This window comes from Kribbella sp. NBC_00359, assembly GCF_036097425.1.
Classification (GTDB): Bacteria; Actinomycetota; Actinomycetes; order Propionibacteriales; family Kribbellaceae; genus Kribbella.
In genome coordinates, this window is record NZ_CP107975.1 from 7,442,340 (window position 1) to 7,554,501 (window position 112,162).

110 protein-coding genes, 3 tRNA genes, 1 pseudogene and 1 riboswitch (2 of these 115 only partly in view) are annotated in these 112,162 nt (G+C 69.1%); of the genes and pseudogenes, 53 read left to right on the top strand and 61 right to left on the bottom strand.

Features of this window, described 5'->3' with window-relative positions; translation table 11 throughout:
* Together OG876_RS36185 and OG876_RS36190 are read right to left on the bottom strand one after the other, a co-directional pair.
* Positions 1–530, bottom strand: partial view of an AAA family ATPase gene (locus OG876_RS36185; protein ID WP_328521208.1) — the 5' end (the start) only. The gene continues 1,261 nt to the left of window position 1, outside the view; only the first 530 of its 1,791 coding nucleotides appear in the window; its start codon is at positions 528–530; its stop codon lies off the left edge, out of view.
* A gap of 935 nt (positions 531–1,465) precedes the next feature.
* Complete coding sequence (locus OG876_RS36190; RefSeq protein WP_328521209.1) at positions 1,466–2,722, bottom strand: MFS transporter; 1,257 nt, start codon at positions 2,720–2,722, stop codon at positions 1,466–1,468.
* Between the two features lie 56 nt (positions 2,723–2,778).
* Here OG876_RS36190 and OG876_RS36195 point away from each other — a divergent pair, with 56 nt between their 5' ends.
* Positions 2,779–3,738, top strand: coding sequence for an ArsR/SmtB family transcription factor (locus tag OG876_RS36195; protein WP_328521210.1), 960 nt, complete (start codon positions 2,779–2,781; stop codon positions 3,736–3,738).
* A gap of 85 nt (positions 3,739–3,823) precedes the next feature.
* On the opposite strand, the gene OG876_RS36200 is transcribed toward OG876_RS36195, so the two are convergent.
* From OG876_RS36200 to OG876_RS36210, 3 genes are all read right to left on the bottom strand, one after another.
* The gene (locus tag OG876_RS36200; protein ID WP_328521211.1) at positions 3,824–4,387 is read right to left on the bottom strand and encodes a hypothetical protein; all 564 of its coding nucleotides are present in this window, start codon (positions 4,385–4,387) and stop codon (positions 3,824–3,826) included.
* Positions 4,388–4,759: 372 nt separating this feature from the next.
* The gene (locus OG876_RS36205; RefSeq protein ID WP_328521212.1) at positions 4,760–4,915 is read right to left on the bottom strand and encodes a hypothetical protein; all 156 of its coding nucleotides are present in this window, start codon (positions 4,913–4,915) and stop codon (positions 4,760–4,762) included.
* A complete protein-coding gene (locus OG876_RS36210; protein WP_328521213.1) occupies positions 4,908–6,149 on the bottom strand; it encodes an FAD-dependent monooxygenase in 1,242 nt (413 codons plus the stop codon). Before OG876_RS36210 ends, OG876_RS36205 begins: the two co-directional genes overlap by 8 nt.
* 80 nt (positions 6,150–6,229) lie before the next feature.
* Between OG876_RS36210 and OG876_RS36215 the strand changes: the two genes are divergently transcribed.
* Positions 6,230–6,820, top strand: a complete 591-nt coding sequence (locus tag OG876_RS36215) for a TetR/AcrR family transcriptional regulator (protein WP_328521214.1) — start codon at positions 6,230–6,232, stop codon at positions 6,818–6,820.
* Here OG876_RS36215 and OG876_RS36220 read toward each other — a convergent pair.
* A complete protein-coding gene (locus tag OG876_RS36220; RefSeq protein WP_328521215.1) occupies positions 6,787–7,089 on the bottom strand; it encodes a CBU_0592 family membrane protein in 303 nt (100 codons plus the stop codon). The two genes, OG876_RS36215 and OG876_RS36220, sit on opposite strands and share 34 nt — an antisense overlap.
* Positions 7,090–7,093: 4 nt before the next feature.
* Positions 7,094–8,005 carry a cyclase family protein gene (locus tag OG876_RS36225; RefSeq protein ID WP_328521216.1) on the bottom strand — a complete coding sequence of 304 codons (912 nt, stop codon included), beginning with the start codon at positions 8,003–8,005 and terminating at the stop codon, positions 7,094–7,096.
* Between the two features lie 70 nt (positions 8,006–8,075).
* On the opposite strand from OG876_RS36225, the gene OG876_RS36230 reads away from it, so the two are divergent.
* Positions 8,076–9,026: a LysR family transcriptional regulator gene (locus OG876_RS36230; protein WP_328521217.1), complete on the top strand. Its 951-nt coding sequence runs from the start codon at positions 8,076–8,078 to the stop codon at positions 9,024–9,026.
* Between the two features lie 25 nt (positions 9,027–9,051).
* Here the strand turns inward: OG876_RS36230 and OG876_RS36235 are convergent, their stop codons facing one another.
* The 3 genes from OG876_RS36235 to OG876_RS36245 form a co-directional block, all read right to left on the bottom strand.
* Entirely contained in the window at positions 9,052–10,026 is a 975-nt protein-coding gene (locus OG876_RS36235; RefSeq protein ID WP_328521218.1) for an alpha/beta hydrolase, read from the bottom strand.
* A 105-nt stretch (positions 10,027–10,131) separates the two neighbouring features.
* Complete coding sequence (locus OG876_RS36240) at positions 10,132–11,277, bottom strand: PucR family transcriptional regulator (RefSeq protein ID WP_328521219.1); 1,146 nt, start codon at positions 11,275–11,277, stop codon at positions 10,132–10,134.
* 38 nt (positions 11,278–11,315) lie between these two features.
* Positions 11,316–11,765 carry a pyridoxamine 5'-phosphate oxidase family protein gene (locus OG876_RS36245; RefSeq protein WP_328521220.1) on the bottom strand — a complete coding sequence of 150 codons (450 nt, stop codon included), beginning with the start codon at positions 11,763–11,765 and terminating at the stop codon, positions 11,316–11,318.
* A gap of 78 nt (positions 11,766–11,843) precedes the next feature.
* Here OG876_RS36245 and OG876_RS36250 point away from each other — a divergent pair, with 78 nt between their 5' ends.
* The 4 genes from OG876_RS36250 to OG876_RS36265 all read left to right on the top strand — a co-directional run bounded on the left by OG876_RS36250 (position 11,844) and on the right by OG876_RS36265 (position 13,219).
* Positions 11,844–12,740, top strand: coding sequence for a sigma-70 family RNA polymerase sigma factor (locus OG876_RS36250; protein WP_328521221.1), 897 nt, complete (start codon positions 11,844–11,846; stop codon positions 12,738–12,740).
* Between the two features lie 186 nt (positions 12,741–12,926).
* Positions 12,927–12,999 (top strand) — tRNA-Gly (locus OG876_RS36255).
* A gap of 32 nt (positions 13,000–13,031) precedes the next feature.
* Positions 13,032–13,102 (top strand) — tRNA-Cys (locus tag OG876_RS36260).
* 42 nt (positions 13,103–13,144) lie between these two features.
* Positions 13,145–13,219, top strand: a tRNA-Val gene (locus OG876_RS36265).
* 81 nt (positions 13,220–13,300) lie between these two features.
* Here the strand turns inward: OG876_RS36265 and OG876_RS36270 are convergent.
* From OG876_RS36270 to OG876_RS36285, 4 genes are all read right to left on the bottom strand, one after another.
* Complete coding sequence (locus OG876_RS36270; RefSeq protein WP_328521222.1) at positions 13,301–14,149, bottom strand: DMT family transporter; 849 nt, start codon at positions 14,147–14,149, stop codon at positions 13,301–13,303.
* 176 nt (positions 14,150–14,325) lie between these two features.
* Positions 14,326–15,069: an SDR family NAD(P)-dependent oxidoreductase gene (locus OG876_RS36275; RefSeq protein ID WP_328521223.1), complete on the bottom strand. Its 744-nt coding sequence runs from the start codon at positions 15,067–15,069 to the stop codon at positions 14,326–14,328.
* A gap of 31 nt (positions 15,070–15,100) precedes the next feature.
* Positions 15,101–16,168, bottom strand: a complete 1,068-nt coding sequence (rsgA, locus tag OG876_RS36280; RefSeq protein WP_328521224.1) for a ribosome small subunit-dependent GTPase A — start codon at positions 16,166–16,168, stop codon at positions 15,101–15,103.
* A 151-nt stretch (positions 16,169–16,319) separates the two neighbouring features.
* Positions 16,320–17,588, bottom strand: coding sequence for a YihY/virulence factor BrkB family protein (locus tag OG876_RS36285; protein WP_328521225.1), 1,269 nt, complete (start codon positions 17,586–17,588; stop codon positions 16,320–16,322).
* Positions 17,589–17,606: 18 nt separating this feature from the next.
* On the opposite strand from OG876_RS36285, the gene OG876_RS36290 reads away from it, so the two are divergent.
* The gene (locus tag OG876_RS36290; RefSeq protein WP_328521226.1) at positions 17,607–19,232 is read left to right on the top strand and encodes an acyl-CoA dehydrogenase family protein; all 1,626 of its coding nucleotides are present in this window, start codon (positions 17,607–17,609) and stop codon (positions 19,230–19,232) included.
* Here the strand turns inward: OG876_RS36290 and OG876_RS36295 are convergent.
* Positions 19,213–20,487, bottom strand: coding sequence for a HAMP domain-containing sensor histidine kinase (locus OG876_RS36295; protein ID WP_328521227.1), 1,275 nt, complete (start codon positions 20,485–20,487; stop codon positions 19,213–19,215). The genes OG876_RS36290 and OG876_RS36295 overlap by 20 nt on opposite strands.
* Positions 20,484–21,134 (bottom strand): response regulator transcription factor, encoded by a 651-nt coding sequence (locus OG876_RS36300; protein ID WP_328521228.1) that lies wholly within the window; start codon positions 21,132–21,134, stop codon positions 20,484–20,486. Before OG876_RS36300 ends, OG876_RS36295 begins: the two co-directional genes overlap by 4 nt.
* Positions 21,135–21,258: 124 nt before the next feature.
* On the opposite strand from OG876_RS36300, the gene OG876_RS36305 reads away from it, so the two are divergent.
* From OG876_RS36305 to OG876_RS36325, 5 genes are all read left to right on the top strand, one after another.
* On the top strand, positions 21,259–21,843 hold the full coding sequence (locus tag OG876_RS36305; protein ID WP_328521229.1) for a hypothetical protein: 585 nt from the start codon (positions 21,259–21,261) through the stop codon (positions 21,841–21,843).
* Positions 21,840–22,925 (top strand): peptidoglycan-binding protein, encoded by a 1,086-nt coding sequence (locus tag OG876_RS36310; RefSeq protein WP_328521230.1) that lies wholly within the window; start codon positions 21,840–21,842, stop codon positions 22,923–22,925. Before OG876_RS36305 ends, OG876_RS36310 begins: the two co-directional genes overlap by 4 nt.
* Positions 22,922–23,638 carry an ABC transporter ATP-binding protein gene (locus OG876_RS36315; RefSeq protein WP_328521231.1) on the top strand — a complete coding sequence of 239 codons (717 nt, stop codon included), beginning with the start codon at positions 22,922–22,924 and terminating at the stop codon, positions 23,636–23,638. The genes OG876_RS36310 and OG876_RS36315 overlap by 4 nt, the downstream gene beginning before the upstream one ends.
* The gene (locus tag OG876_RS36320; RefSeq protein ID WP_328521232.1) at positions 23,610–24,806 is read left to right on the top strand and encodes an ABC transporter permease; all 1,197 of its coding nucleotides are present in this window, start codon (positions 23,610–23,612) and stop codon (positions 24,804–24,806) included. The genes OG876_RS36315 and OG876_RS36320 overlap by 29 nt, the downstream gene beginning before the upstream one ends.
* A gap of 42 nt (positions 24,807–24,848) precedes the next feature.
* Positions 24,849–24,930: riboswitch (ZMP/ZTP riboswitch) on the top strand.
* 28 nt (positions 24,931–24,958) lie between these two features.
* Positions 24,959–26,407, top strand: a complete 1,449-nt coding sequence (locus OG876_RS36325; RefSeq protein ID WP_328521233.1) for a glycine hydroxymethyltransferase — start codon at positions 24,959–24,961, stop codon at positions 26,405–26,407.
* Between the two features lie 60 nt (positions 26,408–26,467).
* Here the strand turns inward: OG876_RS36325 and OG876_RS36330 are convergent, their stop codons facing one another.
* A complete protein-coding gene (locus OG876_RS36330) occupies positions 26,468–28,024 on the bottom strand; it encodes a DHA2 family efflux MFS transporter permease subunit (RefSeq protein WP_328521234.1) in 1,557 nt (518 codons plus the stop codon).
* Between the two features lie 62 nt (positions 28,025–28,086).
* Between OG876_RS36330 and OG876_RS36335 the strand changes: the two genes are divergently transcribed.
* Positions 28,087–28,557, top strand: coding sequence for a GbsR/MarR family transcriptional regulator (locus OG876_RS36335; protein WP_328521235.1), 471 nt, complete (start codon positions 28,087–28,089; stop codon positions 28,555–28,557).
* A gap of 6 nt (positions 28,558–28,563) precedes the next feature.
* Here OG876_RS36335 and OG876_RS36340 read toward each other — a convergent pair whose 3' ends face one another.
* From OG876_RS36340 to OG876_RS36355, 4 genes are all read right to left on the bottom strand, one after another.
* Positions 28,564–29,733, bottom strand: a complete 1,170-nt coding sequence (locus OG876_RS36340; protein WP_328521236.1) for an amidase — start codon at positions 29,731–29,733, stop codon at positions 28,564–28,566.
* Between the two features lie 80 nt (positions 29,734–29,813).
* Positions 29,814–31,658 carry a glycoside hydrolase family 9 protein gene (locus OG876_RS36345; protein WP_328521237.1) on the bottom strand — a complete coding sequence of 615 codons (1,845 nt, stop codon included), beginning with the start codon at positions 31,656–31,658 and terminating at the stop codon, positions 29,814–29,816.
* A gap of 82 nt (positions 31,659–31,740) precedes the next feature.
* Complete coding sequence (locus OG876_RS36350; protein WP_328521238.1) at positions 31,741–32,955, bottom strand: MFS transporter; 1,215 nt, start codon at positions 32,953–32,955, stop codon at positions 31,741–31,743.
* On the bottom strand, positions 32,952–33,518 hold the full coding sequence (locus OG876_RS36355; protein WP_328521239.1) for a helix-turn-helix domain-containing protein: 567 nt from the start codon (positions 33,516–33,518) through the stop codon (positions 32,952–32,954). Before OG876_RS36355 ends, OG876_RS36350 begins: the two co-directional genes overlap by 4 nt.
* Before the next feature lie 411 nt (positions 33,519–33,929).
* On the opposite strand from OG876_RS36355, the gene OG876_RS36360 reads away from it, so the two are divergent.
* The 5 genes from OG876_RS36360 (at position 33,930) to OG876_RS36380 (ending at position 39,441) form a co-directional block, all read left to right on the top strand.
* Complete coding sequence (locus OG876_RS36360; RefSeq protein ID WP_328521240.1) at positions 33,930–35,624, top strand: nitrite/sulfite reductase; 1,695 nt, start codon at positions 33,930–33,932, stop codon at positions 35,622–35,624.
* A 142-nt stretch (positions 35,625–35,766) separates the two neighbouring features.
* On the top strand, positions 35,767–36,453 hold the full coding sequence (locus tag OG876_RS36365; protein ID WP_328521241.1) for a phosphoadenylyl-sulfate reductase: 687 nt from the start codon (positions 35,767–35,769) through the stop codon (positions 36,451–36,453).
* The gene (gene cysD / locus OG876_RS36370; protein WP_328521242.1) at positions 36,450–37,364 is read left to right on the top strand and encodes a sulfate adenylyltransferase subunit CysD; all 915 of its coding nucleotides are present in this window, start codon (positions 36,450–36,452) and stop codon (positions 37,362–37,364) included. Before OG876_RS36365 ends, cysD begins: the two co-directional genes overlap by 4 nt.
* On the top strand, positions 37,364–38,650 hold the full coding sequence (locus OG876_RS36375; protein ID WP_328521243.1) for a sulfate adenylyltransferase subunit 1: 1,287 nt from the start codon (positions 37,364–37,366) through the stop codon (positions 38,648–38,650). The genes cysD and OG876_RS36375 overlap by 1 nt, the downstream gene beginning before the upstream one ends.
* Positions 38,647–39,441 carry a sirohydrochlorin chelatase gene (locus OG876_RS36380; protein WP_328521244.1) on the top strand — a complete coding sequence of 265 codons (795 nt, stop codon included), beginning with the start codon at positions 38,647–38,649 and terminating at the stop codon, positions 39,439–39,441. The genes OG876_RS36375 and OG876_RS36380 overlap by 4 nt, the downstream gene beginning before the upstream one ends.
* Here OG876_RS36380 and solA read toward each other — a convergent pair.
* Together solA and OG876_RS36390 are read right to left on the bottom strand one after the other, a co-directional pair.
* Entirely contained in the window at positions 39,438–40,562 is a 1,125-nt protein-coding gene (gene solA / locus OG876_RS36385; protein WP_328521245.1) for an N-methyl-L-tryptophan oxidase, read from the bottom strand. The genes OG876_RS36380 and solA overlap by 4 nt on opposite strands.
* Before the next feature lie 26 nt (positions 40,563–40,588).
* Complete coding sequence (locus OG876_RS36390; protein WP_328521246.1) at positions 40,589–40,984, bottom strand: VOC family protein; 396 nt, start codon at positions 40,982–40,984, stop codon at positions 40,589–40,591.
* A 56-nt stretch (positions 40,985–41,040) separates the two neighbouring features.
* Between OG876_RS36390 and OG876_RS36395 the strand changes: the two genes are divergently transcribed.
* Positions 41,041–41,268, top strand: a complete 228-nt coding sequence (locus OG876_RS36395) for a ribbon-helix-helix protein, CopG family (protein WP_328521247.1) — start codon at positions 41,041–41,043, stop codon at positions 41,266–41,268.
* Positions 41,268–42,356, top strand: a complete 1,089-nt coding sequence (locus OG876_RS36400; protein ID WP_328521248.1) for a Clp protease N-terminal domain-containing protein — start codon at positions 41,268–41,270, stop codon at positions 42,354–42,356. Before OG876_RS36395 ends, OG876_RS36400 begins: the two co-directional genes overlap by 1 nt.
* A gap of 32 nt (positions 42,357–42,388) precedes the next feature.
* Here the strand turns inward: OG876_RS36400 and OG876_RS36405 are convergent, their stop codons facing one another.
* Both OG876_RS36405 and zapE read right to left on the bottom strand, forming a co-directional pair.
* Complete coding sequence (locus tag OG876_RS36405; RefSeq protein WP_328521249.1) at positions 42,389–43,258, bottom strand: polyphosphate kinase 2 family protein; 870 nt, start codon at positions 43,256–43,258, stop codon at positions 42,389–42,391.
* Positions 43,259–43,309: 51 nt separating this feature from the next.
* Positions 43,310–44,365 carry a cell division protein ZapE gene (gene zapE, locus OG876_RS36410; RefSeq protein WP_328521250.1) on the bottom strand — a complete coding sequence of 352 codons (1,056 nt, stop codon included), beginning with the start codon at positions 44,363–44,365 and terminating at the stop codon, positions 43,310–43,312.
* Between the two features lie 130 nt (positions 44,366–44,495).
* Between zapE and OG876_RS36415 the strand changes: the two genes are divergently transcribed.
* From OG876_RS36415 to OG876_RS36440, 6 genes are read left to right on the top strand one after another with little or no spacing between them, the layout of a single operon-like run.
* On the top strand, positions 44,496–45,809 hold the full coding sequence (locus OG876_RS36415) for an ABC transporter substrate-binding protein (protein ID WP_328521251.1): 1,314 nt from the start codon (positions 44,496–44,498) through the stop codon (positions 45,807–45,809).
* A gap of 4 nt (positions 45,810–45,813) precedes the next feature.
* A complete protein-coding gene (locus OG876_RS36420) occupies positions 45,814–46,788 on the top strand; it encodes a carbohydrate ABC transporter permease (protein ID WP_328521252.1) in 975 nt (324 codons plus the stop codon).
* On the top strand, positions 46,785–47,624 hold the full coding sequence (locus OG876_RS36425; protein WP_328521253.1) for a carbohydrate ABC transporter permease: 840 nt from the start codon (positions 46,785–46,787) through the stop codon (positions 47,622–47,624). Before OG876_RS36420 ends, OG876_RS36425 begins: the two co-directional genes overlap by 4 nt.
* Before the next feature lie 18 nt (positions 47,625–47,642).
* Positions 47,643–48,422, top strand: coding sequence for a VOC family protein (locus OG876_RS36430; RefSeq protein WP_328521254.1), 780 nt, complete (start codon positions 47,643–47,645; stop codon positions 48,420–48,422).
* Positions 48,419–49,366: an aldo/keto reductase gene (locus OG876_RS36435; RefSeq protein ID WP_328521255.1), complete on the top strand. Its 948-nt coding sequence runs from the start codon at positions 48,419–48,421 to the stop codon at positions 49,364–49,366. Before OG876_RS36430 ends, OG876_RS36435 begins: the two co-directional genes overlap by 4 nt.
* Positions 49,363–50,709, top strand: a complete 1,347-nt coding sequence (locus OG876_RS36440) for a GH1 family beta-glucosidase (protein WP_328521256.1) — start codon at positions 49,363–49,365, stop codon at positions 50,707–50,709. Before OG876_RS36435 ends, OG876_RS36440 begins: the two co-directional genes overlap by 4 nt.
* On the opposite strand, the gene OG876_RS36445 is transcribed toward OG876_RS36440, so the two are convergent.
* Positions 50,706–51,926 (bottom strand): ROK family transcriptional regulator, encoded by a 1,221-nt coding sequence (locus OG876_RS36445; RefSeq protein ID WP_328521257.1) that lies wholly within the window; start codon positions 51,924–51,926, stop codon positions 50,706–50,708. The genes OG876_RS36440 and OG876_RS36445 overlap by 4 nt on opposite strands.
* A gap of 92 nt (positions 51,927–52,018) precedes the next feature.
* Here OG876_RS36445 and OG876_RS36450 point away from each other — a divergent pair, with 92 nt between their 5' ends.
* Positions 52,019–52,993, top strand: coding sequence for a zinc-binding dehydrogenase (locus OG876_RS36450; RefSeq protein WP_328521258.1), 975 nt, complete (start codon positions 52,019–52,021; stop codon positions 52,991–52,993).
* A gap of 14 nt (positions 52,994–53,007) precedes the next feature.
* On the opposite strand, the gene OG876_RS36455 is transcribed toward OG876_RS36450, so the two are convergent.
* Positions 53,008–53,388 (bottom strand): hypothetical protein, encoded by a 381-nt coding sequence (locus tag OG876_RS36455; protein ID WP_328521259.1) that lies wholly within the window; start codon positions 53,386–53,388, stop codon positions 53,008–53,010.
* A gap of 92 nt (positions 53,389–53,480) precedes the next feature.
* Positions 53,481–53,813 (bottom strand): annotated as a pseudogene (locus OG876_RS44175) (AraC family ligand binding domain-containing protein); the annotation flags it as partial.
* 70 nt (positions 53,814–53,883) lie between these two features.
* On the opposite strand from OG876_RS44175, the gene OG876_RS36460 reads away from it, so the two are divergent.
* Positions 53,884–54,645, top strand: coding sequence for a phytanoyl-CoA dioxygenase family protein (locus OG876_RS36460; protein ID WP_328521260.1), 762 nt, complete (start codon positions 53,884–53,886; stop codon positions 54,643–54,645).
* On the opposite strand, the gene OG876_RS36465 is transcribed toward OG876_RS36460, so the two are convergent.
* From OG876_RS36465 to OG876_RS36485, 5 genes are all read right to left on the bottom strand, one after another.
* Positions 54,646–54,981, bottom strand: a complete 336-nt coding sequence (locus OG876_RS36465; protein ID WP_328521261.1) for a YnfA family protein — start codon at positions 54,979–54,981, stop codon at positions 54,646–54,648. It abuts the gene before it with no gap.
* Positions 54,978–55,400 carry a MerR family transcriptional regulator gene (locus OG876_RS36470; RefSeq protein ID WP_328521262.1) on the bottom strand — a complete coding sequence of 141 codons (423 nt, stop codon included), beginning with the start codon at positions 55,398–55,400 and terminating at the stop codon, positions 54,978–54,980. Before OG876_RS36470 ends, OG876_RS36465 begins: the two co-directional genes overlap by 4 nt.
* The gene (locus OG876_RS36475; protein WP_328521263.1) at positions 55,397–55,711 is read right to left on the bottom strand and encodes a hypothetical protein; all 315 of its coding nucleotides are present in this window, start codon (positions 55,709–55,711) and stop codon (positions 55,397–55,399) included. The genes OG876_RS36470 and OG876_RS36475 overlap by 4 nt, the downstream gene beginning before the upstream one ends.
* Positions 55,712–55,752: 41 nt before the next feature.
* The gene (locus tag OG876_RS36480; RefSeq protein ID WP_328521264.1) at positions 55,753–56,319 is read right to left on the bottom strand and encodes a DUF1707 and FHA domain-containing protein; all 567 of its coding nucleotides are present in this window, start codon (positions 56,317–56,319) and stop codon (positions 55,753–55,755) included.
* A gap of 67 nt (positions 56,320–56,386) precedes the next feature.
* A complete protein-coding gene (locus tag OG876_RS36485; protein WP_328521265.1) occupies positions 56,387–57,121 on the bottom strand; it encodes a hypothetical protein in 735 nt (244 codons plus the stop codon).
* A gap of 87 nt (positions 57,122–57,208) precedes the next feature.
* Here OG876_RS36485 and OG876_RS36490 point away from each other — a divergent pair, with 87 nt between their 5' ends.
* The 3 genes from OG876_RS36490 (at position 57,209) to OG876_RS36500 (ending at position 59,619) form a co-directional block, all read left to right on the top strand.
* Complete coding sequence (locus OG876_RS36490; protein WP_328521266.1) at positions 57,209–58,285, top strand: ATP-dependent DNA ligase; 1,077 nt, start codon at positions 57,209–57,211, stop codon at positions 58,283–58,285.
* The gene (gene uppS / locus OG876_RS36495; protein ID WP_328521267.1) at positions 58,285–59,049 is read left to right on the top strand and encodes a polyprenyl diphosphate synthase; all 765 of its coding nucleotides are present in this window, start codon (positions 58,285–58,287) and stop codon (positions 59,047–59,049) included. The genes OG876_RS36490 and uppS overlap by 1 nt, the downstream gene beginning before the upstream one ends.
* Before the next feature lie 63 nt (positions 59,050–59,112).
* On the top strand, positions 59,113–59,619 hold the full coding sequence (locus tag OG876_RS36500) for a hypothetical protein (RefSeq protein WP_328521268.1): 507 nt from the start codon (positions 59,113–59,115) through the stop codon (positions 59,617–59,619).
* Between the two features lie 43 nt (positions 59,620–59,662).
* On the opposite strand, the gene OG876_RS36505 is transcribed toward OG876_RS36500, so the two are convergent.
* Positions 59,663–61,549 carry an ABC transporter ATP-binding protein gene (locus tag OG876_RS36505; RefSeq protein ID WP_328521269.1) on the bottom strand — a complete coding sequence of 629 codons (1,887 nt, stop codon included), beginning with the start codon at positions 61,547–61,549 and terminating at the stop codon, positions 59,663–59,665.
* Positions 61,550–61,717: 168 nt separating this feature from the next.
* Between OG876_RS36505 and OG876_RS36510 the strand changes: the two genes are divergently transcribed.
* The 3 genes from OG876_RS36510 to OG876_RS36520 are packed head-to-tail and all read left to right on the top strand — an operon-like array spanning position 61,718 to position 62,942.
* Positions 61,718–62,149 (top strand): SRPBCC domain-containing protein, encoded by a 432-nt coding sequence (locus OG876_RS36510; protein ID WP_328521270.1) that lies wholly within the window; start codon positions 61,718–61,720, stop codon positions 62,147–62,149.
* Entirely contained in the window at positions 62,146–62,475 is a 330-nt protein-coding gene (locus tag OG876_RS36515) for an ArsR/SmtB family transcription factor (RefSeq protein WP_328521271.1), read from the top strand. Before OG876_RS36510 ends, OG876_RS36515 begins: the two co-directional genes overlap by 4 nt.
* A 20-nt stretch (positions 62,476–62,495) precedes the next feature.
* Entirely contained in the window at positions 62,496–62,942 is a 447-nt protein-coding gene (locus tag OG876_RS36520; protein WP_328521272.1) for an SRPBCC family protein, read from the top strand.
* Positions 62,943–62,945: 3 nt separating this feature from the next.
* Here the strand turns inward: OG876_RS36520 and OG876_RS36525 are convergent, their stop codons facing one another.
* Both OG876_RS36525 and abc-f read right to left on the bottom strand, forming a co-directional pair.
* Complete coding sequence (locus OG876_RS36525) at positions 62,946–63,716, bottom strand: enoyl-CoA hydratase/isomerase family protein (protein ID WP_328521273.1); 771 nt, start codon at positions 63,714–63,716, stop codon at positions 62,946–62,948.
* Positions 63,717–63,741: 25 nt separating this feature from the next.
* Complete coding sequence (gene abc-f / locus OG876_RS36530) at positions 63,742–65,340, bottom strand: ribosomal protection-like ABC-F family protein (protein WP_328521274.1); 1,599 nt, start codon at positions 65,338–65,340, stop codon at positions 63,742–63,744.
* A 290-nt stretch (positions 65,341–65,630) separates the two neighbouring features.
* On the opposite strand from abc-f, the gene ypfJ reads away from it, so the two are divergent.
* The gene (gene ypfJ / locus OG876_RS36535; RefSeq protein ID WP_328521275.1) at positions 65,631–66,530 is read left to right on the top strand and encodes a KPN_02809 family neutral zinc metallopeptidase; all 900 of its coding nucleotides are present in this window, start codon (positions 65,631–65,633) and stop codon (positions 66,528–66,530) included.
* A gap of 53 nt (positions 66,531–66,583) precedes the next feature.
* Here the strand turns inward: ypfJ and OG876_RS36540 are convergent, their stop codons facing one another.
* From OG876_RS36540 to OG876_RS36600, 13 genes are all read right to left on the bottom strand, one after another.
* Positions 66,584–69,598, bottom strand: a complete 3,015-nt coding sequence (locus tag OG876_RS36540; protein ID WP_328521276.1) for a hypothetical protein — start codon at positions 69,596–69,598, stop codon at positions 66,584–66,586.
* A 21-nt stretch (positions 69,599–69,619) separates the two neighbouring features.
* The gene (locus OG876_RS36545) at positions 69,620–70,567 is read right to left on the bottom strand and encodes a hypothetical protein (protein ID WP_328521277.1); all 948 of its coding nucleotides are present in this window, start codon (positions 70,565–70,567) and stop codon (positions 69,620–69,622) included.
* A 109-nt stretch (positions 70,568–70,676) separates the two neighbouring features.
* The gene (locus OG876_RS36550) at positions 70,677–71,321 is read right to left on the bottom strand and encodes a hypothetical protein (RefSeq protein WP_328521278.1); all 645 of its coding nucleotides are present in this window, start codon (positions 71,319–71,321) and stop codon (positions 70,677–70,679) included.
* A 20-nt stretch (positions 71,322–71,341) separates the two neighbouring features.
* A complete protein-coding gene (locus OG876_RS36555) occupies positions 71,342–72,085 on the bottom strand; it encodes a TadE/TadG family type IV pilus assembly protein (protein ID WP_328521279.1) in 744 nt (247 codons plus the stop codon).
* Positions 72,072–72,533 (bottom strand): TadE/TadG family type IV pilus assembly protein, encoded by a 462-nt coding sequence (locus OG876_RS36560; protein ID WP_328521280.1) that lies wholly within the window; start codon positions 72,531–72,533, stop codon positions 72,072–72,074. The genes OG876_RS36555 and OG876_RS36560 overlap by 14 nt, the downstream gene beginning before the upstream one ends.
* 8 nt (positions 72,534–72,541) lie before the next feature.
* On the bottom strand, positions 72,542–72,958 hold the full coding sequence (locus OG876_RS36565; protein WP_328521281.1) for a TadE family protein: 417 nt from the start codon (positions 72,956–72,958) through the stop codon (positions 72,542–72,544).
* A 7-nt stretch (positions 72,959–72,965) separates the two neighbouring features.
* The gene (locus OG876_RS36570; protein ID WP_328521282.1) at positions 72,966–73,184 is read right to left on the bottom strand and encodes a hypothetical protein; all 219 of its coding nucleotides are present in this window, start codon (positions 73,182–73,184) and stop codon (positions 72,966–72,968) included.
* A gap of 80 nt (positions 73,185–73,264) precedes the next feature.
* The gene (locus OG876_RS36575) at positions 73,265–74,185 is read right to left on the bottom strand and encodes a type II secretion system F family protein (RefSeq protein ID WP_328521283.1); all 921 of its coding nucleotides are present in this window, start codon (positions 74,183–74,185) and stop codon (positions 73,265–73,267) included.
* Positions 74,182–75,087, bottom strand: a complete 906-nt coding sequence (locus tag OG876_RS36580; protein WP_328521284.1) for a type II secretion system F family protein — start codon at positions 75,085–75,087, stop codon at positions 74,182–74,184. The genes OG876_RS36575 and OG876_RS36580 overlap by 4 nt, the downstream gene beginning before the upstream one ends.
* Positions 75,088–75,091: 4 nt before the next feature.
* Positions 75,092–76,402, bottom strand: coding sequence for a CpaF family protein (locus OG876_RS36585; RefSeq protein WP_328521285.1), 1,311 nt, complete (start codon positions 76,400–76,402; stop codon positions 75,092–75,094).
* Positions 76,399–77,202, bottom strand: coding sequence for a hypothetical protein (locus OG876_RS36590; protein ID WP_328521286.1), 804 nt, complete (start codon positions 77,200–77,202; stop codon positions 76,399–76,401). Before OG876_RS36590 ends, OG876_RS36585 begins: the two co-directional genes overlap by 4 nt.
* Complete coding sequence (locus tag OG876_RS36595) at positions 77,202–77,942, bottom strand: hypothetical protein (protein ID WP_328521287.1); 741 nt, start codon at positions 77,940–77,942, stop codon at positions 77,202–77,204. Before OG876_RS36595 ends, OG876_RS36590 begins: the two co-directional genes overlap by 1 nt.
* A 53-nt stretch (positions 77,943–77,995) precedes the next feature.
* Entirely contained in the window at positions 77,996–78,457 is a 462-nt protein-coding gene (locus OG876_RS36600) for a hypothetical protein (protein ID WP_328521288.1), read from the bottom strand.
* Positions 78,458–78,627: 170 nt separating this feature from the next.
* On the opposite strand from OG876_RS36600, the gene OG876_RS36605 reads away from it, so the two are divergent.
* From OG876_RS36605 to OG876_RS36615, 3 genes are read left to right on the top strand one after another with little or no spacing between them, the layout of a single operon-like run.
* A complete protein-coding gene (locus OG876_RS36605) occupies positions 78,628–85,704 on the top strand; it encodes a hypothetical protein (protein ID WP_328521289.1) in 7,077 nt (2,358 codons plus the stop codon).
* Positions 85,705–85,738: 34 nt separating this feature from the next.
* Positions 85,739–86,269: a hypothetical protein gene (locus OG876_RS36610; protein WP_328521290.1), complete on the top strand. Its 531-nt coding sequence runs from the start codon at positions 85,739–85,741 to the stop codon at positions 86,267–86,269.
* Between the two features lie 3 nt (positions 86,270–86,272).
* On the top strand, positions 86,273–86,833 hold the full coding sequence (locus tag OG876_RS36615; protein WP_328521291.1) for a hypothetical protein: 561 nt from the start codon (positions 86,273–86,275) through the stop codon (positions 86,831–86,833).
* Here OG876_RS36615 and OG876_RS36620 read toward each other — a convergent pair.
* From OG876_RS36620 to OG876_RS36660, 9 genes are read right to left on the bottom strand one after another with little or no spacing between them, the layout of a single operon-like run.
* On the bottom strand, positions 86,815–87,438 hold the full coding sequence (locus tag OG876_RS36620) for an acVLRF1 family peptidyl-tRNA hydrolase (RefSeq protein ID WP_328521292.1): 624 nt from the start codon (positions 87,436–87,438) through the stop codon (positions 86,815–86,817). The two genes, OG876_RS36615 and OG876_RS36620, sit on opposite strands and share 19 nt — an antisense overlap.
* Positions 87,435–87,821, bottom strand: a complete 387-nt coding sequence (locus OG876_RS36625) for a metal-sulfur cluster assembly factor (protein WP_328521293.1) — start codon at positions 87,819–87,821, stop codon at positions 87,435–87,437. The genes OG876_RS36620 and OG876_RS36625 overlap by 4 nt, the downstream gene beginning before the upstream one ends.
* Positions 87,814–88,272 carry a Fe-S cluster assembly sulfur transfer protein SufU gene (gene sufU / locus OG876_RS36630; protein ID WP_328521294.1) on the bottom strand — a complete coding sequence of 153 codons (459 nt, stop codon included), beginning with the start codon at positions 88,270–88,272 and terminating at the stop codon, positions 87,814–87,816. The genes OG876_RS36625 and sufU overlap by 8 nt, the downstream gene beginning before the upstream one ends.
* A gap of 6 nt (positions 88,273–88,278) precedes the next feature.
* Complete coding sequence (locus OG876_RS36635; RefSeq protein WP_328521295.1) at positions 88,279–89,535, bottom strand: cysteine desulfurase; 1,257 nt, start codon at positions 89,533–89,535, stop codon at positions 88,279–88,281.
* A complete protein-coding gene (gene sufC, locus OG876_RS36640; protein ID WP_328521296.1) occupies positions 89,532–90,293 on the bottom strand; it encodes a Fe-S cluster assembly ATPase SufC in 762 nt (253 codons plus the stop codon). The genes OG876_RS36635 and sufC overlap by 4 nt, the downstream gene beginning before the upstream one ends.
* Before the next feature lie 34 nt (positions 90,294–90,327).
* Positions 90,328–90,663 carry a non-heme iron oxygenase ferredoxin subunit gene (locus OG876_RS36645; protein ID WP_328521297.1) on the bottom strand — a complete coding sequence of 112 codons (336 nt, stop codon included), beginning with the start codon at positions 90,661–90,663 and terminating at the stop codon, positions 90,328–90,330.
* A complete protein-coding gene (sufD, locus tag OG876_RS36650) occupies positions 90,660–91,862 on the bottom strand; it encodes a Fe-S cluster assembly protein SufD (RefSeq protein ID WP_328521298.1) in 1,203 nt (400 codons plus the stop codon). Before sufD ends, OG876_RS36645 begins: the two co-directional genes overlap by 4 nt.
* Positions 91,862–93,274: a Fe-S cluster assembly protein SufB gene (gene sufB / locus OG876_RS36655; RefSeq protein WP_328521299.1), complete on the bottom strand. Its 1,413-nt coding sequence runs from the start codon at positions 93,272–93,274 to the stop codon at positions 91,862–91,864. The genes sufD and sufB overlap by 1 nt, the downstream gene beginning before the upstream one ends.
* The gene (locus OG876_RS36660) at positions 93,271–93,951 is read right to left on the bottom strand and encodes a helix-turn-helix transcriptional regulator (RefSeq protein WP_328526998.1); all 681 of its coding nucleotides are present in this window, start codon (positions 93,949–93,951) and stop codon (positions 93,271–93,273) included. Before OG876_RS36660 ends, sufB begins: the two co-directional genes overlap by 4 nt.
* Before the next feature lie 246 nt (positions 93,952–94,197).
* On the opposite strand from OG876_RS36660, the gene OG876_RS36665 reads away from it, so the two are divergent.
* From OG876_RS36665 to OG876_RS36675, 3 genes are read left to right on the top strand one after another with little or no spacing between them, the layout of a single operon-like run.
* Positions 94,198–94,905: an ABC transporter ATP-binding protein gene (locus tag OG876_RS36665; RefSeq protein ID WP_328526999.1), complete on the top strand. Its 708-nt coding sequence runs from the start codon at positions 94,198–94,200 to the stop codon at positions 94,903–94,905.
* Positions 94,905–95,690: an ABC transporter permease gene (locus OG876_RS36670; RefSeq protein ID WP_328521300.1), complete on the top strand. Its 786-nt coding sequence runs from the start codon at positions 94,905–94,907 to the stop codon at positions 95,688–95,690. The genes OG876_RS36665 and OG876_RS36670 overlap by 1 nt, the downstream gene beginning before the upstream one ends.
* Before the next feature lie 19 nt (positions 95,691–95,709).
* A complete protein-coding gene (locus OG876_RS36675) occupies positions 95,710–96,636 on the top strand; it encodes a COX15/CtaA family protein (RefSeq protein ID WP_328521301.1) in 927 nt (308 codons plus the stop codon).
* Between the two features lie 30 nt (positions 96,637–96,666).
* On the opposite strand, the gene OG876_RS36680 is transcribed toward OG876_RS36675, so the two are convergent.
* Both OG876_RS36680 and OG876_RS36685 read right to left on the bottom strand, forming a co-directional pair.
* Complete coding sequence (locus tag OG876_RS36680; protein ID WP_328521302.1) at positions 96,667–97,773, bottom strand: ScyD/ScyE family protein; 1,107 nt, start codon at positions 97,771–97,773, stop codon at positions 96,667–96,669.
* A gap of 117 nt (positions 97,774–97,890) precedes the next feature.
* On the bottom strand, positions 97,891–98,856 hold the full coding sequence (locus OG876_RS36685; RefSeq protein WP_442914050.1) for a heme o synthase: 966 nt from the start codon (positions 98,854–98,856) through the stop codon (positions 97,891–97,893).
* A gap of 304 nt (positions 98,857–99,160) precedes the next feature.
* Between OG876_RS36685 and tkt the strand changes: the two genes are divergently transcribed.
* The 9 genes from tkt (at position 99,161) to OG876_RS36730 (ending at position 109,587) form a co-directional block, all read left to right on the top strand.
* Positions 99,161–101,332 (top strand): transketolase, encoded by a 2,172-nt coding sequence (tkt, locus tag OG876_RS36690; protein WP_442914051.1) that lies wholly within the window; start codon positions 99,161–99,163, stop codon positions 101,330–101,332.
* A 36-nt stretch (positions 101,333–101,368) separates the two neighbouring features.
* A complete protein-coding gene (tal, locus tag OG876_RS36695) occupies positions 101,369–102,478 on the top strand; it encodes a transaldolase (RefSeq protein ID WP_328521303.1) in 1,110 nt (369 codons plus the stop codon).
* Positions 102,475–104,058: a glucose-6-phosphate isomerase gene (locus OG876_RS36700; protein ID WP_328521304.1), complete on the top strand. Its 1,584-nt coding sequence runs from the start codon at positions 102,475–102,477 to the stop codon at positions 104,056–104,058. The genes tal and OG876_RS36700 overlap by 4 nt, the downstream gene beginning before the upstream one ends.
* Before the next feature lie 22 nt (positions 104,059–104,080).
* Positions 104,081–105,628, top strand: coding sequence for a glucose-6-phosphate dehydrogenase (gene zwf, locus OG876_RS36705; protein ID WP_328521305.1), 1,548 nt, complete (start codon positions 104,081–104,083; stop codon positions 105,626–105,628).
* Positions 105,625–106,785, top strand: a complete 1,161-nt coding sequence (locus OG876_RS36710) for a glucose-6-phosphate dehydrogenase assembly protein OpcA (RefSeq protein ID WP_328521306.1) — start codon at positions 105,625–105,627, stop codon at positions 106,783–106,785. Before zwf ends, OG876_RS36710 begins: the two co-directional genes overlap by 4 nt.
* Complete coding sequence (gene pgl / locus OG876_RS36715) at positions 106,782–107,558, top strand: 6-phosphogluconolactonase (RefSeq protein ID WP_328521307.1); 777 nt, start codon at positions 106,782–106,784, stop codon at positions 107,556–107,558. Before OG876_RS36710 ends, pgl begins: the two co-directional genes overlap by 4 nt.
* A 60-nt stretch (positions 107,559–107,618) precedes the next feature.
* On the top strand, positions 107,619–108,428 hold the full coding sequence (locus OG876_RS36720) for an isocitrate lyase/PEP mutase family protein (protein ID WP_328521308.1): 810 nt from the start codon (positions 107,619–107,621) through the stop codon (positions 108,426–108,428).
* Between the two features lie 87 nt (positions 108,429–108,515).
* Positions 108,516–109,070, top strand: a complete 555-nt coding sequence (locus OG876_RS36725) for a hypothetical protein (protein ID WP_328521309.1) — start codon at positions 108,516–108,518, stop codon at positions 109,068–109,070.
* A gap of 109 nt (positions 109,071–109,179) precedes the next feature.
* A complete protein-coding gene (locus OG876_RS36730; protein WP_328521310.1) occupies positions 109,180–109,587 on the top strand; it encodes an SRPBCC family protein in 408 nt (135 codons plus the stop codon).
* Here OG876_RS36730 and OG876_RS36735 read toward each other — a convergent pair.
* Positions 109,577–111,016 carry an ATP-binding protein gene (locus OG876_RS36735; protein ID WP_328521311.1) on the bottom strand — a complete coding sequence of 480 codons (1,440 nt, stop codon included), beginning with the start codon at positions 111,014–111,016 and terminating at the stop codon, positions 109,577–109,579. The two genes, OG876_RS36730 and OG876_RS36735, sit on opposite strands and share 11 nt — an antisense overlap.
* A 67-nt stretch (positions 111,017–111,083) precedes the next feature.
* Between OG876_RS36735 and OG876_RS36740 the strand changes: the two genes are divergently transcribed.
* Together OG876_RS36740 and def are read left to right on the top strand one after the other, a co-directional pair.
* Positions 111,084–111,896, top strand: coding sequence for an LLM class F420-dependent oxidoreductase (locus tag OG876_RS36740; RefSeq protein WP_328521312.1), 813 nt, complete (start codon positions 111,084–111,086; stop codon positions 111,894–111,896).
* Between the two features lie 59 nt (positions 111,897–111,955).
* Positions 111,956–112,162, top strand: the 5' portion of a protein-coding gene (gene def, locus OG876_RS36745) for a peptide deformylase (protein WP_328521313.1). Its footprint extends 399 nt past the window's final position; only the first 207 of its 606 coding nucleotides appear in the window; its start codon is at positions 111,956–111,958; its stop codon lies off the right edge, out of view.

Here is a 112,162-nt window from a genome sequence, read left to right on the forward strand (position 1 = left end):
ATGGACGGAATATATTGATAGGCTTTAATGAGGGTCAGTATGCGATTGAGATCGTCCGTCTGTTCACCGCCTGAAGCACCCATGAGGTGACCGCAGCACTCCCCAAGACCTTGCCGCTGGTAGGGATCCAACGATTCAGTAGCCGCGAGAGCCTGCTCAGCCGAGTAGAGGACCTGGGCGTTGTCGAGGTTCGAATTATCGTCAAGCGCGATGACATGACGAAACCACGCGATTTCGTTGTCTGGCTGGAGCCGAAAGTGGGGCCCAGCAAATATTGCGTGGAGGGCGTCGATCATTTGATCGTTTAGGTCCCGTTTATCGCTGGGCAGGAGTTGAGCGATCCCATCACTGATATCAATGCCGATGATTAGTTCAGTTGGATATCGATCGGGCCGGTCGTCAGGCAGATCGAGGGTCGGATCGAGCGTCTTGACCGTGGATCCGGTCCGTCTGTACTGGTCGAGTAGTTCTTGAGCCACGCGCAGCGTGTTCGACTTACCACTGTTGTTCTGTCCCGCAAGCAGATTCACCTGCTGGAGAGGGCCGACCAGCTGTGGAGTCTCAGAGAAGAAGCTCCGATACCATCTGACTCCGAATCCTGCGAATTTCGGCAATGCCCCGCCCTCTCTCGGTAACGTCTGTCTGCCTACATCGGCGCCTGGCTAGGATCGTTACACGGAGTACGCGACCGCAGGCTGTGTCGCGGGCGCTGGCAGCGAGAAGGCAGCGAACCTAGTGAGTGTCAGCCGACCGGTGGGGTCTTGCACGGCTATACGTACGACTGGCAGAACCCTACGAGCCAACGGTAGTACGACGGATCCGCCTTCACACCGAAGAGGTCACTGGTTCGAACCCAGCATCGCCCACGCAGTCGACAGGCGACGTGTGCTCGCGGAAAGCGCGAGCCGCGTCGCCTGCTTCGTGTTGTGCGGCTGCGCTTCGCTTGCCGCGAGCGGGGGCTTCGCCACCCGCACCCCCTTACGCCTTCGCTGCGCTCGGCTCCGTGGTTGCTCGCCGCCGTCGGCTTTGCGGCCTTCGCTGCGCTCGGCTCCGTGGTTGCTCGCCGCCGTCGGCTTTGCGGCCTTCGCTGCGCTCGGCTCCGTGGTTGTTCGCCGTCGGGCTTGCGACTTCGGGTGGGGCCTGGGGTTACGTGGCCGTTGACCTCAACCGCCACGCGCTCGACTCGCGGAGTGCACGGCCACGGGGTCGACCGATTCCCAGCGGAGTCCTACGCTTTCTCCTCCCGCAGACCGGTGCCGCCGGCAAGGGGAACGATCGCGCGGTGGTGCTCTGGCACGGCTGGGGGCAGTCGAGTGGTCAACTCCTCCCGGCTGATCGTCTGCCTGTCACACCCGCTGTGAACAGAAGGTTGCATTCACCAACGGTTGACTCCGATAGCCGACGGTGTGGTTCTGGGTTCGGTCGGCGTACGTCGTAGGAGCGGTTGATCATTGGGGCATTGGCATCAAGTGCGGGCGGGGGTGGTGCTGACGGGCGTGTTGGGCTGGTCCCGGCGTGTGGCGGCGTGGTTTGCGACGAGGGCGGTTGCGGTGCCGGTGGCTGCGAAGAGGGTGCCGAGTGCGATCCAACCTGGCGTGCCGTGGTCGATCGCGGTTGTGGTGACGACGGCGGGCGCGAGCATCAGGGCGAATGCGTTGCCGGTTTGGCTGAGGCCTTGGTAGGCGCCGGCGCGAGTGGGGTCGGCGAGTTCGAAAGCCATGCCCCAGCCTCCGGCTTCGCCCTGCGTCTCGGCTGCGGAGGAGGCAAGGGAGGCGAGGACCAGGACGGCGATTGCAGCCGCGGCACCGAGATGGCCTGCCAACGCGAAGAGCAGGCAGGCGATGAGCAGGAGCAGGCCCGCTCTGCGTACTGACCGCCCGGCGGTGCGCAGGTTCTGCGTGCCGCGGGAGGCACGGACCTGGAAGAGCGCTACGTAGGCGGTGTTCACGAGCAGGAGCGCCGATACGACGATGGTCGGGGCGTCGGTGTGGTCCGCCACCCACAGCGGGATCCCGACCGTTGTCAGCCCGAAGTGGATCGCGAGTACGGCGTTGAGGACTGTCGAGGCGACGTACGTACGATCCCGTAGGGGGGAGCGTCCGCGTGGCGCCTCGGCGTTACCGGAGGCGTCCATCCGTTCAGCCAGCCCGGCGACCCTGCGCCGCAGGCCGATCAGTGGGACCGTGCCGAGGATCGTGATCACGCCGACTAGGACCACCGTCAGGCGGTATGCCATGGTGGTGTCGGCCATCAGAGCCAGTCCCGCGAGCAGGGTGCCGACGCCGATGAGGACGTTCATCACCACCCGCAGCCGGGCGCGGACAGCGACCCGCTCCGGGCCGACGTACCAACGGGCGAGCAGCGTCATCTGAGCTGTGCTCATCAGGCCGCGGGAGGCGGAGACGCAGGCCGCGACCAGGACGAAGCTGACGAGGTTGCCGGCGAGGGCGTACGCCAGCAGCGAGGCTCCGTTCGCAGCCAGCGCCCACTGCTGGAGCCGATCGGCTCCGTATCGGTCGCTCAGTCGCCCACCGGCGTACGACGCCAGGACGCCGACCCCTCCTGCGACGGTGAGACCGATCCCGACGACGGCGGCAGACAGGCCGACTCCGCGGGTGAAGTACAGGGCGCTGACTGCGAAGAACATTCCGCGGGACAGCGACATCGCGGCCACGGCGGAAGCGAGTGCGCGCTCGAGGGGATCGCGGAGGAGTTCAGGCACCTGACAGTTGTTGCATCCGGAGATCCTCCGGGACCAGAGATGTAGCGTATTGCTTCATGATCGAGTACGAGCTCGCGGGCAACGATCTCGGCGAAGTGCGGTTCGCGATCTCGCCGCTGAACGAGTTGGTCCTCTCCCTGCGGACCCTGCGTGATCCCGGCCGATTCCCGCTTCAACTGCCCTGGCTGCGGGCCACCGCGCCGGCGCGTGCCGGGCTCGACCTGGAACTGCTCGGCGCGTTGACGAACGAGTCACTGTGGACGCCGGACTTCCTCACTCCGCGGCCTTACACACCGCTCGGCAGGATCGACGACGAGTTGGCGGGGCTCACGGGCACACCGGACGGCGTCGTACGCGCGGATCTCGCGGAGATCCATCCGGCCACGCTCCCGCCGGTACTTCGGGGTCGCCCGGACAGGGTGCTCGACCGTGTGCTGGCAGCGCTGCGGGACTACTGGGAGGCCTGTTTCGAGCCGCACTGGGCGCGGATGCGGACAGTGCTCGAGGCCGACGTCGTCTACCGCGGCCGGGTCACGGCGCAGGCCGGTCTCGCGGCGATGTTCGCAGGTATCGACCCACATGTGCGCCTCGACGACACCGTCCTGCGGATTCGTCTGCGCAGCGACCTTTCCTACCGCACCTCGACCGCGGGTCGCGGCCTGACGCTCACTCCCTCGCTCTTCAGCCGGCGTGCAGCGGCGCCGATCTCTTCCGAGGAGCCGCCGCACATCATGTACCCGGCCCGCGGTCTCGGAACGCTGTGGGAAACCAGGACGACTACGCCGCCGGCCGCTCTGGTCGGCCTGATCGGCCGTGTCCGTGCTCAGTTGCTGAGGCTGCTCGAGACGCCGACATCGTCGACCGAGCTCGCCGTGCGCCTCGACGTCACGCCGACCGCGGTCAACCAGCACCTGCGCGCACTGCGCGCGGCAGGCCTGCTCATCTCGGCTCGGCACGGCCGCTCAATCCTCTACTGCCGCTCGGACCTCGGCGACCGGGTCCTCCGCGGGGCATAGATCATGTTTCGGAGTTCTCCGAGTCACCTCGAAACCCGGCGCCGCAAGAGCCCGCCGGACCGACACGACAGGACGGTTCGACCCGCTAAGTCTGTATGCCCCGGACGATCACGAAGCCGGCCAGTACGAGCAGAGTTATGGTCACGCCGATCAGATACGGCGCCAGCCGGGTTCGCAACGTCAGCCGCGGCTGGAACCGTGCGGCTGGATCCGTGCTGAACTCCCACCAGGCGACGACTCGCCGGAAGTCCTCGGGAAAAGTCGGTTGTGGGTAGGCGCTGGTGCTCGCGAGTGCAGGCAGCCTGAGACGCCGCCCGTTCGCGAGGGTCATCTGGGCCGCGCCTCCGCTGTGTGCACCGCGGCTCTTCCATACGTCGATCCATCGGATCTCCTGCCAGGGAAAGGTTCGACCACGCCGACCGATGCCCCAGCAGATGGTGATTCCGGCCGGCCCGACCCTGGTCCAGCTCCGGAGCGCGGCGCCGACGCCGAGGCCGATCACCGCGGCCGTGAAGCCCGCCAGCAAGCAGAGTCCCACGACGCCGACGTGTCCCATGATCACAGAAACGATCAGCCCAAGCCCAACGATTGAAAATACCCGCCAGGAAGGGCGGACCCGGTCCTTCCCTCGGAAGATCAACTCATTCACGGAAAGCACGTTACGCCTGCCGCCAGGGCGCCGTAATTTACTTACGGGTGGGAAAGATCACCCCCCGGGAGTTGCAACCTTTGCGGCACATCCGACGTCTGGGGTCGTGGACTCGCCGGGCTTCGGGGCACGTGACCATCGACCTCGACCGCCACGCGCTCGACTCGCAGAGAGTGCCGGCCGTTCGAGGGACCTTCGCTTCAGGTTAAGTTGGAGTGTTCGGGTGAGACAATTGATGGGGGCACCTGAGCGAGCAAAGCAGGCATCTCGTCGACGGCAAACTCGACGACCTCATGGCAATTTGCCTGCGCGCACTCGCAATCGAATATCCGAACCGCGTGGTGTCCGTTCTGCAGTCTTTCGGTCGCCTGTTCAGCGAGTTGGCGATTGCAGATACGAATCAAAGATTGCCGCACCGGAGAAATCATACTTTCCGGCGAAAAGGCGGCTCACCGTGGTCTTGCCCGCCGCCGCCGGACCACCCACCCAGAAGATACCCGCGTGCTCGTAGTTCGGTTCATTATTCATATGACTCCAGTCTAATCAGGTGACCGCCTTTAGTTGTTGGTGCGTAGTCGTCGACCGTCATGGAGTTGTAGACGCGTGTGCTCTTGGTGGTGAGGCGCAGGAGGGCGCGGCTGGGCGCCGCGGGAAGGGCAGAGATCAGGCGGGCGCCATGCGCCAGTCCCGACACGCCGAGGCGAGACGTGGGGATGAGGGTCTTCGCGGCGCTCAGCGCGACCGCGCGGCTGCCGCGCACGTGCTCTGCCATCGCGCGCTCGTACGCCGGGAAGGCGCGCTCGTGGTCGGCGCCCGCCCGTGCCAGCTCGCCGGCGAGGACGTATGCGCCGACGACGGCCAGGCTGGTACTGCCACCGACGGCCGGGCCTGGGCAGTAGCCCGCGTCGCCAACAAGGGTCACCCGTCCTCGCGACCAGGTGTCCATGCGGACCTGGGTGATCGAGTCGAAGTAGAAGGCCGGAGTGCGGTCGAGCTCGTCCAGCCAGCGGTCCACGTCGGCGTGAAGGCCGCGGAACGCACCGCGCAGCAGGTCCTTCTGCCGGGGCACGTCGCGGTGATGGTAGTCGAGCTCGCCCTCGCTGCGAAAGAGGAACAGCGCGCGCGCCTCGTCGAGGTGCCGCGCGCTGTAGATGCCGGCCGTGCGGCCGACGCCGACGTGGATCAGTAGCTCGCCGTCGAGGCTGAAGGTATCGGGCAGGGTCAGCACCCCGAAGTAGGCCCCGATGAAGTCGCTGAAGCGAGACTCGTCGCCGAAGACGAGCCGGCGCACGTTGGAGTGCAGCCCGTCCGCGCCGACGACGAGGTCGAAGCGGCGCGGCGCCGCGTTCTCGAAACGCACCTCGCCGTCGGGTGAGATCGCGGTGATCGAGTCACCGAAGAGATACTCGACGTCGTCGCGGGCGGCGTCGTAGTAGATCCCGCTCAGGTCGTCGCGCATGATCTCGACGTGCTCGTCGGGTGTGGCGCTGAAGATCTTCGAGAGGTCCACCCGGACGGGACGTCGTACGCCCTCGCGCTTCAGGGTCATCCAGTTCGTGCCGGTGGCTCGCTCCTTGATGCGCGCGAGCAAGCCCATCTTGTCCGAGATGGCCATCGCAGGCCGGAACAGGTCAACCGAGTGGCCACCGGTCTTGCGCAGAGCGGGCGCGCGCTCGACGACCGTGACGGAGAAGCCGTTCCTGGTGAGCCAGTACGCCAGCACCGGACCGGCAACGCTGGCGCCGGAGATGAGAACTCGCATGATCACGTCTCCCTACCTAACGATAGGTAGGTAAGGTATCACGGCCACCTACCTATCGTTAAGTAGGCTAGGCTGGCGGCATGAGTCGTCCCCCTGGCACCAAGCAGCGAATCCAGGAGGTCGCCCGCGAGCTGTTCGCACAGCGGGGTGTGCAGCGGACCAGCCTGCAGGAGATCGCCGACCGGCTGGGCATCACCAAGCCGTCGCTGTACTACCACTTCTCCTCACGCGAGGAACTGGTCCGCAGCATCGTGCAGCCGATCCTCGACGAGGAAGAGACGTTCCTCGTGGGCCAGGAGGCGCTGGGCGAGGTCGAGCCCCGCGCCCTGCTGGAGGGCTACTTCGACTTCCATTACCGCCACCGCGCGGAGATGGTGCTCATGCTCAGCGAGCTGACCACGCTCGCCGACCTGGGCCTGATCGACCTCGTACTGGACTGGCGCAGGCGGCTGGTCAAGCTGCTGCAAGGCCCCGAACCCACGCTGGAGCAGGCCGCCCGGGCCGTGATCGCGTTGGGCGGCCTCCAGGACTGCACCATCCAGTTCGCCGATGTGCCACAGGACGAGCTCCGCCGGGTGGCCGTGGACGGCGCCTGCGCCGCCCTGGGCATCGAGCCGCGGCACAAGCCCAAGGCCGCTCATGGTGATAGCGGAAGATCCTCCGCGTCGTGACGGTCTGGTACGGCGACGTCCACGCTCTCCACAGACATTGAGCGACGGCTCAGCGCCACCATGCCGATCGTGATCCACGCGGCGTTGAGTACGGCCGACGGCCAGGCCCGATGACAAGCCGAGTTCACGGTGAGCGCCATCGCACCCAAGAGGTTCATCACCTGGAATACGTGCCCGCCTGCCGCGATCCGTTCAGCCGAAGCCAGCGCATAGGCGGCCAGCAGCACCCCAGCGCCGGTCCAGCCGACCACTGCGACGATGGCTTCCATCGGACTATCGGTCCACGATGGCGTACGCACGGACCGGGAATGTCCCCATGCCTTCGATGGCCGGTGGCGCGGCATGGAACCGGAAACCGTACGGCGGCAACTGCTCCAGACCACGCAGGTGCTCCACGATGAGAATTCCGGCGTCCAGCAGTGCCGTGTGCGCCGGACGCGTGTCGTCGCCTGCGTCGTCTATGTTCAGCGAATCGATTCCCACCAATGCGGGCTGCTGCGCTGCAAGCCACGCCGCCGCGTCCGCAGTCAGATAGGGATAGCCGCTGGCATAGCGTTCGGTGCCCCAGTTCCGGTCCCAGCCGGTGTGGAGCAGCACAGCCTTTCCCGCAACGTCGTAGGGAAGCAGCACACTCCGTTCGATGGCCCGCTCGCTGCTGCCGAGAACTCGGATCACAACACCGTCGAGATCGGTGAGCCGGGACAGTGACAGCGCCGCTAGGTCGGCCCCCTCGGCGAAGCGGTGGAAGGGGCTGTCGAGATATGTGCCGGTATTGGCGACCATCGAGATGCGGTTGATGCTGAACTCGGTGCCGGCCGCATAGAGCTCGCGGGACGCCTGCCGCGAGAGGTGATCGCTGATCTCCGGGGCGGGCAGGCCCGGGTAGGTGACCATCCCATCACGGATTCCGTGACTGAGGTCGACCGTCCGCGGTCCACTGGCCGGCCCGGCCGCCGTACCCCGGGATCCCTTGTGCGGCTCGCGAAGCAGCCGCTTGTTGCTGATGGCCACTTTGTCGACCATCAGGAGGCCGAGGTGCCGCACGAACAACTCGCCCAGGGCGCCGTCACCGATGTCGGGGCCCGGCACATCCAGCCGGAAGTCCTGGGCCTGGAGACCGCCTCCGTTCGCGAAGGTCACGCCGGCATCGAACTGCACCCGCCATTCGTCGGTGTTGTCGCTCATGACTCGATGCTCCGTGAAGGAATACTTGATGACAAGCGAGATTATCTGAAGCGTTGCTACAGTGATGCTTATGGAGCTCGACCCCCGCCGCCTCCGGGTACTGCGCGCGGTAGCGCTGCGGGGTGGCATGGCGGCCGCTGCGCAGTTGCTCCACCTGACCCCGTCCGCGGTCTCCCAGCAGCTTACGCAGCTCGAGCGGGAAGTCGGCCAGCCGCTGATCGATCGCTCTCGCCGGACTGCGAGCCTCACACCGGCCGGAGAACTGCTGGCCGCCCGCGCAGAGCGCATCGAGCAGGAACTCACCGAGGCCCGCCGAGAGCTGACCGAGCTGAGTGGCAGGCTGAGCGGCCCGGTGACGGTTGCGGCGTTCTCCTCGGCGGTCTGCCATCTCGTCGTTCCGGCGCTGCGCGAACTGGCGACTACTCATCCCGATCTCGAACCAGAGGTCGTGGAACTGGAAGGTCTTCCGGCGCTGACCGAGTTGCGCACTGGAGCAGTCGATCTGGTGATCGCCGAGTACGACACCGACGGCTCCGGGTCGCCTGGCCCACTGCGCGGCCTGTCCGCCGCTCCGGTCGCCGACGACGAGTACTGCATCGTCACGCCATCGGCGTGGTCGCCTCGTCCCGCCTCAATCAAGGATCTGGCTGCTCGCCCGTGGGTCGCCAGTCCGCCGGACACCGCGTGCGGCCGGGCATTGGACAGGATCGCCGGTCAGTACGGATTCACCGCGCAACGCGCCCACACCTGCCTGGAGTTCCCCACCGTCCTGGCGCTGGTCGCGGGCGGATTCGGCGCCGCGGTCATTCCGAAGCTGGCGCTGGCGGGCGCGTCGCCCCTTGCGATCGCGATGCCATCGGTGCCGGTCGCGGGCCACCGCCGCATCACCGTCCTGCGGCGCGACTTGCCGGCCGGCCCGGAACCACGGACCCAAGCCCTGGTCGACGCCCTTCAGACAGTCGCGTTCGACCTTGGCCTGACACCCGTCGCGATGCCGCGCACACCCCTGCACCACAGCTGACGGCAAAGGCCGGCGGACGCAGCGGTCAGTCGGCGAGGCGGTCCCGGAGGAAGTCCAGAATCTCCGCCCGGGCGGGCTTTGCTTGCGGAACCACGCTCGGCATGCTGAGGAACGCGTGCGTTGCGCCGGGGAATTCGGCCAGGCGAGCCGAGGTCCCGGCGTCGCGCAGGCGCTCTGCATACCGACGGCCCTGATCGGAGACCGGGTCGAACGTCGGCACGACCAGAAGTGCTGGGGCCAAACCGCTCAGGTCGTCAGCCTGCAGCGGTGACAGCGGGCGAGGGTCCGTCCCCTCTGGCACAGCGAGACGACAGAACAGTTCCATCTGCGTCCTCGTGAGGGTCGGACTGTCGGCGTACCTGGTCATCGACGCGTGGTCGTACAGGGCTGGGGTGACATCGACGGCGGCGTTCACCAGGACCTGCGCCCGCAATTGCAGGCCGCACTCCCTGGCCCTGATCGCTGCCAGGGCGGCGATCAGGCCGCCGGTGCTTTCACCAAAGACAACGGCGCGGGCCGGGTCGATCCCCCACTGCGCGGCCTGCCGCACCACGGTCTCCAGCACGTCCCAGCCGTCGTCGGCCGCCGCGGACAGCGGAGTCTCCGAGCTGAGGAGGCGGTGCTCGACAGAGACGACCACCGCCGGCAGCCGCGCGGTGAGGTGGCTGTTCACCCAGTCACTCTGAACCGCCGTACCGACGAATCCGCCGCCGTGGACGTGGACCACCAACGGGAGGCCGGCGCCGCCGGACGACGGCCGGTACACCCGGACCCTGAGCTCGCGCCCGGGCAGCGCCATCTCCTGCCACTCGATCACGGCCCCCCGGTCCGGACGGCCGGTGATCACGCGGGCCAGCGGGGACATCCGCTTGCGATTCTCGGCGTCACGAAAGGCGGCGAGTTCCTGGTCGGTCATCGTCAACCAGGACGGTTCCTTGCCGAGGGCATGCATCAGCCGGATGCCCAGCGGCGGCTGCTCGATGTGGGTGCTGGCACTCATCATGTCCTCCTGCGTTGCTGACGTCCCGGCATCGACAATGCGCCGTTGGTCGCTCGGTTCGCTACGAACGCCGGTCCAACGTTGGCAGAGCTGGTTCGTAGCCAGCTACGAGGCAGGTGCTCCGTAGAGGACGCACGACAACTCCACGATCGTGTCGGTGTCTTGCAGCGAGCGGCCGGTCAACTCCTCGAAGCGCGACAGCCGGTAGCGCAAGGTATTGACGTGGACATGCAGGGCCGCCGCGGTCTGGGGGATGCTCCGGCCATGGGACAGGTAGCAGCGAAGCGCCTCGATGACCTGGTCGCCGAAAGCACCTGCGCGGTGAAGTGGCTCGAGGTAACGCATCCTTAGTAGCTCACCCAACTCACCAAGCGTCGGCACGGCGAGCCGCCAGCCCAAGGTCTCCGGGGTATGCACGCCATCGCGGTACTGCAGAAGGGCGGCGGCCAGGACATCCTGCGCGCTCCGATAAGAAGTGGCCAGCCGGTCCACCGGCGCCGGAGCTCCCAGCGCAATGAGCTCACCCGGCACAGGCGTGGGCAGATTCTCCATGATGCCCACCAGCCTGTCGCGGGTCGGAGCCATCAGGACACCGTCCCCGTGGTGCTCGGCGAGTGCACGCTGAACCTGTTCGATCCTCTGCTCTTCGGCCGAGCCGGTGCAGAAGGCGCGGTAGGTCGTGTCCCGGCGCAGCCGATAGACCGTGTATCCCCTCTCCAGTTGTGCGGAGTCGAGCTCGCCCGCGAGTGCGCCTGCCAGCCACTCGTCCCGGCGCCGCTGGTCCGCCATCGCGAGGGCCAGTCCCTGCCGGTGATAGTCGGCCGCGGCCCGCGCCGAGAACGCGTCGCTCAACCTCCACAACAGTGAGGTCAACGCCACCACATCGGCCCCGTCGACTCCGCACTCCACCGCCAACTCGACCAGCCGGCCCTGGATGCTCGCGATCGTGACGCGGAATCCGGCCATGATGTCCTCGATCGGCACACCGGCCCGGAGCCGTTCGACCGTGGCTCTTTCGGCCTCCCAGAACTCGTCCGGAGGAGGCACCTCCCCCGCCCGCAACGTGCGGCACACCCGCCTGAGGATCCGGTCGACGCTCGCGACGATCTGCTCACGACCGACCGCCTGGTAGCTGGGGATCTCGCTCCGCACCCGCCGCAGGATCGGCTCGACCACTTCATCGTCGCTCTCGAGGGCCGCGATCAGGCGGATCACCTGACTCTCGCGGACCCCTTCGACCATGTCCGCCATCTTGCCTCACCTCCGCGCGCAGGCTGGGCGGCGACCGGCTACACCAGCCAGGACCCGGATTCCATCAGGACCCGGTCTTTCAGTTCGTTGACTTCGCGCCAGGCTTGGATCCTGGTGGGGGTGGCGCGGAAGTAGAAGTAGTTCGCGAGCGGGCGCGGGTCGAAGCCGGCCTTCTCGGCGAACGCGTCGCCTTCCGCGTCCGTGAGATCGCTCGCGCGCAGTGTCTCGGTCGTGGCGACGATGTGGACGACGTCCCGCGTGTGGCCGAGCGTCAGCTGGAGAGTCGGGCTCTTCGCGAGATTGCGGGCGGTCGGGTTGCCGGCCGCGGTGGACAGGAGGAGTGTCTCGCCGTTCCAGAGGAAGGACAGTGGCATCAGGTACGGCGTACCGTCCGGGGAGGCGGTGGCGACCCAGGCGTCGACGTCGTGCTCCAGCCGGCGGAGGGTGTCCTGCTTGCGTTCGGAGAGCGGGCGGGCCGGGTCCGTCATGGTGGGCTCCTCTGGATTCTGGTGTCACATGTGCGGCGGGTCGTCCGTCAATCGGATGACGGCGCCGGGCCGGAGAGTGTGACACAGGAGAAGGACGTGGTCGGGATGGGTGAGGACAACTGGCTGGCGACCCGGTTCGAGGAGAACCGGGACCGCCTGCAGGTCGTCGCGTACCGGATCCTAGGCTCCGAGCCCGAAGCCGAGGACGCGGTCCAGGAGGCGTGGATCCGGCTCAGCCGATCGGACACCGGCTCGATCGACAACCTGGGCGGGTGGCTGACCACGGTGGTCGGCCGGATCTGCCTCGACATGCTGCGGACCCGGCGCCGGCGGCCCGAGCAACCGGTTGCCGACCAGTCCCCCGCGTTCGCGGACGACGCCGTACCCGATCCCGAACTCGAAGCCGTGCAGGCGGATTCGGTCGGCCTCGCGCTGCTCGTCGTACTCGAGACGCTGACGCCGGCCGAGCGGCTCGCGTTCGTGCTGCACGACATGTTCGCCGTGCCGTACGACGACATCGCGCCGATCCTGGACAAGTCGCCGACCGCCGTGCGGCAGCTCGCCAGCCGGGCGCGGCGTCGAGTGCAAGGTACGCCGGAACCGTCCGGAACCGATGCGATCCGGCAGAAGGAGATCGTCGGCGCGTTCCTGGCCGCATCACGCAGTGGCGACTTCGAGGCGTTGCTCGAGTTGCTCGACCCCGGCGTCGTCGTGCGGGCCGACTCGGCCGTCGCGGCACGTGGTGCCGCCGCGATGGGGTCCGGCGCGAGGACGGTCGCGGCGTCGTTCGCCGGGCGCGCGCAGGCAGCCAAGCTGACGTTGGTCGACGGGCTGGCCGGGCTGGTGTGGTCGCAGTACGGCCGGCCGCAGGTCGTGTTTGTGTTCACGATCGTCGACGGCCTGATCACCGCGATCGATCTGCGCGGCGACTCCGACTACCTCCGCGACGTCGACCTCGCAGCGCTGGAGAGTTGAGGCGGCGCGGTCCGGCGTGGCGGGTGGACAAACGGCGTCTTGCCGGATGGGGCTGTTGTGACGGATGAGGTGCGAATCACGCTCGGACTGTCCGCATCGCGACACCCTGGAATCCGGTTTTTGCATGGGCGAAAAGTGCGCTACTGTTCTGCTCTCGCACCGAGCGAAAACAGTCGCCGGAGCGATGCGGACGTAGCTCAGTTGGTAGAGCGCAACCTTGCCAAGGTTGAGGTCGCCGGTTCGAACCCGGTCGTCCGCTCGGAGAGGGTTCGGCAGGCCAGCTTTCTCACTGGTGGAGTGGCCGAGAGGCGAGGCAACGGCCTGCAAAGCCGTGTACACGGGTTCGAATCCCGTCTCCACCTCGACACCCTCAGACGTGCGTATTGTTGAGTGTGTTGTTGTTCGGACGATTGGCGCAGCGGTAGCGCGCTTCCCTGACACGGAAGAGGTCACTGGTTCGATCCCAGTATCGTCCACCAAGGCGATCGGCGAGGTGTGCCTGCGGAACACGCAGGCCACCTCGCCTTCGTCATTTGTACGGCGGCGCCCCGGTTGGGTTGTTACTCCCGTCGTGCGTGTTGGACCACTGCGGCCAGCAGTACGGCGGCGCCCACCAGGCTGAGGGTGGTCAGGTGCTCGTGGAAGAGAAGCAGGCCGAGGGCTGCGGCTACAACAGGTTCTATGAGCGCTATTACTGCGGCGGTGGACGCGCGGAGCGTGGTGAGGCCGGCATAGAACAGGGTGTACGCGAGGGCGGTGGGGACCAGGCCGAAGTACGCGATCAAGGGCCAGCCAGGGGCGGTCGGGATGATGCCGTCGATGGTTGCTAACGGCAAGAGGAGTGCGGCGCCGGCGACGAAGCCCAGGAAGGCGCCGGTGATGGGGTCTGGCTCGTTCCGGTTGAGCAGAGTGGTCAGGGCGTAACCGGCCGCAGATAGCAGTGCGAAGGCGATGCCCAGCAGGGCTCCGGAGCCGGCACCTCCACTGGACACGAGGAGGGCCAGGCCGGCGACTGCGGCTAGTAGAGCCGGGGTGATGCGTTCTCGGGCGCCTAGGGCGATGAAGAACGGGCCGGCGCCTAGGGCGACGACAGTGGCTACAGCTACCCCGACCTGCGGAATTGCGGCGAAGTAGCCGAGTTGGCAGACGGCCAGGCCGACGCCGGTCAGTAGGAAGCGCAGTGGTGATGCGGCGAGCAGCGGGCGGATCGGGGCTCGGCGGAGAACGAGGCGGGCGAGGGCCAGCCACAGAGCAGCGGCGGCCAGGCGCCAGAAGGACACGGCGGTGGTGCCCAGGGCGGCGTGGTCGAACAACAGCGCGCCCGTCGGGCCGCCAGTGCCCCAGGCGATGCCGGCGAGGGTGACGTAGAGGAAACCGCGCCTGGATGAGGACGCGACACGGTGATGCATTGCAGACTCCGGGGTGTGTTCGCAAGGTGACGTGGGGCTTCTGCGAACAGCCCGAAGGAGCCCAGGTCAGAGCCTGGGCACTACCGGTCGACCGTCCGCCTAGGCGGCGGTCGGCGGGGTGATGATGCGATGCATGATCAGGACCTTAGCCAGTCCGGGCGCGTCTGCCGACCGAATTACATCCGGAGCTGGGAGGCGCCGTTGAAGTCGAGGACGGTGCCGGTGGCGAACTCGGCCTGCGGGGAGGCTAGGTAGAGGATCGCGGCAGCGACCTCCGAGGGGTCGGCTACTCGTTCGAGCGGGCTTTCCAGGCGGCGGCGGTCGTAGCCGTCGCCGTCCAGGTGTACGGCGGCCATGTCGGTGACCGTCCAGCCGGGAGCGATCGCCGTCACCGCGATCCCCTCTGGTCCGAGCGCCCGGGCCAGGGACTGGGTGAAGGAGACGATCGCTGCCTTGGAGGCGCCGTACGCGGGCTGGTTGGGCTCGCCGCGGAAGGCGCCGCGGGAGGAGACATTGACGATGCGGCCGCCGCGGCTCATGTGGCGGACGGCGCACCAGGTGACGTTCGAGGGGCCGACCAGGTTCACGGCGAGGGTGTCGGCCCACGCCTGCTGCCATTCGGCGTACGTCGTCTCGCGGATGCTGTGCGGGTGGTAGACGCCGGCGTTGTTGACCAGTACGTCGATGCCGCCCAGCGCAGTCGCCGCGTCGTCGACCATCGTCTGGATCGCGACGGGGTCGGCGAGATCCGCGTGTGCCAGCACGTGTCCGGTCCCCGGCAGCTCCTTCAGTACCTGGGCCGCGGCGTCGGCCGATGCGCTGTAGTGCACCGCCACGCGATCCCCCGCGGCCGCGAATGCCCGTGCCGTCGCCGCACCGATGCCCCGCGAAGCTCCCGTCACCAGTACCGAACGATTCATGCTCCCGATCCTTTCATCACGGGAGCACGGGCTACGGCCTCGGGTTGATGTCCCGGCGGTACGACTTGGAGGCGCGGGCCCACTGTTTCTTGGTCTCGGCGCGGAGGCGGAGGTCGTTGCGGCGGGCCATGAACGCGGCCTCGCGCTGCAGCTTCGTCCAGCTCTCGTAGCGACGGACCGGGAGCGAGCCGTCCGCCAAGGCGGCCTGGACCGCGCAGTCTGGCTCAGTGACGTGCGCGCAGTCCTTGAACTTGCACTGCTCGGCCAGCGCCGTGATGTCCGGGAACGCAGCAGCCAGCCCTTCCCCCGACTCTTGCAGACCGATCCCCCGCAGCCCTGGCGTGTCTATGACGATCCCACCATTGGGCAGCACGATCAGCTCGCGCCGCACTGACGTATGGCGTCCCTTGCCGTCGTCGCGGATGTCCTGCACATCCAGAAGCTCCACACCGGCCAGTGCGTTCACCAGCGAGGACTTGCCCGCGCCACTCGATCCCAGCAACGCCATAGTCGCGTTGCCGTCCAGCAGCGACCGCACTGCCTCCAAACCGTCGCCAGTGGTCGCACTGCACACCAGTACGTCGGCACCGGGCGCGGCGTTCGCCACGTCCTCGGCAACAGCGTCGGCGTCGCCGACAAGGTCGGCCTTGGTCAGTACGACGACGGGCCGCGCACCGCTCTCCCACGCCAGCGCGAGGAAACGTTCGATCCGGCCGATGTTCGGCTCGGGATGGAGGCCGACCACGATCGCGATCACGTCGACGTTGGCGGCCAGCACCTGGCCCTTCGACGTACCGCTGACCTCGGCGCGGACGATCGCCGACCGACGGGGCGCCAGGGACTCGAGCGTGATCCGCTCGTCCGGCCAGAACCGCAGTACGGCCCAGTCCCCTGTACATGGGCCGGCCTGGGCGTCACTGGCCATCGCCGCGAGGAGCGCACCGGACCAGGTTGCGCGGACCGGCCCGTCCTCGGTGAGTACCGTCGCCAGGCCCTTGTCGACCCGGGCGACGCGTCCCGGCACGAGGTCATGCGGGACGGACTGCAGGAAGTCGGCCGTGGAACTGTCGAGTCCCAGGGCCTGGAGTGTGGCTGACATGCGGCGAACCTTTCGGAGGGTCCGGCCGCGAGATCAGCTCAGCGGACGGACGGTGTGGGAGACATCGGCCCGGTGGGCCCGATGGAAGCTCATGGCGGTGCCTCCCTTCCAGTCCTGCGGTCCTGATCGAGGACCGCTTGTCGCGATGCCGTCAGCGTAGGTCGTCGCCCTCACCTTGCGCACCGGATTTTCCGACCGAGGCAGGTTTGCGATCCGCCTCGTCCGCTGGCTCCTCGTCCGCACCAGGCACAGCCGGCGCGTCAGAAGCGGCGGGGGCAGTAGAAGCGGCCGGCGCGGCAGGAACGACGGGCGCGTCAGAAGCGGCGGGCGCCTCGACGACGCGCGGCCGATGCTCACCGAGCCCCTCGACCTTCCGCGCGATGGCGGTCTCCGGCCGCTCCTCCACCGTCAGCGGGGTCACCGGGTGCTCGTGGTGGTGCCGCTCCGGCTCCGCCTTCATCACCGGCTCGACCTCGTCCTCCTCGGCCTCCTTCTGCTGGGCGAGCTCCACCACTCGCGCCTTGTGCGGCCACAGGCGGTCGACGACGGCATTCAGCGCCGCACCGATCAGTACGGCGATCGCAGTCATGTACAGCCACATCAGTACGGCGATCGGCGCCGCCAGCGGACCGTAGATCGACGTACCGCCGACCGTGCTCTGCAGGATCCACCGCAGCACGAAGCTGCCCAGGATCCAGATCGACAGCGCCAGGAACGACCCCGGCAGGTCCGACACCCACGGCGTCCGCAGCGGCACCGACAGGTGGTAGAGGGTGTTCAAGAAGCCTGCGGACAGGATCGTCACGACGGGCCAGTACAGCTGGTTCAGGAAGTCCAGCCGGTGCGGCAGCAGCGCGTCGACCGCGTTCGGGCCGGCCAGCACCAATGGCAGGACGATCACACCGATGACGAGGGCGGCGCAGTACAGCGAGAACGACAGCGCCCGGGTCCGGACGATGCCGCGCCGGCCGCCCATCCCGTACATGATCGTGATCGTGTCGACGAACACGTTCAGCGCGCGGCTGCCAGACCACAGCGCCAGCACGAAACCGATCGAGATCACATCCGGCCGGCCGCCGTTCAGCACCTGGTTCAGGGTCGGCACGATCACGCTCTGCACCGACTCGTCGGTGAGCGCGCGGGCGGCGAGGGCGGCGATCTGCTGCTTGATGTCGGCGATCGTCTCGACTTCGAAGTACTTGCTCGCGATGTAGCCGAGACTTCCGGCCAGCCCGAAGATCAGCGGCGGCAGCGAGAGGATGGCGAAGAACGCCCCCTCGGCCGCGAGACCGGTGACCCGGTAGCGCAGACACACCCCGACGGTCTGGGTCAACAGCTTCCAGGTCGTCGCGGGGACTTTGCGGACCCATGCCAATGAGAGGGAGCTCCCACCACGGGGTCCTGCCCCTGAACGTGCCATACCGCTTACCGTACTGACATGGCGGACCCATTTGCTGTAACGAACCAGGCTCCCCCACTGCAGGGGGTGAACTTCTTCACCGACGACACCCCGCTCGGTGACGCTCTGCGTCCGTACGCCGATCTCGCCGGCGACCCCGGTCTGCGCCGGATCGGCGCGGTCGCGGGCTCCGAGGAGGCGCTCGCGCAGGCCCTCCCGGCCAACCAGCACCCGCCGGTCCTGCGCACCCACGACCGCTACGGGAACCGGATCGACGAGGTCGAGTTCCACCCGTCCTGGCACTGGCTGATGGAGCGCGCGGTCGGGTTCGGGCTGCAGGCCGCGCCGTGGACGAGCGACCGTCCGGCGCCCCATCTGACCCGGGCCGCCGGCTTCTACGTCTGGTCCCAGGTCGAGCCGGGTCACGGCTGCCCGATCTCGATGACGTACGCCGCGGTCCCGGCGCTCAGGGCGGACGAGCGGCTCGCGAAGGAGTGGATCCCGCAACTCGCGGCCACGTCGTACGACGTGCGCCGGTTGCCCGCGGCCGAGAAGACCGGCGTACTCGCGGGGATGGGGATGACCGAGAAGCAGGGCGGCTCGGACGTCCGGGCCAACCTCACCACCGCGACGCCGACCGGGCCGGACGGTGAATATCAGCTGAACGGTCACAAGTGGTTCTGCTCGGCGCCACAGGTCGACGTCTTCCTGGTACTCGCGCAGGCGCCGGACGGACTGAGTTGCTTCGTCGTGCCGCGGGTGCTTGCCGATGGCAACCGGAACGCGTTCGCGCTGCAACGCTTGAAGGACAAGCTCGGGAACCGGTCGAACGCGTCCAGCGAGGTCGAGTTCCACGGCACGATCGGCTACCGCCTCGGCGACGAGGGCGCCGGCGTCCGCACCATCATCGAAATGGTCGCCGCCACCCGCCTCGACTGTGTGCTCGGCTCTGCCGCTCTCCAACGCCGCGCGCTGGTGGAGGCGACGTGGCACGCGCAGCATCGGAGTGCCTTCGGCGGGTTGCTCGCCGACAAGCCTGCGATGCAGAACGTGCTGGCCGACCTGGCGTTGGAGAGTGAGGCGGCCACCGCACTGGGGATGCGACTCGCGGCGGCCATGGACGCGTCGCAAACGGGTGACCAGCAGGCTGCCGCGTTCCGGCGGATTGCCTTGCCGCTGGCGAAGTTCTGGGTGTGCAAGCGGACCCCGTTCATGGTGGCCGAGGCGCTCGAGTGTCTGGGTGGGAACGGCTTCGTCGAGGAGTCCGGCCTTCCTCTCCTGTACCGGGAGTCGCCGTTGAACTCGATCTGGGAAGGGTCCGGCAACGTCAACGCGCTGGACGTGCTCCGCGCGCTCAGGAGGCCGGAGTCACTCGAGGCCTGGTTGCTCGAGGTCGGCGCGGCACGCGGGGCCGATGCCCGGCTGGATGCCGCAGTGAACGACGTACTGCAAGCGCTTGCTGACATCGAGAACGCGGAAGCAGGCGCCCGCAGACTGGCCGCGCGAATGGCCCTGTGCCTGCAGGCGTCACTGCTGGTCCGGCACTCGACACCCGAGGTCGCGGACGCCTTCGTCGCCTCACGGTTGGCAAACGACTGGGGCGGCGTCTTCGGCACCCTCCCGCGGACCACACCTTTCGGGGCGGTCATCGACCGGATTCTGTAGGCAGGTCGACCCGCACCTCCAGTCCGCCCGACGGCACCGCGACGAGGGTGAGGTTCCCGCCGTGTGCGCGGCAGACGGCGTCCGCGATCGCGAGACCGAGGCCCAGCCCGTTGTCCTCGGTCCTGGCCCGGCCGCTCAGCCGGTGGAACGGTCTGCGCAACCGGTCGAGGGCCTCCGGCGGAATGACTGCGCCTGAGTTCACGACCGACAGCGAGACGCCGCCGTGGGTCGCGGCTGTCGTCACACTGATGTGTCCGCCGTCGACGGTGTGGCGGATCGCGTTGTCGACGAGGTTGCCCGTCATACGATCAAGCAGGGCGGGATCACCGACCGTCCGGGCCTCCGCCAGTTGTACGTCGACGGTGAGCCCGCGCGCCCGGACAGCCGCGCGCTGCGCGTCGAGAGCGTCCTCGGCGAGGATGGCCAGGTCGACCTGCTCGCGGGCCCGGTCGAGCTGCTCGCTGCGGGTCAGCGCGAGCAGGCTGTCGACCAGCCGCTCCACGCGCGTCAGGGCGGCACGGACGTCGTGAGCCATCGCTTCGAGCTGCTCTGGAGTCCTGTCCGGCTTCGCGAGTACGACGTCGACCGAGGTGGCGGCCACCGCGATCGGTGTGCGCAACTCGTGCGATGCGTCGGCGACGAACCTGCGTTGCGCCTCGAACGCGTGCTCCAAGCGTTCCATCATCGCGTCGAAGGTGTTGGCGAGCTCGGTGATCTCGTCCTTCGGCCCGGTCAGCGCCAGCCGCTCGGACAACCGCTCCGCCGACGTACGGCGCGCCGCCGCGGTGATCGTCCGTACCGGCCGCAACGACCGGCCGGCCAGGTACCACGCGAGCAAACCGGCGAGCGGAACCATGACGGCCGCTCCGATCGCCGACTTGCCGACGATCTGGCTGACCGCATCGGTCTTGGTGGCGGCGGCGAATTCGCTGTTGGCCGCGACGAGCTTCTGCTTGAGATCCGACGACTGTTTCTGCTCCGCCGTCGTCGGCTTGCCGCTGGGCGGAGTCGTCGATCCGGAGGCTGGTTTCGGGTTCTTGTTCGCCTGGTTGAGGATCTCGCCGATCTGGTTCTGGAGTTCGGCCGCCGCGGGTGCGGAGGCGGCGGTCGCGGCCGCGATGCTCCGGTTGGCCAGTGACGTGCTCAACGCGACGAGCAGGGCGCCGCCGACCACGAACACGACCGCCAGGATCAGTGTGAGCCGGGCCCGCAGCGTCAACCGTGCAGGCGACAACCACGCCAACGCGGCGCTCATATCCGGTACCCCGTGCCGACAACGGTCTCGATCAGCGATGGGGTGCCGAGTTTGCGGCGCAGCCTCCCGAGCGTCACCGCGACCACGTTGCTGAATGGGTCGAGGTTCTCGTCCCACACCTGGTCGAGCAGTTCCTCGGCACTGACCACCCCACCATCGGCGAGTACCAACGCTTCGAGCACACCGAACTCCTTCCGTGTCAGCAGGACGGGTTCACCGGCCCGGCGTACTGTGCGGCGGCCGAGATCGACCTCCAGATCCTCCCGGGTGACGACCGGCGCCAGGGACGGCGAGCGCCGGCTCAGGGCGCGGACGCGGGCGACCAGCTCGGCGAACGCGAACGGCTTCCCCAGATAGTCGTCGGCACCGAGTCCCAGCCCGGCGACCCGGTCGTCGACCTCCGACGCCGCGGTCAGCATCAGGATGCGGCTCCGCGGCCGGCTGTCGACCAGCGTCCGGCACACCTCGTCCCCGGGTACGCCGGGCAGATCCCGGTCCAGGACCACCACGTCGTACGTGGTCACGGCGACCTCGTCGAGGGCGTCCGTGCCGTCGAGCGCGACGTCGACGGCGAAGCCCGCGTCGCGCAGACCATCGGCGAGGTTCCGCGCCAGCACGGCCTCGTCCTCGACCACCAGCAATCTCACGTCGGCACCTCCGGTCGCAGTGTCGCCGCCACGGGGTGACATCGGGATAACGCGCGACTGTTAGCGCGATGTCACGGCCATCCGCGTACTCCTGGTCCCAATCATCGTCGCAAGGAGTGCTCTTATGACCCTCAGACGTCACCTCGGATCGGCGTGCGCGGCGATCGGGATCGCCGCAATCCTGCTGACCGGATGCGCGAAGAAGACCGACCTCCGGGACATCGGCAGCACCGCCGACACCTCGGCGGACCGCATCGCCAAACTGCACACCGCCGCCCAGTGCATCCGCTCGCACGGCATCCCGAACTTCAGCGATCCCGTGCTCGGTGCGACGGGCCAGGTCTTCACCGACCAACGCCCGCTCCAGGATGCGCCGCGGGACGCACTCGACAAGGCCAGGTCCGACTGCGCCGAGCAACTGCGCGCGGCGACCTGGAACCCCGACACCCAACCTCCGGCGCCCGCCGCACTGGTTGCCGCCGGCGTCAAGGGGGCGCGCTGCCTGCGTCAGAACGGCCTACCGAACGTGAAGGACCCGACTGCTCAATCCCCTTACACTCCGGGCCACGGCTTCGGGATGACCGCTGACGAGCTTCCGCCAGGAGCCGACAAGCGGAGCCCGGTTGTGCAGCATGCGCTCCAGGCCTGCCGTTCGATACTCGACGCGGAGATCGAGGCCTCCAACCTGACCAAGCTGGCCGGCCAGTGAGCACCTCGCGCCGAACGGTCCTGGTCGGAGTCGGCCTCTCGGTCGTCGCCGGCGGCGCCGGCGGCTGGCTCTCCCAGCGGACGCCACTCCACGCCGAGCAAGCCGCGGAGGCCGCCACGCAATCCACACCGCTCGCAACAGCTCGGGTGATCCGCACCGATCTGCGGACCAGCAGGCAGTACTACGGGACGATCGGCTACGGAACCGCGGTCGACCTCGTCGCCACGACCTCCGGCCAGGCATTCACCTGCCTTCCGGCGCCGGGCGCCGTGCTCCAGGCCGACGACACCTTGTACGAGGCCGACGGTCGCGTCGTACCTATCCTGGCTGGTGCCCGTCCGATGTGGCGATCGCTCCACCGGGGCCTCGGCGGTCCGGATGTCCGGCAGCTCAACACCGCGCTCGCCCGGCTCGGCTATCACCCGGCCGACGGGTCGCTCTACACCTGGCGCACGGAAACCGCGGTACGTCGATGGCAGCGCGCGCACCACTTCCCGCGGACGGGATCGATCGACCGTGGCCAACTGGTGTTCGCCACGGTGCCGTTGCGGGTGAACGCCGTACAGGCGAGGCTCGGGCAGCCGGTCCAGCCGGGCGCACCGTTGCTATCGGCAACGTCACCGGCGCTGGTCGTCGAGGTCCCCGTGCCGGTTGACCAGGCCTATCTCGTGCACCGCGGCGCGGCTGTGACCGTCACGCTGCCCGATGCGGTGACCACGACGCCCGGCACGGTCGTGGATGTGGCCCGAGTGGCGACGCTGCCGGAGACCGATTCGCCGGACAATCGCAACGGCAGTCCGCAGACCGCCGTGGTCAACGCGACGATTCGGCTCCAGCGGCCCGCGCTCGCGTCGGCGTACAGCTCAGCGCCGGTCCAGGTCGAAGTCACGCTCAGCGAGGTGAAGGGGGCGCTGGCCGTACCGGTCACTGCGTTGCTCGCTCGCCCCGGCGGGGGCTTCGCCGTAACCGTCGTCGGCCGCGGCGACGTCCCGGTGCAGACCGGGCTGTCGACCGACACGCTGGTCCAGGTGACCGGCACCGGCATCATCGCCGGCGCCCGAGTTCTGGTGGCCGCCTCATGACGCCCGTGCTGGAGCTCGTCGGCGTCACCAAGACGTACGCCGGCAGCCCCGAGACGACCGCGCTGCGCGACCTCACGCTCCGGGTCGATCCCGGCGAACTGGTCGCGGTCGTCGGACCGTCGGGATCCGGCAAGAGCACGCTGCTGCAGATCGCCGGCACACTCGAGCGGCCGACCACCGGCGCGGTCCGCATCGCGGGCTCGGACACCCGCCGGCTGTCGGACGCGTCACTGGCCGGATTCCGCGCGCGCCATCTCGGCTTCGTGTTCCAGCAGTTCTTCCTGCTCCCGCATCGCGACGTACTCGCGAACATCGCCCAGGCGCTCCTCTATCGCTCGATGACCGCGCGCAGCCGCCGCGCCGCGGCCATGGAGGCCTGTGAACGCGTCGGTCTCGGCCACCGCCGGCACCATCTGCCTGGTCAACTGTCCGGAGGCGAGTGCCAACGGGTCGCGATCGCTCGTGCCCTGGTCGGGTCGCCGGCTCTCATCCTCGCCGACGAACCGACCGGCAATCTCGACAGCGTGACCGGAGGCCAGATCCTCGCCCTGCTCCGGGAACTCAACTCCGCCGGCACGACGCTTGTCGTCATCACTCACGACCGCGACGTCGCCGCGGCGGCGGAGCGCCGGATCGAACTCCGCGACGGCGTCCTCCGGCACGACACCGGCCGGGGGGTGACTAATGGCTCGCCCGCTCGACCTGCTCGGTGAGGCCATCCGCGGCCTGCGGGCCCGGCCGCTGCGCAGCGCCCTGTGTGCGGGCGGTATCGCCCTCGGCATGGCAGCCATGGTTGCGGTGGTAGCAATCCCGGCGACCACTCGGCAAGCCCTCCTCGACGAGCTTGGGCAGGACGGCAACCTGCTGACGGTCAGCTCGGGCAACACCATCGACAACCAACCCGCGCCTCTGCCCGCTGAGTCGCCGGCGATGGTGCGGCGAATCGACGGCGTGCTGCAGCTCTCGGCAACCGCCTACCAGTCCGGCTGGACAGCCCGGCGATCCGGGCTCATACCGGTCGCGGACACCAACGGGCTCGCGGTGATCGCGGTCGACGCGGACCTCACCACCACACTCGACCTACGAGTCACGCATGGCCGCTTCCTCGACGCAGCCACGAGCCGCTATCCGGCCGTCGTACTCGGTTCCGGTGCTGCCCGCGCACTCGGGATCGACACCACCGGACCGGACCGCTTGGTGACACTCGGTACGGCGGACGGCCGTCGTACCGTCGTTGCGAGCGTACTCGGCATCCTCGCCGACGCATCGCTCGCGCCCGAGCTCGACAGTGCGGTGCTGATCGGTACCAAGGCCGCCGATGCCCGGCTTGGTGCTCACCGCGGCCCGAGCCGGATCTACGTTCGGGCCGACCCGGATTCCGTCGGTCCGGTCCACTCGCTGCTCGCAGCGACCACCTCTCCCAACGACCCCGGCGCTGTCGTGGTCGGCCGTCCGTCCGATCTCCTGGTGGCTCGCCTCACCGCACAGAGTGCCCTCAACAATCTTGCGCTGGGACTGGGGGCGGTGGCTCTGCTGGTCGGCGGCGTCGGCGTCGCGAACGCGATGGTGGTGTCGGTGCTCGAGCGGCGATCGGAGATCGGCCTGCGCCGGGCGCTCGGTGCCCGCCGGGGTTTCGTGGGCAGCCTGATTCTGATCGAATCCACTCTGCTCTGTGTTGCCGGCGCGGTGGCCGGAGGCCTTGCCGGACTGGTGGTGACCTGGGTGTCCGCGGTGAACCAGGCGGCCGCCGTACAGGTTCCGCTCCTGCCGGTGGGGCTCGGGTTGGCGGGTTCCGTCGTGGTCGGACTGGTCGCCGGTTCGTACCCGGCTCTGCGTGCGGCCCACCTGGCTCCGGCGGCCGCTCTGCGGATCGCTGGGTGATCCCCGGCACCTCGCTGACCTGGGCGCCCGCGCGCGATAGGGTGAGTGGGTCGCGACTGGCGCGCTGAGGTGGAGAACCACCGGGGAGCGAAGAACGGCGGCACCGTGCGCCTGGGTGCCTTCGACCCACTGCAACCGCAGGAGAGACAACGATGACTCAACCCTTCGATGCCGCCGCCGCTTCGGCCGCGTACCGCAACGCGCTCGAGGTGATCGGCGCGGTGGAACCGACCATCGCCGGCGCGATCAGGGCCGAGCTGGCCGACCAGCGCTCGTCGCTGAAGCTGATCGCGAGCGAGAACTACGCCTCCCCCGCCACTCTGCTCACGATGGGCAACTGGCTCTCGGACAAGTACGCCGAGGGCACCATCGGGCACCGCTTCTACGCCGGCTGCCAGAACGTCGACACCGTCGAGCAGGCCGCGGCCGACCATGCCATGGCCCTGTTCGACGCACCGCACGCCTACGTCCAGCCGCACTCCGGCATCGACGCGAACCTGGTCGCCTTCTGGGCGATCCTGGCCCAGCGGATCGAGTCCCCGGCGCTGGCCGAGGCGGGCGCCAAGCATGTCAACGACCTGTCCGACGAGGACTGGACGAAGCTCCGCAAGGCGCTCGGCGACCAGAAGATGCTCGGCATGTCGCTCGATGCCGGAGGTCACCTGACCCACGGCTTCCGGCCGAACATCTCCGGCAAGATGTTCAACCAGCACTCCTACGGCACCGACCCGGAGACCGGGTTGCTCGACTACGACGAGGTCGCCCGGAAGGCCCGCGAGTTCAAGCCGCTGATCCTGATCGCCGGCTACTCGGCGTACCCGCGGAAGGTGAACTTCGCGAAGATGCGCGAGATTGCCGACGAGGTCGGCGCGACGCTGATGGTCGACATGGCCCACTTCGCCGGCCTGGTCGCGGGCAAGGTGTTCACCGGCGACTTCGACCCGATCCCGCACGCACACGTCACCACGACCACCACGCACAAGTCGCTGCGCGGCCCGCGCGGCGGCATGGTGCTGTGCCAGCCGGAGTACGCCGACTCGGTCGACCGCGGTTGCCCGATGGTGCTGGGCGGACCGCTCAGCCAGACGATGGCTGCGAAGGCGGTCGCGCTCGCCGAAGCCCGGCAGCCGTCGTTCCAGGAGTACGCGCAGGCGGTCGCCGACAACGCGGTCACGCTGGCCGAGGGCCTGATGAAGCGTGGCGTGAAGCTCGTGACGGACGGGACCGAGAACCACCTCGTGCTGCTCGACGTCTCGTCGTACGGCATCACCGGCCGGCAGGCCGAGTCCGCGCTGCTCGACGCCGGCATCGTGACCAACCGGAACGCCGTCCCGCGCGACCCGAACGGCGCCTGGTACACCTCGGGTGTCCGGATCGGCACGCCGGCGCTGACCACCCGCGGCTTCGGCGGCGACGAGTTCGACCGGGTCGCCGAGCTCATCGTCGACGTCCTCTCCGCCACCACGCCGACTACGACGTCGGCCGGCGCCCCGTCCAAGGCGAAGTACGTGCTCGCCGACGGCGTCGCGGACAAGACCAAGGCCGCCTCGTCCGAACTGCTCGACAAGCACCCGCTGTACCCGGGCCTCGAGCTCAGCTGACACACCCAGCGGCGCCCGCTCTCCCGTCCGGGGAGCGGGCGGCCGAGGGGCGCCAGCGAGTCAGGCGTTCTGCTTCTCGACGCCCATCAGGGCTTCCCGCGACGGCTTGGCGGCCCGCTTCGGCATCAGAGCCGCCGCCAGGACGGCGCCCGCGACCGCGATTCCCGCCGACACCCACATGGTGGTGTTGAGACTGGTCATGAACGCGTCCCGAACATTGCTCAGCAGGTCGGCGGAGCCCGACTTCGTCGCAACGGCGAGCCCGCCACCAAGCCCCTTCTCGACCGCACCCGCAGCCTGGGCGGGCAGTCCGGTTGCGTCGACATTGCTGCGGTAGACCGAGTTCAGCACCGTGCCCAGGACCGCGATGCCGACCGTGCCGCCAACCTGACGGAATGCCTGCAGCAGCCCGGATCCGGTCCCGGCCCGTTCCGGATCGAGCACGCCCAACGCCGCGTTCATTGCCTGCGGCATCGAACATCCGAGACCGAAACCGACCACCACGAACCAGATCGCGGTGTACCCGTACCCGATGCCGAGCTCCGTGAAGGCCCCGAGCATGAACCCGAGGGCCATCACCACGAACCCGGCCATCACCACCAGCCGGGTCCCGGCCTTCGCCTCCACCGGCTCGGCCAGCTTCGCGCCGAGCGTCATCCCGGCGATGAACGGCAACAACTTGAGCCCGGTGTGCAGCGCGTCCGATCCGTTGATGCCCTGGAAGTACTGCGGCATCGTGAACAGCAACCCGAAGATCGCGAACACCGACACCGTGAGCAGCACCGCGCCGCCAGTGAACGTCTTCTCGTGGAACAACCGCAGTTCGATCAACGGCCGCGTGGTCCGCCGCTGCCAGAGCAGGAACGCGGCGATCAGTACGACGGCCAATCCCAGGAACAGCACGGTGACACCATCGGTCCACGACGTCTCGCCGGCCTTGGTCACGCCGTACACCAGGGACGCCAGACCGGCGCTGGAGAGCACGATGCCGAGCCAGTCGATGGCCGGCCGCCGCGAACTGCGGCTCTCGGGGACGAGCAGCGTGACCGCGAGCGCCGCGATCAACGCGATCGGGACGTTCATCAAGAAGATCCACTGCCAGCCGGCGTGGTCGAGCAGCAGTCCGCCGACGATCGGGCCGAGCGGCATACCGATGCTGTTGGCAACGACGAAGAACCCGATCGCCTTCTTCCGGTCCTCCTCGGTGCGGAAGAGGACGGTGATCAGCGACAGCGCCACCGGAACGATCATCGCCGCCCCGACACCGAGGAACGCCCGCGAGGCGATCAGGCCCTCGGCCGAGTCGGCCAGGCCGCAAGCGAGCGAGGCGGCGCCGAACAGGGTGAGCGCGATCGCGATGATCCTGCGCCGCCCGTACCGGTCGCCGAGGAGACCGGCCGGCAGCAGGAGGGCCGCGAGGACGAGGTTGTAGCTGTTCGCCATCCACTGCAACTGGCTGGTGGAGGCGTCGAGGTCGGACGCCAGCGTCGGCAGTGCGACGTTGAGCACGGTTGTGTCCAGGCCGAGGACCAGGACGGCGAGGCACAGCGCGATGAGTACTCCGAAGCGGCGGGCGCCGGTGAGCGTCGGCCCTTCGGCAACGGAGGTCGAAGTCATGGGTTCAAATTATCAGAAGTTTGTGATAGTTCCGATACATCAAATTACTGTAAGCTTCAACCATGGCGCAGGAACCGAGCCCGGAAGAGATCAGCCAGTTCGTCGAGCGCTTCGCCGGCGTGCTGGCCAACAGCGGCGTCCCGACGATGTCGGCCCGGGTGATGGGCCGGATGCTGGTCAGCCCGACCGGCACGATGACCGCCGCCGAGCTGGCCGAGTCGCTCAAGATCAGCCAGCCCGCCGTCTCCGGCGCGGTCCGCCAACTGCTCCAGGTGTCGTTCATCTCCCGCGAGCGGCTGCCCGGGTCGCGCAAGGACCACTACCGGATCCGCGAGGACGTCTTCGCCGCGATCCTCGAACGCCGCAACGACGCCCTCGGCGAATGGGAGTCCAGCAGCCGCGCCGGCGCCAACCTCTTCGGCCCCGACTCCCCCGTCGGCCACCGCCTCACCGAGGCCGCCGACTTCTTCGCCTTCATCAAGACCGACCTCGACCAGCTGATCAAGAACTGGCGCGCCGAGCACCCACGCTGAGACCCGTCAGCGGATCGGTGGTGGCGGCAGGACAACCTGCATCCGCCGCGCCACCGCGAGCGCGACGTCGTCCGACCCATGCGGCGCCACAACCTGAACACCCACAGGCAATCCGCCCGCCAGACCGGCAGGGACGCTGACCGCGGGGTGCCCGGTCACGTTGAAGGCCCAGCACGGGTCGCCGGTGACGATGCTGGACTCGTGCTGATCGTAGCCGTGGGCAACAGTCAGCGTCGTCGGGGTGATCAGGGCATCCACTTCGGCGAAGAGATCGGCGAGCGCGGTGTTGTTGTGATCGCGCACCTCGCGAGCCCGATTCGCCACGGCTGCTTCCGCACCGCGGCCGGCATCCAGCCCCGACAGCACAGGCCACGCCTCATCAGTCGGGAGAAGCTCGAGCGGTACGTCGACCACGGTGACGCCGGCGTCATTCAGCCGCTCGCGGATCACGTGGTCGACCGTGGGATCAGCCGGATGACGTCCGAGGGTCGAGCGGTACGCAATCCGCCACGAGCGATCCTGAACGGTCGGGACTGGCCACGCCGGCAGCGCGGTGGGGTCCAGGCGGTGTGGACCGCTGGCGATGCTGGTCGCCAGGATCACATCGTCGAGATCGGCACCGATGAAGCCGGCGGTGGTGAGGCCGCCGAGCGCGCGGCCTACCGCACGTGGGATGCGGCCATACGTGCCTTTGAAGCCGACCACCCCGCAGAACGCGGCCGGGATGCGCAGTGAACCACCGGAGTCTCCACCAGTTGCCAGCGGTACGACGCCGGCCGCGACCGCCGCCGCACCACCAGCGGTCGAGCCACCCGGCGATCGCGACAAGTCCCACGGGTTGCGGGTGTAGTCGCGCCCGTTCCACCCGAAGGTCTGCGACACCGCGCCAGGCCGGGCGCGCGTCGCCGTACCGATCGGGATCCCGCCGGCCGCCACGATCCGGCTGATGATCGGCGAGTGGTCCGGCGTCCTTGCCTTGATGAAGAACGGGACACCCGCGAACGGACCGGTGGGCTCGAGTCGTTCGGCTGCTGCGCGGGCGCCAACGATGTCCAACTCGTCGACGAAATGGAGCAGCGGGTCGAGGCGCAGTGCAGCCTCGAGCGCCTGGTCGATCACCTCGAGTGCAGTCCGCTCGCCGGATCGCACCTGAGCGGCGATGGACACCGCGGTCACGCAGCCCCAGCGACGCGGGGCGCGAGGGTGAGCTCGCGCACGTTCTCCCAGTCGAGCTGAAGCACCGGGTGAGTTTAGCGTCAGCGGGTCAGTGCGTAGACGGCGATGGCGGCGAAGTCGTCGGCCGGCTCGGAAGCCTGCCAGGACCGAACGTCGTCGACGTAGCGCGAGCCGTGGCCGGTGAACACGGCGTACTGGTCGGAACCGTCCGCCGGGCACGGGTTCATGCCGTCCAGGTAGTCGCCCAGCCCTTCCTCGAACTGGTCCGCCGAGTTCGGTCCGTTCACAACCGCGCCGGTGAGTACGTTCCCGGTGATGTTCGCGATCTGGTGATGCGGGCAACGCTCGGCGTTCTGCCCGACGCCGACCATGAACGACACGCCCCACGCGTTCGCGCCGAAGTTCCAGTCGAGTTGCTGTTGACCGAAGTCGTCGTACCGCCGGTCGCCCGTCACCTTCCGGTACAGCCGCGCGGTCGCGGCCAGGCCGAAGGCATGCGGTACGGCGTCGAAGTTGTCGTACTGCGCTCCCGCCCGGAACGGATCCGCCGACGCACGGTCCAGGCCGATCTGCAACTGCGCCCGTAGGTCACCCACGAGCGTCCTCACCAGCTGGTGGTCGCCGCGAGCCGCCCGGATCAGATCCGCATGTGCCAACGCACTCACGTCGTACAGGTTGAGCGTGTCCCCGCCGGCCTCATGCGCGATGTACTGCGAAGCCCAGTAGCCGGCCTCCTTCAGCCAAGCCCCCGCGCGGCGATCGCCAAGCCGCTTCGCCGCGAGCGCGAGTTCCGTGGCGCCCAGCTCGAGATCGTCACGCCAGGCCGTCTCCGGATAGAAGGCGAAAGGCAACGAAGTGACGAGCTGGCCGACGTTCTTGGTCTGCGCCTGCGCGTAGATCTGGGCAGCCGTCTCGAGATGACGCCGGGCGGTCGCGGGGTTGGTCTCGACCTGCGCCGCCAGCGCGAAGGCGGCCGCTGTCCGGCCCGCCAGGTTCGGGCTGATCGGCTTGCCGGGCGCCGCGGCCCGGAACACCGGACGGTTGCGCAGGAAGCGCTCCGACGGGTCAGTCAGGTGGTCGTCGACCTCCGGCAACCGCCAGACATCGTGGTCGCCGACGAACGTCTCCTCGACGTTCCCGGCGCCGACACCGACCTGGATGTAGAGGGTCTTCGTCCGCTCGTCCCACATCTTATCCAGCCAGTCGAGCCCGTGCCGGGCCTCGGCCAGCACCTCGCGATCCGGCCGGCGTGCGTCCCGGGCCGATGCCCAGAGCAACGATTCCGAGTACGCCGCGATGTGCGTGAACTTGAGGTAGTCCCCCGCGTCGTACCAACCGCCCTCGACATTCACCGGACCACCGATCCGATGCAGCTCGCCGACGGTCTGATCGCTGTCCGGATCGACGAACACGGGCGTGTCGTAGACCAGCGCGGCCGGGTCCGTGAGGTGCGCGGGCTGCCGTCCGAGCGGCCCGGGTACGACGTTCGCCCCGTCCCGCTGCTCGGTGAAGAACGTGACCGCCTTGTCCTTGGCGCCGGTCAGCAACCGGTCCGCGTTGGCCCGGATCTGGAAGGCGCCCGACGCCACCCCGGACACCTGGATCCGGTAACTCCCCGGCACCTTCAGCGCGGACAGATCGAGTTGGTAGACATGCTGGTACGTCGCGTTCCACTCCCCCACGTCAGCGCCGACCCGGCCGCTCAGCACCCGTCGCCCGTACCGGTCGACGACCTGATAGCGAGCGCCCGTCGCGGCGGCCCGCGTCATCACGTACGCCGCCTTGCCGTCGAAGGCGCCGTACCCGAGCTGGTTCACCCGGACCACGCCATCCTGAGCGGCAACCGCAGTACTCGCTGTGCTCACCGGTCCCACCACCAGACCAACAGCCACCATCATCGAACCGACCCGACGCAAGGACCTCACGATTGACTCCTCCCACCAATCGTTAGGAAACTTTCCTATTGTTGGTCGGAAGGTAGCGCACGCCGCCACCGGAGTACAGACTTCAGCCCTTCAGGCGCGAGGCCGACCACACCATCAGTCCCGCGAACGCGGTCCCCAGCAGCGCACAGGCCACGGCGACGTCGGTCAGCGAGATCAGCGCGCCGAAACCGGTCATGGCGATGGGCATCAGGCCCTCGTCGGACAGGCTGACGATGCTCGAGGTCCGACCGAGGAACGCCGGTTCGATGGTCTGCTGGAAGGCGCCGGACAGGAAGGCCGAGGCGAGTCCGGCAGTGAATCCGATCATCGCCATCGCGACGAACACGCCGGCCCGCGGCACCAGCCCGATCATCACGCATCCGGCCGCCTGCAGGATGAGCAGCAGCAGTCCGGCACGGGCCGGCAACCGCGGCTTCCAGCGCAGGGCAACCACCACACCGACCGCGGCACTGATCCCGGAGCACGCCTGGAACCACCCGAGCGCCGCCGAGCCCCAGCCGTCCAGATGGACACGCTGAACCAGGCCGACGGCCAGCACCGGCCCGACACAGAGGTTGAGTCCGAAGAACGCGATGACCAAGGTCCAGGCGATCCGATCGCGCCGGAGGTAGCCGAAGCCCGCGGACAGGTCCCGCCGGATCGAGTGACGACTGGGCGCCGGCCGTGGGAACCGCGGCCGGACGACGAACGCCAGCGCCACGGCGATGACCCCGAACGAGATCGCGTCGGCGACCATCACCATGGCCAGGCCTCCCTGCGCGACCAGCAGTCCGCCGAGCGGCGCACCGACGAACACCGCGAGTCGGTTGGCCAATTGGCGAGTCGCTGCCAACCGGACCAGGTCGTCGGAGCGGACCATCCGGCGCGGCAGCGTGCCCGACGCGGGGTTGTAGAGCGCGTCCACGGCGCCGAAGAGGATCGCGACCGTCAGCAGCAGGGCCATCGAAACCCCGGCCGCCGCGAGGACGAGAGCGGCGGCGACGAGGACGACGATCCGGCCGAGGTTGGCGGCGATCATCGTGCGCCGGGCGTCGAGCCGATCGGCGAGCGCGCCGCCGAACAGCAGGATCAGGGCCCTCGGCAGCGCACCGATGCCCATCACCAGACCGGCACCGGCGGGCGAGGCGACTTGTGCCGCGCTCCACGCGAGGCCGACGTACCAGGCGACGTCGCCGGCCTCCGAGACCGCTCCCGACAGGATCCAGGCGTGCACCCGGCGATCCCGGCCCAGCGGCGGGATGCCGGTCGTGTCCGCGACCGCCGCGGGGCTGGTCATGGCCGGGCCGGCACGCCGTGCGCGAACACGTACACCGGCAGCGCGGACGAGTCGTCCGACGGATCCTCGTAGTACTCCTGGATCAGGTCCCGGATCCGATCCGAGAGCTCGGTCAGCCGCTCCGGCGTCAGCATCAGCCAGCTGTCGGTCGCGAACGCCGCCCGCACCCACTCCTCGCCGTACTCGTGCCGGGCCTCGAACCACTGCCGGACCTTGTCCGCGTGGTACGTGACATTCCTCTCCTCGGAAACGGTTGCAATCAGCTCACCGGCCGGTTCGCCGCCCGCGTCGGCGACCGACCAGGTCCACGACGACCGGGCGCTGCGCCACCAACGCTCGCGGCGATCCTTGGCCAGCTCCGGCGCCTCCTCGATCACTCCGGCGACCGCCAGCACCTTCAGGTGATGACTGATGTTGCCGACCAGTTCGCCGGTGCGTTCGGCCAGTTGTGAGGCGGTCGCGGGGCCCTCGACGCCGAGCAGGTCGATCAGCCGCCGGCGCAGCGGATGGTGGATGGCGGCGATCACCGAGGGGTCGGCCGGGCGCCGGTTCGCGGGGGTCATGCGGGCCAGAGTAGATTGCACAAGAGGTCTTGTACAATAACTCTTGCGGAACAGATTCCGAGCGCGCGGCAATCTCCACCAGACTTGTAGAGATAGCCGTATCGTGAGATCCGGTCTCACGATGCAGGATTGACAGTTGCAATGTCCGGCTCTGGGACTGACGCTTGTGAGCATGCTCGCTGCCCGCTCCACTCACCTCGTAGGTCGGATTCATGTCGACCTCGGGCGGATGCGCAGCGCCATCTGTTGTCCTTCGATGTTCTGACAGCCACCCCGCCGGGCCCGACGACGGCCCCTGATCACCCCCGATCACCGCTGGGTGCGCACCGCGCGGAACGCATCGAATCGACGACGCTTCGATCCCGCCGCCCTCGGTGAGCACCTGTCACGAGGACAAGGACACCCCTCCGGATGACTGGCGTCACGTCTCCTCCTGCTGCTCCCCGTAAGCCCGCCCGCCCGCGCAAGGGCAAAGGCGAGGGCCAGTGGGCGCTCGGCTATCGCGAGCCGTTGAACAAGAACGAAGAGAACAAGAAGAACGACGACGGCCTGAACGTCCGGGCCCGGATCGAGAACGTCTACGCGCACCGCGGCTTCGACTCGATCGATCCCGCCGACCTGCGCGGCCGGTTCCGCTGGTGGGGCCTCTACACCCAGCGCAAGCCCGGCATCGACGGCGGCAAGACCGCGACGCTGGAGCCGGAGGAGCTGGACGACAAGTACTTCATGCTCCGGGTCCGGGTCGAGGGCGGCCAGCTCAGCACCGAGCAGCTGCGGGTGATCGCGGAGATCTCCACCGAGTACGCGCGCGACACCGCCGACATCACCGACCGGCAGAACATCCAGCTGCACTGGATCCGGATCGAGGACGTGCCGGCGATCTGGCAGAAGCTGGAGGCCGTCGGGCTCTACACCACCGAGGCCTGCGGCGACGTACCGCGCGTCGTGATCGCCAGCCCGGTCGCGGGGATCGCGGCCGACGAGATCATCGACCCGACCCCGGCGATCGACGACATCGTCGAGAAGTACATCGGCTCGACCGAGTTCTCCAACCTGCCGCGGAAGTTCAAGACCGCGCTCACCGGTCACCCGTCGCACGACGTCGTACCGGAAGTGAACGACATCGCCTTCGTCGGCGTGGTGCACCCCGAGCACGGGCCTGGCTTCGACCTGTGGGTCGGCGGCGGCCTGTCGACGAACCCGATGCTCGCGCAGCGGCTCGGCGCATGGATCCCGTTGGAAGAGGTGCACGAGGCCTGGTGGGGTGTCACCAGCATCTTCCGCGACTACGGCTACCGGCGGCTGCGGACCCGGGCCCGGCTGAAGTTCCTGGTCGCGGACTGGGGCGTCGAAAAGTTCCGGGAAGTTCTCGAAACGAAGTACCTCAAGCGGAAGCTGATCGACGGGCCCGCGCCCGAGGTGCCCGCCGTCCAGGGTGATCACGTCGGCGTGCACAAGCAGAAGGACGGCAAGTACTACGTCGGCGTCGCGCCGGTCGTCGGCCGGGTGTCCGGCGCCAAGCTCGCGCAGGTCGCGGACGTGGTTGCGGCACACGGGTCGAACCGGATCCGGACGACCGCGCAGCAGAAGCTGCTCGTGCTCGATGTCGAGGAGGACCAGGTCGACTCGCTGATCGCCGGCCTCGACGCGCTCGGGTTCCAGGCGAACCCGTCGGCCTGGCGGCGGAACACGATGGCCTGCACCGGCATCGAGTTCTGCAAGCTGGCGATCGTCGAGACCAAGGCGAAGGCGGCCCAGCTGATCGACGAGCTGGAGGAGCGGATCCCGGAGCTCGACGTACCGATCACCGTGAACGTGAACGGCTGCCCGAACTCCTGCGCCCGGATCCAGGTCGCCGACATCGGCCTGAAGGGCCAGTTGGTGATGGATGCCGACGGCAAGCAGGTCCCGGGCTACCAGGTCCACCTCGGCGGCGGGCTCGGGCTGGACGCCGGCTTCGGCCGGAAGCTCCGCGGCCACAAGGTCACCGCGGACGGTCTGACCGACTACGTCGAGCGCGTCACCCAGAACTACCTGAAGGAGCGCAACGAGGGCGAGCGCTTCGCCGAGTGGGTCACCCGAGCTGATGAGGAGGCACTCCAGTGAGTGAGCGTGCGGCACCTCTCTACTGCCCCTACTGCGGGGACGAGGATCTTCGTCCTTCCGAGGAAGGCCATGGCGCGTGGGAGTGCCGGCCGTGTGCACGGGTGTTCCAGCTGAAGATGATCGGACTGCGGGTGACGGTGGAATGAGCACAGATCTGAAGACGCTCGCCGAAGAGGCGAACGAGCGACTAGCCGACGCCTCGGCGCAGGAACTGCTGGCGTGGGCGCGGGAGACCTTCGGTGACGAGCTGGTGGTGACCGCCTCGATGGCAGACGGGGCACTCCCCCACCTCGCGGCCGAGGCGGCCCCCGGCGTCGACGTCCTGTTCCTCGACACGGGTTACCACTTCGCCGAGACGATCGGCACCCGGGACGCGGTGGCGGCGACGCTGCCGATCAACCTGATCAACGCCCTGCCGAAGCAGACGGTCGAGGAGCAGAACGCCGAGTACGGCGAGAAGCTCTACGAGCGCGAGCCCGACAAGTGCTGCGCGCTGCGCAAGGTCGAGCCACTCAACCGGTACCTGTCCGGCTACAAGGCCTGGGTCACCGGCATCCGCCGCGAGGAGGCGCCGACCCGGGCGAACACCCCGGTCGTCGAGTACGACGCCAAGCGCGACATGGTCAAGCTCAACCCGATCGCCCCGTGGACCCAGGAAGACCTGGACACCTACATCGCGGACAACGGCGTACTGGTCAACCTGCTCCAGTACGACGGCTACCCGTCGATCGGCTGCGAGCCGTGCACCCAGCGCGTCGCCCCCGGCGAAGACCCGCGCAGCGGCCGCTGGGCCGGCCAGGGCAAGATCGAATGCGGGCTCCACACATGACGGCCATCGTGGAAAGCCCTGTCGTCACCGAGCTGGATGCTCTGGAGAGCGAGTCGATCTTTGTCTTCCGTGAGGTGGCGGCGGAGTTCGAGCGGCCGGTGATCCTGTTCTCCGGTGGCAAGGACTCGATCGTCATGTTGCACCTGGCCCGTAAGGCGTTCGCGCCGGCCGGGGTTCCGTTCGCGCTGCTGCACGTGGACACCGGGCACAACTTCCAGGAGGTTCTGGACTACCGCGACGCGACCGTGAACACGCTCGGCCTGCGGCTCGAGGTCGCCAGCGTCGAGGACTACATCGCCGACGGCCGGCTGCGGGAGCGGTCGGACGGGACGCGGAACCCACTGCAGACGGTTCCGTTGCTCGATGCCATCAACGGCCACCGGTTCGACGCCGTGTTCGGCGGCGGCCGGCGGGACGAGGAACGGGCCCGGGCGAAGGAGCGGATCTTCAGCCTGCGCGACGAGTTCGGTCAGTGGGACCCACGGAACCAGCGGCCGGAGCTGTGGTCGCTGTACAACGGCAAGCACCGGCCGGGCGAGCACGTGCGCGTCTTCCCGCTGTCCAACTGGACCGAGCTGGACGTGTGGAACTACATCGAGCGCGAAGGCATCGACCTGCCGAGCATCTACTACGCGCACGAGCGGGACGTGTTCGAGCGCGACGGCATGTTGCTTGCCGTCGGCCCCTACTCGCAGCCTCGCTCGGGTGAGGTGGTCGAGCGCCGGGTGGTTCGCTACCGGACCGTCGGCGACATGTCCTGCACCGGCGCGGTCGCGTCGACCGCGTCGTCCGCGGCCGAGGTGGTCGTCGAGGTGGCAGCCAGCGAGCTGACCGAGCGCGGTGCCACCCGGGCGGACGACCGCGTCAGCGAAGCCGCGATGGAAGACCGCAAGCGAGAGGGGTACTTCTGATGAGCACACTTCTCCGGCTTGCCACCGCGGGATCCGTCGACGACGGCAAATCCACGCTGGTCGGGCGACTGCTGCACGACTGCAAGGCGATCCTGGCCGACCAGATCGCCCACGTGAAGACGGTGTCGGAAGCCCGTGGTGGTGACTTCGACTTCGCCTTGCTCACCGACGGCCTGCGGGCCGAACGCGAGCAGGGCATCACGATCGACGTGGCCTACCGGTACTTCGCCACCGACAAGCGCTCGTTCATCCTGGCCGACTGCCCCGGGCACGTGCAGTACACCCGCAACACGGTCACCGGCGCCTCGACCGCGGATGTGGTGATCATCCTGGTCGACGCGCGGCACGGCGTCCTCGAGCAGACCCGGCGGCACCTGGCCGTGGCCGGTCTGCTCCGCGTGCCACACGTCGTACTCGCGGTGAACAAGGTCGACCTGGTCGGCTACGACGAGACCGTGTTCACCAAGATCGCGAAGGACGTCAACGAGGTCGCCGACCAGCTCGGGATCGCCGACGTCAAGGCCATCCCGGTCTCCGCACTCGTCGGCGACAACGTGGTCGAGCGGTCGACCGAGACGTCCTGGTACGACGGACCGACGCTGCTCGAGGTGCTCGAGAACGCGACCGGGCGGATCGACTCCTCCGACCAGCCGCTGCGGTTCCCGGTGCAGTACGTGATCCGGCCGCAGACCGGGGACGAGTACCGCGACTACCGCGGCTACACCGGAACCGTTGCCTCCGGCACCGTAACCGTCGGCGACCCGGTGATCGTGCTCCCGACCGGCCGCCGGACGTCGATCGCCGGCATCGACCGGCCCGTCGTCACGTCGACGAGCACCGCGGTGGTCGAGCGGCCGTCCGCGGTCGCCGGCGAGGCCGTCACCGTCCGGCTGACCGACGACATCGACGTCGCCCGCGGCTCGGTGATCGTCGCCGCCGAGGCCTCCCCCGGCACCCGCCGGGAACTGGCCGCCACCGTGTGCTGGCTGTCGGACCGCCCACTGACCGTGGGCGCCCGGCTGCTGATCAAGCACACCACGACCACTGCCCAGGCGATCGTCACCAAGATCACCGGGGCGCTGGACCTGGACACGCTCGGAGTCATCGACGCCACCGGGCTCGACCTGAACGACATCGGCAAGGTGCAACTCAAGATCGCCGCACCGCTGGCCGCCGACCCGTACTCCAGCAACACCATCACCGGATCGTTCCTGCTGATCGACGCCCACGACGGGTGGACGCTGGCAGCCGGCATGATCGACGACGAAGAAGGGGAACTGCTGTGACTGCTCCAGCGCTCGTGATCCTCGCCCACGGCAGCCGCGATCCGCGTTCGGCCGCCACCGTCCACGCCCTCGTCAAGTGCCTGCGTGACCTGCGTGACGACCTGCGGATCGAAGCCTCCTTCCTCGACCACTGCCCGCCCACGCCGTACCAGAAGCTCGGCAAGCTCGCCGCCGAGGGCGTGGAGGAAGTCGTCATCCTGCCGCTGCTGCTGTCGTCAGCGTTCCACGCCCGGGTCGACATCCCGGCCGTGGTCGACGAGGCACGCACCCGGTTCCCGGCGCTGCGGATCATCGCCTCCGACGTCCTAGGGTACGACGAGTCGCTGCTCGACGTACTGGATCGCCGGATGCGGGCCGAGCTCAAGGACGGCCGGGTGCGGGAGCTGGACGCGCTGGTGCTGGCGTGCGCCGGTTCGAGCGACTCGCAGGCGAACGCCAGCGTGACCCGGCTCGCGCGGCTGTGGGGTCAGCGGCACAAGCTGCCGGTGACCGCGGCCTTCACCTGCGCGGCGTCGCCGTCACCGGCCGAGGCCGTGCTGCAGTGGCGGCTCGAGGGCCGGCGTCACGTGGCCGTCGGATCACTCTTCCTGGCCCCCGGCGTCCTGCCGGACCGCGCCGAGTCAACCGCCCGCCGTGCCGGCGCCGTCGCCGTGTCGCGCCCGCTGGGTGTCAGTGCCGAGGTAGCCCGCCTGGTCCTCCTCCGCTACGGCGTAGCCGGCCTGGACCTGCTCACCCTCACCCCGGCCCCCCGCCCGGTCATCGCCCGCCCGGAGCTCGTCCGCACCGCCTAGAACCTCAACGGATCAACGAAGGAGACGTCGGTGTACGGCGTCTCCTTCGTCGTGATCTGAGCCAGCAGCTCACCCAGACCGGCGCAGTGCTTGAAGCCGTGGCCGCTGTCACCGCCGGCGATCACCACGCGTTCGTCGTACCGGCCGACCAGGAACTGGCCGTCGGGTGAGTCCGTCACCATGCACGGCATCAGCTTGACCGGCTCGGGATCGAGGTCCGGGAAGGCGTGGCCGATCGCCGCCGACAGCTCGGCGATGTCCTCGCGCGGGTGGATGTAGCGATCGAGTTCGTCCGGATCGACGTCGCGCTCGCGCTCGGCACCGTCGAGACCGACCTTCACCAGGAAGTCCTCGTCGGACCCGTGTCCCCACAGCCCGCGTCCGTCCGCGAACTCCCAGATGAACGACGGGAAGTTCCTCAGCTGAAAGGCGTCCGACGCCGGATCCCTCGGCTGGAACCAGAACAGCGGCGTACGCCGAGGTGACAGCGGCAGACCTGGAACCAGCTTGCTGAGCCAGGCGCCCGTGGCGACGACGACCTGATCCGCGGTGATGCTGATCGTCGGCGTCCGCACGGTCACCTCGTCGCGGCCGAGGTCGATCGCCGTCACCATCGTGTGCGGAAAGACCGTCGCACCCAGCCGTTGCGCCTCCGCGACGTGCGCGCGGACGGTCGGCTCGGCGTAGCAGATCCCCGCGCCGGGGTCCCAGACGGCAACGTCCTCGGCGGCCAGGTCGTACTGCGGGAATCGCTCGACCAGCTCGTCGTGGGTCAGGTCCGTGGTGGGCGCCCCCGCCTCGGCAGCCGCCTGCCGGGCACCCCTGACCGGACGGCTCTTCGGCCGACCGACGTTGAGGGACCCGGTCTGACGGACATAGACCTCGTCGGTCCCCTCCCCGAGCTGAGTCCAGAGCTCCAGCGACTTGCGAGCGATCGGCGTCAACCCGGGGTGTTCCATGCAAGCGACCCGGAACAGCCGTGTGGTCCCGTGCGACGAACCGAACGGATGCCCGATCCCTTGCCGCTCGATCCCGACGACGTTCACGCCGCGCGCTGCCAGCCGCCACAACGCCGCCGACCCGAACGCGCCCAGCCCCACCACCACGACATCCGCTCGCATTCCCCCACCCTGCCCCACTCCCCGGCTCAAGAGCCGCCGCCGCCCACCTTCTGGACCAGCTGGATCGGGTTCCCGTCGGGGTCGGCGATCCACGCGATGCGGAGATCACCCAGCCAGTCGTGCGGCGCTGACAGCGACGCACAGCCGGCAGCGGTCAGCCTCGCGAACTCGCCATCCGTGTCGTCACACCACAGCACCAGTTCGGCCGCGCGGCCGGAGAGCGCCGGCGACAGGCCGTGATCCTTGCGGGCGGAGGCGACATCGGCGATGCCGAGGTTGAAGCCGTCGAGTCCGAGCTCGACGTGGATCGGCTCGCCGTCCGGCGGATGCTGGAACCCCTGCTCGAAGCCCAGCCCGAGGTAGAAGTCCCGAAGTCTCGGTAGTTGATCGGAGTAGAACGTGATCTGCGGCGCCCTGAACATGCTGCCAATCTTCCGTCGGCCGTGGTTCACCGAGATAGCGTGATATCTTGCTATCTATGGTGAAGGACGGGACGAAGAACATTCTGCTGCGGCTTGATCCGGAGTTGGCCGAGCGGCTGCAGACGGTGGCGTCGGTGGAGGGCCGGTCGGTGTCGGACGTCGCGCGGGAGGCGATCACGGCGCTGGTCGATCAGCGGCGGCAGGACACGCGGTTCAGCCGGCTCCTGGAGGAGAACCTGGCCCGCCACGAGGAGTCGCTGCGCCGCCTCCGTGGAGACGACTGATGCGCTACCTCGGCCGGTACGACGTGCTCGCGGTGGCGGCTCGCGTGTTGCAGTGCGAGTCGGAGGACGCCGTACGCCGGACGGACCTGGACGCGATCGACCGAGTGCTGGCCGACGTCCGGCGTACCCCTGGGATGGCTGAGGCGGCCGGGGTGTTGCTGGCGGGGCTGGTCCGGGAGCGGCCGTTCGAGGGACCCAATCGGGTGGTGGCGGTCGCGGTCGTCCTGCAGTTCACCGCGCTGAACCGGGCCGAGCTGCGGCTCGAGCCGGTGTCGGAAGTGGACGAGTTGCTGGACCGGATCACAGCCGGCGCTGCGACCGCACCCGAGGTCGCCGAATTTGTCCGGGCCCGGCTCGAGCAGGAACCGATCACTGCCGACGACCTGCAGGAGCATCTGCGGCTCGACCTGCTGCTGGAGGACGCGGTCGCCGAACTGACTGTCGACAACGAGTGGCGGAGGGGAATCCGGATGTTCGAGAGATTCAGTGATCAAGCCCGGCGGGTCGTCGCGCTGGCCCAGGAGGAGGCGCGGAAACTCGGCCATGTCTACATCGGGACCGAACACCTGCTGCTCGGGCTGATCGAGGAGGGACAGGGCATCGCGGAGCGGGTGCTGGCCGGGTTCGGGATCACGGCTCCAGCGGTCCGTGACCTCGTGGTGGAGATCCTCGGCCGTGGGCGCGGGGAGGCCGGGACCATTCCGTTCACGCCGCGGGCGAAGAGCACGTTCGAGCACGCGTGGGACGAGGCCCGGCGGCGGGGCTCCGACCAGCTCGGCACCGAGCATCTGCTGCTCGGCCTGCTGCGCGACGGCGAGGGCGTCGCCGGCCAGATCCTGACCAAGCTCACCTCCGACCCGGACGCCATCCGCCGCAAGGTCGAGGATCGGATCGATCGCCGCCGGCGGTCCGAGTCCGCCGTCGCCGGCATGCTCGCCGACGACACCTCGGGCTGGACCACCTTCGGCCGTCGCCACCACCTCCTGGGCGAGCTCAACCACGTCCTGGACGAGAACGAACGCCTCCACGAGCAGGTGGCTCACCTCCGCAACCTGCTGCGGGAGCACGACATCGATCCCGACGCCTGATTTCTCGGCCGGGCATCAGGCGTCCGCTCAGCTCAGGTGGCGGCGAGACGCTTCTTCTCGGCGACGACGTCGAAGTCGGCGGCCGGCCACTCGGGGTTCAGCTCCTCGAGCGTCTCGAGAAGGATCGTGGTGACGGCCCAGTTGCGGTACCACTTGCGGTCGCTCGGGATCACGTACCACGGCGCCTCGGGCGTGTTACAGCGCTCGATCGCCGCGTGGTAGGCGTCCATGTAGTCCGGCCAGAGCTTGCGCTCGTCAACGTCGCTCGGGTTGTACTTCCAGTACTTGGTCGGATCGTCCAGCCGCGCCTCGAGCCGCGCCCGCTGCTCCTCCGCCGTGATGTGCAGGTAGCACTTCAGGATCGTCGTGCCGTTCGCGGCCAGTTCCGCCTCGAAGTCGTTGATCTGGTCGTAGCGCCGGTTCCACACGTTCGGCGTGACCAGGTTGCGTACCCGGGCGATCAGCACGTCCTCGTAGTGCGACCGGTCGAAGATCCCGATCATCCCCTCCTCCGGCAGCGCCTGCTTGATCCGCCACAGGAACCCGCGCCGCTTCTCGGCCGCCGTCGGCGCCTTGAACGACGTGATCTTCAATCCCTGCGGATCCATCAGTCCCGCACCGTGCCGGATCACTCCGCCCTTGCCGGACGTGTCCATCCCCTGCAGGACGAGCAGCACGCTGCGCTGCCCATCCTTGCGCCCCTCGGCGAACAGCCGCTCCTGCCAGTCGGAGACGTCGGCACCGAGGCTCTCGAGTGCGGCCTTGCCGTCGTCCTTGCTCCCGCTGAACCCGGGCGTGGCTCGCGTGTCGTACTTCGTCAGGTCCACCGGCCCGGACGGCACTCGCAGCTCGCCGCGCAGTCCACCGTCCTCCGCCTTCTGACCCTTCTTCTGCTTCGCCATCTGCCCATCCTGCCTCATCAACCGCTGAGATGAGTGGAGATCGTGCCGATCTCAGGACGCGGCGTGATCGACCTGCTCGCGGGTCAGGGCGATCAACCGGGACAGCGCGCGGAGGTACTTCTTGCGATAGCCGCCCTTGAGCATCTCCGGGGAGAACAGCTGGTCCAGTGGTACGCCGCCGGCCAGGAGCGGCAGGTTCCGGTCGTACATGCGGTCGGCCAGGACGACCATCCGGAGGGCGACGTTCTCGTCGGTGAGTGGGCGGATGTCGGTGATCGCGACCGTCTCGACGCCGTCGAGCAGAGCGCCGTACCTGCTCGGGTGCAGTTCGGCCAGGTGGCGGTGCAGGTCGACGAAGTGGTCGCAGGACGCGCCAGGGCGTTCGGCCGCGGTCTGCTCGACCCGCTCGTCCGGCCACGGCTCGGGAGCCACTGGGAGGCCGCGATGCCGGTAGTCCGGTCCGTCGATCCGGCGTACGTCGAAATGCGCGGCGAGCGCCTGGATCTCGCGGAGGAAGTCGATCGCCTGGAACCGGCCCTCGCCGAGCTTGTCCGGCAGGGTGTTCGACGTCGCGGCCAGCTCGACCCCGGCGGCGACCAGCTGGCCGAGCAGCCGGGAGATCAGCATCGTGTCGCCGGGATCGTCCAGCTCGAACTCGTCGATGCAGATCAGCCGGTACGACGACAACGCCTCGACGGCGGCGCGGAGACCGAGGGCGCCGACCAGGTTGGTGAGCTCGACGAAGGTGCAGTACATCTTCGGTCCGGAGGCTTCGTGCCAGAGGGACGCGAGCAGGTGCGTCTTGCCGACGCCGAACCCTCCGTCGAGATAGATCCCCGGCTTGTCCGCCGCCGACCCGCGTCCGTCCGGCGACGAACCGCCGCGGCCCCCGCGGAGCCGGGACCAGAGCGTCGGCGCCGGGCGCGGGCGGGCCAACTTCGTCGCGCGTTCCGACAGCACCTCGAGCGCCTCGGCCTGGGAGGGCTCGTTCGGATCCGGGCGGTAGGTGGCGAACCGGACGCCGGCGAACCGCGGTGGCGGCACGCACTCGGACAGCAGCCGATCCGAACTCACCTCCGGCCACCGCTCGCTCAGCCGAATCACCATGCCCCAACCCTAGGGGCCGGGCCGCGGCTCCGGAAAAGTCGGAAAGCGCAGTCCCGGACCTTGACCACTTTCTTACTTTCAGTTAGGAAGTTGATGTGAGGTTCGTGAGGTGAGCGACTAGGAGTCGGCGATGGGCGAACGGCACGTACGGCGGCGGACGGTACTCAAGGGCGCGTTGGGTGGTGGCGCGGCGGCCCTCGGACTGGGGTCCACGCTGGCCGCCTGTGGCGGCAGTGACAGCGGCGGCGGGACCACGAGCGGCGGGAAGGCCGTGGTCCGGATGTGGTCCTGGTACAACGACCAGGAGGATCAGTTCCCGAAGCTGATCGAGAAGTTCCAGGCAGCACACAGCAACATCACGATCGAGAACCGGATCTTCGGCACCCCGGACCAGTACCTGCCCGCGCTCCAGGCCGCGGTCGCCGGTGGCGATGTCCCGGAGATCTTCGCGCCGCACACCCGGGCGCTGACCTACGGCACCGGCGGCATCTCCGCCGACTTGAAGCAGGAGCTCGGCGACGACTTCCTGAAGGACTTCTTCGACTCGGCCAACCAGGAGTACACCCTGGACGGCAAGCAGTACGCGGTCGGCTGGATGGCGCAGACGTTCGGCCTGTTCTACAACCCGGACCTGCTGAAGAAGGCCGGCGTCGGCGAGGACGAGATCGAGACCTGGGACGACCTGATCGCGGCGGCGGCGAAGATCAAGGCCACCGGCAAGTTCCCGGTCGCGCTCAGCTGCAACCCGACGACGAGCTCCCTGGACTTCTTCCTTCCGCTCATCACGCAAGTTGCCGATGACCCGACCTTCTACCTCAAGCTCGACCAGCTGAAGGACGGGGCGACGTACGAGGACCCGAAGGTCGTGCAGGCGATCGAGCTGCAGCAGAAGATCGTGAACGGCGGCGTCTTCCAGCCCGGCACCACCGGGACCAGCGGAGACCAGGCGCCACAGATCTTCTACACCGAGAAGGCCGCGATGCTGTTCAACGGCAGCTGGACGCCACAGGGCCTGACCAAGGACGCGACGCCGGCGTTCAACAAGAAGTACAAGGTGATGAAGACCCCGGCCCTCGCGGCCGGCAAGCGGCACTGGACCGCGAACCAGGCCGGCGCCGGCTGGGCCGTGTCGGCGAACAGCAAGAACAAGGACGCCGCGCTGGAGTTCCTGAAGTTCATGTACTCCGCCGACCAGTACTCCCCCACCATGAACGAGTCCAACTCGATGCCGGCCACCAAGAGCGCGGCGAGCCGGATCGAGCTGCCGATCATGAAGCAGATGACGTCCTGGCTGCTCGACGGCGACGGCTGCCCGCACATCCCGTTCGGCCCCGGCTCGGTCGCGGCCGGCGATCCGCTCGCCAAGATCTTCGACGGCAAGGGAGAACCCGCCGCGGTCGCCAAGGAGATGCAGCAGGCCGTGCAGAACGCCAAGGGCGGCTGATCGGATGGCGACTGCCCTCACCAGCAAGAACATCGCCCCGGCCGATCGGCGACCGCTCCCCCGGCGGCCGCCGTACCGGTTCGGTTCACCGTTGCGGAAATCGCAGCGCATCGCCGGCTACCTGTTCGTGCTGCCGACGTTCGCGCTGTTCCTCGGGTTCGTGCTCTGGCCGATCCTCTACACGGCGTACCTGAGCCTCACCTCCTGGGGCGGCTTCGGTACGCCGAGATTCGTCAACTTCGACAACTACAGCCGGATGCTGAACGACCCGGTCGCCCGGCGAGCCCTGATCATCACGCTGGTGCTGACCGGTGTCACCACGGCAGTGCTCACGTTCCTCGGCCTCGTCACCGCCGTACTGGTCAACGTGGTCTGGTCGAAGGTCGGCGTCCTGGTCCGGACCATCCTGTTCATCCCGGGCATCGTGTCGTTCGTGGTGTCCGCCGTGCTGTGGAAGCTGATCTACGACCCGAACATCGGCACGCTCAACCGGTTGCTCGGGGCAATCGGTTTGGACAGCCTGCAGCACCCGTGGCTGGCCGATCAGAAGACCGTGCTGCCGGCCATCGTCGTGGTGACGGTCTGGGGCGGTCTCGGCTTCACCATGCTGATCTACTTCGCCGGTCTGCAGAGCATCGACCCGAACCTGTACGAGGCGGCGGCGATGGACGGCGCCAACACCGTCCAGCAGTTCCGGCACATCACGGTCCCGAGCCTGCGGGTCGTCACCGGTCTGATCGTCAGCCTCGGCCTGCTCAACGGCTTCAAGGCGTTCGACGTGATCTTCGTGATGACCGGCGGCGGGCCGAACCACGCCAGCGAGGTGCTCGGTACCTATCTCTACTCGCTCGCCTTCGGCTCGACGTCGGGCTCGATCCCGCAACTCGGCTACGCCAGCGCGTTCAGCGTCGTGACGATGGTGCTCTGCACGCTGGCCGTCATCGCCCAGCTCTGGCTGACGAGGAGGGCGGACCGATGAGTGTCACGAATGCTCAGAAGCCTTGGGTCGGCAGGTCGTTCGCGACTTTCGTGCTGTTGCCGTTCTGCGTGCTGATGGCGTTCCCGTTCGTCTGGATGCTGCTCACCTCATTACGCGAGCAGAACACGATCTTCAACGGGCCGATCATCCCGCGGAAGTTCACGGGTACGGCGTACAAGGAGGCGTGGACCTCGATCGAGTTCCCGCTGCACTTCTGGAACAGCGTCTGGATCACGTCCGTCACGGTGATCGGCGTCCTCGTGTTCGCCACCCTCAGCGGGTACGCGTTCGCCAAGCTCGACTTCCCGTTCCGCAACACGCTGTTCGTGCTGCTGCTGACGACCCTGATGATGCCGTCGACGGCGCTGATCATCCCGCTCTACCTCGAGCTCAAGTCGCTCGGACTGCTCGACAGCCAGGCCGGTCTGCTGGTGCTTTACATCTCCGGCTCGGCGCCGTTCGCGATGTTCCTGATGCGGGCGTTCTTCCAGACGCTGCCGGACGAGCTGATCGAGGCGGCCCGGGTCGACGGCGGCAGCGAGCTCACCATCTTCCGGCGGGTGATCCTGCCGCTGACCCGGCCCGGGATCGCGACCGTGGTGATCTTCCAGTTCCTCTCCACCTGGAACGAGTTCCTGATCGCCAACACGGTCCTGCGCAACACCGAGTCACTCCCCCTGCAACCCGTGCTGTTCACCCTGATGGGCCAGTACTCCACCAACTGGCCGGCGCTCACCGCCGGCCTCACGCTGTCCGTCGTACCGGTCGTCCTCGTCTACGTCCGGATGCAGCGGCAGTTCGTCGCCGGGATGATGCTCGGCGCGGTCAAGAACTAGCTGACTGGAAGAGGTCTTATGCCGATCAAGAACGTCGTGGTCAACTGCACGGACGTGCAGCGCTCGGTCGAGTACTACACCAAGTTCCTGGAGCTCCGCGTGGTCGGCGAGCCGACGCCGGAGCGGGCCGTCCTGGACGCGGTGACCGCGACGGTCGAGTTGCGGGCCGTGGGCAACGGCCGCGATCGGAGCACCTGGTCGCCGGACGATCTGCAGAAGGGCTTCCGCCACATCGGTTTCAAGGTCGACCGGCTCGACGAGCGGGCCGACGTACTCAAGGCCGCCGGGGTGGAGTTCAAACTGGATCCGCTCGATGCCGAGGGCGAGGTCCGGATCTGCTTCTTCTACGATCCCGACGGCACGCTGCTCGAGATGATCCAGGGCGATCTCCAGTACGCCGCTGTGCTCGACGCCGACGGAGTCGCGCGGGAACGTGCCCTCGGCGTACCGCGGCGGCCGCGGTTGGACCACGTCGCGGTGACGATCGAGGACCGGGCCGCGACCAGCGACTACTACCACGAGCACTACGGCTTCTCGTTCATCGGGACGATCGAGCAGCCGCACGACCAGCGCGGCTTCAGCATCGGCTACCTCAAGGGCGGCGACACGGTCCTGGAGGTGTTCACGTACGAGGTGGACAAGACCTCCCGCGAGCCCCAGCTCGACGTCGCCGGCTTCGCGTACGCCGAACTCGCCGGCGACCCCCCGACGGACTTGACCACGGCCACCGCGCCGGACGGGACGAGTGTCTACATCGATCCCGACGGTTTCGCGTTCGCCGTAGGCTCCGGGGCATGAGAGACGACTGGCTGAGGCCCCTCGGTTCCACCGGACTGACCGTGTCCGCCGTCTGCGCCGGCGGCAGCGCGATCGCGGGCATGCCCGCGGTCTTCGGGTACGACGTGACCCGGCAGGAGGCGGTCGACCTCGTTCTGCGGGTGTTCGACAGCCCGCTCACCTGGATCGACACCTCCAACGGGTACGGCGACGGCGAGAGCGAACTGCGGATCGGCCAGGCAATCCGCGAGTACGGCGGCCTCCCGGACGGCTTCCTGGTCGCGACCAAGGTCGACGCCCGCGGCAAGGACTACTCCGGCGCCCGGGTTCGCGCGAGCGTTGCCGAGAGCAAGGAGCGGCTCGGGCTCGACGACCTCCCGCTGGTCTATCTGCACGATCCGGAGTTCCACGACTTCGACTCGATGCGCGAGGCCGTCGACACGCTGATGCAACTCCGATCCGACGGCGAGATCGGGCATGTCGGGCTCGCCGGCGGGAACACCGTGGAGCTCAGCCGCTATCTCGACCTCGGCGGCTTCGAGGTGCTGCTCGTGCACAACCGGTGGAGCCTCGTCGACCACTCCGCCGGCGACCTGATCCGCCGGGCGACCGGTGACGGGATCGCGGTGGTCAACGCGGCGATCTACGGCGGCGGGATCCTGGCCAACCCGCAGGGCGCGACGAAGTACGCGTACCGCGACGCGCCGGACGCCGTACTGGAAGCCGTCGCCGAGATGGACAAGGCCTGCCGCGAGTTCGGCACCGACCTCGCCACGGCCGCACTCCGGCACTCGGTGGACAACCCGGACATCGCCGGCACCGTGGTCGGCATCAGCAAGCCCTCACGGGTCGACGTGTTGATCACATCACTCGAGGCCGACCTCCCAGCTGAGCTCCTTAACCGGTTAGGTAGCCTCCTCCCCCAAGAGCGATACTGGGTTGAAGGAACAAAGGAGACGACGTGACGAACAGCTTCCCATCGGGCTTCATCTGGGGCGCGGCGACCGCGTCGTACCAAGTTGAAGGCGCGGTCTCCGCGGACGGGCGCGGCCCGAGCATCTGGGACACCTTCGCGCACACGCCGGGCAAGATCTCCGACGGCACCAACGGTGACGTCGCGGTCGACCACTACCACCGGTTCGCCGACGACATCCGGATGTTGGCGGACCTCGGCCTGACGGCGTACCGGTTCTCGATCGCCTGGCCGCGGATCGTCCCGGCCGGCTCCGGCGCGACGAACTCCGCCGGGCTGGACTTCTACCGGCGGCTCGCCGAGACCTGCCTGGAGTACGGCGTGACGCCGTACGCGACGCTCTACCACTGGGACCTGCCGCAGCCGCTCGAGGACCCGGGTGGCTGGCTCGTGCGCTCCACGGCCGAGCGGTTCCGGGACTACGCGGCTGTCACGCACGACGCGCTGTCGGACGTCATCAAGCAGTGGATGACGCTGAACGAGCCGTGGTGCTCGGCCTTCCTCGGGTACGGGAACGGCGAGCACGCGCCGGGGCGGACCGAGGGTGCCGAAGCGCTGAAGGCCGTGCACCATCTGCTGCTCGGGCACGGGTTGGCGCTCGAGGCGCTGCGCTCGTCAGAGGGCACGTACGGCATCGCCCTGAACCCGGCGCCGATCCACGCCGCCTCGGACTCGGCCGCGGACCTCGACGCCGCGCGGCGGGTGGACGGACTGCGGAACCGGATGTTCCTCGATCCGCTGCTCGCCGGCACGTATCCGGCCGACGTGCTCGAGGACACCGGGATGACGGAGTGGTTCGCCGCGCAGGAGGCCGATCTCGCGGTGATCTCGGCGCCGATGGACTTCATGGGCGTGAACTACTACTGCCCGACGACGGTCGCCGCGCCGGACGGGCCGATCTCCACGCCCGGTCCCTCGACCCAGCCCGGCAGTGAGAATGTCGTTGCCGTCGACACCGGTCTGCCGCGGACCCAGATGGGCTGGCCGATCCAGGCCACCGGACTGCGCGACATCCTGGTCACGATCAACAAGATGGCGCCGGAGTTGCCGTTGTACGTGACGGAGAACGGATCGGCGTACCCGGACGAACTGACCGCGGACGGGACCGTCGAGGACGACGAGCGGCTGGACTACCTGCAGCAGCACACCGCGGTGTGCCAGGACCTCGTCTCCGAGGGCTTCCCGCTCAAGGGGTACTTCGCCTGGTCCCTGATGGACAACTTCGAATGGGCCTGGGGCTACAGCCGCCGCTTCGGGATCGTGTACGTCGACTACACCACCCAGCAGCGGACCGTGAAGAAGAGCGGCCTCTGGCTGAAGGACTTCCTCGGCTAACGACCCGACTTCTGGCGGGCGGTGAGCTGGCTGTGGAGGACGAGGGACGCGGCGCCGAGAGCAGCGGCGCTGGGTCCTAGTTTGGACAACTCGACCCGGGTCGGGTGCATCGCGCGGACGAACGACAGCCGGTTGATCTCGGCCGACGCGATCCGGACGTAGAGGCCGCCCGCCTCGCTGAAGCCGGGACCCGCGAGGATGATCTGCTCGAGGTCGAGCAGGTTCGTGATCGACAGCAGCGCCTTCGCCAGGTACGTCGCGGACTCCTCGATCAGCCGCACGCACCGCGGATCGCCGGCGGCCGCGAGCCGGGCGATCTTCGCGAAGTCGGACCGGACCGCCAGCTTCCGGCCACGCAGGGCGAGCTCGTTCACCAGCGCGTCGTCCTGCTCGGCACGCTTCACCACGGCCGCCGGTGCGGCGAGACTCTCCAGGCAGCCGCGGCTGCCACACCAGCACTCCGGGCCGTTCACGTCCAGGACCATGTGGCCGATCTCGCCGACGTTGGACGACGAGCCGCGATACACGTCGCCGTCGGTGACCAGGCCGAGCCCGAAACCGGCCGCCATGTAGACGGTGGCGAAGTCGTTCACCGACGGGATCCGGCCGGCCCAGAACTCGCCGATCGCCGCGCAGGTCGAGTCGTTCTCCACCACGATCGGGTGGTCGATCGCGGCCCGCAGGGTGTCGCGGACGGCGAACGGCTCCCAGGCGTACTTCGACGAGTTCGTCCGCAGCAGCCGTTGCCCTCCCCCGCCCTGGCGACCGGCCAGGGCGACCCCGACGCCGACCAGGGTGGCCGGCTCGATCTCCGCCTTCACCATCAGGTCCTCGAGCTCGGCGGTGATCCGCTTGACCGCCGTGCTGGGCGCGTCCCGGCCAATGCCGCGCGACGAGACCTGCTCGATCACCCGTCCACTCATGTCGGTGACGACGTACGTCGTACTCGGCGTGTCGATCGAGATGCCGACAGCGTGCCGCGCACGAGGGTTGAACTGCAGCAGCGTCGCGCGCTTGCCGCCGGTCGGGTCGCCGAGGCCGGTCTCGACGATCAGGCCGTCCGCGAGCAACTGCTTGACCACCCGGGAGATCGACGCGCCGGTCAGGCCGGACCGCTCCGCCAGGTCGACCCGGGTGACCGTGCCACTGGAGCGGATCAGGTCGAGGATCGCGCTGTGCGTCTCCTGCGCGTTCGCACCCTTCAGAATCTTCGCCACGTCACCCTCCCTCGCTCCGCACTTTAATACACAAAGTAAGAAAGTGGGATAGCTTGACCTCAATGATTGTTGAGGTTCTAGCCTCGGTCTTTGTGAAGGCGATCAGATTGCACGAGTTCGGTCCGGCGGAGAACCTGCGGTACGAGGAGGCTCCGGATCCCACCCCCGATCCGGGCATGGTGCTCATTCAGGCGGAGGCGGCCGGGGTCCACCTGGTCGACACGATGATCAGGTCCGGCTCGACCGGCGGCAGCCGGATCCCGGTGCCGGAGCTACCGACGATCCCCGGCCGCGAGGTCTCCGGGCGCGTCACCGCGGTCGGGCCCGGCGTCGACCCGTCGTGGATGGGCAAACGGGTGGTCGTGCACCTCGGCATGGACCCCGGCGGGTACGCCGAACTCGCGGTGGCCAAGGTGGAGTCGCTGTACGAACTCCCCGACCACGTCGACGCGGCGCAGGCGGTCGCCGCGATCGGGACCGGCCGGACGACGGCCGGAGTCCTGAACCAGGCCAAGCTGAGCGCGGACGATGTCGTCCTGGTGACGGCGGCCGCGGGCGGGATCGGCAGCTACCTGGTCCAGGCCGCGCGGAACGTGGGTGCGACGGTGATCGGTCTGGCGGGAGGCGCTGCCAAGGTCGAGTTGGTTCGGTCGCTGGGTGCGCAGTACGCGATCGACTACACGGATCCGGAGTGGGCGCTTGCCTTGAAGGACGAACTCGGTGATCGGGACGTCACCGTCTTGCTCGACGGGGTTGGCGGTGCGAGCGGGCAGCGGGCCTTCGAGCTGCTCGGGGTCGGTGGGCGGGTACTGATGTTCGGTTGGTCCGGCGGCGGCCCGATCGAGTTCACGCAGGAGGAGCTGATGGCCCGCAGCCTCACCGCCGGCTGGGCGCTCGGCGCGAAGATGACGTCACAGCTGCGCGCGCTCGAAGCAGCGGCCCTCGAAGAGACCTTCTCCGGTCGCTGGCAGGCGCTCACCACGACGTTCCCGCTCTCCGAAGCGGCGGCGGCCCACCGCGCCTTGGAGACTCGCGCCACCACCGGCAAGGTCGTCCTCATCCCCTGAGACGAGGCCCCAGCTCACGAAGTGCGGGGATCGTGGACCGGGCCTGCGGCTTCTGCGGGGCCGGTGGGAGTGCCGTAGTCGAGGTCAGGGAACGGGCTCGTCACCTCGATCACGCGGCCCTCGGCGGCGGAGCGCTTGGCGGCGAGCATCACCTCGAGGGCGTGGAAGGCGTGCTCGGGCCGGGTGACGGTCGGCGTACCGTTCTCGACCGACTCGACGAGGTGCCGCAGGCCGTCGGTCCACGGCCAGTTCGGATCGCGTTCGCCGAACACCTCCCAGGATCCACGCTCGTTCGACCACTGCTCGAACCCGTCCGGAGCCCAGTCGTCCCCGAGCAACTGCAGTACGCCGGTGGCGCCGTACAGCTCGATCGCCGGCGACCGGTACTGCTGCACGGTGAACCCGGTCGCGATCGAGGCGAAGCGCGCGTTGCCGAAGTCTCGATCAGCCAGTCGGCCAAGGCCAGCAGTTGATGCTCCGCGACCCGGCGAGTCCGTGGCGGCGAGCGCAGTACGGTGCGCAGCGCCTCGATCGACGGCGGCGGCACCGGGTACCGCGGACCGGCCCCGGCCAGCTGGGCGAGCCCGTCGAACAGCGGTCCGGTGAAGACGACGAACAGCTCCGTCCACCGCTCCCCCGGATCGGTGTGATACGTGTGCGGGAACCCGGGCGGCAGGATCGTGTGCGCGCCCGGCCGGAGCCGCTCGTCGCGGCCGTCGGCGTCGCGATAGTTGCCCTCGCCATCGATCAGCACCGACAGCACGTACGCGTCCATCACTCGAAACGCCAGAATGTTCATGCCTGGGTCGCGGGCAGACATTCTCTGTCGGGCGCTGCCGCCCTAGCGTTCTCGGTGGAAGGGACCAGCCGATCGACCGGAGGACCGCACGATGACATCGACCACCGACCTGGTCACGCGCGAGCACCTGGACCAGTTCCGCGACGAGGGCTACTTCGTGCTGGACAGCGTGCTCTCCGACGAGCAACTCGAGCTGCTGCGCGGCGGAGCGCAGTACTCGATCGACAAGCTCGACGCCGCGATGGATGCCGCCGGCACCGACTCGCTCGGCATCAACCACCGCGGCAAGCGGTACTTCAGCAGCATGATCTACCAGGACCGGCCCGAACTGCGGCAGTTCCTGTTCAGCGACACGATGGCCGAGATCTGCCGGGCGACGCTGGGCGACGAGGCGTACCTGTTCTGGGAGCAGTACGTGATCAAGGCCGGCGACCCGAACACGGCGTTCGCCTGGCACCAGGACTCCGGCTACGTCCACGAGGACCACGAGCCCTACCTGACCTGCTGGATCGCCCTCGACGACGTCACCGAGGAGAACGGCTCCGTCTATCTGCTGCCGTACTCGCGGTCCGGCATCAGGTCGTACATCAAGCACATCCAGGACCCCGAGCTCAACGACATGGTGTGCTACTTCGGCAGCGATCCCGGCATCCCGATGACCGCGCGGGCCGGATCGATCGTCGTCTTCTCGAGCGTCGTCATCCACCGCAGCGGACCGAACCTCACCGACCGGAACCGGCGCGTCTACATCGCCCAGTACTCGAAGGAGGTCATCCCGGCCAAGGATGGTACGAGCGCCCACGGGTCGTTCGACCCGTTCCTCGACGGCGGCCACATCGTCGCCGAGCGCTGATCACGAACTCCGCGGCGCATACATGATGATCACGACGCCGACCAGGCAGATCGCTGCGCCGAGCAGGTCCCAGCGGTCCGGGCGGAACTTGTCGACGACCATCCCCCACACGAGCGAGCCGGCTACGAACACCCCGCCGTACGCGGCGAGGATGCGGCCGAAGTTCGGATCCGGCTGGAAGGTCGCGACGAAGCCGTAGGCTCCGAGCGCGATCACGCCGCCCGCGATCCACCACAGTCCGCGGTGTTCGCGCCAGCCCTGCCAGACCAGCCAGGCGCCGCCGATCTCTGCCAGCGCGGCCAGGACGAACAGCCCGACCGACCGCAGTACGGTCACGAGCGGTCGCCCTGGCCGAGGTCGGTGAACGGGAGCGGGCAGTCCGGGTCGCCGGCGCAGGTCTGCAGATCGTCGCAACCGGCGGCGATCCCGGCGCGCAGGGTCTCGGCGATCACGGTCAGGTCGGCGATCTTCGCTTCCACATCGGCCAGCTTCTCGCGCGCCCGGGCCTGCAGCCCGGCTCCCTCGCCGAGACCATGCCGATGCCTGGCGGTGTCGAGAAGCTCCGAGACCTCCGCGAGCGTGAACCCGAGCCGCTGGGCCGCCTTGATCACCCGCAACGTCGTGACAGCGTCGTGCGAGTACATCCGGTGCCCGCCGAGGCTGCGCACCGGCTCGTCGAGCAGCCCGCGGCGTTCGTAGTACCGCAACGTCTGCAGGTTCACGCCGGCCGCGGCGGCGACCTCTCCAGGTCTCACCGCGGCAACCGCTCGCTCAACCCGTCGAGTACGGCGACGTACGCGGGCGGCACGTGGATCCGGAGGCGGATGCTGTCGTCCGATGCCTCGGTGAAGGTGAACGTGAAGAACGAGCAGCATTCGTTCTCGCGGGCGGTCAGGTCAGCGGCTGTCGCGCGGGAGTCGGCGGCGAGGAGGAGGTCGAGGGTGTGCGGGTCGACGCGATCGGCGCCGCGGAGATGATCGGCGAAGAGCTGGTCGAACTCGGCCCGCCGCAGCGGTCTCTCGGCGGTCGGAAGGGTGCAAGCGGAAGGGGTCCAGTCGGTGTCCATGGATCGACGGTAAACCCGTACCCAGGTACCGGATGCAAGCCCTACGGCTGATCTGTCCAGGTGAGCACGTAGGCGAGCGCTCCGAACCGGATGCGGTCGCCGGGACGGACCCGGACCGGCGTGGTGATGCGCGAGCCGTTGACCTCGGTCCCGTTCATCGATCCGAGGTCGCGCAGCATCCAACCGTCGTCAACGTGCCGCAGCTCGGCGTGGCAGCGGGACACGGTGACGTCGGCCAGGCGCAGGGTGGCGCCAGGGCCGCGGCCGATCCGGACGGTCGGTGAGCCGGGCGCCGGCAGCGCGAGTCCGGGCAGCGGGAGGTCCGGCGTACGTCGCGCGACGGCGAACTGCGGAAACGTGGCGAGCATCGTGTCGACTCTGCGACGCAACTGCCGGATCCAGCCGGGGCGGCGGGGTTCGGCTCGGGGCAGGTCGCGGATCGCGTTGGCGAGCTCGCCGCGGCTCTGCGCGCGGAGCACGAAGTTCATCCGCCGGATGAAGGTGTCCTGCGACAGGCGGCCCGACCCGGCGCCCTCGCGCAGGACGGCCAGGGCGCGGTCCCGCTCGGCGTCCGATGGACGCGTCCCCTCCACCGGCGCCGATGTCATACCTCGAATTGTCGGTCCAGGCCGGTTCAGTGTCCAACGCTGGGCCCGGGGGCGGCCGGGCGCGCGGTCAGCGATAGCTCCACAGGTAGGCGACGTGTGCGTCGCCCTGCGAGAGCCTGACGTTCGAGATTCCGATGGTCAACCGGTGACCGGTTGTGGAGTTGCGGTACGTCACGAACGTCGTACCGGCCGCACCCTGCGTGGAGACCCGGCGCCAGTTCGGACCGCCGACGGCCGAGATGTGCGTCAGTGCCTTCTTCACCGCGGGCGTTGCGTAGTACGACATCCACTTCGAGTCGCCCCGACCCCAGGCCCGGACCAGGTTGTCGGACCACTGCACCGAGCTCCAGGCGCGCGGCTCACCGATGAAGCGCAGGGTGTACGCCGCGTGCCAGCCACCCGGCCCTCGCAGCTCCGGCGCCGCATCCTGCACGCCCACGGTCAGATTCCCGCCACGAGCGTCGTCGTGGTAGGTCACCAAGGCCGTCCCGGCCGCGCCTTCCGCCGAGACCCGGCGCCAGTGGATGCCGCCCGGCGACGCCTGCGCGAACAGCGCTCGCACGGTGCTCGCGGTTCCGTAACAGGCCGCCGTCGCACGGTCGCCGCGACCCCAGGCGCGTACCAGGCGGTCGGCGTACGTCACCGGGTCGAGCCGTACGACGGAACCGCGACACGACGTCACCGCCGTCGTCCGAGCGCTCGTCGCGACCGCTGGAGCCGCCGCGCCACCGAGCACGAGTGGAGTGGTGACGGCCAGCGCCGCCGCCATCACTCCACCCTTACCAAGACCCTTGATCCTCATGATCAACCTCCCGAGTTGGTCAATTCGTCCTCAGCTGTGGGACGCGTCCCGTAGGTGCGGAGTTGGTGCGTGGGTCAGAATGACGGGATGCGACTGCCTGTGATGCCACCGGTCAAGCCGATGCTCGCCAAGCCGGTGAAGGAGATCCCGCGCGGGGAGCTGAGCTACGAGCCCAAGTGGGACGGGTTCCGCTCGATCATCTTCCGCGACGGCGACGAGGTCGAGATCGGCAGCCGGAACGAGAAGCCGATGACCCGGTACTTCCCGGAGCTGGTCGAGGCGGTGAAGGCGAACCTGCCGGAGCGGTGCGCGATCGACGGCGAGATCATCGTGATCGGCGAGTCCGGAGACCGGCTCGACTTCGAGGTGCTGCAGCAACGGATCCACCCGGCCGCGAGCCGGGTGAACATGCTGTCCGAGAAGACCCCGGCCCGGTTCGTCGCGTTCGACCTGCTGGCGCTCGGGGACGACGACTACATGGAGCGCCCGTTCGCGGAACGCCGTACCGCTCTGATCGACGCGCTCGCCGGCGTCAAGGCGCCGATCCACGTGACGCCCGCGACGACCGATCACGCCACCGCCGGGCAGTGGTTCGAGCAGTTCGAGGGCGCCGGCCTGGACGGGCTGATCGCGAAGCCGCTGGACGGCCTCTACCAGCCGGACAAGCGGGTCATGTTCAAGGTGAAGCCGGAGCGTACGGCGGACTGCGTGGTGGCCGGGTACCGCATCCACAAGAGCGGCCCGGACCGGATCGGCTCTCTGTTGCTCGGGCTCTACAACGAGGACGGCACGCTGGCCAGCGTCGGCGTGATCGGCGCGTTCCCGCTCGAGCGGCGCAAGGAGCTCTTCGAGGAGATGCAGCCGCTCGTCACGACGTTCGACGACCATCCGTGGGCGTGGGCCAAGCAGGAGGAGGGCGTGCGGACGCCGCGCAACGCCGAAGGCAGCCGCTGGCAGGCGGGCAAGGACCTCTCGTTCACACCGCTGCGCCCGGAGCTGGTGGTCGAGGTCCGCTACGACCACATGGAGGGCATCCGGTTCCGGCACACGGCACAGTTCGTCCGCTGGCGCCCGGACCGCACCCCGGAGTCCTGCACCTACGAGCAACTCGAGGAACCGGTCAAGTTCGACCTCGCCGACGTCCTGTCCAGCGCCCAACGCTGATGAAGGCGCTGTGCCGCTTGTACGCCGGGATCCTGCGACGTCAGCTGGCCGCCCTGCCGATGCCGCAGCACGTCGCGATCGCCATGGACGGCAACCGCCGCTGGGCACGGGGCGCCGGGTACGACGACGTACGCATCGGCCACCGCTTCGGCGCCGAGCACCTGGAGCTGTTCCTGCGGTGGTGCTCGGATGCCGGGATCCGCTGTGTCACGGCATGGGTCGCGTCCGCGGACAACATGCGGCGGCGCGACTCGGCCGAGGTCGACTACCTGATGCACCTGGCCGAGACGGTCCTGGCCGACCACGTACGACGTGACCACACCTGGCGGCTGCATGTCGCCGGGCAGCTGGATTTGTTGCCTGATTCAACGGCTCGCGCGCTGAAGGAAGCGGTCGAGGTGACCCGAAACCGCTCAGGGGCGGGCGAACTGACGATCGCCATCGGGTACAGCGGCCGGGGTGAGGTGCTCGACGCCATCCGGGAACTGCTGGACGAGGCTGCCGCGTCGGGCCGCTCGGCGGCGGAGGTCGCGGCTGCGCTGACCGAGGACGACATCCGGCGGCACCTCTACCTGCCGGACCTGCCGGATCCGGAGCTGGTGATCAGGACCAGCGGCGAGCTGCGGATGTCGGACTTCCTGCTCTGGCAGACAGCGCGGTCCGAGATCGCCTTCTGCGATGTTTACTGGCCGGCGTTTCGGGAGATCGATCTGCTGCGTGCGCTTCGTACCTACGGCCGGCGGCAACTGGGGCGATCCAGCTGACTCCTGGTGGGTAAAAGGGGCATCATGGAGGCATACCGACTGGTAGGAACCGGAGGTTGCGAGATGTACGACGTCGTACTGCTCGTCGAACAGGAATTGTCCGAGCCGGACGCCAAGCGCGTCGTCGACCTGCATCAGGACATGCCCGAGCCGGTCAAGTACCACGTGCTCGTGCCGTGCCACAACGCTGAGGCCGGCGTGGAGGCCTCGATCAGCGCCCTCGGTACCGCGGATCTCTACGGGCCGGGGCTCGCGACCCAGCGCCAGGACCTCGCCGAGGCCCAGGACGCGATCGACACCGAGGCGAAGGGGTGCACCGGGCGGAGCGTCCAGCGGCTGCGCGATCTCGGTCAGCACGCCGAGGGCGGCATCACCCACGAACGGCCGATCGACGCCCTGGTCGCGACCGTCGACCACGTGCAGGGGCAGGAGGTCATCATCCTGACCCGCGCGCACGTCGTCGCGGAGTTCTTCCACCTCGACTGGACGAACTCGGCCCGCCGCCACCTCGGCGTACCGGTGCTCCATCTGCTGGAGCACGACCAGCAGCCGAAGGAGCCGGCGTCATAGGAGTCACTGCACCAGCAGGGCCGCGTAGGTGACAACCTGACCGTCAGACACCTGCCGCTGTGCCGGTTTCCTTGAACTGCGTGTGATACAGGTCGGCGTACTCGCCACCCGCGGCGAGCAGCTGCTCGTGGGTGCCGCGTTCGACGATGTTGCCGTGGTCAACAACCAGGATCAGGTCGGCGTTCCGCACGGTGGACAGCCGGTGCGCGATCACCAGCGACGTACGTCCCTCCAGCGCGGTGTCGAGCGCCCGCTGGACGGCGACCTCCGACTCGGAGTCCAGATGCGCGGTCGCTTCGTCGAGGACGACGATCTGCGGTGCCTTCAGCAACAATCGGGCGATCGCTAGTCGTTGCCGCTCGCCACCGGACAGCCGGTGCCCGCGATCCCCGACCACGGTGTCCAGACCATCGGGCAACGACGACACCAGGTCCCAGATCTGCGCCGCCCGGAGCGCCTCGATCATCTCCTCGTCCGACGCGCCCGGCTTCGCATAGGCCAGGTTCGCGCGGATCGTGTCGTGGAACATGTGCGCGTCCTGCGTCACGTAGCCGATGGCATCGTGCAACGACCGCAGCGTGACATCGCGTACGTCGTGGCCGCCGACCCGGACCGCGCCACCGGTCACGTCGTACAGGCGCGCGACCAGGTTCGTGATCGTGGTCTTGCCGGCGCCGGACGGGCCGACCAGGGCAACCATCTGACCAGGGCGGACGGCGAAGCTGACGTCCTCGAGCACCTGCGCCGACACGCGCTTGTCGAGGACCGCGACCGACTCGAGGCTCGCCAGCGACACCTGGTCGGCCGTCGGGTACGAGAACGCGACGTGCTCGAACTCCACGCTCGCCGCGCCCGCTTGCAAGTCCTGAGCGCCAGGGCTGTCCTTGATCATCGGCTCCAGGTCGAGCACCTCGAAGACGCGCTCGAACGAGACCAGCGCGGTCATCACATCGACGCGCACGTTGGACAGCGCGGTCAACGGTCCGTACAGGCGGCCGAGCAGCGCGACGAGCGCCAGCAGTGTCCCCACGGTCAGCGCCTGGCGGACCGCGAGGTTGCCGCCGACGCCGTACACCAGTGCGGTCGCGAGAGCGGCGACCAGCGTCAGCGCCGTGAAGAAGACCCGGCCGACCATCGCGATCCGAATGCCCAGGTCGCGGACCCGGCCGGCACGTTCGCCGAAGTCGCGGTTCTCGATCGCCGGGTGACCGAACAGCGTGACCAGCAGAGCTCCCCCGACGCTGAACCGCTCGGTCATCGCGGTCGACATCTCCGCGTTGAGGTTCATCTGCTCGCGGGTCATCGTGGCCAGCCGGCGTCCGAGCACCCGGGCCGGGATCAGGAAGATCGGCAGCATCAGGATCGCCACCACGGTCAGCTGCCAGCTCAGCACCAGCATCGCGCCGACCACGAGGATCAGGCTGATGATGTTCGAGACCACGCCGGACAGCGTGGAGGTGAAGGCCTGCTGGGCGCCGATCACGTCGTTGTTCAACCGGGAGACGAGCGCACCCGTCTGGGTCCGGGTGAAGAACGCGACAGGCATCCGCTGGACGTGCGAGAACACCTTGGTGCGCAGGTCGAAGATCAGTCCTTCACCGATCCGCGCCGAGAACCAGCGCTGCATCAGACCGAGCCCGGCCTCGAGCACCGCCAGGACGGCGACGACCAGAGCGAGCGCGGTCACGAGCGGCGCGTTCCCCTTGCTGATGCCGTCGTCGACGATCTTCTTGAACAGCAACGGTGAGGCGATCACCAGGAAGGCGGAGATGATCACCAGGAGCAGGAACAGCGTGATGTACCAGCGGTAGGGCTTGGCGAACCGGACGATCCGCCGCAGCGTGCCCTTCGCGAGCTTCTTCCCGACGACTGACTCGTCCTGGCGGCGCCAACTGGCCGCACCCATGCCCGGGCGCATCATGCCTGACATCCGGTCACCTCCCCACGTCTTCCTCGTGGACCTTCACAACAGTTCAGGTCACCGCAATCTTCCCGCACGGCACGGACAGATCTTTCCTGCAACCGATGGTTGCGCATCCCGGATCCGTGCCCTAGAGTCATAGGCAACCAAAGGTTGCGAAAGGAAAGGTGGGACGGGATGTCTCGGAGTATCGAGCGGGAGATTCGGGTGGAGGCTTCGCCGGAGGTCGTCTACGAGGTGGTCAGTTCGCCGGAGCACCTGCGCGAGTGGTGGCCGGACGACGCGGACCTCGAGCCGGTGGCCGGCGCGACCGGGACAGTCTCGTTCGGTGACACGTATGTCGTCGCGCTCACCGTCGTCGAGGCCGACCCGCCCCGGCGGTTCTCGTTCCGCTGGGACTACGACGGCGAGGTCGCGACCGCGGCCAACTCGCTGCTGGTGACGTTCGACCTGATCCCGTCCGACGGTGGCACGCTGCTGCGGTTCGCCGAGACCGGGTACGACGAGGCCGCCAAGCCGGACGAGGTGTACCACGACCACGTCAGCGGCTGGGACTACTTCCTCCCCCGCCTCGCGCCGTACGTAGATCGGCTGGCGGCGAGGCCGTGATCGACGACGAGCTCTGGTCGGCGATCGGAGACCCGACTCGGCGCCGGATGCTCGACCTGCTGCTGGCCGGCAGCGGCGGGACCGCGACCAGCCTCAGCGATCAGCTGCCGGTCACCCGGCAGGCGGTCGCCAAGCACCTCACCGTCCTCGGCCGGGTCGGGCTGGTGCACTCCACCCCGTCCGGACGCGAACGCCGCTACACCGTCGACGAAGCACAGCTCGCCCGGGCTGTCGCGCAAATGGCATCCGTGAGCGAGGCCTGGGACGGCCGGCTGCAGCGGATCAAGCGCATCGCCGAGACCATCCAGCGCAACCGCACCAACTGATATCAGAAAGAGGAATCGACATGGTAGACATCCTGCACCGCATCGGCATCACGGCGTCCCCCGAGGACGTCACCACCGCCCTCACCACGATCCCCGGACTCGCGGGCTGGTGGACCGACGACACGCACGGCGACGAATCGGTCGGCGGCGTGATCCGGTTCCAGTTCCCCGTAGCGGGCGGCGGCTTCGACATGAAGGTACTGGACGTCGAGCCCGGCAAGCTCGTCCGCTGGGAGGTCGTCGACGGCCCCGAGGAGTGGATGGGCACGCACGTCAGCTTCGAGCTGAGCACGGCCGACGAGTACACGATCGTCCTGTTCCGGCACGAGGGCTGGAAGGAGCCGGTCGAGTTCATGTACCACTGCAGCACCAAGTGGGGCTCGTACCTGCTGAGCCTGAAGAAGTACGTCGAAACCGGTCAGGGCGACCCCGCTCCGCGCGACGTCCAGATCAGCAACTGGCACTAGGTCTCACCCGAGGGCGGCCAGGAGCTCCTTCAACCGGCGCTCCTGGGCCTCCCGCTCGGCCTTCAGCTGCTCTTGATACGAGCGATCCGCAGCACCGAGGAGCAACGCCTTGGTCTCGCGGATCGCTCCGGGGAGCGGGCCGAGCAGAGCGTCGGCGAGATCCTTCACCGTCCCGGCCAGCTCCTCGGCCGGTACGACGATGTTCGCGAGACCGAGCTCCTTCGCCTCGGCCGCCTCGACCCAGCGCGTGGTCGCGCAGATCTCGAGAGCCCGGGAGTAGCCGACCAGCTGGACCAGCGGCTGAGTGCCGCCGAGGTCGGGGACCAGGCCGAGGGCCGGCTCACGCATGCTGAAGCGGGCATCCGGGGTGACGACCCGAAGATCGCAGGCCAGGGCCAACTGGAAGCCGGCGCCGACGGCGTGCCCCTGGACCGCGGCGATACTCACGATCTCCGGCCGCCGCAACCACGAGAACCCGGCCTGGAACCCGGCGATGAGCGCGTACACCTCGGCGGTCGGCTTCGCCCCGAGGCTCAGCAGCGGCTCCTCGCCCAACTCGTTCTCGCCCATGATGAGTCGCCGGTCGAGACCGGCCGAGAACGACGGCCCCTCCCCCGACACGACGACCACGCGGACTTCGGGTGGCAGCGCCGTACCGAACTCGGCCAAGGCCCGCCACATCGCCGGCGTCTGCGCGTTGCGCACCGCCGGCCGGTCCAGCACAACCCGCGCGACCGGCCCGTCCACCGTGAACCGCAGTCCCAGATCCGTCATGAGCCGAACATTACTGCGGAGTAGGTCAGGCGAGCGACACCAGGTCGGCGTAGTCGTTCGTCCAGAGGTCCTCGACGCCGTCCGGCAGGAGCAGCACCCGCTCCGGTTCGAGCGCCTCGACCGCGCCCTCGTCGTGGGTGACCAGGACGATCGCACCGGCGTACGAGCGAATCGCGTTGAGCACCTCGGTCCGCGACGCCGGGTCCAGGTTGTTGGTCGGCTCGTCGAGCAGCAGGACGTTCGCCGCCGAGACGACCAGGGTCGCCAGCGCGAGGCGCGTCTTCTCGCCACCCGACAGCACCGAGGCCGGCTTGTCCGAGTCGTCGCCGGTGAACAGGAACGAGCCGAGCACGCTCCGGGCCTGCGTCTCGTTCAGATCCGGGGCGGCGGACTTCATGTTCTCGAGCACGGTCCGGTTGACGTCCAGCGTCTCGTGCTCCTGCGCGTAGTACCCGAGCTTGAGCCCGTGCCCGTCGATCACCTCGCCGGTGTCCGACTTCTCGATCCCGGCCAGCACCCGCAGCAGCGTGGTCTTCCCCGCGCCGTTCAACCCGAGCACGACGACCCGCGACCCCTTGTCGATCGCCAGGTCCACGTCGGTGAAGATCTCCAGCGAGCCGTACGACTTCGACAGCTCGCGCGCCATCAGCGGCGTCTTGCCGCACGGCGCCGGCGTCGGGAACGAGATCTTCGCGACGCGGTCCTGCTTGCGCTCGTCCTCGAGCGAGGACATCAACCGCTCGGCCCGCCGCAGCATCTGCTGGGCCGCGGCCGCCTTGGTCGCCTTGGCGCGCATCTTGTTCGCCTGGTCGACCAGCTGGGTCGCCTTCTTCTCCGCGTTCGCCCGCTCGCGCTTGCGGCGCCGCTCGTCGGTCTCGCGCTGCGTCAGGTAGGCCTTCCAGCCGACGTTGTAGACGTCGATCTCGGCCCGGTTCGCGTCCAGGTGGAAGACCCGGGTGACGGTCTCCTCGAGCAGGTTCACGTCGTGGCTGATCATGATCACGCCACCGGCGTACGACTTGAGGAAGTCGCGCAGCCAGACGATCGAGTCCGCGTCCAGGTGGTTGGTCGGCTCGTCCAGCAGCAGCGTCTCCGCCTGGGCGAACAGGATCCGGGCCAGCTCGACGCGCCGGCGCTGACCACCGGAGAGTGTGCCCAGCGGCTGGCCCAGGACGCGGTCGGGCAGGCCGAGGTTCGCCGCGATCCGGGCCGCCTCGGCCTCCGCGGCGTACCCACCGGCGGCGTGCAGGTCCGCCTCGGCGCGCTCGTACCGCCGCATGCCCTTCGCGCGGGTCTTGTCGTCCGCGCTGGCCATCGACTTCTCGGCACTCCGCAGCCGCCGTACGACGTCGTCCAGGCCGCGGGCGGACAGGATCCGATCCCGCGCGAGGACCTCGAGATCGCCGGTGCGCGGGTCCTGCGGCAGGTAGCCGATCTCACCGGACGACGTGACCGAGCCGCTCGCCGGGAGGCCCTCACCGGCGAGGATCTTGGTCAGCGTCGTCTTGCCGGCGCCGTTGCGGCCGACGAGCCCCACCTTGTCGCCCGGCCCGACCCGGAACGAGGCGGGGGCGAGGAGCTGACGGGCGCCGACGCGGACCTCGAGATTGGAGACATTGATCATCGCGGTGGCAGGCGTCCTTGGGTCGAGGAGTCGGTCTGTGGCGGGTCGAAAGCACTGCGTCACGACACGGCAGAATCCCCCGCACCGAGGTCTAGTCTAAGTGCTTCGACGTCCTCACATCCGCGCGGTTCCACCTGTGCCGGGCATACCTGCTGTGGGGCAGTTGGGTACAGGTGGAACACAGACATTCCACCTACCCAATCAGCCGGGACCGACAGTCCCCGATCTCGGAAGGAGGGAGTCGCGGTCGCTCCCCGTCCTGAACGATGGGATTGCCCGCGGCGCCCCAGGTGAAATTCAACCCGGACGCGGATCTCGACACCAGCGGTGTCGAGGACACCCGCGGTAGTGGCCGAGGCGGCGGCGGCCTGCCCGGCGGAATGATCCCCGTCGGCGGCGGCATCGGCGGCATCATCCTGCTCGTCGTCATCCTGCTGCTCAGCGGCGGCCTGCCCGGCAGCGACGGCGGCGATCAGCCGGCGGTCCAGAACACCGCGGCCGGCAACCTGGACTCCTGCAAGAAGGGCTCGGACCTGCAGCAGAACTCGGACTGCCGGTTCGTCTTCTACCAGAACTCCATCCAGAGCTTCTGGGCGGCGGAGTTGCCCCGGCGCGGGAAGAAGTACATCCCGGCGCCGATGCGGGTGTTCGACGGCTCGGTCAGCACCGGCTGCGGCCCGGCGACCAGCGCGGTCGGACCGTTCTACTGCCCGCCGGACAAGCGGGTGTATCTGGACATCGGGTTCTTCAAGACCCTGCAGACGGACCTGGGCGCGCGCGGCGGCGAGTTCGCCGAGGCGTACGTCGTCGCCCACGAGTACGGCCACCACATCCAGAACCTCTACGGCATCCTCGACCGGATCAAGAGCCGCAACGGGCCGACCTCGGACTCGGTCCGATCCGAGCTGCAGGCCGACTGCCTGGCCGGCATCTGGACGAACCACGCCACCACGGTCCCCAACAAGAGCGGCCAGCCGCTCATCACGGAGCTCACCGAGGACGACATCGCCCGCGGCCTCGACGCCGCCGCGTCCGTCGGCGACGACCGCATCCAGGAGAAGACCCAGGGCCAGGTCACCCCGGAGAGCTTCAGCCACGGCACCGCCGCGCAGCGGATGAAGTGGTTCAAGACCGGCATGGACTCCGGCGACATGACCGCCTGCGACACCTGGTCAGCCAACCCGCTCTGATCCCCCGAAACGACAAACCGCCCTGCACCAGGTGCAGGGCGGTTTGCTGTCTGTCAGGCGACTGCGGCCGGGCGGTGGTAGCCCGGGAGGAGTTCGTCGACCAAGGCATCGGTCTCGGCTTCGGGGCCGCGGGGGCCGCCGTGCTTGGCGAGGGCGGCGTACAGCTGGCCGGCGACGTTGGTGACGTCGGCGGCGGTGCCGAAGTGCGAGGCCAGGCGGAGCGTGGCTCGCCACAGTTCCTCCGAGGCCGGCGAGAAGCTGAGGCCGGTCTGGAGGGCGGTGCGGGCCAGGTTGCCGTCGCTGTGGTTCAGCGCCGACTCCGCCAGCCGCAGGGCGGCGTCGACCACGGACTCCACCATCCGCCGCTCGATCCCCGACGCGGCCAGCCACGAGTAGCGACCGGCCGGCAGGTTGGACCAGGCCGGGCCGTGCACCAGGCTCAGCGCCGTCGACAGCGGCCCGCGCGGGTCGTCCATCATCGTCGCCTGCTTGGCCAGCGTGCGGAACACGTCCCAGTCGACCCGGACGATGCTGCGGTTCAGCATCCAGCGGCCGGACTCGTCGGCGTACATCGCGTCCATGCCGACCCAGCGACGGGTGTGATCCAGCGCGGCGTCGCGCAGTTCGTCGCTGATGCCGCGCGGCCAGATCGCACCGGCCAGCACGTTCGGGTGGACGCCGTAGTCCTGGCTGGCCAGGAACGCGATGATCTCGGTCGACAGCTGGATCCGGCCGTCGTCGATGGTGCCGCGGGCATCCACCTCGACCGGCCCGAGCAGGTCGACCTCGACCGGTGCCGGCTGGCTGAGATCGGTGCCGGAGAACTCGTACGCCGGCATGTCCTGCTCGGCCCGGCGCTTGTCCCGCGAGTCCGACTCGGCCGCGTCGAACAGCGCGACCAGGTTGGCGAACTGCCCCGGATCGATGCTGTGGGCATCGACCTCGAGTCCGAGCAGCCGGCAGACCGCCTGGTTCTTCTCGTCCACCACGAACCGCCACGGCGAGTTGATCACGTCGCCGACCACGACCACCGCGATGCTGCGATGCTGGTCCGCGGCGAGCCGGTTCAGCTGGTCCTGCTCCTCCGGTGACGGCGGCGCGGACACGAAGATGATCTCCGCACCCCACAGCACCGGGTCCGGGAACGCCATCCGCGCGTCGGCGACCGAGTTCAGGTCACGCCGCGCACAGGCCTGCACCTGGGCGTCGGTACGGCGAGCCACCTCGGCGATCGCGTCGTCGAGCCGGACCCAGTAGCTCAGCCGGCTCGGCGCCAGCGACGACAGGTCGTCGCCGAACCCGACCATGCTGATGTGTGCGCCCTCGGACCACAGGTTCGTCGCCAGCTCGACCGCGAGTGAGCCGACCACGTCCCGGGACGCGTTGGTCACCCCGCCGAAGCTGACGATGCCGTTCGCGGTATCGAGGTCGACCAGCACGGTCGCGCCATCCGCATTCTGGCCGATCGTGACCAGGGTCGGGTACGGCGCCGGCGCATTCACGTCACCAGTCGGCGCGTAGCCGCGACGCAGCGTCCAGCGGGTGCCTTCGGCAATCGCCTGCCACGGGCCGGGCGGTGCGGACGGCGCCTCGTACGGGTCGAGTACGAGCGTCAGGGCCCGGTCCGTCACCAGTGCGGCAACGACCTTCGGCATCGGACGCTGTGCCTGCGTCATGTCGGCGCCGAGCTTCCGCAGCGCGTTGTCGACGAACTGTGCGGTCGGGATGTCGGACGCCAGCCGCAGACCGACCTCGGTCTGCCGGTGGCCGGCCGCCTTCGGGCCCGGACCCAGCGCCCAGCCGCGGCGCCGCTTCAGCGCCAGCGCCAGGCCGGCCGCGAGCAGCGTCGCACCGAAGCCGTAGATGCCGGCATCAGTCAGGCTGAACCCGTCGTCCGTCGCGACCGGCGTTGCCTCGGGCACCTGAGTGCCACCGGCGGCCGGGTCGCCAGGCTCGGACTGCGACGTACCAGGACCGTGCGGGCTGACCGTGATGCCGGGCTCCCCCGGCTTGACGTTCTTCGCGCCCGGGTCGTTCTTCGCGTTCCCGATGGTGATCGTCGAACCGGACTCGGCACCTTGCTCGGACCAGCGGCTGCCCGTGCCCGGCGTCGTCTTCGTCTCCGCGCCGGTGGTCACCTTGCTGCCGGTCGTGGTCTTGGACCCGGTCGTCGTCTTGGTGCCCGTGGTGACCTTCGAGCCCGTAGGGAGCTTGGTGTTGCTGTTGTTCTCGATGTTCACGCGGACCGTGTGCACACCCGGGCCCTTCGCGTCACCGGGCAGGCGGACCTGCCAGCCCGGCAGGATCAGGTCCGGGTTGGTGAGGCGGCGGCCGTCGGGCTGCAGCTTGTTCTTGTTGAGGTCGTAGATCTCCTTGTACCGCCGGCCCTCGCCCAGGTAGCGCTCGGCGATGTCCCACAGGCAGTCGTAGTTCCGGCCCTGTGGCGGGCGGACCTCGGTGTACTTGATGACCTGACCGTTGTGATCGTGATTCGTCCGTACGCCGGTATGCGTTGTCGTCTTGGCCTGGTTACCACTGAGCACGGTGCTGCGAGCCTCGGTCTGGCGGAACTGCGCCGTCGAACCCTGCTCGCCGCCCTGCGTCACAGTGACCGAGGTCGGCGTGGCGACGCTCGTCGTTACTGCGCTGGCGACCGGCAGGCTGACGCCGGCGCCCGCGGCGATCAGTACGACGGTCCCGATCAGCCGGCGGGCCACTGTCTGCGAGCCGCCCCCGAAGGGGATCCGTGGCGACAGGCCGTGGCCGCGGATCTCCGCGACCGCCTCGGCGATCAGGCAGATGACGAAGTGCAGCCAGGCCACCCAGATGAAGAACGCGATGATGCCGAGGACGGTCTCGATGCTCAGCTCGCTGAACAGCATGCTGCTGCTCGGCATCTTGTCCGGCCACGGCGTACCGAAGAACCGCAGCAGGACGTACGGGACCCCGCCGACGATCGCCAGGATCGCGAGCAGCGCGACGAACCCCTTCAGCCGGTCCGCCCCCGGGCTCCCCGACCCCCGCTGCGGCAACCGCGCCGCCCGCACCGGTTCATTCGTCCTGACCATCACGCCTCCATACCCCCACCGTTAACCACCGATAGCCTGAACTTCCTGCACAGGCAACCGCTGCACCGCATGCACATCGGCCTTGCCGATCGAGATCCAGCCGGAGTGCTGGCCGACCCAGTACGAGACCTCCCAGGTAATGGTCAGCTTCACCGTGTACATGCCGTCCGGCTGGTTCGCACTGGACCGCGTGTACACGTGCTTGCACGGGTTGATCTGGTGATCCGGCTCCTGCGACTGGTCGTACCCGTCCGGGTCGTCCAACGGCGTCACGCCCACCGGGCACGTGAACGTGCCGCTGTTGTCACCTGGGTCGATCACCATCTTGACGACCATCCCGCGCATGGTGAGGTTGTGCCTCTGGTCGAAGTACCCGCTGGTCAAGTCCTTCGGATCCACCGTCCGCCCGTCGGTCTTCCCTGCCATCGAGCTCTCGGGTGTCAGCGTGAAGTACGCGGGCACGTTCACTCGCGGCGTGTACGTCGGCATGATCTGCAGCGCCGGATCCGGGTACGTGCTCTTGAAGGGCCACCAGAAGTCCTTCATGTAGTCCGGGAACGGGCACTGGGCGCGCTCGGCCGCGTCGACCGCGACGTAGGCCCGCTCCAGGTGCGCGTGCGGGCCACCGTTGTAACTGTCCAGCTTGTAGCCGGTGATCGTGATCCGCATGACCCAGCTCTTGCCCTCCGGCGCCTGCGGCAGGCGGATCCCGTCGGGAATGTCGAAGTCGCGGCACGGGATGAACGGCCGGCCGGCGAGTTTCTCGCGCCAGGTCGGCGGCGGATTCCCACCGACGTACGCCAGGCCGGAGCTGCAGTACGCGCCGAAGCCGACGGAGTTGACGTACATGCTGCAGACCCTGTTGCCGGTCTGAATCGTGTCGGCGGTGGCCGTCGCGGCGGGGCCGGCGATCAGCAGCGCGAGTACGGCGCTCACGACGAGCAGTCGGCGCCCGACTCGGTTGTGCATCCTCACTCCCCAGACTCGTCTACCCGCAGATTATCTTCGACCAGGGGCATCATGCCCGGTACTCGCTGTCCCCGTCACCTAACCGGAACCTGAATTCTCGCGTTCTGACCTAGGCCGGATAGTGCACGCCCGAGCAACTGACGCCGGTCGACGGAGCCAGCCGGTACGGCAGCCAGCCACGGCCGGTCCGGACCATGTCGATCACCTGAGGCGATCCCTGCGGCGTGACATCGATCCAGTTCTTCGCCTTGAGATCCCAGTACTGCGTGGTCTGCGATCGGCACGTCTTCACCCGAACGATGCCCTCCGACTGGTTCTGCACACCCATCACCACCACGCTGCCCGGTGGGCGCATCACCCAGCCGTTGCGCTGGGCATCGAAGATCGCCTGTGACACGTCGGCGTACCAGAAGGACGGGAACGACTTCTTCAGCACGGTGTCGTCCTTCGACACCAGGGCCTGGAAGTACAGCGGATAGCTGCTCACGAGGCCTTGGACGGCGGCGTTCGACGCGAAGTTCCCGGCCTCGACGATGACTTGTGCCTTCGGCTGCGTGGTGGGCTTGGCTGTCGTGGTCGGCTGCGACGGTTCTGTGGTGGGCTCGGCCGTCCCGGTCGACGGGGTGCTGGAGGTTGTTGGGCCGGAGTCGCCGCCGGCCGGCACGGGTAGGCCGCCGTCGTTGGAGTCCTTGCCGCCGCAGGCGGAGAGCAGCAGGACGCCGGCCAGCGCCGCGGGGAGAGCGAACCTACGCACGGATGACATTCCTTCGGTCTCTAGCGGCTTGGCGGGGTGGAGGTGGGTGGCGTCCCGGTCGGCGGACTCTCGGGCGGAGTGGACGACGGGTCCGGCGTGGGCGTCACGTTCGGCGTGCACGTGGCCGGGAACGGGAACGGCGTCAACGTCCAGATCGGGGTCGGTGAGCCGACGGTCCAGGTCGGGCAGGGGAAGTCGATGGTCGGTGGCACCGCGGTGGTGATGGGTGCGCCGGGGTCGTCCGGGGTCCTGTTGACGACGATCGAGGGGATCGTCGGGCTGTCGTCGGCCTTCTTGATGCCTTGCTCGGCGTGGGCCTGGCCGGTGCCGACGGCTTTGAGGCTTTGTTTGCCGATGAGGCCCAGGAACGTCGTTTTGTTGGCGATGTCGACCTGGATGTCGACCTGCTCGTCGGTCAGCGTGGTCGGACCGCAGGAGGTGACGGTGGAGTCGTTGGACTTCACCTGGGCGCAGAAGCCGTTGATCGCGGTGGCGGCCTTGGTGGTGTCGATCTTGGCTTCGGCGTTGTTCAGCTGGATCGCCGCGGCGCCGACGCGGGCCGCCTCCTGGGCGTAGCCGACGGCGCGGGAGCGGGCGCCGAGCTGGCGGCCGCCGTCGATCACCAGGCCGGCCAGGGTGAAGATCATCACCGCGAGAATCGCCACCGCGGGGCTCAGGGCGCCTCGGCCGAGGACGATCCGATGGTTGCCGGGGGCATCGATCCGGAAGAACTCCAGGATCCGGTGCCGATCAGGAGCCGTCACCGCGCACCCCCCGGTACGGATCGAGCGACGAGGTGAATCGCTTGGTGATGGTGGTGTCGCCGCCGAGGCCGAGCAGCCCGAGGTCGCGGTAGTTGATCGTGCAGCTCACCTCGACGGACAGCGGCGCACCGGCGGTGAACCCGGTGGTGATGCTGCCGGACGCGGTTTCCTTGCAGGACTTGACCGCCTGGCCCATCGCATCGCTGACCGCCTGGTCGACCCGTGCCTGGGCATCGGTCAGGGAGCGTGCCTGGCTCGCGGAGCGCGCGCCGTCGCGGGCGGCACCCTCCAGCAGCGAAGAAGTCTGGAAGTAGCGGCCGCAGGCGAGCAGGAACATGAACAGCACCAGCAGGACCGGCGCCAGAACCGCCAGCTCGAGCGCCAGTGCGCCTCGTTCGCGCCGCCGTGCGACCATGCGGCGGCACCGGATCCCCAGTCTCCGCGTCATCTCCTGGCTCACTTGTCGTCGGCCTCGAACTGCTCGATCGGGCCGGTGGCGGTGCGGCTCACCTTCAGCGTCAGGCCGGGAACCAGCGAGACCGTCTCACCGGTGACCGTGAAGGAGACCATGCCTTCGGGGTTGTTGTACGACGGTGGCGCGACACTCGCGTGCTGCAGTGACGTCCCACCGACCTGTTGCGCGTACGACTCGATGTCGGCCCGGACCTTCTCCCCCACACCCGTGCTGTAGACCGGCGGCTGGACCAGCCGCAGCCGGGAAACCCCTTCCTGCGCGGCGTTCAGCGCCACCGACCGCCCGTACAGCCAGAGCGCGGTCTGGATGCTCATGAAGATCAGCGCGAGGATCGCGGGCGCCAGGATGGCCAGCTCGAGCGAACTGACGCCGCGCTCCGAGCGGGGGCGGAAACGCATGATCGGGTCAGCCTTGGTCGATCTCGCCGGTCCGCTTGGTGATGACGCGCTTGACGACCACGCCGATCGCCAGCGCGGCGGCGACCAGGATCGCCGAGATGATCGCCCATTCCAGGGCGGAGGCGCCGAGATCGGTCCGGCCCTGGCGTGCCCGGGCTCGTTGAGCGTGGGCACGCGCCATCGCGTAACCAGCCATCGCCCGCCAGAACTGCAGTTCCGAGATCATCCGTTAGCCTTCCGAATCGTGAGGCCGAAGCAGGCCTCAGTATGCCCTCTACGACGGACAACTTCGTCCGTTGGATCCCACTAGCTCCCGAGGATCGCCGCGCCGGCCGGGAAGGCCAGGAACAGGAAGAACGCCGCGATCATGACGAGCTGCGCGACCAGCATCGACTGGGAGCGCTCACCCGCCTTGCCTTCCACGTCGGCCAGCTCCTTGCGTCGCAGCGAGGCGGCCCGGGCCAGCAGCGAGGCACGGATCTTCGCACCCTCGTCACCGGCCAGCGCGAGAGCGGACGCGAGGTCGCGCAGTTCCTCGACGCCGAGATCCTCGCCGAGCCGGGCCATCGCGTCCCACGGTGTGATGCCGATCAGCCGCGCGTTCGCAAGGGCCTGCCGGATCCTGGCCATCGCCCAGTGGTCGCCGATGGTGGACGCGGTCATCAGCGCCTCGGGCAGGCCACGGCCGCCGGCCAGGTTCATCGCGACCAGGTCGAGGAAACTGCCGACCACGTGCCGGAAGTCACGGCGCCGTTTCTCGGCCTCCTGCCGCAACGCCAGGTCAGGAAGGAAGAACGCCAGGGCCATCGCGGCCAGCGTCACGATCGCCGGGCTGGCCCCGGGCGCACTGAGACCGATCGCCCCGAACAGGAACAGCACGAGCGGGATGAAGATCATCGCCCCGAGCGCGAAGAACACCTTGGTGGCAAGCATCGCCGCGAACGGCTGGTTCATCACCGCGAGGTCGCGGCGGAGCTTCCCGAACCCCCAGCCGCGAGCGTTCGCCTCGAGCTCCAGCCGCCGCCCGAGCGTCTCGCGGGCCCGGTCCACGCCGCCGAGCACCCGCTCGCCGGCCGCACTGGTGGTCGCGCCACTGGTGTATCCGCCCCGGCCGGCGTCGATCCGGGCGATGGTGGACAGCACGTTGGTCGCCGGCTTGATGAACATCCGGACCACCAGGTACACGCCGAGGCCGACGAGACCGCCCGCGATGAAGGCCCACGTCATCCGCCCACCACCTCCATCCGCTGGTCGCCGGACCGGTTGCCCCGCTGGGCGTTGTCGCTCCTGATCAGGAACCGCTCGGGCACCTCGATCTTGGCCAGCCGGCGCAACCAGATCAGCCCGAGCGCGTACAGCGCGATCACGACGGCCAGCACGACCTGCCCGATGAAGCTCGTGTACGGCTGCATGTACGTCGGGTTGAACAGCACGAGTCCGGCCGCCATCACCAGCGTGATCGCGACCACCACCTGCACGCTGCGCCGCGTCGATCGGCGTTCCGCCGCGACCTTCCGCCGTACGTCGAGCTCCTCGCGGGCCGAGTCCGCCAGGGCGCTGAGCACCTCGCGCAGACCGGGTCCGCGCAGCCGGGCGTTCAGTACGAGAGCCGCGACGATCAGGTCCGCGGACGGGTCGTCCAGGTCGTCGGCGAACCGCATCAATGCCGAGGGCAACGGTTCGCGGATGCGCAGCCGGTCGACCAGCAGGTTCAGGCCGGGCTTGATCGCCGGGGCCGCGTTCACCGCGGTCGCCGGGATCGCCTGCTCCAGGCCGACCGCGCCGGCGATCGTGTCGCGCAGCGCCTCGGTCCAGGTGGCCAGTGCGTCCAGCCGCTCGATCGCGCGGCGTTCCTCGCCGGTGCCGCCGAAGAAGCGGTCCGCCATCGCCGCCAACAGGCCGAGCGCCACGGCCAGGACCAGCCAGCGGGTCACGACCAGGACGATCAGACCGACGCCGATCCCGACGCCGAACCGGATCAGGTTCTTCCGGCTCTCGGCGTTGCCCCGGCGGAACACCGAGGGGGTCTCCTCCCGCGGCTCGGTGCCGCGGATCGCGACGATCAGCAGCAGTACGGCGCCGCCGACGACCGCGCCGCAGAGCAGGGCGAGCAGCGTCCTGTTGTTCATCGCGTCACGCCCACGTTCCGTGCACGAGGGGCTGGTACCCGAAGTGCTCGAGCTCGTCCATGCAGGCGATCGGCGCGTGCGCGGCCGCCCGGCCGTCCGGTCCCGGCGCGAACACCTCGCCGGACAGAACCCGGCCGTCCCAGCCGGTCACCTCGCGGATGCTCTCGATGTACCGGCTCAGGCCGCCGCCGTGCTGGTAGTCGTTGTGCTTGCGGACGAACACGACGAAGTCGAGCGCGCCGGCGATCAGCATCTGGGTGGCGTCCATCGGCAGCCGCTCCATCGCCTGGATCGCGTAGGTGCTGATCCGGTTGAACACCTCCATCGAGCTGTTCGAGTGGATCGTCGACAGCGAGCCGTCGTTGCCCTGGCTCATCGCGTTCAGCATCGTCACGATCTCGTCGCCCAGCACCTCACCCACGATCACCCGCGAGGGGTTCATCCGCAGCGAGCGGCGGACCAGGTCGGCCATGCTGACCTCGCCGACGCCTTCGGAGTTCGGCAGCCGCTCCTCGAACGCGACCACGTTCGGGTGCAGGTCCTTGAACTCGCCGAGGCCGAGCTCGAGCGAGCGCTCGACCGTGATCAGCCGCTCGGACGGGCCGATCTCGTTGGCCAGCGCGCGCAGCAGCGTGGTCTTCCCGGAGTTCGTCGCGCCCGCGATCATGATGTTCTTCCGGGCCGCGATCGCCGCCCGCAGGAACGAGCCGACGTCGTCGGACATGGTGCCGTTGACGACCAGATCACGGAGGAACACGCGGCCCAGTCGGGCGCGCCGGATGGACACCGCGGGGCGGGACGTGACACCCATGACCGCGGACAACCGGGAGCCGTCGGGCAGCCGCAGGTCGAGCTGCGGGTTCGCGGAGTCGAACGGCCGGCTGGTCAAGCCTGCATGGGCGGCCAGCACCTGGATCAGCTCGACCAGCTCGTCGTCGCTCTCGGCGACAGCGCCGAGCATCTCCTCGCGGCCGTCGCCGTACTGGACGAAGACCTGGTCACACCCGTTGATGTCGATGTTCTCGACCTCGGGGTCGTCGATCAGCGGCTGCAGCCGGCCCACGCCGAACAGCGCCGAATGGATCGCGCCTGCGATCTGCGCGTCGTCGTCCGGCGTCGGCGGCGTCCGACCCTCGGCCAGTTCGTAGCGGGCGTGGTCCTCGAGCACCTGGACGATCAGCGAACGGGCGTACTCGCGCTCGTCCTCGGCGCTCATCGGCGGTACGCCGTTCACCTGGTCGCGGCGGCGTTGTTCGTTCAGCCGCTCGGCGACCTGGACCCGCAACTTGCGGACCAGCTCCTGATCAGCGCTCACTGCCACTCCCCCTGCGGCGGAAACGCGGCCTGGGCCATGTCGAAGTCTTGCTGCGGCGGCACCGCGGCGAGTGCGGCCATCTCCGCGGTGATGTCGGTCGCGGACCGGATCAGCGGTGTCTTGTCGAGCCGGCCGTGACCACGCCCGTCGAAGAACGCCGCACCGGCCGGGTCGTACGCCAGATGCCACCGGTGCCGAACGGGCACGGACATCGCGTCCAGCACGGTCCACACCTGCTTGACCCCGTCGCGCCGCTTCGGGTCGGCCACCACGACCACGCCAAGCTGTGCGTCGACATGGTGGACCAATGAGGACAGTCGCTCCCGCAGGTGCGCGACCGACGACCCGGTCGCCGTACACACGAGTACGACGAGCCGCGCGGACTGGATGACGGGAAGCTGCGGCGACGACGCGCCGATCCGGCCACAGTCGGCCAGTACGTCGCCGTTCTGCATCTGGTTGAACGAAACGCCGAGCGGATGCCACAGACCGCCCATGCCACCGACCTGCTCAGGTGAACGGACGCCGAGCAGTACGTCGAGACCACCGTCGAGCTGCTGGCTGTGCGCAAGGATCACCTCGTCGCCCAGGCCCTTCCGGCTCGCGGCGGCCAGGCTGACCAGGCCACGGTCGGAGTTGAGCGCCGCACCACCCGGTGCGGTCATCCGGATCGCCACATCGCTGCCGGCCGGGTCGCACTCGGCCAGCAGCACCTGCCGCGGCCAGAGCGCGCCGAAGACGAGACTGGCAGTCGTCACCCCGGGCGAGCCCTTCGCGCTCGCCAATGCCACCAGTGCCATCAATTGGTCCCGTCGGTCCGCGAGACGTCGGGCTTGGTGCCCGGCGCGAGCTTCACCAGCACCAGGGTCTTGGCCGCCGCGGCAGCGGCCACCGGCAGCGCCTGGTCGGTCGGGATCAGCACTGTCACGTTCAGGGTCGTGCTGGCGCTCGTCTTCGGGTCCGTGACGGCACCCGCGGTCGAGGTGACCTCGGCGGCCTTGACCAGCGTGGTCGGGATCCCCGAGTCCCCGGTGGCCGCGGGGACCCGGATCACCGACACCATGTCGCCGACGTCGAGTCCGTCCGAGGGCGCGCGGCCCGCCTCGAGGCTGACACCGACCAGCGCACCGTCGGCCGGGATGGGCTTGGCGCCCACCTTGGTGAAGTTGTCCGGCGTGACGAACTGGTCCTTGTAGAGCCAGGTGGTGGTGTAGCGGCCGAGGTACTGGTTCGCCTCCGACCACGGGATCAGGCCGCCGGTCGCACCGGCGAGGTCGCCGCGGGACAGGTCCTTGGGCTCGATCCGGTGGCCGGGCGCGAGCTTGTCGGGGGCGATCGCGACGAAGTCGGACCGGTTGCCGCTGTTCAGCGCGATCAGGGCGGACCCGGCGGCGCCGAGCAGGATCAGGATGACCGCGAGCGCGGCCAGGGCCGGACGGCGCTCCCGGCTGCTCGGGAGGCGGGTCGCGCCACCGCCCGCCGATCGGCCCGCTCCGCGGGTGCCTTGGGAGGGTGTGCGCGTAGAGGACGAGAGACTCACGCGCCCTACCGTAGTGGCAGCGAGGTGCCATCCGGGCCGCCAGGTCGGTGCCGTTATCGGCTCGCGACCCGGTCCCGTTCCGCGGTCGTCAGCAGGTCCGTGAAGGCGCCCGGTCCGCCGTACAACTGGTCTAGATAGCTGTACAGGCCATGCAGCGCCCGTCCCAGCTCCCGTTGCCATGCGTCAGCGCTTTCCAGCTCGGCCGCGAGCGCCCGCCCCTCGGTCAGTGTGACGGCCGCGTTCACCGGCTGGACGAGCCGCTCCCCGTCCCGATCCGGTACGGCGCTCCGCCCGTGCACCCGGCGTACGGCGCCGGCCAGCGCGGACCGCTCCGGCCCGGTGAGCACCCGGTCGAATCCGGCCCCGCCGTGGAGCTCGTCGAGATAGTCACACAGAGCGAGGAAAAGCTCGACACCGTCGTACTCCGGGCCTTCGGCCGCGACGTGCCGCAACTGGGCCACCACGTTCCGCGCCTCGGGCACGCTCCACTCCGATGAACCCAGCCGGTCGTCCATGCGCGTGATCCTAGGGGGCCGACGGGGCGTAAATCGTTAACAGTTCGGGTGTTCCGAGTAGCTGGCGAGTAACCGAAAGTTTGCTAAATTCCGGAAGCAGACGTCTTGGTGACAACTGGTGAGCACCGAGGCACCTACGGGAGGGGGTGGGTCGGCTGACGACACCCACGATGGCCGCCCCTGAGCCGGCGGTCCGGGCCCGAACGGCCATCGGAACCGCCCTCGGCATCGTCTATCCGACGGCAGTGCCGCTGAGTGACGGCCGCGTCTGGCTGACCAGCCGGCAGGACGTCCTGCCGGCGTACGTCGTCCGGGCGCTGGAGGCACAACTCAGCCGCCGCGCCGCGGACCATGCGCACGATGACCGCTTGCTGGCCGAGGCCGTCGGCGTACTCGGCGCCGAGGTCGCCCGCGTCCGCGGCGAATCGCCCGCGGACGGAGCGACGGCAGCGCTGGATCGGTTCCTCCATGTCCCCGGTTTGGACCAATCCCGCCGGACCGAGGCCGAGGCGATGCTCCGTGTCGCGCTCCGAAGCGCAGCGCCGGAGTCGCCGGAAGCCGCCGCTCGACTCGAGCGCCTACCGGGTACGTCGAAGCCGGTCGCGGCGTCCGAGGTCGTGTCGGCATCGCAGCAGATCAGCCGCGACGCCCGCCTGCTCGCCACGACGGCACCCGCGCGCTCCTCCCCCGGACGCCGGCGTCCTCAGGTCGGCAACAACCATCGCCGGCCGTCGCGTCGCCAGACGCTGACCCGAGCGATCCGAGGCACCGGCCTGGTGACAGGTGCCGCGGGAGACCCGGAGCAGAGCCGGCGTACCGCGCTGGATGTCCTGGAGACCATGAGTCAGGACGAGCTCGGCTCGTCCCTCACCGCCAAGCCGGCCGTCGATCCGCAGGCCGAGCTAGCCGTGGTGAGGATGACGGCGAGCGCCGCCCCTCAGCATGTCCGGGTCGAAGTGCTCCCCACGGTCGGCGGCCTGGTGGCGCAGGGCCGGGTCCGCTCCGGTACGGCGAACGACCCGCACGTACTGCGGATCTCGCCCGGCCTCGCCGACACGCAGTACCGCCACATCTGGGCGCATCAGCTCTCCCTGATGACGCAGCAACTCGCGGCCGCGAAGGCCGAGCGGCCGACCGGGATCCTCGGCCGGCTGCGGTCCCCCTTCGGCCACGAGGGGCGCGATCGCCGCGTCCGGGCCGACAACGCGGCGTACCAACTGCTGACGCAGGATTGGCGGCAAGCGCGGGCCGAGACGCTGGCGAACGGGCGACCCACCGGTCCGCGCAGCGTCGCGGAGCTCGAGCAGGACATCCAGGGCCTGGCGAAGGCTATCGGACGCCGGAGCGGCACCGAGCCGGCCCTCCCCTGGGCGGTCGACGCGATCGCAACCGCTGACGCGTCCGAGACCGGCCTGGCGGCCGCCCGCGCCGAGGCGGACGCCACACCCGCGCGGCACACGCCGGGCCACCTCCGCCAGCAGGTCATCACGCAGATCACGACGCTGGAAGCCGCGGCTGCGGACCTCGATGGCAAGGCTCGGACCAAGACCCTCAGTGCCGCCACGGCGATCACCGAGGCCGGTCAGAGCGAGCGGGACGCTCAGGTCGAGGAGACCGGGAAGGACCTCGGCGCGCCCGAACGGGCCCGCAAGCTGCGCGTGGCAGCCGTTGCCGCCGGCAACAAGGCGCGGCGGCACACCGAGATCGCCGGCGCGTACGGGCAGGCGGCGACCGACGCCCGGCACGCGCTGGCCGGCTACCAGGCCCTGCTCAGCGAGCTCGACGCGAACGGTTCGCAGACCCGGATCGCCGAGCTGGCCCGTCAGGCAGCGAGCCGCGTCGAGGTGTACGAGAGCAGCGCCGATCAGGCGACACCGGTCAAGGATCTCCTGGAGACCGGCGTACCGACCGGCAAGCCGCTGACCGTGCCGCTCGACGAGATCAACCAGGTGCTCGCGAGGTACGACTGTCGCGAGCGGCTCGGATCCGACGCGCCGATCCCGATGCCGGGCGCCGAGTACCGCCGGCTGCTGTCGCCCGACGGCATGGTGTTCACCGTCGGTGGCACTCCGGACGACGACGTCACCCGGATCACGCAGGTCCGGCTCCGGATCAAGCCGCGCGACGTCACCGAGGTGGTCGATCGCGACTACGACCTGGCCGAGCAGATGTCGGGCACCCTCGGCGAGGGTGGCCAGAGTTTCGCCACCACCAGCACGCACGCGTCGAACGTCACGGTCGGCGTCAATGTGCAGCCGTTCCTCGCGATGGCCGCCCCTGGGACGCCTCTGCACGTCGCGTCCCAGCTGCTCTCGCCGCGCGGCGAGGTCTCGACGGGCCGCACGCTGGCCGAGACCAGTGGCGCCACCGCCCACCACCAGTCCGGCTGGGTGGATGTCAACCGGGGCGAGTCACTGCTGTACGAGTGGTCCGGCGAGTGGGAGATCGAGGTCCGCAACTCACCCACCGAGCCTTGGTCGCCGGTGGAGACGGCCGACGCGGGCCGGCAACTGACGTGGGTGTCGAGCGCCTACACCGTCAAGCCGCCTGCCGAGACCGTGTCGCTGGAGGAGCTCGGCCGCGGCGCGGAGTGCACGACGGAGTTCCCGCGGCACACCGTGACCAGGATCAGCGGTCTGCAGCGCCTCAACGACCGCCTGGTCGCCGAGACCCAGCAGAAGTACGGCGGGATCGACCGCGTCACCTTCGACCACATCAGCGGACTCATCACTCAGGACTCGCACCGCCTGCTCAGAGAGGCGACCGCCCCCGGCGGTATCACCCGGCCGATCCCGTCCGGCGGCGAGACGGAGTACGAACTCACCCTCGAGGTGGAGCCGGTCTGGAGCACCGCCGAGCTGAGCGGTGAGTCCAGCTCCGAGATGTGGCAGGAAGAGGTCCTGGTCGACTTCGCCGGAGTCAACGCGAGTCAGTCCTACGGCACGTCGCTGACCGGGACTGCCTCGCTCGCCTTTCCGGGCAAGGCGGTGGCCCAGCCGGTCCCCGGCTTCCTGCCGAGCCCGAAGGCCTTGAACGATGTCGCCGGCTCCGGCGCGGACCTGTCGCCCAGCGTCTCGGTCGGCCGCAACGTCTCACGCCAAGGCGGGCAGGCGGTCAGCTCGACCTCGATCACCCCGGCCGTCCACCGCAACCAAGGCCCCACCCAGGGGGTCATCGTCGACCTGAGGGTCAAGGCGACCCTGCGCAACGTCAACGACCGCAAGTCCGAGCCGATCGTCATCGCGGACACCTGCAAGGCGCGGCTGCGTGTCCCGGAGAACGACCTGTTGCGGGCCGGCGGCCGCGCGGACAAGAACGCCGTACGGCGGGAGCCCGACGGCGCGATGCGGTTCGACCAGGACGACCGGGTGCTGCTCCGCGGCGACCCCGAGCCGCCGACCGGACCGCAGGCCCTGCCGCCGTGGCTCGGTCGCGGCGAGAACCAGCTGCGCGGCCCGGGCAAGGCACTGCCGCAGAACCTCCGCGGTGCCGAGGAGACCCAGCGCCAGGCATTGCTGAAGCTGAGTGCGATGGGTCTGGTGCCGCCGCTGGACTCCAGGCTCAAGCCGCGCCGGGACAAGATGCCGACGGATCCGCTGCGTAGGGCCAGTCAGTTGGCCAACTACGACCGGATCACCCAGCAGATCACCGCGCCCCGGATCGAGGCCGGGATGAACCAGGCCTGCCAGGGTGGCCTGATCGTGGTCCTCGACGATCACCGCACCGGCCGGGCGCCGCACTATCGCAACTTCCGGTTGTCCGTCACCCAGGACTTCGACGACGTCCAGGGCCGCGGCACCAGTACGACAGAGAACATCGTCCGGCTCGGCATCAGTTCGCGAGCCACCGGGCGGACGTCCGGACGATCGAAGGCAGTCCCGATCTCGGGTGGGGTCGGCGCCAAAGCTGGTCCGGCGCCGGGTGTGCGGGGCTGGGCCGGCCGGCTCGGCATCAAGCTGAGCCGCAGCGCGCTCGGCCGAAGCTTCAGCTGGACGGTCGGCCGGCGGGTCCAGCGGGTCACGCTGAACGAGAGCAGCGCGGAAACCGACCGGCTCAGGCAAGGCGCCCGGATCACGTTCGCCGAGGTCACCGACAAGGGTGACTCCGAGCCGCTGGCCGACGTACGCGGAAGCTTCGAGGTCGAGTACGACAGTGCTCTGTCCCGGGCCGAGGCACCGGTGTTCGAGGCGGACCCGAAGGCACCGAGCGCGCTCGCCGTTCGGCAGGCGATCCCGGTCGCGGTGGACGCGGGCAACCCGGCCGACCGGATCTTCTCGGCCGTCAGCGCGATCCGTGCGGACTCGAGCGCCTTCCAGCAGCTGCACACGTTCCTCTCCCCCGACAGCCTGGTCGCGAACCGGGACTGGATGAGCGGCAGCTACGAGCTGCCCATGGTCGTCATCCCGGCACCGGCGAACCCGGCCCAGGCGCTCGAGGACCGGACCCTGCTGCCGCAACAGCTCCAGATCGTCATCCGCGGTGAGGCCACCGCCCTCACGTTCGCCGCGATCAGTGAGCAGACCACGGTCGACATCAACTTCACGATGACCGACGTCGGCCTGACATCCGGTACGTCGCACTCCGGTGGGCTGACCGTCGACGGAGGCGCTGGACCGACCGAGGCCGACGGCTCCGGCTGGTCCGGTGGGGCCACGATCGGCCGGACCGGCGGGAGGTCGCAGTCCACCTCGAACAGCCAGACCTCGGGTGAGGAACGGCTGCTGGTCAACGGCGGTACGCACTACGAGTTCCTCGAGCGGTACAAGCTGGTGGCGGACATCGTGCAGGACGGGCGCGTCATCCAGACCGTGCGGCTGGAGGACGCACTGGCGCAGAAGGCGATGGCCGAACGCCGCGCCCTGGAGCTCTACGCGGGCCGGAAGCTCGACCTGCCGTTGCCGGTCGTGGCCGACGCCGCCGAGCGGTACCTGGAGGGCAAGCTCGAGCTCGATCCGCGGACCGCGGCCGGTTTCGTCCGTCGCTACCGGCACGAGAAGGCCGGTGCGACCACGGGCCTCGCGGCCACGCACACCGACGAACGCCTGACCGAGAAGGTGGTGCGGCAGACCAAGGTGCCGATGCCGCACGCGCCGACGCCGAGCGAGCGGCTGGAGACGGCCGCTGACCGGGCCGAGCGGTTGGCCGACCAACCCCGGATCGTGCACCTGTCCGGCGCGTACGACGCCAGCCTCGCCTCGAGCCAGCTCGAGTCGATCACTCCCGAGGGCAAGCCGGACGAGCAGGTCGAGCTCCTCGCGCTGATCAACCAGCAGATCGAGGAGGTCGCGCCCGGCCTGCAGCAGGCCAGTCCGTTGCTCGCCGCCGAATTGCAGGCCGATCTCAGCCCGGACAGCTACCAGGGCCACCTCGAGGACATGCTCGGACCACGCGGGTACGTCGGCTCGATCGAGGTCCCGGTCGAGGGGCGGGAGCTACCCGACGTACTGCTCGTCCGGGTCCGGGCGCACTTCGAGGGTGAGATCACCATCGACGGCACTCCGGAAGCGGCCGACGGTACGCCGGAGATCCCCAAGGTCGCGGCGGGCAGCATCAACCAGGCCTACGACTACGCCCAACGGGACCGGTCCACCGGCCACACCACGACGTACTCCGGGACAGTCCAGGCCGCGGACGCCAACAGTGCGGGCGGCAGCATGTCGGGCAGTGCCGGGACCGACCGGACCCGGACGCACACGGCCGGCAGCGGCGAGCAGAACACCACGCTGGATCGCACCGGCCACTTCGATGTGGCCAAGGTGAACCGGAAGATCGTCTTCACCACCGAGGTCGTCCGGCTGCACAACGCCGGCGCCGCGACGATGGCGAGCCTGCGGTGGAAGCTCGACCGGACGACGCTGGGTGAGGTCACCACCGTGTCGCAACCGCGGCAACTGCGCGCGGACCTGACCGCGCTGGTCCCCCGCGGGCTGATCACCGACGGGCCGGCCGCCGTGGCTCAGCAGACGGCCGGCGACCGCCTCCCGGAGCACCGCACATTCGAACTCCCCGAGAGCGCCTCGGTCGAGCGGGCCGCGCCGTACCTGAAGGGCGAGCCGGAGTCCGATCGCCTGTTCGACGAGGTCGGAGCCTTCCTCAGCCGCCCCGGCGTCCTCGGCGAGGCCGGTTTCGCGGAGCACAAGGCGATGGTCGGGGCGCAGTTGCAGCCGACCGCGCTGAAGGCCAAGTTCGAGCGGCTGACCAGCGCGCAGGGCCTCCACCTGGTGCCGATGGCGGCGCGCGGCAACGGCCGGACCACGGTCGCCGTCGCGATCAACGCCACGCCGATCGGCTGGGTACTCGAGGACGACGGAGTGGACGGACAGAGCGGCAAGGTCCGCCGGCGGCAGGAGGCCACCCGGTCATCGAGCACCGGCAACCACGCCACCCCGGTCACGGCGACCGGCGGCTTCGACGCCGGCATCGTCGCGGTCACCGGCTCGGTCGGAGAGCAGGTCAAGGAACAGTCCTCCGATGCGCACGGCACGCGGCTGGAGGCCACCAAGATCGAGGAAGGCAAGCTGGTCACGGTCCGGATCCCGGTCGTGTACGACGTCACCGTCCGGCACACCACCGACAAGGGCCGCGGTACGCCGCAGACCACACGGACGACCCAACTCCGGGACGTGGCCCACGGCGAGTACTACGTGAAGATGCTGCGGCACGAGTACCTCGAAGGGCTCCGGCAGATGGAGGAGGGCGCCTCGATGGACGCCGTCCTGGCCGGTGCGCGGCTGGAGGCAGTGCCGCCGGACCTGGGCCGACCGGACCTGGAGGCGACGGAGTACGCCGAAGGCCCGTCGGGACCGGTCTACCAGCCGTACCAACCGCTGCTGCAGGCGCTGGCGAAAGCCAAGGCCGAGCGGAGGACAGTCGTACTGGCGATGCGGGAGACCGACGGCACCGAACGCGTCTACGAGGCGTTCCAGGACGGGAATATGCGGTGCGCCGGCGACGGCGGCTTCGCCACGGCCTTCGCCACGCTGCACCGCGACGTGGTGCGGATGGCGGAGGGCCGGGTCGACCTGCGCAAGCTCTACAACACCTCGTCCCCGGACGGCAGCTTCAGCGCCAAGGTGGCCGCCGAGTTGGAGAAGAGCGGGGTGCCGGCCAGCATGCTCAAGGGTCTCGACTACGCCACCACCGCGCGCGAGTTCGCGGCGTCGCCGAGCAAGGGCGGGAAGCATTCGGCCGCGTCCGGCCGGACCATCGCACCGAGCGGCCACGGGCCGTCGCTGTCAGGCCCGTGATCGCATGATGGTTCGAGACGACGAGAGGGACGGTATGGCGTTCGCGGTGGCACGCACCCGGGATGAGGCGCAGCTGTATCTGGAACTGCACCCGTGCCCGGACTGCGGTTCGATCGAGACGCCTTGGGAGCACGGCCTGATCGAGGCCGACGGCGGGCTCGCGATCAGCTACGCCGGGACCTGCCCCGGCTGCGCGGCCGAGCGCGAGTACCTGTTCGGTCTGCCCGCGCGGGAGACCAGGGTGAACGGCTGGCCGACGTTCGGCGGATCGGAGCCGTCGGAGCTGCTGGATGCCGGGCAGTGGATGGCTGTGGCCGATCGTGCCGCCGCGGCGGTCCCCAGCGAGCCGGTCGAGGCGGGTAGGGTGCTGGCCGTCGCGCGGGCCGCCGTGGACGAGGTGGTCAAGTTTGTGCCGGCCGGGCAGGACGCCGTACCGGAGGACGAGTTCTGGACGCCCGAGGGCCAGGCGGTCCGGGACGCCGATCCGGGCCGGTTCCGGCTGGACCGGTTGCTGGTGGTTCGCGACACGTACCACGATCTGGTCCGAGAGACAGGAGCGAGATAACCGATGCTGACCGCAAGGACCCTGGCCGAGGCGCAGATCTACGTGAGCCTGATGACGGCGGCGGATCTGGAGGTGCCGGCGAACGAGCCCGCCCCGCTGCAGCCCGGGGAGAACCTGCTCGAAGGCCCGGACGGCTGGACGCTGCGATCGCCGGCCGGCGATCTGCTCGTCCCCTACGCGTCCGAGGAGGCGTCCCGGACGGTCGGCGCCCGGTTCGGCCTCGGCGTCTCACAGCTGGTCGACGCGGCGCAGTGGGCCGTGGTGGCCGCGACCTTCGCACGGCGGGCGCTGGAGGCCGACATGGCCTACACCGGCGCGCCGGACCAGGATCGCTACCTTGTCGAGATCAACTGGGAGTTCGCGGCGGACGCGGTCCGCGAGGCGCTCAAGTTCGTGCCCGAGGGAGCCAATGAGGCGCCGGACGCGGCGGTGTGGTCGGAGTTCGGGCGGCAGGCCCGGGCGGAGAACCGGCACCTGGTGACGCGTGCCAAGCTGGAAGACGACCTGGAGTACTACCGCGGAACGCTGGAGGACTTCCGCGCGCTCTACGACGGATCCTCCTGAGTCACCTCGATCCGGATCGCCCGGGCGTCCACACCGGCCTGCTCGAGCACCTTCTGCTTCGGATCCGGTACGCCGAGGAACGGCGGCCGCACCAGTCCGGGCAGGTCCTTCAACCGCGGATCCTCGAGCACGGTGTCGATGGCGCGCCGGTCTCCCCCGCACACCAGCGCGTCCAGCTTCGCCGGGGCCAGGATGCGTACGGCGACCTCGGTCGCGGCCGCGAAGGCCTCCCGCGCCTGGTTGTCGCGGCGCCGCGCGTACCGCTGCTGCGACCAGCCGCCGGCCTTGGTCGTCCCCTGCACGTGCCGGGAGCCGACCTTGGAGTCGAGAAGCTTGCCGCCGGCAAACACTCCGGCGCCGTAACCACCGCGCCGCACCAGCAGCACGCCGAGCCGATGGTCGCCGAGCACGTGCGCGATCAACCCCGCGCGAGTGAGCTCACCCAACGGCGCGAACGGTACTGCCACGACCGCAAGCGAGCCGTCCGCCGCGGAGACCGTGACGCTCGTCGGCGTCACGTCGTACGAGACCTCGCCGTGGCGGTCACCGAAGCCGGCCAGCCACCTGTCCAGCCGCTCCGGTGCCACCGAGACGATCTTGGTCACACGTTGAAGCCGAGCGCCCGGAGCTGGTCGCGGCCGTCGTCGGTGATCTTCTCCGGGCCCCACGGCGGCATCCAGACCCAGTTGATCCGGAAGTCGTTCACCAGGCCGTCGAGCGCCATCCGGGTCTGGTCCTCGATCACGTCGGTCAGCGGGCAGGCCGCGGACGTCAGCGTCATGTCGATGATCGCCGTACTGGTGTCGTCGACCGTGATGCCGTAGATCAGGCCCAGGTCGACCACGTTGATGCCGAGCTCGGGGTCGACGACGTCCTTCAGCGCCTCGGTGACGTCCTCTTCCTTGGCCGGGCTGGTGCCGGGCTGAGCGGCCGCCGCTTCCAGGTCGACCTCGGGCAGCTCGATCTTCTCGTCGGTCTGGTCAGGCATTGCTCACTCCTTCTTTCGCGGCCAGAGCCTGGGCGGTCGCGTCCCGCCAGGCCGACCAGCCCAGCAGTGCACACTTCACCCGGGCCGGGAACTGCGCGACGCCCGCGAACGCGACGCCGTCCTCCAGAACCTCTTCGTCCGGTTCGGCATTCCCCCGGCTCTGCATCAGTTCGAGGAACTTCTCGTACGTCGCCATGCCCTCGGCGACCGGTTTGCCGATGACGAGATCCGACATCACCGACGTCGCCGCCTGGCTGATCGAACAGCCGACACTCTCGTGCGTCACACCCTTCACGGTGTCGCCGTCGAGCTCGACCCGGAGCGTGACCTCGTCCCCGCAGGACGGGTTCACGTGGTGCACCTCCACGTCGTACGGGTCCGCCAGTCCCGCGTGGTGCGGGCTGCGGTAGTGGTCCAGGATGATCTCCTGGTACAGCGCGTCCAGCTGCATGGAAAGTCAGGCCACCTTGAAGAAAGAGCGGACGAAGCCGAGGCCGTCGACCAGCGCCTCGATCTCCTCCGGAGTCGTGTAGAGGTAGAACGACGCCCGCGTCGAGGACTGGACGCCGAACCGCTCGTGCACCGGCCGCGCACAGTGGTGCCCGGCCCGTACCGCGATCCCGCGCGTGTCCAGCACGGTCGCCACATCGTGCGGATGAACGCCCTCGACCTCGAAGCTGATCGCGCCGCCGTGGTCGGCCGCGTCGGTCGGCCCGAGGATCGTCACGCCCGGGACCGTCTTCAGCCCCTCGAGCGCGTACTCGACGATCGCGTGCTCGTGCGCCGCGATCTTGTCCATCCCGATCCCGGACAGGTAGTCGACCGCCGCGCCGAGCCCGACCGCCTGCGCGATCGGCGGCGTACCGGCCTCGAACCGGGCCGGCGGAGCGGCGTACGTCGAACCCGTCATCCGCACGACCTCGATCATCTCACCGCCACCAAGGAACGGCGGCAGTGCGGCGAGCAGGTCGTACCGTCCCCAGAGCACGCCGATGCCCGTCGGGCCGACGACCTTGTGGCCGGTGAAGGCCAGCAGGTCGGCGCCGAGCGTCGAGACGTCGACCGGGAACTGCGGCACGGCCTGCGACGCGTCCACCACCACGGTCGCGCCGACCGCGTGCGCCTTGGCGGCGATGTCGGTGATCGGGTTGATCGTGCCGAGCGCGTTCGACACCCAGGTCAGTGCCACGACCTTGGTCTGCGGAGTGAGCAGCTCGTCGATGTTGCTGAGATCGAGCCGGCCCTCTTCGGTGACACCGAACCACTTGAGCGTCGCACCGGTCCGCTCGCACGCGAGCTGCCACGGGACGATGTTGCTGTGGTGCTCCATCTCGGAGACGACCACGACATCGCCCGGCTTCAGCGAGGCGCCGAGTGTGTGGGCGGCCAGGTTGAGCGCCTCGGAGGCGTTCTTGGTGAAGACGATCTCGTCCCGTGCCGGCGCTCCGATGAAGGCAGCAACCTTGTCGCGGCCGTTCTCGTACGCCGCGGTCGCCTCGGCACCGAGCTGGTGCATGGCCCGGGCGACGTTCGCGTTGTGCTTGAGGTAGTGGTCCTCGATGGCCTGCACGACCTGGCGCGGCTTCTGCGAGGAGTTCGCCGAGTCCAGGTAGACCAGCGGGAAACCGCCAGCGAGCTCGCGGGACAGGATCGGGAAGTCCGCCCGGACCGACTGCAGGTCCAGGGGACTGCTGAACGTCCGGGCGGTGGTCACTTCGCGCCTGCCTTCAGGAACCGCTCGTAGCCGTTCGCCTCGAGCTCCTCGGCCAGCTCCGGTCCGCCCTCTTCGGCGACCCGGCCGTCGACGAACACGTGCACGAAGTCCGGCTTGATATAGCGCAGGATCCGCGTGTAGTGGGTGATCAGCAGGACGCCCTTGTCACCCTTCTCCGCGAACCGGTTCACGCCGGTGGAGACGATCTTCAGCGCGTCGATGTCGAGGCCCGAGTCGGTCTCGTCGAGGATCGCGATCTTCGGGTCGAGCAGCTCCAGCTGGACGATCTCGTGCCGCTTCTTCTCACCACCGGAGAAGCCCTCGTTGACGTTGCGCGTCCCGAAGTCGGCGTCCATGTCCAGGTCGGCGAGCGCCTTGTTGACGTCCTTGACCCAGGTTCGCAGCTTCGGCGCCTCGCCGTCGATCGCGGTCTTCGCGGTCCGCAGGAAGTTCGCCACCGAGACCCCGGGCACCTCGACCGGGTACTGCATGGCCAGGAACAGGCCGGCCCGGGCGCGCTCGTCGACCTTCATGGCGAGGACGTCCTCGCCGTCGAGGGTGACGGTGCCGCTGGTGATGTTGTACTTCGGGTGGCCGGCGATCGAGTACGCCAGCGTGGACTTGCCGGAACCGTTCGGGCCCATGATCGCGTGCGTCTGACCACCGCTGATGGTCAGGTTGACGCCGCGCAGGATCTGCTTGGGGCCGCTCTCGGTGTCGACCGACACGTGCAGGTCGCGGATCTCGAGTGTCGCCATGAGGTTTCTATCTCCGTCGCTTTACAGGGATGCGTTAACTAGCGCTGTTCAGGGGGTTCTTCACGTCGACCATCAGATCGTCGCCGTCCAGCCGGACCGGATACACCGGGACCGGGTCGTACGCCGGCAGGCTGGTCGGCTCGCCGGTGCGCAGGTCGAAGCGGGAGCCGTGCAGCCAGCACTCGATCTCGCACTCGCCGACATCGCCCTCGGACAGCTGGATCTGCGCGTGCGAGCACTCGTCCCGCACCGCGAAGAACTGTCCCTCGCTCTTCACCACCGCGACCTCGACGCCGCCGACCTCGACCGGGATGACTCCTTCATCCGGTACGTCGGCGGCGGCGCAGGCGCGCTCGAAGCTGTCGCTCACTGCCCGACGACCGCCTCGGCCGATGCGCTCAACTCCGCGGCCCGCGCCAGCTTCTCCTCGATCACGTCGTGCAGGTGCTCGGTGACCTCGGGAACGCCGATCTTGCCGATGATGTCGTTGAAGAAGCCGGACACCACCAGCCGCCGGGCCGCGTCCTCGGGGATGCCGCGGGCCTGCAGGTAGAACAGCTGCTCGTCGTCGAACCGGCCGGTCGCCGACGCGTGGCCGGCGCCCTCGATCTCGCCGGTCTCGATCTCCAGGTTCGGCACCGAGTCGGCGCGGGCGCCGTCGGTCAGGACCAGGTTCCGGTTCAGCTCGAAGGTGTTGGTGCCTTCGGCCGCGGCGCGGATCAGGACGTCGCCGATCCACACCGAGCGGGCGTGGTCACCGGCCAGCGCGCCCTTGTAGATCACGTTGCTCTTGCAGTTGGCGGCCTCGTGGTCGACGAAGAGCCGGTTCTCGTGGTGCTGGCCCGACTCGGCGAAGTACACGCCGAGGAGTTCCGCGTCGCCGCCAGGCCCGGCGTACCGGACGTTGGTGGCGATCCGGACGATCTTGCCGCCCAGCGTCACGACGACGTGGTGGAGCTTCGCGTCCCGGCCGACCAGCGCGTCGTGCTGGGCCAGGTGGATCGACTCGTGGTCGCCCTGCTGGATGCTGACCACGCGCAGCTCGGCGCCGTCGCCGGTGACGATCTCGACGTTGCTGCCGAGCTCACCCGCGCCGGTGTGATCGATGATCACGATCGCGCGGCTGTGCCGGCCGGCGTCGACGATCAGGTGGGTGAAGCCGCGCGCACCGAGGCTCGCGACGTTCACGTGCACCGGCTCGGTCAGCTCGGCCTCGATCGGGATCCGCACCGCGAACGCCTCGCCGGCCCGGTTCCAGGCGATGGCGGCCGACCGGTCCTGCGGCTTGCCGACCTTCAGCGAGTCGGCCGCGACGGTCTCGAACACGACGCCCTCGGGGCCACTCGCGTCGATCTTCGGGGTCTCGCTGCCCGCTGCGTCGTCGAACAGTGCCTTGAGCTGCTTGACCGGGGTGAAGCGCCACTCCTCCTCGCGTCCGTTCGGCACCGCGAAGTCGGCCACGTCGTACGACGTCGGCCGCTCACTGCGGGCCTGGAGCGGGACCAGGGACCCCGGTCCGTGGGAGTGCGCCCTGTTACCGGTGGCAACAAGGGTTTCAGCGGCGGACATCAGCCGACGGCCCCTTCCATCTGCAGCTCGATGAGCCGGTTGAGTTCCAGCGCGTACTCCATCGGGAGCTCGCGGGCGATCGGCTCGATGAAGCCGCGGACGATCATCGCCATCGCCTCGTCCTCGGCCATGCCCCGGCTCATCAGGTAGAAGAGCTGGTCGTCGCTGACCTTGGACACGGTCGCCTCGTGCCCCATCGCCACGTCGTCCTCGCGGACGTCGACGTACGGGTAGGTGTCCGAACGGCTGATCGTGTCGATCAGCAGCGCGTCACAGCGCACCGTGGACTTGCTGTGGTGGCTGCCCGGCGCGACCTCGACGAGACCGCGGTACGACGTCCGGCCGCCGCCGCGGGCCACCGACTTCGAGATGATCGAGCTAGAGGTGTACGGGGCGTTGTGCACCATCTTGGAGCCGGCGTCCTGGTGCTGGCCCTCGCCCGCGAACGCGACCGACAGGGTCTCGCCCTTGGCGTGCTCGCCCATCAGGTACACGGCCGGGTACTTCATCGTCACCTTGGAACCGATGTTGCCGTCGATCCACTCCATCGTCGCGCCCTCTTCGCAGGTGGCGCGCTTGGTGACCAGGTTGTAGACGTTGTTCGACCAGTTCTGGATCGTCGTGTAGCGGCAGCGGGCGCCCTTCTTCACGATGATCTCGACCACCGCGGAGTGCAGCGAGTCCGACTTGTAGATCGGCGCCGTACAGCCCTCGACGTAGTGCACGTAGGCGTCCTCGTCGACGATGATCAGGGTCCGCTCGAACTGGCCCATGTTCTCGGTGTTGATCCGGAAGTACGCCTGCAGCGGGATGTCCACCTTGACGCCCTTGGGCACATAGATGAACGAGCCGCCGGACCAGACCGCCGTGTTCAGCGAGGCGAACTTGTTGTCGCCGACCGGGATGACGGAGCCGAAGTACTCCTTGAAGATCTCCGGGTGCTCGCGCAGGCCGGTGTCGGTGTCCAGGAAGATGACGCCCTGGGCCTCCAGGTCCTCGCGGATCTGGTGGTAGACGACCTCGGACTCGTACTGCGCGGCGACGCCGGCGACCAGGCGCTGCTTCTCCGCCTCGGGGATGCCGAGCTTGTCGTAGGTGTTCTTGATGTCCGCGGGCAGCTCGTCCCAGCTGGTCGCCTGCTTCTCGGTGGAGCGGACGAAGTACTTGATGTTGTCGAAGTCGATCCCGGAAAGGTCGGCACCCCACGACGGCATCGGCTTGCGGTCGAAGAGCTTCAGGCCCTTCAGCCGCAGGTCCAGCATCCACTCCGGCTCGTTCTTCAGCGTCGAGATGCCCCGCACCACGTCCGTACTGAGGCCCCGCTTCGCGACGGAACCGGCGGCGTCACTGTCGGACCAGCCGAACTTGTACGTGCCGAGCCCTTCGAGCTCAGGGTGAGCGGTTTGCGTCATCGTGCAGTCCTCGCAGATTCGCCGTCGGATACAGGGGCAGTAACCGGCTGGGGGCCGGGGATATGTGTGGTGCAGACACCGTCGCCGTGGGCGATGGTGGCCAGTCTCTGGACGTGCTTGCCGAGCAGCCGGGAGAACACCTCGGTCTCGGCCTCGCACAACTGGGGGAACTGCTCGGCCACGTGCGCGACCGGGCAGTGGTGCTGGCAGAGCTGTTCTCCGTGCGCGGCCTTCGCCGTGGAAGCGGCGTAGCCGTCCACGGTCAGCGCCTGGGCGAGCGCCTCGGCCTTGTTGCTCTCCGGGGCTGCGTCGACCAGCTCCCGGTACCGCTGCTCCACCTCGGCGACCCGGCGCCGGGCGAAGTCGGCGACGGCCTGCTCACCGCCGGCTTCGGCGATGAACCGCATCGCGGTGGCCGCCAGGTCGTCGTACGCCTGGTGGAACGCGTGCCGGCCGGTGTCGGTCAGCACGAAGACCTTCGCGGGGCGACCGCGGCCACGCGGGCCGTAGACACGCTCCTCGCGGGATTCGACCAGGCCCTCGTCGAGCAGATGGTCGAGGTGCCGGCGGACTGCCGCCGGGGTCAGCTCCAGGCGCTCGGCGAGCACCGCGGCGCTGGACGGACCGTGAGTCAGGATCGAGCGGGCGACCCGGTCCCGGGTGGACTCGTCCCGCATGACACCGGCAACAGCACCGACGCCGGAGGGCGCTGGGCCACCGGTCGAAGGATTGGTCGCAGGAGTTTTCACAACATCAGTGTCGCGTAATTCCCCGGACCCTTCAAATAAGGCTCACCTAACCGGTTCGCGCCGCCCCGCAGGCGGCGGAGCCCTGCCGTGACCAGCGTCACGCCGCTCGCCACCACCCCAGCCCGGGCCGAGGGCCTGATAGCCCAGTCCTAGACTGCTGCCGTGCCTGTTGCGGTGGAGATCGACAACCTCGTCGTGCGGTACGGCGAGAAGGCCGCGGTCGACGGTCTCAGTCTCACCGTAACCGGCGGCACGGTGACGTCCGTGCTCGGCCCCAACGGCGCCGGCAAGACCACGACCGTGGAGAGCTGCGAGGGTTTCCGGCGGCCGGATTCCGGCCGGGTCCGGGTGCTCGGGCTGGACCCGATCACGGACCACGACGAACTGATGCCGCGGATCGGCGTGATGCTCCAGGAGGGCGGCGCCTGGTCCGGCGTCCGCGCGCTCGAGATGCTCCGGTACGTCGCCACCCTGCACACCCATCCACTGGACATCCCGGCGCTGGCCGAGCGACTCGACCTGGGCAGCTGTGGGCGGACGCCGTACCGGCGGTTGTCGGGTGGGCAGAAGCAGCGGCTGTCGTTCGCGCTCGCGATCGTGGGGCGGCCGGAGATCGCGTTCCTGGACGAGCCGACCACCGGGCTGGACCCGCACGGACGGCGCGAGATCTGGCAGTTGATCCGCGATCTGCGGGACGACGGCGTGACCGTCGTACTCACGACGCATGCGATGGACGAGGCAGAGCAGTTGTCGGACCAGGTCCACGTCGTGTCCGCCGGCAAGGTGATCGCGTCCGGCACGCCGGACTCGCTGACCGAACATCACACGAAGTCGCTCGAGGATGTCTTCCTCGAGCTGACGGCCCCGAAGCGGGAGGGTTGATGAGTAGCGCCGCGACCTACGCACCGCGGCCGGGCGGTGCTCCGTGGCCCCGCAAGGTGCTCGCGCACGCGCGGATGGAGTTCAAGCTGCTCATCCGCAACGGCGAGCAGTTGTTGCTGGCCCTGGTGATCCCGCTGGGCCTGCTCCTACTGCTGGGCGGCACGGAACTCGGTGACCGACTCCCCCTCGGCGACGGGCCGGCCATCGACCAGGCCGTGCCACGGGTGCTCGCGCTGGCGGTGCTCTCGACGTCCTTCACGTCACTGGCGATCGCGACCGGCTTCGAGCGGCGGTACGGCGTGATCAAGCGGCTGGGCGCCTCCCCGCTGTCCCGTACCGGTCTGCTGGCCGGGAAGATCGGCGCGGTCCTGGTGGTCGAGGCGATCCAGCTCGCAGTACTGATCGGGACCGGCTTCGCCCTCGGCTGGAACCCGACGGGTGGGTTCGACGCCGTGTTCGGTGTGATCCTGATGGTTCTGTGCGGTACGGCGGCCTTCGCGTCGCTCGGGCTGCTATTGGCCGGCGTACTGCGCGCCGAAGCCACGCTGGCCGCGGCGAACCTGCTCTACCTGCTGCTGTTGGTGGGCGGCGCGGTCCTCACGCCGGTCGACGAGTATCCGGCCGGCATGCAGGGCGTCGTACGCGTCCTGCCGAGTGCCGCCCTGGCCAACGGGCTGGCGAACTCGACCGTCGAAGGTGTGATCCCGTGGGCCGCGGCGCTGTCGCTGGCGCTCTGGGCCGGGGTGCTGGGTTACCTGGTCTCCCGAACCTTCCGATGGGACTGACCTTTAGAGTGTGCCGGTGATGAGCACGGAGACGCCGCCCCAAGAGACCGAGCCAGTCAGCGGATTCTGGCGACTGGTTCCCGCACCGAGCCTGGACGTCGTCCGGCGCTGGGGCTGGGCCTCGGTGGTGGCGAACATCGGCATCGTGGTGACCGGTGGTCTGGTCCGGTTGACCGGCTCCGGCCTCGGCTGCCCCACCTGGCCGCAGTGCACCGACCAGTCGTACGTGCCGCACAGCGCGCTCGGCATCCACGGCGCGATCGAGTTCGGCAACCGGATGCTCGGTTTCGTGGTCGCGGTGATCGCGATCTGCACCTGGCTCGTGGTGATGCGGTACCGCCCCGTTCGCCGGGACCTGCGCCGGCTCGCCACGGCGGCCGCGCTCGGCGTCCCGCTGCAGGCCGTGATCGGCGGCATCAGCGTGCTGACCGGGCTGAACCCGTGGATCGTGTCCGCGCACTTCCTGGTCTCGCTGGTGATCATCACCCTGACCGTGTCGATGATGCGCCGGTCCCGAACCAGTCCCTACCCGCACACTCCCCCGGTGGTCCGCGCCCTCGCGACCGCAGGTGTCGTGGCGGTCTGGCTGACCGTTGCCCTCGGCACCCTGGTCACCGGCGCGGGTCCGCACTCGGGTGATCCCGACACCGGGCGGAACGGGTTCAACGAGGAGATGATCAGCCAGCTGCACGCGGACGTCGTGTTCGGCCTGCTCGGAATCACGATCGCACTGGTGATCGCCACCCGCGTGACGGCGACCTCGAGAACGCTGCGCAAGCTGGCCGCCTGGCTGCTCGCGATGGAACTACTTCAGGGCGCCGTCGGCTTCACCCAGTACTTCACCGGCCTCCCCTGGGGCCTGGTCCTGGTTCACATGTTCTTCGCCGGCCTGCTCATCGCCCTGGTAACAGCGGTCTACGGCGAACGCGGAACACCCGCGACCTAGGACCAGAGCCCAGGTCGCGGGTGTCTGCGACTAGAACTTCACCTTGTAGACCGCACCTGGTCCGAAGACCGGTCCTGCGACGTACAGGTCACCCCATCTGCTCCAGGCGGTACCGCCGGGCAGGTTGAGCTGGCCGCGCACGAGTTCCTTCTTGAACCCGGCCTTGTGGTGCCTGCCGGGGAACTGCAGGTACAGCGAGCCGATCGTCGAGCCGCCGAGCTCGAACTGGAGCCAGCTGTCCCGCGCCAACTGCACCACGGAGAGCACGCCACGCGGTCCGCCGGCCAGGTCGACGATCGACGTGTAACCGTCCGCGTACCGCTGGCAGTTGCCCTTGTTGGGCCTGTCCGGGTTACACACCGCACCCACCGAGCCTGGCTTGATGCGCCAGATCTGCGACTTGCCCGGAGTCGCGGGGAAGCCCCGGAGCTCACCGACGTACCAGTAGCCGTCCGAGCCGACCGTGACCGACGTCGCGACGGCCTCGGAGTTGATCGGTGTACCAGCCGGCGGCAGCGGGTTGCCCTCCGGATCCGTGGCCGGCAGACCGGGCGGAACCTCGACCAGACGCGGCTTGAGCCTGGCGACGGTCTTGATCTTGCCGTTCGGCCAGACGCGCAGCAGATCGTTGTTCGCGGCGTCGGACACGAGGACCGTGCCGTCGTTCAGCGCGGCGACACCGAACGGGTTCGACTCCGTCGGCGAGTCGGCCTGGTTGTACGGGTCCGGATCGGTGGCCTGATACTTCCCGATGTCGGCCACGGCAACCGGCGACTTGCCGGGCCCCCGGAGCCGGAACAGCGTCGCGCCGCCCGGTGGAGTGTCACCCTCCGGACCGCCACCGCCGGTCAGGGCGTACGTCACGCCCCGCTTGCTCGTGTCGATCGCCGGTGCGAAGCCGCCCGGCACCTGCCCGAGCTTGACGGTCTTCTTGCCGTTGGTCGCGTACACCGAACCGTCGGTGACGCTGTAGATGACGCTGTGCCCAAACGTCGACACTCCCCGCGGACCGTCGAGACCCGTTGCCACCGGCTTCAAACTGCTGTGTGAGCCACCGGCGTCGGCCTGTCCCGCAACCAGCACGGACCCGGCGAGCGCCAGTGCTGCGACTGCGGCGATGCGTGTTCGAACCCCCATGTGTTCCCCCTACATCTGCGTCTCCCCAGATGTGGAACCCCCCACAGACAGGACCCATCCGAACATCAAGTCACGGTCTGGTCAACGGGAGGACTCCCCGCGCCCGCGGGGCAACGCTCAGTGCAGCAAGGGATCCACGGCCGCCGCGATGAACAGCAGAGCCAAGTAGATGTTGGAGAAGTGGAACAAACGCATCGGCCGCAGCGCGGCTCCTTCGGCGCCGGTGTGGGCCCGGAGCAACAACGCGCGGGCCTCGCGCAGGAACACCACACCGAGCGCGATCGCGGCCAGCGGGTAGACGAATCCGGTGTCCGCGACGGGCCACAGCGCGATCGAGGTGATCACCATGATCACCGAGTACGCCATGATCTGCCGGGCGGTCGCGACAGGGGTCGCGACTACAGGCAGCATCGGTACGTCGACCGATGCGTAGTCCTCGCGGTAGCGCATCGCCAGCGACCAGGTGTGCGGCGGCGTCCAGAAGAACACCACCAGGAACAGCACGACCGGGGTCCAGGCCAGCTCGTTGGTGACCGCGGTCCACCCGATCAGGGTCGGGAAGCAGCCCGCGATGCCGCCCCAGACGATGTTCTGCACGGTGCGGCGCTTGAGCACCATCGTGTAGCCGAACACGTAGAAGAGATTCGCCGCCAGCGCCAGGCCGGACGACAGCCAGTTGACGAAGAACCCGAGCTCGAGCGTGGCCAGGACGCCGAGCACGATGCCGAAGACCGTCGCCGAGCGCGGGCTGACCGCGTGCCGCGGCAGCGGCCGGCGCCGGGTCCGGCGCATCTGCTCGTCGATGTCCCGGTCGAGCACGCAGTTGATCGTGTTGGCGCTGCCGGAGGCGAGGATGCCGCCGACCAGGGTGGCCGCGACGACCTCCAGACCGGGCACTCCCCCGGCGGCCAGGAACATCACCGGCACGGTCGTGATCAGCAGCAGCTCGATGATGCGAGGCTTGGTCAGACCGACGTACGCCTTCACCACGTCGCGCACCGACGGACTCACCACAGCAGGAGCGTCCACCAGCGGCGTCGGGTACGACGTCGTCGCGGCTGGACGCGGGTCGACGGCCGTCACGAACACCTCGAACTCAGTGGGTTGACGCCGGAGGTCCGGCGCTGACGATTCGACAGTCTACGACTGCCCGTAGGAGTGACTCGCCACCCCCCTGGGCGAGTCATCGGTGTGACCTGGCAGACGTTGGGAACAAGTACCACGCGGGCCGGGTTCGGAGTCTATGGAAGGCGCCGGACGCCTGGGCGAGTAGGCTCGCTCACGGTGACGCGCGGGGGCGCGATCGTGACCGGCCGGTAGGTCGCGGAGCGATCCCCTCGACGCTGACCAGACGTGTTTCGCAGCCATCGAGAGGAGCGCCGCCGGCGTGACGGAGAAGACCAGCCCCAAGCTTGAATGGACCGAGCTCGACCAGCGCGCGGTCGACACCGTGCGGGTGCTCGCGATGGACGCGGTCGAGAAGGTCGGCAACGGCCACCCCGGTACGGCGATGAGCCTGGCACCGGCGGCGTACCTGCTGTTCCAGAAGGTGATGCGGCACAACCCCGCCGACCCGCACTGGGCCGGTCGCGACCGGTTCGTGCTCTCGGCCGGTCACTCCAGCCTCACCCTGTACATCCAGCTGTACCTGGCCGGCTTCGGCCTCGAGCTGGACGACCTGGAGTCGCTGCGGACCTGGGGCAGCAGGACTCCGGGCCACCCGGAGTACTCCCACACCCCCGGCGTCGAGACCACGACCGGCCCGCTCGGCCAGGGCGTCGGCAACGCGGTCGGCATGGCGATGGCGGCCCGCCGCGAGCGCGGCCTGCTGGAGCCGGAGGCGGCCCGCGGCGCGGGCGTGTTCGACCACCACATCTACGTGATCGCCTCGGACGGTGACCTCGAGGAAGGTGTCTCCAGCGAGGCGTCCTCGCTGGCCGGTCACCAGCAGCTCGGCAACCTGACGGTGATCTACGACGCCAACAAGATCTCGATCGAGGACGACACGAACATCGCGTTCTCCGAGGACGTGGCGGCCCGCTACGCGGCGTACGGCTGGCACGTGCAGGACGTCGACTGGACCAACGGCGGCACCGGCTACGAGGAGAACGTCCAGGCCCTGTACGACGCGATCGAGGCGGCCAACGCGGTCACCGACAAGCCGAGCTTCATCCGGTTGCACACGATCATCGGCTGGCCGGCCCCGACCAAGCAGAACACCGGGAAGATCCACGGCTCGGCCCTCGGCGCGGACGAGGTCGCCGCCACCAAGAAGGTGCTCGGGTGGGACCCGGAGCAGACCTTCCAGGTCGCCGACGACGTGATCGCTTACACCCGCAAGGCGCTCGACCGCGGCAAGGCGCTGCAGGACGACTGGGACGTGAAGTACGACGCCTGGCGCACGGCCGCCCCGGAGCGCGCGGCACTGCTCGACCGGCTGCGGAAGCGTGAGCTGCCGGCCGGCTGGAAGGACGCGCTGCCGAGCTGGGACGCCGACGCCAAGGGCGTTGCCACCCGCGCGGCGTCCGGTGACGTGCTCACCAAGCTGTCGCCGGAGCTGCCCGAGCTGTGGGGCGGTTCGGCCGACCTGGCCGGCTCGAACAACACCACCCCGAAGGGCGAGCCGTCGTTCATCCCGGCGGAGCATGCCACCAAGGAGTTCCAGGGCAACGAGTACGGCCGGGTGCTGCACTTCGGCATCCGCGAGCACGCCATGGGCTCGGTGCTGAACGGCATCACCCTGCACGGGCTGACCCGCCCGTACGGCGGCACCTTCCTGGTCTTCAGCGACTACATGCGCCCGGCCGTCCGGCTGGCTGCGCTGATGAAGCTGCCGGTCACCTACGTGTGGACGCACGACTCGATCGGCCTCGGCGAGGACGGCCCGACCCACCAGCCGGTCGAGCACCTGGCCGCACTGCGGGCGATCCCGGGCCTGGACGTCGTACGGCCCGGTGACGCGAACGAGACGGCGGCCGCATGGGCCGTGATCCTCGAGCACACCGACCGCCCGGCCGGCCTGGCGCTGACCCGGCAGAACGTGCCGACGTTCCCACGTGGCACCGACGGCTTCGCGACGACGGAGAACGTGAAGAAGGGCGGCTACACGCTGCTCGACACGGACGGCACGCCGGACGTCGTCCTGATCGGGACCGGCTCCGAGCTGCAGCTGGCCGTCGCGGCCCGCGACACGCTGGCGGCCGAGGGCATCAAGGCGCGCGTGGTCTCGATGGTCTCCCGCGAGTGGTTCGACGAGCAGGACGACGCGTACCGCGAGTCCGTCATCCCGGCGGCGGTCCGGGCCCGGGTGTCGGTCGAGGCCGGCATCGCCCAGTGCTGGCACGACATCGTCGGCGACGCCGGCCGCACGGTCAGCCTGGAGCACTACGGCGCTTCCGCCGCCTACCAGACGCTGTACGACGAGTTCGGCATCACCGCCGGCGCCGTCGTACAGGCAGCCAAGGACAGCATCGCCGCGGCCGCCGAGATCAGCGGTCCGGGCGTGCCGCCCAAGCGAGCCGCCGCCGGGCCGGTCGGACCCGCCGACGCCGGCAACTGACGACACCCACAACAGAAGATTCGGAAGGCTCCGGACATGAACGATCGCTTGAAAGCACTCACCGACGCGGGTGTCTCCATCTGGCTCGACGACCTCTCCCGCGAACGACTGACCAGCGGCAGCCTGGCCGCCCTGATCCAGGACAAGCACGTGGTCGGCGTGACCACGAACCCGACCATCTTCGCCAAGGCCATCTCGGACGCCGACTCCTACGCGGAGCAGGTGTCCCGGCTGGCCGCCGACGGAGTCACGACCGACCTGGCGATCCGGGCCATCACGACCGACGACGTCCGGAACGCCGCCGACGTCTTCAAGCCGATCTACGACGACACCGAGGGCCAGGACGGCCGGGTCTCGATCGAGGTCGAGCCGAGCCTGGCGCACGACACCGCGAAGACGATCGAGCAGGCCAAGCTGCTGTGGGACATCGTCGGCCGGGAGAACGTCTTCGTGAAGATCCCCGCCACCAAGGCGGGCCTGCCGGCGATCACCGCGACGCTCGCCGCCGGGATCAGCGTGAACGTGACGCTGATCTTCTCCCTCGACCGCTACAAGGCGGTCGTGGACGCGTTCCTGAGGGGCCTGGAGCAGGCGATCGAGAACGGCCACGACGTGACCAAGCTGGCCAGCGTCGCGTCGTTCTTCGTCAGCCGGGTCGACACCGAGGTGGACAAGCGGCTGGACGCGATCGGCACCGTCGAGGCGAAGGCCCTGAAGGGCAAGGCCGCGATCGCCAACGCCCGGCTCGCGTTCGAGGCGTACGAGGAGATCTTCGACACCGACCGCTGGCGCGAGATCGAGACCGCCGGCGCGAAGCCGCAGCGCCCGCTGTGGGCGTCCACCGGCACCAAGGACCCGTCGTACTCCCCCACCCTGTACGTCGACAACCTGGTCACCAGCGGTGTCGTCAACACGATGCCTGAGGCAACCATCAAGGCGGTCGAGGAGCACAGCGAGTTCTCCGGCGACACGGTCCGCGGCGACTACGCGGCCGACCGCAAGGTGATCGACGACCTGGAGAAGCTGGGCATCTCGTACGACGAGGTCGTCCAGGTGCTCGAGGACGAGGGCGTGGCCAAGTTCGACGCGTCCTGGTCGGACCTGCAGGACACCGTCACCGCGGCGCTGAAGGCGGCCGCCAAGTGAGCGCTCCGTCGGTCAGCACGCAGAACGGCGACTGGGCCGAGGTCGTCGGCAAACTGGTCGCCGAGAAGATCGCGTCCCGAATCGCCGCGAAGGACCCGACGATCTGGGGCCCGGAGGCCGAGTCCGAGGCCTCGATCCGGCTCGGCTGGGTCGACCTGCACGAGACTTCCCGCCCGCTGCTGGCCGAGATCGAGGCGCTGCAGGCGGACCTGCGGTCCGAGGGTCTGGACCGGATCGTGCTGTCCGGTATGGGCGGTTCGTCGCTGGCCCCCGAGGTGATCACCAGGACGGCAGGCGTCGAGCTCGTCGTCCTGGACTCGACCGACCCGAGTGTGGTCGGGCGGGCGCTGGCCGGCGACCTGTCGAAGACAGTCATCGTGGTGTCCAGCAAGTCCGGTGGGACGGTCGAGACGGACAGCCACCGGCGGACGTTCGTCAAGGCGTTCACAGACGCGGGCATCGACGCCGCGTCCCGGGTCGTCGTGGTGACCGACCCGGGTTCGCCGTTCGAGAAGCTGTCGGCCGACGAGGGTTACCGCAAGACGTTCCTGGCCGACCCGAACATCGGCGGCCGGTACAGCGCGCTCACCGCGTTCGGGCTGGTGCCGTCCGGCCTGGCCGGTGCGGACATCGCCGAGCTGCTCGACCAGGCCGCCGAGGCGGCCCCCGAGCTCCAGGCCGACTCCACGGACAACCCGGCCCTGTGGCTGGGCGCCGTACTCGCGGCCAGCGCCGGGCGGGACAAGGCGATCATCACGGCCGACGGCTCGGACATCGTCGGCTTCCCGGACTGGGCAGAGCAGCTGATCGCCGAGAGCACCGGCAAGAACGGCACCGGCGTCCTACCTGTCGCGGTCGAGGTCGGCGCTCCGGAGCTGCGCAGCGAGGCGGCGGACCTGACCAACGCGCTGCTCGCGGAGAAGGCGACCAGCGGGGTGCCGACGGCGCTGACCTCGGGCTCGCTCGGTGGGCAGTTCCTGCTCTGGGAGATGGCGACGGCGGTGGCCGGCTACCTGCTCGGCATCAACCCGTTTGACCAGCCCGACGTCGAAAGCGCGAAGAAGGCGGCGCGCGGCCTGCTCGACGCACAGCCCGAGCCGGAGGCCGCGGCCTTCACCGAGGGTGCCGTCGAGGTTCGTGGTTCCGAGGGCCTGCTGGACGGTGTGGACTCGCTGCAGGGCGCGGTCGACGCGCTGCTGGGCAAGCTCGACGCCAAGGGGTACCTGGCCGTCATGGCCTACCTGGACTCCGAGCGCGACGCCTCACTGGGCACGATTCGCCCGGCGCTGGCGACCCGCACGGGCCGTCCGGTCACCTTCGGTTGGGGTCCGCGGTTCCTGCACTCGACCGGCCAGTACCACAAGGGTGGCCACCCGGAGGGCGTGTTCCTGCAGATCACCGCGGCGCACCCGACGGACGTGGAAATCCCCGATCGGCCGTTCACGTTCGGCACACTGATCTCGGCCCAGGCGGCCGGTGACGCGAACGTTCTGGCCGAGCGCGGCCGTCCGGTTCTCCGTCTCCACCTGACGGATCCGGCGAACGGCGTACAACAGCTCCTGTCCCTGTTCGGCAACTAGACAACACGGAGGGAAGCGGCTGATGACCGCTGAGCTCGACGACGGGCCCGGCCCGGTGAACCCGCTGCGGGATCCGCAGGACCGGCGGCTGCCGCGGATCGCCGGGCCGTGCAGCCTGGTGATCTTCGGAGTCACCGGCGACCTCGCCCGCAAGAAGCTGATGCCGGCGGTCTACGACCTGGCGAACCGGGGCCTGCTGCCGCCCGGTTTCGCGCTGGTCGGGTTCGCCCGCCGCGACTACACCAACCAGGACTTCGCCCAGATCGTGCACGACTCGGTGAAGGAGCACGCCCGGACTCCCTTCCGCGAAGAGGTCTGGCAGCAGCTCGCCGAGGGCTTCCGGTTCGTGCCGGGCGACCTGACCGACGACGAGGCGTTCAAGCGGCTGCGGGAGACCGTGGACGAGCTGGACGTCACCCGCGGGACGGGCGGCAACCACGCCTTCTACCTGTCCATCCCGCCAGGGCTGTTCCCGGAGGTCGTGCGGCAGCTGTCCGAGCACGGGCTGACCGACGAGGTCCCCGGCTCGTGGCGGCGGGTCGTGATCGAGAAGCCGTTCGGCCACGACCTGAAGAGCGCGCGCGAGCTGAACCGCGTGGTCGAGTCGGTGTTCCCGCCCGAATCGGTGTTCCGGATCGACCACTACCTGGGCAAGGAAACCGTCCAGAACATGCTGGCGCTGCGGTTCGCCAACGCGATGTTCGAGCCGATCTGGAACAGCAACTACGTCGACCATGTCCAGATCACGATGGCCGAGGACATCGGCATCGGCGGCCGGGCCGGGTACTACGACGGCATCGGCGCGGCGCGGGACGTGATCCAGAACCACCTGCTCCAGCTGCTCGCCCTGGTCGCGATGGAGGAGCCGGTCAGCTTCGACGCCTGGTCGCTGCGCCAGGAGAAGAAGAAGGTACTCAACGCGGTCCAGCTGCCCGAGCGCCTGGACCTGCACACCGCCCGCGGTCAGTACGCGGCCGGCTGGGCCGGCGGCGTGAAGGTGAAGGGCTATCTGCAGGAGGACGGCATCCCGAAGACCTCCGCGACGGAGACCTTCGCGGCATTGCGCGTCGACGTCGACACCCGCCGCTGGGCCGGCGTCCCGTTCTACCTCCGGACCGGCAAGCGGCTCGGCCGCCGGGTGACCGAGGTCGCGGTGATGTTCAAGCGGGCGCCGCACCTGCCGTTCGACAAGACCGAGACCGAAGAGCTCGGCCAGAACGCGCTGGTACTGCGGATCCAGCCGGACGAGGGCATCACTCTGCGCTTCGGCGCCAAGGTGCCCGGGACCGCGATGGAGATCCGCGACGTGAACATGGACTTCCAGTACGGCGGTTCGTTCACCGAGTCCTCACCCGAGGCGTACGAGCGGCTGATCCTCGACGTCCTGCTCGGCGATCCGCCGCTGTTCCCGCAGCACACCGAGGTCGAGCTGGGCTGGAAGATCCTCGACCCGGTGATCAACTACTGGGCCGAACACGGCAAGCCGGAGCAGTACGCCTCCGGCGACTGGGGCCCGGACTCGGCGCACGAGATGCTCGCCCGCGACGGACGCGCCTGGAGGCGGCCATGATCATCGACCTGACCGACACGACGTCGAGCGAGATCGCGTCGGCGCTGCTGAAGGCCCGCCGGAACGCGGGTTCGCCGGCCATGGGCATGGTCGGCACGATCGTCGTGGTCGTCGACGAGGCGTCCCACCACGACGCGATGAAGGCCGCGAACGAGGCCGGCCGCGAACACCCGTCCCGGGTCCTGGTCGCGATCCTGCGGCCGGGCCGCGGTGCCTCCGGCCTGGATGCCGAGGTGCGAGTGGGCGAAGGCATTCCGGGTGAGGCCGTGCTGCTCCGGCTGCACGGTGAGCTGGCCAAGGTCCCGGAGTCCGTGGTCACGCCACTCTTGCTGCCCGACTCCCCTGTCATCGTCTGGTGGCCGGGCGGCGGACCGAAGGCTCCGGCCGACGACCCGCTGGGCCGCCTCGGCCGGCGCCGGGTGAGCGACGCGGCCGCGACCCGCCGGGCGTCGGTCGACTTCACCGCTCGGGCCGAGGGCTATGAGCCTGGCGACACGGACTTCGCGTGGACCCGGCTGACGCCGTGGCGGGCGCTGATGGCGGCTGCCCTGGATCAGTACCCGACCAAGGTGACGGGTGCGGAGGTCGTGTCGGCGAAGGGCAACCCGAGTGCGGACCTGATGGCCGCGTGGCTGCAGTGCCGGCTCGGCGTCCCGGTCGAGCAGCGGAACTCGCGCGGCCCGGGTGTGACCGCCGTACGCATGTTCACGCCGTCGGGCCCGATCGCGCTGACCCGGCCGGACGGCGCGGTGGCGACGTTCAGCATTCCCGGGCAGCCGGATCGGCCGGTGGCGTTGAAGCGGCGTACGACGTCCGAGCTGTTGAGCGAGGAGTTGCGGCGACTCGACCCGGACGACGTGTACGCGAAGACGCTGGCGTGCATGGTCAAGCGGGAGAAGATGCCCGAAGCCGAGAAGAAGGTCGATGCCGCCGACCGGCGGTCGGTGCAGACGGCGGTCTCCAAGGCAGCTGCCCACACCGCGGGCGCGACGACGACTTCGGCCAAGAAGACGGCCGCTGCGCGGAAGTCGGCTGCCGCGAAGAAGGCTGCCGCGGCGAAGAACGCGGGTGGGCGGAAGACTGCTGCGAAGAGGACTGCGACCAAGAAGACCGCTGCGAAGAAGGCTGCGGGCAAGACAGTCACGAGGCACTCATGACTGATGCATCCGCTCCCGGCCGGGTGGTCGACCCGGAGCTGTTGATCCACCGCGACGCCACTGCGTTGGCGCACGCGGTGGCGGCGCGGTTCGTGACGGCGCTGGTCGATGCCCAGAGCAACGGTAGGGTCGCGCAGGTGGTGCTGACCGGCGGTCGCGTCGCGGCCGCGGTGCACCGCGCCGTCGCCGAGTGGCCGGCCGGCGCAAGCATCGACTGGCAGCGGGTCGAGTTCTGGTGGGGTGACGAGCGGTTCCTGCCGCCCGGCGACCCCGAGCGCAACGAGACCCAGGCTCGCGACGCCCTCCTCGCCCACGTCGACGTCGACCCGGCTCGCGTCCACCCCATGCCCGCCGATACCGGGCAATCGCCCGAGGCGGCCGCCGAGGCGTACGCCAGCGAACTCGCTGCCACCATCTCGGCGTTGAACGACGTCAAGGGTCGCGCCGTACCGGCCTTCGACGTGCTGATGCTCGGTGTCGGGCCGGACGGGCACGTTGCGTCGCTGTTCCCGGGCTACCCGCAGCTCGCCATCACCGACGTGTCGGCGGTCGCAGTACACGATTCCCCCAAGCCCCCGCCGACCCGGGTCTCGCTCACGCTCCCGGCCCTGAACCGCTCCCGCGAGGTCTGGTTCGTCGTCTCCGGCGAAGACAAGGCCGATGCGGTGGCCGATGCCCTGAAAGAGACCAGCACCCTTCCTGCCTCGGCACCCAAGGGCCGCAACCGCACGTTGTGGCTCCTCGACGAAGCCGCCGCGTCGCACATCGAGTAGCCCGGCCCGCGGACCAGACTTCGGCCGGTGCCGAAGCGTCGGTCTGGCAGGATCGCGGTCATGACCTTCCGCGAGCTGCACACCGAGTTCTTCGTGATGCCGAACGCCTGGGACGCCGGCAGCGCCGTCCTCCTGGCCGGCGCGGGCTTCCCGGCGATCGCGACCACCAGCGCCGGGATCGCGTTCTCGCTCGCCAAGGGCGATCACACGCTGCCCGATGGCGCGCCGTCGGTGTCCCGCGAGGTCATGTTCGAGCGGATCCGCGAGATCGCGGCGGCGAGCGCCGTACCGGTGAACGGGGATCTCGAGGACGGGTACGGCGCCGAGCCTTCGCGGGTCGCCGAGACGATCGCGCTCGCCCGCGAGGCGGGGCTGGCCGGCGGGAACATCGAGGACTACGACGGACGCGAGCTGTACGACGCGGAGCTCGCCGTGGAGCGCATCGTCGCGGCCCGCGAGGCGGCCGGCGCGGACTTCGTGCTCACGGCCCGGACCGACGGACAGATGCTGCGTACGCCGACCTCCCTGACCGACTCGATCGAGCGCGCCAACCGCTTCCGCGCGGCTGGTGCCGACTGCCTCTACGTGCCCGGCGTGAACGACCTGGACACGATCCGCACCTTGGTGACGGAGATCGACGGCCCGCTCAACGTCGTCGTCGGCCTCGGTACGTCGACCCTGACCGTTGCCGACCTGCAGTCCGCGGGCGTCACCCGGATCAGCCTCGGCGGCAGCATCGCCCGCGCCGCCCTCGGCTTCATCCGCCGCAGCGCCGAGGAGCTGGCCACCAAGGGCACGATCACCTTCGCCGCCGACCAGATCCCGCAAGCCGAGCTCAACCAGCTCTTCGGAAGCCGACCAGCGCGCTGACTCCAGCAGTTGCCTGCCGACGTATCCCGGGAGCACTCTCGGTTCACGGGGTTGGGGGCAACGATGGTGATGGACAGACTGCGCCGGATGGCGATCGTTCACGGGATTGTCGGCTTCGCGACCTGCCTGTGTCTCATCGTGTTCTACCTCGGCGCCGACGCGTTCGGCTCCATCAACGACGTGGGCAACGCGGCGCTGGGGCTGCTCAGCGGCGGGCTCGCTTGGCGGTTCCAGGAGTCCGCCGCGAAGGTCCGGCCCGTCTTCGTCGGCATCGCGGCTCTCGGCGCCATGATCATCGTCGTCGGCTCGATCCTGATCCTGACCGACGCCACCGGATTCTTCCTCGCGGGGCTGGTGTCGGCGACCGGGTTCGCGCTGATCGGGGTCTGGCTGATCGCGGCCGGCCGGAGACTCGCCGACAGCCCGTGGCCGCAGCGCCTGCAACGAGCCGGCCTGGTCGCCGGAGCCGTGATGGTGCTCGGTTTCGTCAGCGTGCCCGGCATCATCATGGGTCTCGACGACCTGAATACCGCACCAGGCTGGACCTACGTCGGCGGCCTCAGCTGGGCGGGCACCTACCTGCTCTTCCCGGCCTGGAGCCTCCGCCTTGCCGGTACGACGTCGCCGCCCGGGGAGAACTGACCCGATTGCCAACGGAGCCGTTTACGCCGATCGGATTCTGGCCGGAAGGATTTCGTAAACGGGTCGCGGCACAGTGCTGGAGTCAGCCCGATTCCAGGAGGTCAAGCTCATGTTCACCCTCACCCAGACCATCGACGCAGCGCCCACCCAGGTCGCCCGCGCCTTCACCGAGCCCGAGCCGTTCGCCGCCTGGTTCCTCGCCGAAGGCTTCACCACTCCCGCCGACCGCGTCTCCATCGATGCCCGCCCCGGTGGACTCATCTCGGCCGTCTTCGTCGGCGACGGGGACGTCGAGGTGCCCTTCACCCTGCGCTTCGGCGAGGTCGACCTGCCGTGGAGCGTCGTACTCCACTTCGACGAGCCGACCGAGGAGATCACGGTCCAGCTGACGGATCTCGGCGACGACCGGACCCGGCTCGACTACCGGAGCGTGGGCCTGCCCGCCGAGCAGGAGACCACGATCAAGCCCGGCGTCGCGACGATGCTCGGGCACATGGCGTCGTACTTCAGCCGATGAGCCCTTTGTACACGCCGGGCATCGGTCCAGGTGCCGGTCCCGGCGAGTAGTCCGGCGCGTCGCCGTCGGCCGCGCCGAGCAGTCGCCGGGTCAGCGCATCGCGGGACGACAGCAGCTCGGCCACCGCGATCCGCAGCTCAGCGGGTCCCGCGGTCTCCCCCGACTCCGCGGCCAGCAGGACGGTCCGTCGTACCAGCTCCTTCATGAAGGACGCCGTCGTACCCTCCGTCTGCCCGACGACCTCCTCGATCACGTCGGCGTCCAGCTGCAGCCGCGGTCCGTAGAGACTCAGCAGCCGCGCGCGACCCTCGGCATCGGGCAGCGGCACCTCGACCGCGAGGTCGACCCGGCCCGGACGCTGCATCAGGGCAGGCTCGAGCAGGTCGGCACGGTTGGTCGTCAGCAGGAACGCGACATCCGCGTCCTCGGCCAGGCCGTCCATCTCGTTGAGGACCTGGAACAGCAGCGGGTTCCCCATCCCGTGCGAGTAGTCGCGCGCCTCGGCCACCAGGTCACAGTCCTCGAGTACGACGAGCGCCGGCTGCAGCATCCGCGCCAGCGAACACGCCTGCGAGATGAACCCGATACTCGTCCCCGCCAGCAGTACGACGGTGAACCCGGGCAACCTGGACAGCAAGTACCGCACGGTGTGGGTCTTGCCCGTCCCCGGTGGCCCGTAGAGCAGCACACCCCGGCGCAGGTGCTGGCCGGCCGACAGCAGCTTCTCCCGGTGCTCCGCGATGCCGACGACCTCACGCTCGACCCGCTCCAGCACGCCATCCGGCAGTACGACGTCCGCCCGCACGATCCCGGGACGCGGATGCAACCGGAACGGCCCGACCCCCTGACCGAACTCGTGCCCCTCGAACGACACCACCTTGCCGCGGAACACGTTGTGCTCGCGGATCAGGTCCGGCAGCGCACCGAGGAACCGATCCGCCGCCTCCTTCGCCACCGCGAGCACCTCGAGCTCGACGCTCATCCGCCCGTACTGCGGGTTCGCCGCGCGCAACAGTGCGACGTACCGGTCCTCGCCCTGAACGCCGAGGTAGAACCCGAACGCGACGCAGTCCATCTCCTCGTCGACGTCGATCTGCACCCGCTGGTAGTCGACCGCGCCGATCCCGAACCGGTCGTACTCCGCCAGCTCGAGCAGCTCGCCGAGCGAGTGGTGGCCGCGGTTCGACCCGGCCAGCCCGAGCACCTCGAACTCGTCGAACCACGCCTCGATCCCGCGCTGCACGTTCGGCAGGTCGTACGACGGGAAGCTCGACGACACCACCGGCACCTGCTCGGGGTCGACGCCGAGATGCGCGCGCAAGCGGTCCCGCAGGCTCTCCCGGCCCGTCCGCCCGCCGGCCTGCTGCATCCGCTCCAGGAACCGCGTGAACAGCCGCGCGAACTCGTCGATCTCGGTCTCGTCCGGCATCGCGCCGTACCCCCTTGTGCTGGACCTATCCGGAGGGTCCTCCGCAACGCCGGATAAGATCACCACCATGACAGATTCCAAGTCCACCGACCGTCCGTACGCCGCCTTCCCGGTACGGATCGGCCTGCAGATCCAGCCCCAGCACGCCCAGTACGCCGACATCCGGCGGACCGTTGCCGCGGCCGAGGAGATCGGCGTCGACGTGGTGTTCAACTGGGACCACTTCTATCCGCTGTCCGGTGAGCCCGAGGGCCTGCACTTCGAGTGCTGGACCATGCTGGCCGCCTGGGCCGAGGCGACCGAGCGGGTCGAGATCGGCGCCCTGGTCACCTGCAACTCCTACCGCAACCCCGACCTGCTGGCCGACATGGCCCGCACGGTCGACCACATCAGCGAGGGCCGGCTGATCTTCGGCATCGGCTCCGGCTGGTTCGAGAAGGACTACGACGAGTACGGCTACGAGTTCGGAACGGCGGGCGGCCGGCTGGACGCGCTCGGCGAGGCGCTGCCGCGGATCGAGCAGCGCTGGACCAAGCTCAACCCGAAGCCGACCCGGGACATCCCGGTGCTGATCGGCGGCGGTGGCGAGAAGAAGACGCTGAAGCTGGTCGCCCAGCACGCGCACATCTGGCACGGCTTCGGCGACGCCGAGACGATCGCGCACAAGCACGCCGTCCTCGACGAGCACTGCAAGACGATCGGCCGCGACCCCGGCGAGATCGAGCGCTCGACGGCCGTCGGCACCAAGACCCCCGAAGAGGTCGGCAAGTCCCTCCTCGACGTCGGCACCCGGCTGTTCACCGTGCACGCCTCCGGCCCGGACTACGACCTGGGCCTGCTGCGCGACTGGGTCGCGTGGCGCGACGACCTGAAGAAGTAGCACCGGCCTCAGGTGGCGGCCGGTCGGCCGCCACCTGACGGGGCGCTAGGATTTTCGCCATGTCTACGTTGCCTGAGAACGGTTCGGTGCTGCCCATCACCCGGTGGGGCGAGGACGTCATGCACCGGGTCAACCGGCCGGTGACCGAGTTCGGGGACGAGCTGCAGAAGCTGGTCGCCGACATGGTCGCGACGATGAACGCGGCCGAGGGCGTCGGCCTGGCCGCGAACCAGGTCGGCGTGGACCTGCAGCTGTTCGTGTTCGAC

Coding starts and splice junctions, on each gene's coding strand:
- OG876_RS36195 (WP_328521210.1), top strand. CDS start 2,779: ATGATCGAGTACGAGCTCGCGGGCAACGATCTCGGCGAAGTGCGGTTC.
- OG876_RS36205 (WP_328521212.1), bottom strand. CDS start 4,915: ATGAATAATGAACCGAACTACGAGCACGCGGGTATCTTCTGGGTGGGT.
- OG876_RS36210 (WP_328521213.1), bottom strand. CDS start 6,149: ATGCGAGTTCTCATCTCCGGCGCCAGCGTTGCCGGTCCGGTGCTGGCG.
- OG876_RS36215 (WP_328521214.1), top strand. CDS start 6,230: ATGAGTCGTCCCCCTGGCACCAAGCAGCGAATCCAGGAGGTCGCCCGC.
- OG876_RS36220 (WP_328521215.1), bottom strand. CDS start 7,089: ATGGAAGCCATCGTCGCAGTGGTCGGCTGGACCGGCGCTGGGGTGCTG.
- OG876_RS36225 (WP_328521216.1), bottom strand. CDS start 8,005: ATGAGCGACAACACCGACGAATGGCGGGTGCAGTTCGATGCCGGCGTG.
- OG876_RS36230 (WP_328521217.1), top strand. CDS start 8,076: ATGGAGCTCGACCCCCGCCGCCTCCGGGTACTGCGCGCGGTAGCGCTG.
- OG876_RS36235 (WP_328521218.1), bottom strand. CDS start 10,026: ATGAGTGCCAGCACCCACATCGAGCAGCCGCCGCTGGGCATCCGGCTG.
- OG876_RS36240 (WP_328521219.1), bottom strand. CDS start 11,277: ATGGCGGACATGGTCGAAGGGGTCCGCGAGAGTCAGGTGATCCGCCTG.
- OG876_RS36245 (WP_328521220.1), bottom strand. CDS start 11,765: ATGACGGACCCGGCCCGCCCGCTCTCCGAACGCAAGCAGGACACCCTC.
- OG876_RS36270 (WP_328521222.1), bottom strand. CDS start 14,149: ATGCATCACCGTGTCGCGTCCTCATCCAGGCGCGGTTTCCTCTACGTC.
- OG876_RS36275 (WP_328521223.1), bottom strand. CDS start 15,069: ATGAATCGTTCGGTACTGGTGACGGGAGCTTCGCGGGGCATCGGTGCG.
- rsgA (WP_328521224.1), bottom strand. CDS start 16,168: ATGTCAGCCACACTCCAGGCCCTGGGACTCGACAGTTCCACGGCCGAC.
- OG876_RS36285 (WP_328521225.1), bottom strand. CDS start 17,588: ATGGCACGTTCAGGGGCAGGACCCCGTGGTGGGAGCTCCCTCTCATTG.
- OG876_RS36290 (WP_328521226.1), top strand. CDS start 17,607: ATGGCGGACCCATTTGCTGTAACGAACCAGGCTCCCCCACTGCAGGGG.
- OG876_RS36295 (WP_328521227.1), bottom strand. CDS start 20,487: ATGAGCGCCGCGTTGGCGTGGTTGTCGCCTGCACGGTTGACGCTGCGG.
- OG876_RS36305 (WP_328521229.1), top strand. CDS start 21,259: ATGACCCTCAGACGTCACCTCGGATCGGCGTGCGCGGCGATCGGGATC.
- OG876_RS36315 (WP_328521231.1), top strand. CDS start 22,922: ATGACGCCCGTGCTGGAGCTCGTCGGCGTCACCAAGACGTACGCCGGC.
- OG876_RS36320 (WP_328521232.1), top strand. CDS start 23,610: ATGGCTCGCCCGCTCGACCTGCTCGGTGAGGCCATCCGCGGCCTGCGG.
- OG876_RS36325 (WP_328521233.1), top strand. CDS start 24,959: ATGACTCAACCCTTCGATGCCGCCGCCGCTTCGGCCGCGTACCGCAAC.
- OG876_RS36330 (WP_328521234.1), bottom strand. CDS start 28,024: ATGACTTCGACCTCCGTTGCCGAAGGGCCGACGCTCACCGGCGCCCGC.
- OG876_RS36335 (WP_328521235.1), top strand. CDS start 28,087: ATGGCGCAGGAACCGAGCCCGGAAGAGATCAGCCAGTTCGTCGAGCGC.
- OG876_RS36350 (WP_328521238.1), bottom strand. CDS start 32,955: ATGACCAGCCCCGCGGCGGTCGCGGACACGACCGGCATCCCGCCGCTG.
- OG876_RS36355 (WP_328521239.1), bottom strand. CDS start 33,518: ATGACCCCCGCGAACCGGCGCCCGGCCGACCCCTCGGTGATCGCCGCC.
- OG876_RS36360 (WP_328521240.1), top strand. CDS start 33,930: ATGACTGGCGTCACGTCTCCTCCTGCTGCTCCCCGTAAGCCCGCCCGC.
- OG876_RS36365 (WP_328521241.1), top strand. CDS start 35,767: ATGAGCACAGATCTGAAGACGCTCGCCGAAGAGGCGAACGAGCGACTA.
- cysD (WP_328521242.1), top strand. CDS start 36,450: ATGACGGCCATCGTGGAAAGCCCTGTCGTCACCGAGCTGGATGCTCTG.
- OG876_RS36375 (WP_328521243.1), top strand. CDS start 37,364: ATGAGCACACTTCTCCGGCTTGCCACCGCGGGATCCGTCGACGACGGC.
- solA (WP_328521245.1), bottom strand. CDS start 40,562: ATGCGAGCGGATGTCGTGGTGGTGGGGCTGGGCGCGTTCGGGTCGGCG.
- OG876_RS36390 (WP_328521246.1), bottom strand. CDS start 40,984: ATGTTCAGGGCGCCGCAGATCACGTTCTACTCCGATCAACTACCGAGA.
- OG876_RS36395 (WP_328521247.1), top strand. CDS start 41,041: ATGGTGAAGGACGGGACGAAGAACATTCTGCTGCGGCTTGATCCGGAG.
- OG876_RS36400 (WP_328521248.1), top strand. CDS start 41,268: ATGCGCTACCTCGGCCGGTACGACGTGCTCGCGGTGGCGGCTCGCGTG.
- OG876_RS36405 (WP_328521249.1), bottom strand. CDS start 43,258: ATGGCGAAGCAGAAGAAGGGTCAGAAGGCGGAGGACGGTGGACTGCGC.
- zapE (WP_328521250.1), bottom strand. CDS start 44,365: ATGGTGATTCGGCTGAGCGAGCGGTGGCCGGAGGTGAGTTCGGATCGG.
- OG876_RS36415 (WP_328521251.1), top strand. CDS start 44,496: ATGGGCGAACGGCACGTACGGCGGCGGACGGTACTCAAGGGCGCGTTG.
- OG876_RS36420 (WP_328521252.1), top strand. CDS start 45,814: ATGGCGACTGCCCTCACCAGCAAGAACATCGCCCCGGCCGATCGGCGA.
- OG876_RS36425 (WP_328521253.1), top strand. CDS start 46,785: ATGAGTGTCACGAATGCTCAGAAGCCTTGGGTCGGCAGGTCGTTCGCG.
- OG876_RS36430 (WP_328521254.1), top strand. CDS start 47,643: ATGCCGATCAAGAACGTCGTGGTCAACTGCACGGACGTGCAGCGCTCG.
- OG876_RS36435 (WP_328521255.1), top strand. CDS start 48,419: ATGAGAGACGACTGGCTGAGGCCCCTCGGTTCCACCGGACTGACCGTG.
- OG876_RS36460 (WP_328521260.1), top strand. CDS start 53,884: ATGACATCGACCACCGACCTGGTCACGCGCGAGCACCTGGACCAGTTC.
- OG876_RS36475 (WP_328521263.1), bottom strand. CDS start 55,711: ATGGACACCGACTGGACCCCTTCCGCTTGCACCCTTCCGACCGCCGAG.
- OG876_RS36480 (WP_328521264.1), bottom strand. CDS start 56,319: ATGACATCGGCGCCGGTGGAGGGGACGCGTCCATCGGACGCCGAGCGG.
- OG876_RS36485 (WP_328521265.1), bottom strand. CDS start 57,121: ATGAGGATCAAGGGTCTTGGTAAGGGTGGAGTGATGGCGGCGGCGCTG.
- OG876_RS36490 (WP_328521266.1), top strand. CDS start 57,209: ATGCGACTGCCTGTGATGCCACCGGTCAAGCCGATGCTCGCCAAGCCG.
- uppS (WP_328521267.1), top strand. CDS start 58,285: ATGAAGGCGCTGTGCCGCTTGTACGCCGGGATCCTGCGACGTCAGCTG.
- OG876_RS36500 (WP_328521268.1), top strand. CDS start 59,113: ATGTACGACGTCGTACTGCTCGTCGAACAGGAATTGTCCGAGCCGGAC.
- OG876_RS36505 (WP_328521269.1), bottom strand. CDS start 61,549: ATGTCAGGCATGATGCGCCCGGGCATGGGTGCGGCCAGTTGGCGCCGC.
- OG876_RS36510 (WP_328521270.1), top strand. CDS start 61,718: ATGTCTCGGAGTATCGAGCGGGAGATTCGGGTGGAGGCTTCGCCGGAG.
- OG876_RS36520 (WP_328521272.1), top strand. CDS start 62,496: ATGGTAGACATCCTGCACCGCATCGGCATCACGGCGTCCCCCGAGGAC.
- OG876_RS36525 (WP_328521273.1), bottom strand. CDS start 63,716: ATGACGGATCTGGGACTGCGGTTCACGGTGGACGGGCCGGTCGCGCGG.
- abc-f (WP_328521274.1), bottom strand. CDS start 65,340: ATGATCAATGTCTCCAATCTCGAGGTCCGCGTCGGCGCCCGTCAGCTC.
- OG876_RS36540 (WP_328521276.1), bottom strand. CDS start 69,598: ATGGTCAGGACGAATGAACCGGTGCGGGCGGCGCGGTTGCCGCAGCGG.
- OG876_RS36545 (WP_328521277.1), bottom strand. CDS start 70,567: ATGCACAACCGAGTCGGGCGCCGACTGCTCGTCGTGAGCGCCGTACTC.
- OG876_RS36560 (WP_328521280.1), bottom strand. CDS start 72,533: ATGACGCGGAGACTGGGGATCCGGTGCCGCCGCATGGTCGCACGGCGG.
- OG876_RS36565 (WP_328521281.1), bottom strand. CDS start 72,958: ATGCGTTTCCGCCCCCGCTCGGAGCGCGGCGTCAGTTCGCTCGAGCTG.
- OG876_RS36570 (WP_328521282.1), bottom strand. CDS start 73,184: ATGATCTCGGAACTGCAGTTCTGGCGGGCGATGGCTGGTTACGCGATG.
- OG876_RS36575 (WP_328521283.1), bottom strand. CDS start 74,185: ATGACGTGGGCCTTCATCGCGGGCGGTCTCGTCGGCCTCGGCGTGTAC.
- OG876_RS36580 (WP_328521284.1), bottom strand. CDS start 75,087: ATGAACAACAGGACGCTGCTCGCCCTGCTCTGCGGCGCGGTCGTCGGC.
- OG876_RS36590 (WP_328521286.1), bottom strand. CDS start 77,202: ATGGCACTGGTGGCATTGGCGAGCGCGAAGGGCTCGCCCGGGGTGACG.
- OG876_RS36600 (WP_328521288.1), bottom strand. CDS start 78,457: ATGGACGACCGGCTGGGTTCATCGGAGTGGAGCGTGCCCGAGGCGCGG.
- OG876_RS36605 (WP_328521289.1), top strand. CDS start 78,628: ATGGCCGCCCCTGAGCCGGCGGTCCGGGCCCGAACGGCCATCGGAACC.
- OG876_RS36610 (WP_328521290.1), top strand. CDS start 85,739: ATGGCGTTCGCGGTGGCACGCACCCGGGATGAGGCGCAGCTGTATCTG.
- OG876_RS36615 (WP_328521291.1), top strand. CDS start 86,273: ATGCTGACCGCAAGGACCCTGGCCGAGGCGCAGATCTACGTGAGCCTG.
- OG876_RS36625 (WP_328521293.1), bottom strand. CDS start 87,821: ATGCCTGACCAGACCGACGAGAAGATCGAGCTGCCCGAGGTCGACCTG.
- sufU (WP_328521294.1), bottom strand. CDS start 88,272: ATGCAGCTGGACGCGCTGTACCAGGAGATCATCCTGGACCACTACCGC.
- sufC (WP_328521296.1), bottom strand. CDS start 90,293: ATGGCGACACTCGAGATCCGCGACCTGCACGTGTCGGTCGACACCGAG.
- sufD (WP_328521298.1), bottom strand. CDS start 91,862: ATGTCCGCCGCTGAAACCCTTGTTGCCACCGGTAACAGGGCGCACTCC.
- sufB (WP_328521299.1), bottom strand. CDS start 93,274: ATGACGCAAACCGCTCACCCTGAGCTCGAAGGGCTCGGCACGTACAAG.
- OG876_RS36660 (WP_328526998.1), bottom strand. CDS start 93,951: ATGCGGGACGAGTCCACCCGGGACCGGGTCGCCCGCTCGATCCTGACT.
- OG876_RS36670 (WP_328521300.1), top strand. CDS start 94,905: ATGAGTAGCGCCGCGACCTACGCACCGCGGCCGGGCGGTGCTCCGTGG.
- OG876_RS36675 (WP_328521301.1), top strand. CDS start 95,710: ATGAGCACGGAGACGCCGCCCCAAGAGACCGAGCCAGTCAGCGGATTC.
- OG876_RS36680 (WP_328521302.1), bottom strand. CDS start 97,773: ATGGGGGTTCGAACACGCATCGCCGCAGTCGCAGCACTGGCGCTCGCC.
- tal (WP_328521303.1), top strand. CDS start 101,369: ATGAACGATCGCTTGAAAGCACTCACCGACGCGGGTGTCTCCATCTGG.
- zwf (WP_328521305.1), top strand. CDS start 104,081: ATGACCGCTGAGCTCGACGACGGGCCCGGCCCGGTGAACCCGCTGCGG.
- OG876_RS36710 (WP_328521306.1), top strand. CDS start 105,625: ATGATCATCGACCTGACCGACACGACGTCGAGCGAGATCGCGTCGGCG.
- pgl (WP_328521307.1), top strand. CDS start 106,782: ATGACTGATGCATCCGCTCCCGGCCGGGTGGTCGACCCGGAGCTGTTG.
- OG876_RS36720 (WP_328521308.1), top strand. CDS start 107,619: ATGACCTTCCGCGAGCTGCACACCGAGTTCTTCGTGATGCCGAACGCC.
- OG876_RS36725 (WP_328521309.1), top strand. CDS start 108,516: ATGGCGATCGTTCACGGGATTGTCGGCTTCGCGACCTGCCTGTGTCTC.
- OG876_RS36730 (WP_328521310.1), top strand. CDS start 109,180: ATGTTCACCCTCACCCAGACCATCGACGCAGCGCCCACCCAGGTCGCC.
- OG876_RS36735 (WP_328521311.1), bottom strand. CDS start 111,016: ATGCCGGACGAGACCGAGATCGACGAGTTCGCGCGGCTGTTCACGCGG.
- OG876_RS36740 (WP_328521312.1), top strand. CDS start 111,084: ATGACAGATTCCAAGTCCACCGACCGTCCGTACGCCGCCTTCCCGGTA.